99 protein-coding genes, 1 tRNA gene and 1 pseudogene (1 of these 101 running past the window's edge) are annotated in these 115,343 nt (G+C 59.2%); 58 read left to right on the plus strand and 43 right to left on the minus strand.

Annotation, left to right across the window (positions count from 1 at the left end; all coding sequences use genetic code 11):
• Window positions 1-293 precede the first annotated feature (293 nt).
• The 3 genes from DFS28_RS21930 to DFS28_RS21940 all read left to right on the plus strand — a co-directional run bounded on the left by DFS28_RS21930 (window position 294) and on the right by DFS28_RS21940 (window position 12,467).
• Complete coding sequence (locus tag DFS28_RS21930; RefSeq protein WP_111451418.1) at window positions 294-3,992, plus strand: Tc toxin subunit A; 3,699 nt, start codon at window positions 294-296, stop codon at window positions 3,990-3,992.
• A gap of 68 nt (window positions 3,993-4,060) precedes the next feature.
• Window positions 4,061-8,164, plus strand: coding sequence for a neuraminidase-like domain-containing protein (locus tag DFS28_RS21935; RefSeq protein ID WP_111451419.1), 4,104 nt, complete (start codon window positions 4,061-4,063; stop codon window positions 8,162-8,164).
• Window positions 8,154-12,467, plus strand: a complete 4,314-nt coding sequence (locus tag DFS28_RS21940) for an Ig-like domain-containing protein (protein WP_111451420.1) — start codon at window positions 8,154-8,156, stop codon at window positions 12,465-12,467. Before DFS28_RS21935 ends, DFS28_RS21940 begins: the two co-directional genes overlap by 11 nt.
• 13 nt (window positions 12,468-12,480) lie before the next feature.
• Here DFS28_RS21940 and DFS28_RS21945 read toward each other — a convergent pair whose 3' ends face one another.
• The 6 genes from DFS28_RS21945 to DFS28_RS21975 all read right to left on the minus strand — a co-directional run bounded on the left by DFS28_RS21945 (window position 12,481) and on the right by DFS28_RS21975 (window position 19,388).
• On the minus strand, window positions 12,481-13,812 hold the full coding sequence (locus DFS28_RS21945) for a DUF58 domain-containing protein (protein WP_111451545.1): 1,332 nt from the start codon (window positions 13,810-13,812) through the stop codon (window positions 12,481-12,483).
• A gap of 190 nt (window positions 13,813-14,002) precedes the next feature.
• On the minus strand, window positions 14,003-15,001 hold the full coding sequence (locus tag DFS28_RS21955; RefSeq protein WP_111451421.1) for a MoxR family ATPase: 999 nt from the start codon (window positions 14,999-15,001) through the stop codon (window positions 14,003-14,005).
• On the minus strand, window positions 14,998-16,161 hold the full coding sequence (locus tag DFS28_RS21960) for a DUF4350 domain-containing protein (RefSeq protein WP_111451422.1): 1,164 nt from the start codon (window positions 16,159-16,161) through the stop codon (window positions 14,998-15,000). Before DFS28_RS21960 ends, DFS28_RS21955 begins: the two co-directional genes overlap by 4 nt.
• The gene (locus DFS28_RS21965; protein ID WP_111451423.1) at window positions 16,158-17,702 is read right to left on the minus strand and encodes a DUF4129 domain-containing protein; all 1,545 of its coding nucleotides are present in this window, start codon (window positions 17,700-17,702) and stop codon (window positions 16,158-16,160) included. Before DFS28_RS21965 ends, DFS28_RS21960 begins: the two co-directional genes overlap by 4 nt.
• The gene (locus tag DFS28_RS21970; protein WP_111451424.1) at window positions 17,689-18,666 is read right to left on the minus strand and encodes a stage II sporulation protein M; all 978 of its coding nucleotides are present in this window, start codon (window positions 18,664-18,666) and stop codon (window positions 17,689-17,691) included. Before DFS28_RS21970 ends, DFS28_RS21965 begins: the two co-directional genes overlap by 14 nt.
• A complete protein-coding gene (locus DFS28_RS21975; protein ID WP_111451425.1) occupies window positions 18,663-19,388 on the minus strand; it encodes an RDD family protein in 726 nt (241 codons plus the stop codon). Before DFS28_RS21975 ends, DFS28_RS21970 begins: the two co-directional genes overlap by 4 nt.
• Before the next feature lie 183 nt (window positions 19,389-19,571).
• Between DFS28_RS21975 and sbcB the strand changes: the two genes are divergently transcribed.
• Window positions 19,572-21,002 (plus strand): exodeoxyribonuclease I, encoded by a 1,431-nt coding sequence (gene sbcB, locus DFS28_RS21980; RefSeq protein ID WP_111451426.1) that lies wholly within the window; start codon window positions 19,572-19,574, stop codon window positions 21,000-21,002.
• A 97-nt stretch (window positions 21,003-21,099) separates the two neighbouring features.
• On the opposite strand, the gene mvaT is transcribed toward sbcB, so the two are convergent.
• Window positions 21,100-21,477, minus strand: a complete 378-nt coding sequence (mvaT, locus tag DFS28_RS21985) for a histone-like nucleoid-structuring protein MvaT (RefSeq protein WP_007933316.1) — start codon at window positions 21,475-21,477, stop codon at window positions 21,100-21,102.
• A 339-nt stretch (window positions 21,478-21,816) separates the two neighbouring features.
• On the opposite strand from mvaT, the gene purU reads away from it, so the two are divergent.
• Window positions 21,817-22,665, plus strand: coding sequence for a formyltetrahydrofolate deformylase (purU, locus tag DFS28_RS21995; RefSeq protein WP_111451428.1), 849 nt, complete (start codon window positions 21,817-21,819; stop codon window positions 22,663-22,665).
• 134 nt (window positions 22,666-22,799) lie between these two features.
• The gene (locus DFS28_RS30630; protein ID WP_165934048.1) at window positions 22,800-22,976 is read left to right on the plus strand and encodes a hypothetical protein; all 177 of its coding nucleotides are present in this window, start codon (window positions 22,800-22,802) and stop codon (window positions 22,974-22,976) included.
• Here the strand turns inward: DFS28_RS30630 and DFS28_RS22000 are convergent.
• From DFS28_RS22000 to DFS28_RS22015, 4 genes are all read right to left on the minus strand, one after another.
• Window positions 22,963-23,958 carry a lysylphosphatidylglycerol synthase transmembrane domain-containing protein gene (locus tag DFS28_RS22000; RefSeq protein WP_111451429.1) on the minus strand — a complete coding sequence of 332 codons (996 nt, stop codon included), beginning with the start codon at window positions 23,956-23,958 and terminating at the stop codon, window positions 22,963-22,965. The two genes, DFS28_RS30630 and DFS28_RS22000, sit on opposite strands and share 14 nt — an antisense overlap.
• Window positions 23,955-24,731, minus strand: a complete 777-nt coding sequence (locus DFS28_RS22005; protein WP_111451430.1) for a DUF2334 domain-containing protein — start codon at window positions 24,729-24,731, stop codon at window positions 23,955-23,957. The genes DFS28_RS22000 and DFS28_RS22005 overlap by 4 nt, the downstream gene beginning before the upstream one ends.
• A complete protein-coding gene (locus tag DFS28_RS22010; RefSeq protein WP_111451431.1) occupies window positions 24,724-25,845 on the minus strand; it encodes a glycosyltransferase family 1 protein in 1,122 nt (373 codons plus the stop codon). Before DFS28_RS22010 ends, DFS28_RS22005 begins: the two co-directional genes overlap by 8 nt.
• A gap of 206 nt (window positions 25,846-26,051) precedes the next feature.
• Window positions 26,052-27,941: a methyl-accepting chemotaxis protein gene (locus DFS28_RS22015; RefSeq protein ID WP_111451432.1), complete on the minus strand. Its 1,890-nt coding sequence runs from the start codon at window positions 27,939-27,941 to the stop codon at window positions 26,052-26,054.
• A gap of 189 nt (window positions 27,942-28,130) precedes the next feature.
• Here DFS28_RS22015 and DFS28_RS22020 point away from each other — a divergent pair, with 189 nt between their 5' ends.
• Window positions 28,131-29,618: a helicase HerA-like domain-containing protein gene (locus DFS28_RS22020; protein ID WP_111451546.1), complete on the plus strand. Its 1,488-nt coding sequence runs from the start codon at window positions 28,131-28,133 to the stop codon at window positions 29,616-29,618.
• Between the two features lie 139 nt (window positions 29,619-29,757).
• On the opposite strand, the gene DFS28_RS22030 is transcribed toward DFS28_RS22020, so the two are convergent.
• Complete coding sequence (locus DFS28_RS22030; protein WP_111451433.1) at window positions 29,758-30,213, minus strand: DUF721 domain-containing protein; 456 nt, start codon at window positions 30,211-30,213, stop codon at window positions 29,758-29,760.
• Window positions 30,214-30,520: 307 nt separating this feature from the next.
• On the opposite strand from DFS28_RS22030, the gene secA reads away from it, so the two are divergent.
• From secA to DFS28_RS22050, 4 genes are all read left to right on the plus strand, one after another.
• Window positions 30,521-33,256, plus strand: a complete 2,736-nt coding sequence (gene secA / locus DFS28_RS22035; protein ID WP_111451434.1) for a preprotein translocase subunit SecA — start codon at window positions 30,521-30,523, stop codon at window positions 33,254-33,256.
• A gap of 122 nt (window positions 33,257-33,378) precedes the next feature.
• Entirely contained in the window at window positions 33,379-34,596 is a 1,218-nt protein-coding gene (gene argJ, locus DFS28_RS22040; protein WP_008147411.1) for a bifunctional glutamate N-acetyltransferase/amino-acid acetyltransferase ArgJ, read from the plus strand.
• A 146-nt stretch (window positions 34,597-34,742) separates the two neighbouring features.
• Window positions 34,743-35,375, plus strand: coding sequence for a glutathione S-transferase (locus tag DFS28_RS22045; RefSeq protein ID WP_111451435.1), 633 nt, complete (start codon window positions 34,743-34,745; stop codon window positions 35,373-35,375).
• Entirely contained in the window at window positions 35,372-36,316 is a 945-nt protein-coding gene (locus DFS28_RS22050; protein WP_111451436.1) for a Nudix family hydrolase, read from the plus strand. The genes DFS28_RS22045 and DFS28_RS22050 overlap by 4 nt, the downstream gene beginning before the upstream one ends.
• A gap of 118 nt (window positions 36,317-36,434) precedes the next feature.
• Here DFS28_RS22050 and DFS28_RS22055 read toward each other — a convergent pair whose 3' ends face one another.
• From DFS28_RS22055 to DFS28_RS22065, 3 genes are read right to left on the minus strand one after another with little or no spacing between them, the layout of a single operon-like run.
• Complete coding sequence (locus tag DFS28_RS22055; protein ID WP_111451437.1) at window positions 36,435-37,016, minus strand: cob(I)yrinic acid a,c-diamide adenosyltransferase; 582 nt, start codon at window positions 37,014-37,016, stop codon at window positions 36,435-36,437.
• Between the two features lie 2 nt (window positions 37,017-37,018).
• Window positions 37,019-39,055: a HAMP domain-containing sensor histidine kinase gene (locus DFS28_RS22060; RefSeq protein ID WP_111451438.1), complete on the minus strand. Its 2,037-nt coding sequence runs from the start codon at window positions 39,053-39,055 to the stop codon at window positions 37,019-37,021.
• Window positions 39,056-39,100: 45 nt separating this feature from the next.
• Window positions 39,101-40,018 carry a putative 2-dehydropantoate 2-reductase gene (locus tag DFS28_RS22065; protein ID WP_111451439.1) on the minus strand — a complete coding sequence of 306 codons (918 nt, stop codon included), beginning with the start codon at window positions 40,016-40,018 and terminating at the stop codon, window positions 39,101-39,103.
• Between the two features lie 141 nt (window positions 40,019-40,159).
• Between DFS28_RS22065 and DFS28_RS22070 the strand changes: the two genes are divergently transcribed.
• Together DFS28_RS22070 and DFS28_RS22080 are read left to right on the plus strand one after the other, a co-directional pair.
• The gene (locus tag DFS28_RS22070; RefSeq protein WP_007906601.1) at window positions 40,160-40,645 is read left to right on the plus strand and encodes a YajQ family cyclic di-GMP-binding protein; all 486 of its coding nucleotides are present in this window, start codon (window positions 40,160-40,162) and stop codon (window positions 40,643-40,645) included.
• 150 nt (window positions 40,646-40,795) lie between these two features.
• Window positions 40,796-41,638, plus strand: coding sequence for a mechanosensitive ion channel family protein (locus DFS28_RS22080; RefSeq protein WP_111451440.1), 843 nt, complete (start codon window positions 40,796-40,798; stop codon window positions 41,636-41,638).
• A gap of 64 nt (window positions 41,639-41,702) precedes the next feature.
• On the opposite strand, the gene DFS28_RS22085 is transcribed toward DFS28_RS22080, so the two are convergent.
• Window positions 41,703-43,043 (minus strand): OprD family porin, encoded by a 1,341-nt coding sequence (locus DFS28_RS22085; RefSeq protein ID WP_111451441.1) that lies wholly within the window; start codon window positions 43,041-43,043, stop codon window positions 41,703-41,705.
• 94 nt (window positions 43,044-43,137) lie between these two features.
• Entirely contained in the window at window positions 43,138-43,686 is a 549-nt protein-coding gene (locus DFS28_RS30540) for a hypothetical protein (protein ID WP_158539692.1), read from the minus strand.
• 272 nt (window positions 43,687-43,958) lie between these two features.
• Here DFS28_RS30540 and DFS28_RS22090 point away from each other — a divergent pair, with 272 nt between their 5' ends.
• Window positions 43,959-44,384, plus strand: a complete 426-nt coding sequence (locus DFS28_RS22090) for an HIT domain-containing protein (protein ID WP_111451442.1) — start codon at window positions 43,959-43,961, stop codon at window positions 44,382-44,384.
• A 3-nt stretch (window positions 44,385-44,387) separates the two neighbouring features.
• Window positions 44,388-44,594 carry a SlyX family protein gene (locus tag DFS28_RS22095; RefSeq protein ID WP_008147392.1) on the plus strand — a complete coding sequence of 69 codons (207 nt, stop codon included), beginning with the start codon at window positions 44,388-44,390 and terminating at the stop codon, window positions 44,592-44,594.
• Window positions 44,595-44,664: 70 nt separating this feature from the next.
• Here DFS28_RS22095 and DFS28_RS31040 read toward each other — a convergent pair whose 3' ends face one another.
• Window positions 44,665-45,267 (minus strand): cold-shock protein, encoded by a 603-nt coding sequence (locus DFS28_RS31040; RefSeq protein ID WP_111451443.1) that lies wholly within the window; start codon window positions 45,265-45,267, stop codon window positions 44,665-44,667.
• 464 nt (window positions 45,268-45,731) lie between these two features.
• On the opposite strand from DFS28_RS31040, the gene DFS28_RS22105 reads away from it, so the two are divergent.
• The 18 genes from DFS28_RS22105 (at window position 45,732) to nadA (ending at window position 60,263) form a co-directional block, all read left to right on the plus strand.
• The gene (locus DFS28_RS22105) at window positions 45,732-46,070 is read left to right on the plus strand and encodes a ribbon-helix-helix domain-containing protein (protein WP_111451444.1); all 339 of its coding nucleotides are present in this window, start codon (window positions 45,732-45,734) and stop codon (window positions 46,068-46,070) included.
• A gap of 136 nt (window positions 46,071-46,206) precedes the next feature.
• Window positions 46,207-46,428, plus strand: coding sequence for an FmdB family zinc ribbon protein (locus DFS28_RS22110; RefSeq protein ID WP_010457489.1), 222 nt, complete (start codon window positions 46,207-46,209; stop codon window positions 46,426-46,428).
• Between the two features lie 122 nt (window positions 46,429-46,550).
• The gene (gene aspS, locus DFS28_RS22115; protein ID WP_008147383.1) at window positions 46,551-48,326 is read left to right on the plus strand and encodes an aspartate--tRNA ligase; all 1,776 of its coding nucleotides are present in this window, start codon (window positions 46,551-46,553) and stop codon (window positions 48,324-48,326) included.
• A 123-nt stretch (window positions 48,327-48,449) separates the two neighbouring features.
• Window positions 48,450-49,196 (plus strand): YebC/PmpR family DNA-binding transcriptional regulator, encoded by a 747-nt coding sequence (locus DFS28_RS22120; protein ID WP_008072427.1) that lies wholly within the window; start codon window positions 48,450-48,452, stop codon window positions 49,194-49,196.
• Window positions 49,197-49,438: 242 nt separating this feature from the next.
• Complete coding sequence (ruvC, locus tag DFS28_RS22125) at window positions 49,439-49,963, plus strand: crossover junction endodeoxyribonuclease RuvC (protein WP_008147379.1); 525 nt, start codon at window positions 49,439-49,441, stop codon at window positions 49,961-49,963.
• A 115-nt stretch (window positions 49,964-50,078) separates the two neighbouring features.
• Entirely contained in the window at window positions 50,079-50,693 is a 615-nt protein-coding gene (ruvA, locus tag DFS28_RS22130; protein ID WP_046049661.1) for a Holliday junction branch migration protein RuvA, read from the plus strand.
• On the plus strand, window positions 50,694-51,755 hold the full coding sequence (gene ruvB, locus DFS28_RS22135) for a Holliday junction branch migration DNA helicase RuvB (protein WP_008147374.1): 1,062 nt from the start codon (window positions 50,694-50,696) through the stop codon (window positions 51,753-51,755).
• Window positions 51,756-51,882: 127 nt separating this feature from the next.
• Entirely contained in the window at window positions 51,883-52,350 is a 468-nt protein-coding gene (ybgC, locus tag DFS28_RS22140; protein WP_008147372.1) for a tol-pal system-associated acyl-CoA thioesterase, read from the plus strand.
• On the plus strand, window positions 52,340-53,035 hold the full coding sequence (gene tolQ, locus DFS28_RS22145) for a protein TolQ (protein ID WP_046049659.1): 696 nt from the start codon (window positions 52,340-52,342) through the stop codon (window positions 53,033-53,035). Before ybgC ends, tolQ begins: the two co-directional genes overlap by 11 nt.
• Window positions 53,036-53,058: 23 nt before the next feature.
• Window positions 53,059-53,511: a protein TolR gene (gene tolR, locus DFS28_RS22150; protein WP_161807482.1), complete on the plus strand. Its 453-nt coding sequence runs from the start codon at window positions 53,059-53,061 to the stop codon at window positions 53,509-53,511.
• Complete coding sequence (gene tolA, locus DFS28_RS22155) at window positions 53,511-54,590, plus strand: cell envelope integrity protein TolA (RefSeq protein WP_111451445.1); 1,080 nt, start codon at window positions 53,511-53,513, stop codon at window positions 54,588-54,590. The genes tolR and tolA overlap by 1 nt, the downstream gene beginning before the upstream one ends.
• Entirely contained in the window at window positions 54,587-55,888 is a 1,302-nt protein-coding gene (gene tolB, locus DFS28_RS22160; RefSeq protein WP_074879460.1) for a Tol-Pal system beta propeller repeat protein TolB, read from the plus strand. Before tolA ends, tolB begins: the two co-directional genes overlap by 4 nt.
• Before the next feature lie 52 nt (window positions 55,889-55,940).
• A complete protein-coding gene (gene pal, locus DFS28_RS22165) occupies window positions 55,941-56,438 on the plus strand; it encodes a peptidoglycan-associated lipoprotein Pal (protein WP_003178634.1) in 498 nt (165 codons plus the stop codon).
• Between the two features lie 6 nt (window positions 56,439-56,444).
• Window positions 56,445-57,284 carry a tol-pal system protein YbgF gene (gene ybgF, locus DFS28_RS22170; RefSeq protein WP_033057602.1) on the plus strand — a complete coding sequence of 280 codons (840 nt, stop codon included), beginning with the start codon at window positions 56,445-56,447 and terminating at the stop codon, window positions 57,282-57,284.
• Between the two features lie 167 nt (window positions 57,285-57,451).
• Window positions 57,452-58,099 (plus strand): 7-carboxy-7-deazaguanine synthase QueE, encoded by a 648-nt coding sequence (gene queE / locus DFS28_RS22175; RefSeq protein WP_074880837.1) that lies wholly within the window; start codon window positions 57,452-57,454, stop codon window positions 58,097-58,099.
• 1 nt (window position 58,100) lies between these two features.
• Window positions 58,101-58,793: a 7-cyano-7-deazaguanine synthase QueC gene (gene queC, locus DFS28_RS22180; RefSeq protein ID WP_111451446.1), complete on the plus strand. Its 693-nt coding sequence runs from the start codon at window positions 58,101-58,103 to the stop codon at window positions 58,791-58,793.
• Window positions 58,794-58,856: 63 nt separating this feature from the next.
• Window positions 58,857-58,932 (plus strand) — tRNA-Lys (locus DFS28_RS22185).
• 272 nt (window positions 58,933-59,204) lie between these two features.
• Window positions 59,205-60,263 (plus strand): quinolinate synthase NadA, encoded by a 1,059-nt coding sequence (gene nadA / locus DFS28_RS22190; RefSeq protein ID WP_008146918.1) that lies wholly within the window; start codon window positions 59,205-59,207, stop codon window positions 60,261-60,263.
• A 134-nt stretch (window positions 60,264-60,397) separates the two neighbouring features.
• Here nadA and DFS28_RS22195 read toward each other — a convergent pair whose 3' ends face one another.
• The 18 genes and pseudogenes from DFS28_RS22195 to gap all read right to left on the minus strand — a co-directional run bounded on the left by DFS28_RS22195 (window position 60,398) and on the right by gap (window position 81,491).
• Window positions 60,398-60,886, minus strand: coding sequence for an RDD family protein (locus DFS28_RS22195; protein ID WP_111451447.1), 489 nt, complete (start codon window positions 60,884-60,886; stop codon window positions 60,398-60,400).
• A gap of 96 nt (window positions 60,887-60,982) precedes the next feature.
• Complete coding sequence (locus DFS28_RS22200; protein ID WP_003175786.1) at window positions 60,983-61,195, minus strand: cold-shock protein; 213 nt, start codon at window positions 61,193-61,195, stop codon at window positions 60,983-60,985.
• Window positions 61,196-61,585: 390 nt separating this feature from the next.
• Window positions 61,586-62,710 carry a glycine cleavage system aminomethyltransferase GcvT gene (gcvT, locus tag DFS28_RS22205; protein ID WP_111451448.1) on the minus strand — a complete coding sequence of 375 codons (1,125 nt, stop codon included), beginning with the start codon at window positions 62,708-62,710 and terminating at the stop codon, window positions 61,586-61,588.
• A gap of 38 nt (window positions 62,711-62,748) precedes the next feature.
• Window positions 62,749-64,125, minus strand: coding sequence for an L-serine ammonia-lyase (locus DFS28_RS22210; protein ID WP_008146925.1), 1,377 nt, complete (start codon window positions 64,123-64,125; stop codon window positions 62,749-62,751).
• A gap of 210 nt (window positions 64,126-64,335) precedes the next feature.
• The gene (gene gcvP / locus DFS28_RS22215) at window positions 64,336-67,188 is read right to left on the minus strand and encodes an aminomethyl-transferring glycine dehydrogenase (RefSeq protein WP_111451449.1); all 2,853 of its coding nucleotides are present in this window, start codon (window positions 67,186-67,188) and stop codon (window positions 64,336-64,338) included.
• A gap of 11 nt (window positions 67,189-67,199) precedes the next feature.
• Complete coding sequence (gene gcvH / locus DFS28_RS22220) at window positions 67,200-67,583, minus strand: glycine cleavage system protein GcvH (protein WP_007949423.1); 384 nt, start codon at window positions 67,581-67,583, stop codon at window positions 67,200-67,202.
• Between the two features lie 431 nt (window positions 67,584-68,014).
• The gene (locus DFS28_RS22225; protein ID WP_111451450.1) at window positions 68,015-69,523 is read right to left on the minus strand and encodes a sigma-54-dependent transcriptional regulator; all 1,509 of its coding nucleotides are present in this window, start codon (window positions 69,521-69,523) and stop codon (window positions 68,015-68,017) included.
• A gap of 277 nt (window positions 69,524-69,800) precedes the next feature.
• A complete protein-coding gene (locus DFS28_RS22230) occupies window positions 69,801-70,166 on the minus strand; it encodes a DUF5064 family protein (RefSeq protein WP_111451451.1) in 366 nt (121 codons plus the stop codon).
• Between the two features lie 227 nt (window positions 70,167-70,393).
• Window positions 70,394-71,722 (minus strand): CoA transferase, encoded by a 1,329-nt coding sequence (locus DFS28_RS22235; RefSeq protein WP_111451452.1) that lies wholly within the window; start codon window positions 71,720-71,722, stop codon window positions 70,394-70,396.
• Between the two features lie 205 nt (window positions 71,723-71,927).
• Window positions 71,928-72,683, minus strand: a complete 756-nt coding sequence (locus DFS28_RS31245; RefSeq protein WP_371917827.1) for a methyl-accepting chemotaxis protein — start codon at window positions 72,681-72,683, stop codon at window positions 71,928-71,930.
• A 150-nt stretch (window positions 72,684-72,833) separates the two neighbouring features.
• Window positions 72,834-74,066, minus strand: a pseudogene (locus DFS28_RS31250) (chemotaxis protein); the annotation flags it as partial.
• Window positions 74,067-74,244: 178 nt separating this feature from the next.
• Complete coding sequence (locus DFS28_RS22245) at window positions 74,245-74,634, minus strand: YbaN family protein (protein ID WP_111451454.1); 390 nt, start codon at window positions 74,632-74,634, stop codon at window positions 74,245-74,247.
• 155 nt (window positions 74,635-74,789) lie between these two features.
• Entirely contained in the window at window positions 74,790-75,392 is a 603-nt protein-coding gene (locus DFS28_RS22250) for a biliverdin-producing heme oxygenase (RefSeq protein ID WP_111451455.1), read from the minus strand.
• Window positions 75,393-75,507: 115 nt separating this feature from the next.
• Window positions 75,508-78,099 carry a TonB-dependent receptor gene (locus tag DFS28_RS22255; RefSeq protein WP_111451456.1) on the minus strand — a complete coding sequence of 864 codons (2,592 nt, stop codon included), beginning with the start codon at window positions 78,097-78,099 and terminating at the stop codon, window positions 75,508-75,510.
• Window positions 78,100-78,281: 182 nt separating this feature from the next.
• Entirely contained in the window at window positions 78,282-79,190 is a 909-nt protein-coding gene (locus DFS28_RS22260; protein ID WP_111451457.1) for a FecR domain-containing protein, read from the minus strand.
• Window positions 79,191-79,386: 196 nt separating this feature from the next.
• Window positions 79,387-79,905, minus strand: a complete 519-nt coding sequence (locus DFS28_RS22265) for an RNA polymerase sigma factor (RefSeq protein WP_111451458.1) — start codon at window positions 79,903-79,905, stop codon at window positions 79,387-79,389.
• Window positions 79,906-79,995: 90 nt separating this feature from the next.
• Window positions 79,996-80,460, minus strand: coding sequence for a methylglyoxal synthase (locus tag DFS28_RS22270; protein WP_008155845.1), 465 nt, complete (start codon window positions 80,458-80,460; stop codon window positions 79,996-79,998).
• Window positions 80,461-80,489: 29 nt separating this feature from the next.
• Entirely contained in the window at window positions 80,490-81,491 is a 1,002-nt protein-coding gene (gene gap / locus DFS28_RS22275) for a type I glyceraldehyde-3-phosphate dehydrogenase (RefSeq protein ID WP_008155846.1), read from the minus strand.
• A 220-nt stretch (window positions 81,492-81,711) separates the two neighbouring features.
• On the opposite strand from gap, the gene edd reads away from it, so the two are divergent.
• The 11 genes from edd (at window position 81,712) to DFS28_RS22335 (ending at window position 95,507) form a co-directional block, all read left to right on the plus strand.
• Window positions 81,712-83,538: a phosphogluconate dehydratase gene (gene edd / locus DFS28_RS22280; RefSeq protein ID WP_111451459.1), complete on the plus strand. Its 1,827-nt coding sequence runs from the start codon at window positions 81,712-81,714 to the stop codon at window positions 83,536-83,538.
• Window positions 83,535-84,485: a glucokinase gene (locus DFS28_RS22285; protein ID WP_111451460.1), complete on the plus strand. Its 951-nt coding sequence runs from the start codon at window positions 83,535-83,537 to the stop codon at window positions 84,483-84,485. The genes edd and DFS28_RS22285 overlap by 4 nt, the downstream gene beginning before the upstream one ends.
• 177 nt (window positions 84,486-84,662) lie before the next feature.
• Entirely contained in the window at window positions 84,663-85,394 is a 732-nt protein-coding gene (locus tag DFS28_RS22290; protein WP_008155851.1) for a response regulator, read from the plus strand.
• Window positions 85,384-86,853, plus strand: a complete 1,470-nt coding sequence (locus DFS28_RS22295; RefSeq protein WP_111451461.1) for an ATP-binding protein — start codon at window positions 85,384-85,386, stop codon at window positions 86,851-86,853. Before DFS28_RS22290 ends, DFS28_RS22295 begins: the two co-directional genes overlap by 11 nt.
• Before the next feature lie 228 nt (window positions 86,854-87,081).
• Window positions 87,082-88,341, plus strand: a complete 1,260-nt coding sequence (locus tag DFS28_RS22300; protein WP_111451462.1) for an AGE family epimerase/isomerase — start codon at window positions 87,082-87,084, stop codon at window positions 88,339-88,341.
• A gap of 117 nt (window positions 88,342-88,458) precedes the next feature.
• On the plus strand, window positions 88,459-89,766 hold the full coding sequence (locus tag DFS28_RS22305; protein ID WP_111451463.1) for an ABC transporter substrate-binding protein: 1,308 nt from the start codon (window positions 88,459-88,461) through the stop codon (window positions 89,764-89,766).
• A gap of 158 nt (window positions 89,767-89,924) precedes the next feature.
• Window positions 89,925-90,833 (plus strand): carbohydrate ABC transporter permease, encoded by a 909-nt coding sequence (locus tag DFS28_RS22315; protein WP_008155860.1) that lies wholly within the window; start codon window positions 89,925-89,927, stop codon window positions 90,831-90,833.
• Window positions 90,826-91,671, plus strand: coding sequence for a carbohydrate ABC transporter permease (locus DFS28_RS22320; RefSeq protein ID WP_111451464.1), 846 nt, complete (start codon window positions 90,826-90,828; stop codon window positions 91,669-91,671). Before DFS28_RS22315 ends, DFS28_RS22320 begins: the two co-directional genes overlap by 8 nt.
• Before the next feature lie 4 nt (window positions 91,672-91,675).
• Entirely contained in the window at window positions 91,676-92,836 is a 1,161-nt protein-coding gene (locus DFS28_RS22325; RefSeq protein WP_111451465.1) for an ABC transporter ATP-binding protein, read from the plus strand.
• Window positions 92,837-93,029: 193 nt separating this feature from the next.
• Complete coding sequence (locus DFS28_RS22330; RefSeq protein ID WP_111451466.1) at window positions 93,030-94,376, plus strand: carbohydrate porin; 1,347 nt, start codon at window positions 93,030-93,032, stop codon at window positions 94,374-94,376.
• A gap of 276 nt (window positions 94,377-94,652) precedes the next feature.
• Window positions 94,653-95,507, plus strand: coding sequence for a D-hexose-6-phosphate mutarotase (locus DFS28_RS22335; protein ID WP_111451467.1), 855 nt, complete (start codon window positions 94,653-94,655; stop codon window positions 95,505-95,507).
• Between the two features lie 158 nt (window positions 95,508-95,665).
• Here DFS28_RS22335 and DFS28_RS22340 read toward each other — a convergent pair whose 3' ends face one another.
• Window positions 95,666-96,526: a MurR/RpiR family transcriptional regulator gene (locus DFS28_RS22340; RefSeq protein WP_173667542.1), complete on the minus strand. Its 861-nt coding sequence runs from the start codon at window positions 96,524-96,526 to the stop codon at window positions 95,666-95,668.
• Between the two features lie 239 nt (window positions 96,527-96,765).
• On the opposite strand from DFS28_RS22340, the gene zwf reads away from it, so the two are divergent.
• The 4 genes from zwf (at window position 96,766) to DFS28_RS22360 (ending at window position 100,619) form a co-directional block, all read left to right on the plus strand.
• The gene (zwf, locus tag DFS28_RS22345; RefSeq protein WP_008151108.1) at window positions 96,766-98,235 is read left to right on the plus strand and encodes a glucose-6-phosphate dehydrogenase; all 1,470 of its coding nucleotides are present in this window, start codon (window positions 96,766-96,768) and stop codon (window positions 98,233-98,235) included.
• Window positions 98,222-98,935: a 6-phosphogluconolactonase gene (gene pgl / locus DFS28_RS22350; RefSeq protein ID WP_111451468.1), complete on the plus strand. Its 714-nt coding sequence runs from the start codon at window positions 98,222-98,224 to the stop codon at window positions 98,933-98,935. The genes zwf and pgl overlap by 14 nt, the downstream gene beginning before the upstream one ends.
• 17 nt (window positions 98,936-98,952) lie before the next feature.
• Entirely contained in the window at window positions 98,953-99,618 is a 666-nt protein-coding gene (locus DFS28_RS22355; protein WP_008151112.1) for a bifunctional 4-hydroxy-2-oxoglutarate aldolase/2-dehydro-3-deoxy-phosphogluconate aldolase, read from the plus strand.
• 275 nt (window positions 99,619-99,893) lie between these two features.
• The gene (locus tag DFS28_RS22360; protein WP_111451469.1) at window positions 99,894-100,619 is read left to right on the plus strand and encodes an intradiol ring-cleavage dioxygenase; all 726 of its coding nucleotides are present in this window, start codon (window positions 99,894-99,896) and stop codon (window positions 100,617-100,619) included.
• Window positions 100,620-100,621: 2 nt separating this feature from the next.
• On the opposite strand, the gene DFS28_RS22365 is transcribed toward DFS28_RS22360, so the two are convergent.
• Both DFS28_RS22365 and DFS28_RS22370 read right to left on the minus strand, forming a co-directional pair.
• A complete protein-coding gene (locus tag DFS28_RS22365; protein WP_111451470.1) occupies window positions 100,622-101,803 on the minus strand; it encodes an aminotransferase class V-fold PLP-dependent enzyme in 1,182 nt (393 codons plus the stop codon).
• Window positions 101,804-101,840: 37 nt separating this feature from the next.
• Window positions 101,841-102,077, minus strand: a complete 237-nt coding sequence (locus DFS28_RS22370) for a DUF3820 family protein (RefSeq protein ID WP_111451471.1) — start codon at window positions 102,075-102,077, stop codon at window positions 101,841-101,843.
• A gap of 203 nt (window positions 102,078-102,280) precedes the next feature.
• On the opposite strand from DFS28_RS22370, the gene DFS28_RS22375 reads away from it, so the two are divergent.
• From DFS28_RS22375 to DFS28_RS22390, 4 genes are all read left to right on the plus strand, one after another.
• Complete coding sequence (locus DFS28_RS22375) at window positions 102,281-102,748, plus strand: PA2169 family four-helix-bundle protein (protein ID WP_111451472.1); 468 nt, start codon at window positions 102,281-102,283, stop codon at window positions 102,746-102,748.
• A 158-nt stretch (window positions 102,749-102,906) separates the two neighbouring features.
• The gene (locus DFS28_RS22380; protein ID WP_111451473.1) at window positions 102,907-104,895 is read left to right on the plus strand and encodes an FUSC family protein; all 1,989 of its coding nucleotides are present in this window, start codon (window positions 102,907-102,909) and stop codon (window positions 104,893-104,895) included.
• On the plus strand, window positions 104,882-105,088 hold the full coding sequence (locus DFS28_RS22385) for a DUF1656 domain-containing protein (RefSeq protein WP_008151119.1): 207 nt from the start codon (window positions 104,882-104,884) through the stop codon (window positions 105,086-105,088). The genes DFS28_RS22380 and DFS28_RS22385 overlap by 14 nt, the downstream gene beginning before the upstream one ends.
• A gap of 10 nt (window positions 105,089-105,098) precedes the next feature.
• The gene (locus DFS28_RS22390; protein ID WP_111451474.1) at window positions 105,099-105,968 is read left to right on the plus strand and encodes an HlyD family secretion protein; all 870 of its coding nucleotides are present in this window, start codon (window positions 105,099-105,101) and stop codon (window positions 105,966-105,968) included.
• A gap of 219 nt (window positions 105,969-106,187) precedes the next feature.
• Here the strand turns inward: DFS28_RS22390 and DFS28_RS22395 are convergent, their stop codons facing one another.
• Window positions 106,188-106,658, minus strand: coding sequence for a MaoC family dehydratase (locus DFS28_RS22395; protein ID WP_046049496.1), 471 nt, complete (start codon window positions 106,656-106,658; stop codon window positions 106,188-106,190).
• Window positions 106,659-106,698: 40 nt separating this feature from the next.
• A complete protein-coding gene (locus tag DFS28_RS22400; RefSeq protein ID WP_111451475.1) occupies window positions 106,699-107,643 on the minus strand; it encodes an alpha/beta hydrolase in 945 nt (314 codons plus the stop codon).
• A 246-nt stretch (window positions 107,644-107,889) separates the two neighbouring features.
• On the opposite strand from DFS28_RS22400, the gene fadD2 reads away from it, so the two are divergent.
• Window positions 107,890-109,578 carry a long-chain-fatty-acid--CoA ligase FadD2 gene (fadD2, locus tag DFS28_RS22405; RefSeq protein ID WP_111451476.1) on the plus strand — a complete coding sequence of 563 codons (1,689 nt, stop codon included), beginning with the start codon at window positions 107,890-107,892 and terminating at the stop codon, window positions 109,576-109,578.
• A gap of 387 nt (window positions 109,579-109,965) precedes the next feature.
• A complete protein-coding gene (gene fadD1 / locus DFS28_RS22410) occupies window positions 109,966-111,666 on the plus strand; it encodes a long-chain-fatty-acid--CoA ligase FadD1 (RefSeq protein ID WP_111451477.1) in 1,701 nt (566 codons plus the stop codon).
• 236 nt (window positions 111,667-111,902) lie between these two features.
• Here the strand turns inward: fadD1 and DFS28_RS22415 are convergent, their stop codons facing one another.
• On the minus strand, window positions 111,903-112,280 hold the full coding sequence (locus tag DFS28_RS22415) for a hypothetical protein (protein ID WP_111451478.1): 378 nt from the start codon (window positions 112,278-112,280) through the stop codon (window positions 111,903-111,905).
• Window positions 112,281-112,479: 199 nt separating this feature from the next.
• Here DFS28_RS22415 and DFS28_RS22420 point away from each other — a divergent pair, with 199 nt between their 5' ends.
• From DFS28_RS22420 to def, 3 genes are all read left to right on the plus strand, one after another.
• Window positions 112,480-112,671, plus strand: a complete 192-nt coding sequence (locus tag DFS28_RS22420; protein WP_111451479.1) for a CsbD family protein — start codon at window positions 112,480-112,482, stop codon at window positions 112,669-112,671.
• A gap of 171 nt (window positions 112,672-112,842) precedes the next feature.
• The gene (locus DFS28_RS22425; protein ID WP_111451480.1) at window positions 112,843-113,799 is read left to right on the plus strand and encodes a YihY/virulence factor BrkB family protein; all 957 of its coding nucleotides are present in this window, start codon (window positions 112,843-112,845) and stop codon (window positions 113,797-113,799) included.
• The gene (gene def / locus DFS28_RS22430; RefSeq protein ID WP_111451481.1) at window positions 113,796-114,335 is read left to right on the plus strand and encodes a peptide deformylase; all 540 of its coding nucleotides are present in this window, start codon (window positions 113,796-113,798) and stop codon (window positions 114,333-114,335) included. The genes DFS28_RS22425 and def overlap by 4 nt, the downstream gene beginning before the upstream one ends.
• 159 nt (window positions 114,336-114,494) lie before the next feature.
• Here def and DFS28_RS22435 read toward each other — a convergent pair whose 3' ends face one another.
• Window positions 114,495-114,911: a GNAT family N-acetyltransferase gene (locus DFS28_RS22435; RefSeq protein WP_111451482.1), complete on the minus strand. Its 417-nt coding sequence runs from the start codon at window positions 114,909-114,911 to the stop codon at window positions 114,495-114,497.
• A 411-nt stretch (window positions 114,912-115,322) separates the two neighbouring features.
• Here DFS28_RS22435 and DFS28_RS22440 point away from each other — a divergent pair, with 411 nt between their 5' ends.
• Window positions 115,323-115,343, plus strand: partial view of a fatty acid desaturase gene (locus tag DFS28_RS22440; protein WP_111451483.1) — the start only. Its footprint extends 921 nt past the window's final position; only the first 21 of its 942 coding nucleotides appear in the window; it begins with the start codon at window positions 115,323-115,325; its stop codon lies beyond the right edge, outside the window.

Here is a 115,343-nt window from a genome sequence, read left to right on the forward strand (position 1 = left end):
GCGCGTCTGAATTTTTCGCCGGGCGGCCACTGGGTCAGGTTCAAGCAGACCATCCAGCGGGATGTGTCCTGGACCGAATCGGACTGGGCCGAAAGTGCTCGCTTCGAGGTGGTTTCATCGCCGTCCGAGTTGAACTTGTAGGTCGAAAAAAGCCGACGGACGGTAGCGTCTACTGTCATTTATGACAGTAGACGCTAACCCCCGCCATCACGCCCAATCACTCTATCGAATCCACAGAGCAATCCGCCGCCGGCTTGTTCGACACCTCGGTTGCCGATGCAAGGAGCTTGAACATGGCTACTTCCCCTAAACGTCCCGCCCTGCAACTGTTTGAACAGACGTTCAGCCAGCAAGCGCAGCATCAGAGGTATGCCAGTCTGGCGACCTACCTGGAAAACGGTGGCTCGATTTTCCCGTTGGTAGAACAAGGTGTGGGCGGGCTGATGCGTACATACGGGTTGACCGAGCATGACGCCAAAGCCTTCCTCAAACCGGTCAACGCCCTGGCGATCTACCTGCGACGGCAGTTTATCGAACACACCTTGTTTGGCGAACCTGGACAGGCGGTGGGGCCGCAGAGCGGGCTGTTGTCGTTGATGGAAGGGCCGAGTTTCCAGCAATTGTTCAACATGAATTTCGACGCGTTGTGCCCGCCGCAAGCACTGGAGTCTATCCACGCCCAACCGGCTTATTTGATTTGGCTGTTGAATTGGATCGAGAATAAAATCGACGAGTTCGGCTCGGATAACAAACTGCCGCTGCACGATCGGCGCAAAGATCTCAAACAGCTGCTCATCGATTTCAATGCGGTGTATCAACCGGTATCGGCGGTGGACATCATCGTCCCGGTGCTGGAAACCTTTATCAGATTTCACGGAGCGCCTACGCCTACTCTGGAGGATGTGCTGCTCGTTACGCGGTACCCGAACGGCTTGCCGTACTACCAGCATTGGGTGAGCCTGGATTATGTCGCCCGGCACAACGGCATGTCGGTCGGTGACGTGGTGCAGTTGGTGGACCTTGCCTCGCCGTACTTTCTGCAACCCCATACCCCGGCCCCCGATGCGGCGAGGGCACTGGTCCATGCCTCGCGGCTGGGGCCGTATCAGCGGGCGATGTTGACGGAGGCTGCGCATTTCACCGGTGCGGGCAATGACGGGGACGCTCCAGCGTTCTATCTGCGTCACTTCGGTGCGCGGGGGGAGGAATGGCAGAAGTACAGCGAAGTACCGTTCTTCTGCGAGCGAACCAAGCTTGATTCCCTGCAACTGGAAGCGTTGCTGTCGGTGGGCAGCTTTGCCCCCGTGCGCTCGGCCAATGCACCGGAGCAGCCAGAACAACGAACCCCGCCGCCTGTCAGCGGCACCCAGTCGGGTTCGGTCTATATCAACGCCGGTGCGACCACTTCCATAGGCCTTGAGTTCGACACTTCGCAGACTCCGCACCTGCACCGTCTGGACAATGTCAGCCACGCCCAAATCGATCGCATGAACCGCAAGTTGCGCCTTGACCAATGGCTGGGGCTGCCGCCCGAGCAGGTCGATGCGTTGCTCGCGGCAGTGATCAGGGCCGAGACACCCGCCTCAACCACGTACCTGATCACGCAAAACAGCGTGCAGGCCCTCGGTCTGTTTCAAACATTGCGTGAACGCTACGGCTGCAAGGCAGAAGATTTTGCGGCGCTTGTTCATGAGGTGTCGTTTTATGGTCGGGACAAGACACCCTCGCTGTTTGATCGGGTATTCAATCCAAAAGGCAATTATCAGGACGCGTTGATACTGAATTACGAACTGTTTGACTTGCTGCCGACGGTCGACATCGACATCGGCAACGCCGATATGACGATCAACCGACTGCACAAAGGCCTGGGTATTGAGTTGCTGCCGTACATTGTTCTAGCGCAAGCGGTTGCCTTGGGCCACGACAGTACAAACGGTAAGCTGAGCCGATCCCCGGCCGTCGTTTCGAGCTTCTATCGCCTGGTGAAGCTGTCGAGTCTGTTGGGTATCGATCCGAAAGATGTGGTGTCTCTGTTGAAGGTGCTTGGAGGCCAGACCTGGGTAAATGCCATGGCCGGTGTGCCAAGGATCCGAACGCATACCAAAGACACACCCAACGTATTGGTGATCATCCAGGCCCTGCACACCTGCGTCGATTGGTGCCGCGAGCACGAACTTGATGTGCCCTGGATGCTGCAACAGGTGACTGCCCCGGCCACGTCACAGAAAGAAACCGAAGCTGAAGTGAGTCTATTCGGGCAGGTGCGCAACTTGCTCGCCGGCACGCTGTTTACCAACGCCGAGTTACTGATGGCAGGCGTGCCTCCTTTGGGTGGCGGCGCGGATTGGCTGGACTTGCTGAGTAATCTGGCCGACAGCCACGGGTTGGTGAATACCCAGCCGGACTCCGACGACGACGACGACGATTACGCGAGCATCGCTCGCAAAAAACTTCTCATAGCCGTCCATGAGGGCCTGGGTGAAAGCTATCGCCCACTCTACGAGGCCATCGTCGAGAACATGCTTGAGGTATTGCTGCAGGCGAAAGCGGCCCAGTTGTCGGTGGCAAAGCAATGCCTGACGGTTTACACCGGGCTGGCCTCGGAACAGGTGATTCCGGTTCTGACGTGGGCGCAAGGCCGTGTGGATACCTTTCTGCGTGAGGTGCTGACGCGTCCCGTGTCAGATCCCGCGACAGCCACAGAACGGGCTGGGCGCAGCCTGGAGGGCGATCCCTTTTTGCTGCTGTTGGCCGAAATACGTCGGCGCAGTGAGATCGTCCTGAAACTGAAACTGAGTGTCGAGGTGCTGCAGGATTACCTCGACTACGGCAATCGCAAATGGATAACGCAAGCGGACCAACTGGCCGTCTCGCTCAGTACTTTTTACTACCTGTCGGTGCTGGCCCGCGCCTTCAAGATGAGCAAACAGCCGCAGGCCCGACTGCTGGATTATCTGCGCGACGTCGCGGCCCTGCCTGCCGATCTGACAGTACCGTCTGAGAACCTGTCGCTGGATGCCTTGTACCTGATCAAGCAAACAGCGGCGGCCAGGCTGGGGGTGTTTTTTGCCTGGAGCGCCCAGGAGGTGCTGGAATGTGCCCAATCAATCGGCCAGCCTCTGGTGAGAAACCTGCAACAGCTGGATGTGTTGATGCGTGTGCGCACGATGTCGACTCGCAGCGGCATGGACGCGCGGACGGTTTTCCTGATGGGCAAGCTGCCGGGTCAAGTCACTACAACATCCGAAAAAGCAGCCTATCGGAGGGCCGCCGAGCAAGCCTTGTCGAGCCTTGCCGAGACCACCGAACCGCTCCTCGCCATGGCCAGCGACGAGCAGAACCAGACGGCGAAGATCACCTGCGAGTTGGTGGGTAGCAACACGGTGATTGCCGGAAAACCCGAACAAAAAGTCACTTACAAGTTGACCGTCCGCGACATGCAAGACAGGCCGATGCGCGGAGTCTACGTTCACTGGCAAACCAGCCTGGGCACGATTGTCGAAAGGGCGACCACCGAGGTAGGAGAGGTGACGGTGGATTTTATTCCGGGCCGTGTCCTGGGTCTCGATACCCCGCTCTTCTGGCTGGACATGGGCGAAAAACAGCCTGCCCCAGACGTGGAGGTCGTTGCCGAGAGCATCAGATACAGTTTCCCGCCAGAGCTGGCCTCTGGCGTGCCGACCGGTGAGGTTGCGGCTGGTGCTGAAGTCGAACTCTACGCCGTTATGGAAGATGACTACTCCAATCGGGGTATCAACGCCCCTGTGGACTGGAGCTTCAGAGTACTGACGGCGACTGACAGCCCGGCGACTGACTCGGGCAGTGTGGTGATCCGCGCTGGCAGCCTCACCAACAGTGAGGGGCTCACCCGGGCCTTTGTTTCCAGCCCTACGGGCGGGAAATTCATTTTCGCGGTCCGCAGCACCGGCAGCAGCGTTACCAAGGACTTTGGTCCCATCACCTTCTTGCCCACACCCCTGCCTCGTGACTGACACGATTGCTCGTGAAGCAGCCTGCTGCACAGTCGAACACCACCGGGTAACGTCTCAGGAGAGCCACCATGGAGCGCACCAACATCGCCGGACTGCTTGAACAACGTCGTTCAGCCCTGGTCGAGTATTGCATCGGACAAGTCAAGAAATCCGCGGAAGACAACAACTACAATTTCCTGAGAACTCCGGGGGATCTGTTCGAACTCCTGCGTCTCGACCCACTGGACAGTTACGCGGTGGAGAGTTCCTGGGCGGCCGAAGCCATCAGTTGTGCCCAGCAATACATCCATGCGGTGTACCGCAAGCTGGAACCGGGTTTCGAGACCCACGCGTTCGACCCGGATGATCTGGCGCTCTGGCAGCTCTACGGCAATTACCCGGACTGGGCGGCGCTGCAAATGATTGCCTGCTACCCGGAAAACTACATCAACCCCTTCGTGCGGCAGCGCAAGACCGGGCTGTTCAAAGCGCTGGAAACCAACCTGAACCAAACGCGCCTGACCACTGACTCGGTACAAATGGCCTTGCAGGATTACCTGGAAGCGTTCGGGAAGATCTGCAACCTGGACGTGATCAGCGGCTATATCGATGGCGCGTCGGCCACTGATGCGGACTATTACTTTATCGGGCGCCAACGGGAGCAGCCTTACCAGTACTTTTGGCGCAAAGCCGAAATCGTACTCACCCAAAGCTCGACAACCGTCAACCCGGCGGCATGGAGCGAGTGGCAGCCGATCGACATTCCCGCCTTGGAGAACGTGCTGGACATCCGACTCGTGCAGTGGAGTGGCCGTTTATGCGTGGTCTGGGCGCAGTGGCGCGAAAGGCGCGTTACGAAAGAGGCCGGCGGCAATTACGTACCGCACAGGCTGGACATCAACATGGCGTTCATGACCCAGAACGGACAGTGGTCGGGGGCGCAGTCCTTGCACGTTGCCGAGGGCGATGATGCCACGCCCACCGATGCACGGCTGATCGCCACTGTGGTGGTCGATAAGCAGCACCCCAAGGGCAAGTTGTGTGTGATGTTTATCCAGTCCAGTAAAGACGAAGCGCATGTGTACCAGGCCAGGGATGTGCTGTTTCGCACGATCGACAGCGATGAGCCGCTCATGGACCTGTTGGCCGCTCATCGATTCGTCAATCGCGACACAGTGCAGCATTCGATCCTGGCGCTGAACCAGCCGACGATCGTCGAAGCTAATACTCCCGCCGGTACATTGACCCCTTACTACGGGTTGCGAGCCGTGGTGTTCCAGAATCGGAAATCTGACAACACCCCTGAGTATGTGTTGGTGGTGTGTGGGGTGTGTGCGGCCAATACGGACGGCCCGAATGAGAACAAGACGTTCGAGTTGAAAGTTACGAGTGGGCACATAGGTGATCCCGCACGTTACGAAGGGGCATTCTCCGGGAAAGGGGGATGGCACACTCCAGGGACGGCCGTGTCCCGGGCGTCTCAATTCACAACCGCGACCGTTGAATTTGGCGGCTTGACTCCGACCGACTTGCTGGGACGCAAAACGTACACGCTGTCCTTTACTAACACCGCGATGTTTGTCACCCCCACACTGGACAGGAGCCACCCTTCGGGGGCGCAATTTCTGGACTTTCGTCAGCCGGCCGGGTGGCTCAAGTATGTGCGCCTGAATTCATTGCACGGGCCCGAACTGGTGCAGGCCGCGAGTTTTTCGGTTGAAGCGGTACTGAGCTGGGAGATGCAACATCGGGCCGAGCCGGCACCGACCGGCAGTTCGATCAGCGAGCCCAACGGCGCTTTCGACGGGGCCAACGGCTTGTTCTTCTGGGAGCTGCATTGCCATTTACCGTTACTGATAAGCGCGCGCCTGAGGGCCGAAGACCGTTACGCCGAGGCGCAAGACTGGCTGCATTACCTGTTTGATCCACAGGCTCCGGCCGTCACAGCGGTCGTGCCTCCCGATACCGTACCAAAGCCGCGTTACTGGCGCTGCCGGCCGTTGAATCTTTCCACTAATGCCTCGCCCAACCCCGGCTGTGAAGCTGACGACCCGACCGACCCGGATGCCATCGCTTACTCGAACCCCCGGCATTTCCAGATCGTGGCGTTCACCGAGTACGTGAACAACCTGATGGCCTGGGGCGATTGGTATTACCGTCAGCTCTCCCGTGACAGCCTGGTGGCGGCCAAGTTGTGTTACGTGCAAGCCGAATTCCTGATGGGCAAGCCTCCCACCCAGAGAACCGTCAACCGCTGGCAGCCAGCGAAGGTGGAGGACTTGATGGACGATTCCAGGACGCGGCCGGCCCTGGAGGCGTTCGTGCAAACGCTGGCCTTCAATTTGGGTGATGTGGCGCCCAGGGCCAGGACCGCGCCGTTGCTCGGCCAGCTGGGGACCGAAGCGTTCAAACTGCCCATCAATCCGCAGTTGCAGGATTTGTTCGAGCAGCCCGCGCGGCGTCTGCACACCTTGCGTAACAACCTGACCATCGATGGCAAACCGATGCAGGTTCTGCTGTTCAATCCGATGACCGATCCCAATCAGTTGCTGCGCGATCTGGCCGCCGGTGGCGTGGGTGCACCGCGGCCGATGGGTGGGCGCCTGGTGGTCGTGGCGTTTCGTTGGCGGATCATGTTCGAGGCCGCATTGCGAGCGGTGCAAACCCTTCAGGACTATGGCGGCCAGTTGCTGCGCCTGATCGAGCAAAGGGATCGGGCCGAGATGGAGGAGCTGCAACACGGCCAATTGGTGGAGCTGGGTGCCTATGCGCAGAGCGTGCAGGAACAGACCATCGCTCAGTTGGAGGCGAGTGTGACCGGGTTGGGGCAGAGCCTGACGATGGCTGAAGAACGCGCCAATCACTACAGCGCCCTCTTTGAAGAAAACATCACGGAAGTGGAATACAGCGTGATGAACAACCTGCACCTGGCCAAACAAATGGACCTGAGTACAACGGCCATCAAGGGATTTGGTGCGGGGACTGCCGTGATACCGAACATTTTCGGTGTGGCCAGCGGTGGGGCTCGGCTCGAAAAACTGGCGGATGCCGTGGTCTATGGCCTGGGAATCGCGTCCGGAGTGATGCATATGGATGCGGAAAAAAGCGCGACCACCGAAGCCTACCGCCGCCGCCGTGCTGACTGGGAACTGCAACGCGATCAGGCGCGGGGAGAAATGCGAGCCCTGAGTGAGCAAATTACCGCGCAAACCCATGCCGTGGAAGCGGCCAAGGCCAGCCTGGCGCAAACCTTGAGGTCCAACAGCCACGCGCAGGCGCTGTACACCTTCATCAAGAAGCGGGCCACCAACGCCGAGTTGTTCGGCTGGCTGGTGGGGCAATTCAAGGCATTGCACTATCAGGCATACGATGCGGTGGTCAGCTTGTGCCTCAATGCCCAGGCCTCGCTAAGTGCTGAAACCGGCAACTATGACTCGCTGATTCCATTGCCGCAGGTCTGGCTGGATAACCGCCATGGCCTGACCGCTGGCGAGCACCTGCGCGGCTATTTACTGCGCATGGAGCGTGAATACCTGCAACGTCATGAGCGGCGCCTGGAGATGATCAAGACGGTTTCGCTGCGGCAATTGTTCGACGATTCCCTGGACCCGCAGCCCGTTTACGCGAATTGGAGCGCTGCACTCGATCAACTTCAGCGATTCGGCACGTTGGAATTCAAGCTGACACAGTTGCTGTTCGATCGTGATCATCCGGGTCATTACTGCCGCCAGATCAGCTCGCTCGAAGTCGACATGCCGGTGCTGACCGGGCCCTACGAAAATGTCCGGGCCACCTTGGTGCAGATCAGCAGCAAGACGGCGACCAAAGCGTCGGGGCGTTCGGTGGAGTATCTGTATGGGCCGACAGCGGGAGGAGCGCCAGAGGACATTCAGATCGACCTGCGCAGCGGTCAGCAAATCGCCTTGTCGGTGGGTATCGCCGATTCCGGCATGAACGCCATGAAGCCCGACGAAGGCTTGCTCAATCCTTTCGAATGCACGGGGGCGGTCTCGAACTGGGTATTGAGATTTCCTTGGCACGAAAAGGAACCCCAACGGGCGATGCTGAAGTCGTTGACCGACATCATTGTGCGTGTGCGTTACACGGCGCTGCCGGGTGATCCGGCTTTCACCCTTAAAGTCCAGAACCTGGTCGATCAGCGGATCGCAAAAGGAGCAGGCAATGATGAATGAACCGGTCATTCAGGCTGACCAGAATCTGATAATAAATGGTGAATTCAGCCAGGCGCTTGATCACTGGACTAGAGGATCGACCAATCCAACGAACGTCGATACCGGCAGTTCCGAGTATTTTGAGGACGGTTTGGTCGAAATCCGCTATCTGATTGCCAGTGATGAAGCCTCGGTTTATCAGGAGTTCAGGGTGCCTAAGACACTGGGCCCTAATGTGCGCTATGTCCTTAGTTTTCTTCACGAGACCTATAACACCGTACCGGGCAGGTTGGTGATCGAAGTGGAACGTCAGGTAGTTGAAACCCTCGAACTGCCGCTGAATCCTACCCACCCACAAGTGGCCGATGAGGATCAGGCCGGGCAAGGTGGCGGGTTGCTAGAGTTCCAGCCGATCCAGACCAATGTTGAACTGGCATTGACGATGGAAGAAAACGACCTCGTTCGTGTCAGCATATTCAGCCCCAAGAAACCGGTTGGCGACATCCCAAGATCGAGAATACACGTCGCTCGACTCCGACTGCGGGTGCATCTGCCGCCATTGCAGTTGCAGGAGATCAAGCTCGACAACAAATCGCTTCCAGCGGATCGTCCGTTGTATCTGTGTTATGGCGCGCTGCACACTCTGGGATTCCCACCTGTGCCGGGTAACCATTGGGCGGGTACTGACGTTTCCTGGACCCTCGAAAACAACCCACAAGGGGCGATTGTTCCCACACCTGAATGGGGCACGAATCAGCCGCTGGACGCGAGCTGGTGGCTGAACTGTCCATTGATCGAGGAGCAGGAATCGCCGCCTTTGGCGTTGAAGCTGCGTAACCAATACACCGCCGAGGCCTATTCGATTGCAGCAGTGCTGGGGCATCACCGGCTGGATGTTCGTGAGTTTCTGGAGCCTGCCCATTACCCGGTCCTGGAGTATCAGGAAAGCGTTTGCCTGGGCGTCCAGATCATTTCGTATTACACCAGTTTGCCGATGCGCGGTCAGGAGGTCACCTGGACCCGCGACGGAATACCAGTGGATGATCCAGTGCTCACCGATGAAGACGGCTGGGCATACCTGACCTATCAGCCGAGGGATGAAGAAGGGCCGCATGTTCTTAAGGCATCGGTGGCCAGTCTGTATTTTCTCGAGGGCGTATTTACAAAAGAATTTGTCGTACACGTGCTGAAGACGGACCCTTGGCGAGACCTGCAGGAGCTGATCGAAGGGAGTGAAGAGCCTTGGGCAGAAAAGGTCGGTTATCCCAACCGCGGGTCAACCTACAGTCTCAAGTTGAAGTTGCCCGAGAGCAGCCCATTGTTGGGCAGTGACTTCTCGCTACGATGGGACGGTGTGGCGTCTGCGGAGGAATTGCATGTGGCGGTGACGCCAGCACTTGGAGAATCGGTGAAGGTGACTGATCCGCAATTCGAGTGGAGCCTGGCCTGCGAAGATGTCGTCGACGGGCGGTTCGATCTGTCTTTGGTCTGTTCGAAGTTGTCGAAGCGCTCGCCCAAAAAAAGCATGTCCCTGGCGCGCAACCTGGTCAAAATCGGTGAGGTGTACGAAGTCAACACATCGCCGGTGGTCGATGAGCAAGAGTCGGTGTTGTTGCGGATACAGGTGCTGCATCAAGACGCCAGTGCGGATAATCCGGTGATCAACGCACGGGTGGACTGGGAGGGGGGGGCCAACGGGCCGGTCCACACCGTCACGGGCGCAGGAGGTTGGGCCAGTTTTCTGGACACTCCGACCAGCCCCGAGCATTACACCATCACCGCCAAGGTCAGGGCTCACGAGCAGATGACGCCGATTACTCGGGAGTTCAGCGTAACGCCGCAGGCCACCAGCGCCTGGAAGGAGGCAGCCACCTTTCATCTGGATGATGTCCCGATCGATCTGGCCGTGCTGGGGGTGATTTGCCAACGTGGCGGGACGCATCAGTTCAAAGTGACGCCGAAGGCCGGTAGCCCAGTGACGGGTAAATCCATGACCTTGGCTTTCAATGGCCTTGGCGCTGATTTGGGGCTGCAGATTGGCACGCCTGAGGTCACGCCGGAGGATGGCTGGAAGTGGTCGATCAGTTCCAGTGCAGGCGGTAGTCGCAGTGGCTTGTTCGAGTGGCGCCTCACCAGTGAAGCCTTGGGGCAACCCCGTGCACTGTTCGGTCGCTTGCTTTCAGCCGACCTCGCCGATGAAGTGAGTATTGCACTGGATCAACAGCAGGCCCCCATTGGCAAGGACTCACTGTATCCCTGCCTGGGTGGGCTCCATCGCTTCAGCTTCTTGCCCCATGAGCTGAGCCCGTTGGTGGGGCTGCAAGCACGGCTTGAATGGTCCGGAGCCTCGGCGGAAGATCTGGGTGCAACGGTCTATCCGGCGTTGGACGAGACACAGAGGCTCAGTGATGGTGGGGCCATTTGGTGTCTGGATTTCACCGGAAGTAATCAAGACGGCGAGTTCGCGTTGGGGCTGCAATTGCCGCAACTCGCTCAGCAGACCCCGGTCAATGACTTGGTGCTGGGCCATAACAAGCTGCGGATCGAGACCTTGAATGCGCCACTCGTCGACCCGGTTGTTGGCGAGGACGGCGCCTGGATGTGGGTGCGGGTGTTTTCTGCCTTCACGTCTGGGCCTGTGGCCCAGGTGCCCGTGACCTGGACCGCGCAGGAGCAGCAGCATACGGTGCTGACCGATACTGACGGCTGGTCCGGTTTTGAGTTTGTCCCTGAAAAAGATCAAAAGTATGAGATCAAGGCTCAGGTACTCAGTCGTTACGACGCAAAAGAGAGTTGGCAGACCATGGAGGTGACAGCACTGGCCAGCAACCCCTGGGAGGGACTGGAGGTTGCGTTCGATGGCCAGGACTACCAGGCCTGGGGGGAGAGAACCTACTTCCCGCGTCGCAACGGCAAACATACGTTCAATTTGCGGGCGCCGGAGGGGAGCCTGCTTTTCGAAAGGCAGTTGACGCTGGGCATGACGGGCGCCGGGCCTGATGAGCTGGGTATGAAGTTTTCCATGGGGTATCCCGGAGATTCACGGTATTTTTCCGATGAGGGACTTGAGTACCGCTTTGAGGTTGGCGACCTGAGCGATGGCAGTTTTTCGTTTCGCTTGGCCGCGCAGAAGTTGGCCAGGCTTTCACCGGCCAATGCCATGTCCCAGGGACCCGGCTCACAGGTGGTGAGCTTCCTCGTCAACAACCGTACTGATAAATGGCTGGACTGGGGGCAGACGCTGGAGGAACAGGTCACGGTGGTCTCGTCTATCAGCGGCAGGCCAATGGCTGGCATTCAGGTGATCTGGCGTAGCCCGGAACTCGGCGAGAGGGTTACGCAGACGGACTTCTATGGTGTCGCAAGGGTGCGTTTCAAACCGAGGATCCCGGGGGACGTACAACTGACAGCGACGGCGGGGGATGCGCTGTTCTCGGAGTCGGTCAAGTTGCCAGTCACCTTGAATGAGCCGCGCGAAATCGCTGAATTGCTTGAAGTGGCCGGCACGGAGCAGGAGCCGGTGCGCGTACGGGTCAAGGTGGTTTCCAGCCGCACCGGCGAACCGCTGCCAGGCGTGAGTGTCATGTGGGAGTTGAACGATTCACGCTTGCCCTCCGGTGTGACCGATGGCGACGGGTTTGCCTGGCTGGGCTTTACCCTGGCCGTCGAGCAGGAGAACACGGTGGTGGCGATGGTGGAGGGAGGCGAGGGCGGGTGGGACATGGCGGTGCTGGGGTTGAAACAGGTGGTGGTGCCTGTAATCGAATCCCTTACTTGCGACAAAATCCATAGTTTCATCGGTGATAACGTGACCGCCGAGGCACTGGTGCTTGATTCGGTCAATGGCAATCCATTACAAGGCATCAGGATCAATTGGAGTTTTGCGGGGCAGGCACTGCCTGATTCCACTTCCGATGCCAGCGGTATCGCCAGGATAACCTTTGAGACGCGCAATGTCGGGGAGTTTGATTTGGTGGCATCGCTGGCGCTCGGCTTGCCAGGCGCCAAGACGCAGCGCATCAAAGTGGAGTTACCAACCGTGTTGTTGCGCGACATCTACGCGTTGCCCTCAAGTATCAGGATAGGCTGGATATCGAGTATCAACGTCCAGGTGGTCAAGGAGCTGACGACACCGGTAGCGGGCATTTTGGTGAGATGGAAGGTCAATGGCAACGAGAGTGACCGGAGCTACAGTAACGAGCAAGGCTGGGCTCAATTCAGGTATAGGGGGGTGGTGGCTGGCGAATTTGCCATTGCGGCGACAGTGGAAAACCCCGTGGGTACGGTAACGGTGTCGACGACGGTCAGGGTGACCAACATCTAGCCTTCTTTGCGAGCTAGAGCGCCCCCGCCTTTTTCCAACTGAGATAACGCGTAACCAGCGCAGCACCGAGTTCGCCGGGCGGAACATCCAGCACCGTAACGCCATGAGCACTCAATCGCTCATGGCGTTCGGCTCTGGCGTTCATGTAATCCACTGTCCCGCAATAAACCAGCGCTTCGTCCAGGGTTTGCACTGACGTTTGTCGCACTGTGTCGAGGATGCCTTCGCGCAAATTGGCGACCAGCACCCGATGCTGCTTGCCCAGGCGTTTGACCGCGTTGAGCAGGTCATCGTCGTCTTCATCCCGCAAGTTAGTCGCCAGCACCACCAGCGCCCGACGTTTTTGTCGGGCCAGCAGTTGGTTGGCGGCGGCCTGATAATCGGCCGGACGCTGGGTGCTGTTGAGGTCATAGACAGCGTTGAGCAAGACCTTGAGTTGCTCGGTGCCTTTGACCGGCGCAAGGTAATGCGGTCGGTCTCCGGCGAAGGTACTCAGGCCTACCGCATCGCCTTGGCGCAGGGCGACGTAGCTGAGCAGCAGGCAGGCATTGAGGGCATGGTCGAAGTGCGACAGTTCATCATCCTGGCTGCGCATGCGTCGGCCGCAGTCGAGCATGAAGATGATCTGCTGGTCGCGCTCGTCCTGATATTCGCGGGCAATTGGAGTGCGCTGGCGGGCGGTGGCTTTCCAGTCGATCTGGCGCAGGCTGTCGCCCTCGCGAAATTCACGCAGTTGATGAAATTCCAGACCCAGACCGCGACGCTGGCGTTGGCGTACGCCGAGTTGGCTGAGCCAGTTGTCCACCGCCAATAATTGGCCGCCGTAGAGGCGGGCGAAGTCGGGGTAGACGCGGGCGTTATCGGTCACGTTGAGCTGGCGTTTGTCAGACCACAGGCCCAATGGGCTCGGCAGGTTGATTTCGCAGTGTTCGAAGGTGAAATGACCGCGTTTTAGCGGGCGCAGCCGATAGCCGATCTGGCTGTGCTGGCCGGGTTGCAGTTCGACCGACAGGGGCAGGTTTTCGAAGCTCAGGCCGTGCGGCACATGGTCGAAAATCTGTATGTTCAGTGGTTGGGCAAAATCATGCTCGACCTCCAGTCGCACTTCACCCCATCGGCCGAGTGCAAGGCTGCCGGGCATTTGTCGGTGGAGTCGGGGCGAGGGCAGTCGTTTGAGACGGACGGCGTCGAGTATCGCCAGGGCCAGCAGTGCCAGCAGCAAACCCCAGTTGATCGCATGTAGGCTTGATGGAACCTCGATGTCCAATGCCCGCAACGCGCCCAGCACGATGCCGATGGCTAGCAGGATCGCGAGCCAGATCAGTAGCAGACGTGAGGGTTTCATTGACGCACACACTTTGTGGCAAGAGAGTTTTTTGTGGCGAGGGAGCTTGCTCCCGCTCGGCTGCGAAGCAGTCGTAAACCCAGCGTGCGTGTTGTGCCTGACAAAACGTGTCGGACGATTTTGGGGCTGCTGCGCAACCCAGCGGGAGCAAGCTCCCTCGCCACAGGGTTTGTGTTCGACAAGGATATGGTCACAGGCGTGGCGCCGGCACTTGATCGAGCAGTTGCTTGAGCACTTGATCGACCTCCAGCCCTTCGATGTCCAGCTCCGGGGCAATGCGCACCCGGTGGCGCAGTACCGACAGCGCGCAGCCCTTGATGTCATCGGGAATCACAAATTCGCCGCCACGCAACAAGGCGCGGGCGCGGGCGCAACGTACCAGCGCGATGGACGCCCGAGGCCCGGCGCCGAGGGTCAAGCCCGGCCATGTGCGAGTGGTGCGGGCCAGGCGCACGGCGTAATCGAGCACCTGATCGTCCAGCGGCAAGTCGCTGGCGATTCGCTGCAATGCCAGCACATCCTTGGCTTGCAGGACGGTGCGCAACGGCTGCACATCGAGCATGTCGGCACGGGTCGAGCGGCTGACCTGGCGCACCATGTTCAGCTCCTGATCGGCGTCGGGGTAGTCCATGCGTACCTTGAGCATGAAGCGATCGAGCTCGGCTTCCGGCAATGGGTAAGTGCCTTCCTGTTCGATGGGGTTTTGCGTGGCGAGCACCATGAACGGTTGCGCAATCGGCAGGGCGCGGCCTTCGAGGGTGACCTGGCGTTCCTGCATGGCTTCGAGCAGTGCGGCCTGGGTTTTCGCCGGGGCGCGATTGATCTCGTCGGCGAGCAAAAGGTTGGTGAACAACGGCCCTTTGCGCAGTTTGAATTGCTCGGTTTGCAAGTCGTACACCGCATGACCAGTGACATCGCTGGGCATCAGGTCCGGGGTGAACTGGATGCGCGCGAATTCACCGCCGAAGCAGCGGGCGAGGGCGCGTACCAACAACGTCTTGCCCAACCCCGGCACGCCCTCGAGCAGCACATGGCCGCCAGCGATCAGGGCGGTGAGCACATCGTCGATCACGCTGTTCTGGCCGATCACGGCTTTTTGCAGTTCAGTTCTTACCGCCTGGGCCAACTGGCTGGCGCGCTGGCGTTGCTGCGCAGCGTGGTTCAGTGTGCCGGGCTCGATCTCACTCATAAGGCATTCCTCAAGGTTTGCAGGTGGGCGACCTGACGGCTGAATTCAGCGCTGGACAGCCGCTGTTTCGGTCGCGGGCTCATGGCCTGGCTGATAGCGCGTGTGGGTTGGCCGGTCAGGCGTGCGAGCACCAGCCATTGTTCGGCAACGCCGAGTTGTTCGAAACCGGGATGACGGCGCCGCACACGACGCAAGATGTCGTGCTGCAAGGCGTGCAACAGGTGCTGCTGACCGTTGCGGCGCAACATGAAATCGGCGCTGGCGCGCAGGTGTTCCTGAAGTTGACGGCGGGCTCTCGGGACTGGTTCCAGCAGCGGACCCTGGCGCACGCCGACGTGCCAGAAGCCAAGGCCGATCAGGGCAAAAAGGGCGACCAGTGCTTGAGGGAAATAGCGCAGGAGCAAGGTCAGCAGACTGTCGTGATCGGTGTTGAACAGCAGGGTCACGTTCGTGTCCGCGGTCAGGTACCAGAGCAGCCAGGCGTTGTCGTACTGGTCTATGGCCGGGGTTTTCCACAGGTCGGCGTCGGTGACCACGATGATCGAACCGAGCCCGTGATTGAGCTGCATCATGTGCGTGGCCTTGCCGCTGTTGGCCCAGGCTTGCGCGAGGTTTTTCGGGTCTTCGAGATGGAATGCGGTATCGAAACCAGCGTAGGCCGGCGCGTTTTCGTCTTCCAGATACAACTTGGTCAGCTTGGGGTAAGGATCGTCGTCGATAGCGGGCGACGGGTCCTTGAGGTCTTTGCTCAGCGACTGGTGCAGTTGCACCCGGTCGAGCAACAGGTCGTTGCTTTGGCCGGTCTGTTCATCCCACAGCGACTGGGCAACAAACAAAAGTCGCCCGCCGGCCCGGGTCCAGTTCAACAGCTGATCGACCTGGCGCGGAGTCATGTTGTCGCGGTCTCCGAGCAATAACAGGCTGTGCTGATGCGGCTCCAGGGTGGGCAGAATGTCGAGGCTGTTGGCGTGGTTCACCGACAAGCCCTGTTTGCGCAGGAAATGCTCGGCGGCGAGATAGGGGTTGGCTTGGGCTTCAGGCGAGGGGCCGTGATCGATGTCTGCCTGATAGGGCGTCGCCTTGACGTACAGATAAACACTCAGCGCGATCAATAGCACGGCGATGAACACGCCGATCGCCAGCCCGCGTTGCCGGTTCAACGCGACGCTCCCGGGCCGAACAGGGCTCGCCAGCCGTCACAGAGTTCCTGTTGCAAATGCGCGGGAGGCAGGCGATGCCCGTAGGCCATGTTCTGCCAGTGCCCGGTCAGGCTTTTACTGAAGGCCAGCAAGGCAGGTTGTTGCAATTGTTCAATGCGCTCCAAGACCTGGCCTTCGGTGTCGGCGGGCTTGAGCAACAGGTTGAAGTCGTGCAGCAAATGGCTGAGCAGACCGCGATAGAGCAATCCGAGGGCCTCGCGGGGTTGGGTTTGCCAGAGACGTTCGGCGCTGGCGGCGATGTCGGCGGGCAGGGTTTCGCGGTTGAGGTCCAGGCCGAAAGCCTGTTGCGGTAACGGCCGCGTGACCTTGCTGTTCAAGGCCGGTCGACGCCTGACGAAGGCTTGCATCCAGTCACGGTAATGCCAGATCAATAAACCGATGGCACCGATCACGACACCCCACAACACCACTTCAATCAGGGTGGCCGCTGCGCCGAAGCGTTGGTTGTCCAGAAGCTTGAGCAGCGCCTCCAGCCATTCGGTTGTTGGTTCATCGTCCGCCTTGTCGGTGGCGGGTTGGTCCTCGCCAAAACGATAGCGCGTGACCGATTCCTTATTCTTGAACGGAGGCTGATCAAGGATCGCCTTGATGCTGTCCCGGGATGCCTGACTGGTCAGTGGCTGGTCCAGCAGACGCGGGGTGTCGGGTGAAATGACTGGCTCGGCGGCCCACACGGTTTGTGCTGTCGGCAGCAACAGGAATGCTGCCAGCAGCAAGGGGACGGCGGCGCTGCTCAAGCGTTGGCGCATACGGCGGAACACCAACTCGATATCCCAGGCCTCCAGCACCGTGCGCCGGTTCAGATAAAGACTGAAGCCGCAGGCGACATACACCGGTTCCCAGACAATCAGCACCAGCGCGTAAAAGGCGTTGGTCAGGTGTTCCAGCCATCGCCAGTCCTGTGTGGCGGCGGTGATCAAGGTCTGCCAGCTCCAGTCGAGTTCGACCTGTTGCGGCAAGAACATGTAGAACAGCACCATCAGGCCGATCCACAGCGCGGTTTCCAGATGTACGCCGATGATCGTCAGCCAACGCGCGGCACCGGCGTTGCGCTGCAACAGCACCTGCAAGCGCTGTTGTCGTGGCTCACCACTGAGCCCTTCGAGTTGCACCACCGGCATCAGGAAACTGCGACTCAGGCTCAGGCGTCGCCAGGTCAGGCTCACCAGCAGTTGCGGTTGCAGCAGCCGCGGAAATTGGCGCAACGCCTGTTTCAGGGTAGGTGTTTCACCGAACATGGCTTTGGACAGGATGTACAGCGGCAGGCGGTCGAACGCCGGTTTCAGCCACCAGAAAATGAACACGGCGAGGGAGGGCGAATCCCACAGCGCCCAGCTGAGCAGGGCGAACACCGGCAAGGTCACTATGGCCCAACTGGTCATCAGCAGATGCCGGTGTCGCTGGCTCAGCAGGACGCCCAGGTCCATGGCTTCCCAGGTGGTGCGCGGGCGGATGACCGCCGTGGCGTCACTCAGGCGCATGGCGGGTCCGTCCGGCAAACAGCAGATAAATCGCCACCAACAACCAGAGCGCTGCGCCGACCAGGTATTTGGTCATGGGCGCGACCCCGATCGTGGACGACCAGTAAGCTTCGATAAACGCCGCAACCAGCAGAAACAGCATGACCCCGCAAATCAGCAGCACGCTCTTGCGTGCCGCCAATCGCAGGGCTTCGGAGCGGGGCAGGCGTCCCGGCGCGATCAAGGCCCAACCCAGTTGCAGGCCAGCGGCACCGGCCAGGGCGATGGCACTCAGTTCAAAGGCGCCGTGGCCAACCACGAATGACCAGAAAGTTTGCCCGTAGCCGATGTGCGTCAGGTGCCCGGCCACCGCACCAATCATCAAACCGTTGAAGAACAGGAAAAACGCGCTGCCCAGGCCAAACAGCAAACCGCTGGCGAAGGTCTGAAAGGCGATGCCGATGTTGTGCATGATGTAGTAACCGAACATCACCCAGTCTTCGCTGGCCGCCCGTTCTGCCGAACGCCCCAGGTGGCCGGCCTCGGGGTCGTACATGCCTTGCATCTCGCTGACCTGCTCGGCCGGGATCAGGTTGTAGACCAGGTCGGGGAACAGATACACCAGCAACGCGAAGCCAATCAGGCTGCCAAAAAACATCAGGCTGGCGGCGAGCACGAAACGCCACTGTTCGCGCACCAGTCGCGGGAAGTCAGCCAGGATGAAGCCCAGCACGTTGGCACCCAGTCGACTGCGGTGGCGATAAAGCTGTTGATGCCCGCGCAGTACTTGTTGCTGTAATGAATCGATCAGAAAGCTGCTGTAACCCCGTTCCTGGGCCAGCGCCAGATGCTGGCAGAGACGACGATAATCGCTGGGGAAACCGGCGACTCGCTGTGCTTGCTTGCCTTGCTCCAGCTGTTCAAGCACGAGGGCAAATTGCTCCCATTCGGCCTTGTGGCGAGTTTCGAAAAGGCTTTGCTTCATGTGGGGCCCAACAAGCCGCGGGCGATGCCATTGAGTTCGTCCACGGCCCCTGGTGCCGACACCCGCAACGGTTGCGCGAGTATCGCCGCCAGCTCTTTGACCCGTGCTTCAGAGAGTTCACCCTGACGCTCGGCAAACCCGAGGATGGCGCGTTGTTCGGTCAGCGTCAGCGCAAAGGCCGGGCGCCGGGGCTGGACGGCGGGCAGTTGTGGTCGGGCGAGCGGCTGTTCGCGGTAGATCACCAGCGTGCCGGCGGCCAGATCGCCGAGGCGCTTGAAGGTGGGATGTTGCAGGCAACTGATGGCGCCGAGGAAATAGCCGAACGGCAGCATGTCGACAAATCGCAGCAGGTTGCGCAGCAGCGAAGCAGACCAGCCGATCGGTGTGCCATCGTCCTGCACCACCCGCAGGCCCATCCATTGCTTGCCTGGCGAACGACCCTGGTTGAGCACTTCGAACAGCACCATGTACCACCAGCTCACCACGAACAACAGAATCGAGCCGAGCCCGGCACCGAGTTTTCCGAGGAACGCCAGGACAATGAACAGCAGGCCGACGATCAACCCGCGCAGCCCGAGATCGATGGCGAACGCCAACGCACGAACCATCAACCCGGCCGGGCGCAGTGGCAGGTCGATGCCTTCCGGCGTTTCGACTTGATACCGCGTATCCAGTGGCGGGGCCAGCGTCGCTTTCCTTGGCAGTGCTGTGGTCTCGAGCATGGGCAACCTTGATGTGGCCTGTTCGGGATTCGGTGTCCGTCCGATGCTAGCAGCCTCTCGGGGGGAAACGACATAACTATGTATTGCACGGTACGTAGCCAGAGGTGATTGAATGACAAGATTACTGGCCGGGGCGGGATGTGAACGCCTAGACTTCGCCGATCTTCAGTTCAGGAATAGCCCGTGACCTCTATCTTCTGGTACGACTATGAAACCACTGGCATCAACCCCCGTTGCGACCGCCCGCTGCAGATGGCGGGGATTCGCACTGACTTCGATCTCAATGAAATAGACGAGCCAGTCAACCTTTACTGCCAGCCCAGTGAAGACATCCTGCCCCATCCGGCGGCCTGTGCGATCACCGGTATCACGCCCGGCCGATTGGCCGAGCAAGGCTTGAGCGAAGCCGATTTCATGACCCGGGTGCATGCCCAACTCGCGGCGCCCGGCACGTGTGGGGCGGGGTACAACACGTTACGTTTCGATGACGAGATGACCCGTTACAGTCTTTACCGAAACTTTTTTGACCCTTATGCACGCGAGTGGCAGGGCGGTAATAGCCGCTGGGACCTGATCGATGTGGTGCGTGCAGCCTATGCCTTGCGCCCTGACGGCCTCGTTTGGCCGACGGACGACGAGGGGCGGGTAACGCTCAAGCTCGAACGCCTGACCGCCGCCAATGGCATTGATCACGGAAATGCTCACGAAGCGCTGTCGGACGTTCGCGCCACCATCGCCCTGGCGCGTCTGATCCGGGAAAAGCAGCCGAAGTTGTATGACTGGTTGTTTCAGTTGCGCGGTAAACAAAAGGTGATGGATCAGATTCGTCTGTTGCAGCCGATGGTGCACATCTCCGGGCGCTTTTCAGCGGCGCGCAATTATATCGGTGTGGTGCTGCCCTTGGCCTGGCACCCGCGCAACAAGAACGCCTTGATTGTCTGTGATTTGCACCTGGACCCTCAGGGCTTGCTCGATCTTGATGCCGACACCTTGCGTCAACGGCTGTATACCCGCCGCGATGACTTGGCCGAGGGCGAGTTGCCGGTGCCGCTCAAACTTATCCACATCAATAAATGCCCAGTGGTGGCGCCGTTGTCGGTACTTCGCTCTGAAGATCAGCAACGTTTGGGGCTGGATATGTCGCTCTACCAAGAGCGCGCGCTGCGGCTAAGTGACGCACAAACAGTTTGGCTAGATAAAGTTCAGGCGATGTATGCCAGCGAAGCTTTCACCTCGAGCCAAGACCCTGAGCAACAGTTATACGATGGTTTTATCGGTGATCGGGATCGGCGTCTTTGTGAGCAAGTCAGGTCTGCCGACCCTGCTCAATTAGCGCAACAACAATGGCCCTTCGATGATGAGCGATTGCCCGAATTATTGTTTCGATATCGCGCACGCAACTTCCCCGATACGTTGAATTTCGAAGAGCAAGAACGCTGGAGACTATTCTGTCAGCAACGTTTGTCAGCACCCGAGTGGGGGGCGCCAAATACGCTGGAAACTTTTGTAGAAGCCGCCGCCCAATGGAGTATTACGGCTACATCGTTTCAGCGAGAGGTGCTGAACGAATGGCAGAATTATGTCGAAGGATTACGCAAACGTTTGAATCTTTGAAATCGAAAATGTTCGGGGCTGAATACCGGGCATAAAAAAACGCCAGCATGCTGGCGTTCTTTTTTGTCGCGGATAAACCTGCGACAAGCGCTACGGCTTAGCCCAGCAGGGTAGCCCAGCCTTCAACCACGTCACCGCCCCACTTGGCTTTCCACTCTTTCAGCGTCTTGTGGTTGCCACCTTTGGTTTCGATGACTTCGCCGTTGTGCGGGTTTTTGTATTGTTTAACTTTGCGAGCACGCTTGGTGCCAGTAGTTTTTACTGCGCCGCCGCGTGGTGCTTTGGTTTTGGACTCTGGATCCAATAGCGCAATGATGTCACGCAGCGACTTGGAGTATTCGCCCATCAGGGTGCGCAGTTTGCCTTCGAATTCCAGCTCGGTTTGCAGTTTGTCGTCTTGGGACAGGTTCTTCAAACGGGCTTGCAGCTCTTTGATAGCTTCTTCGGTGGCGCGATATTCGTTGATCAAGGACATGAGGACTACCTTATGTTGGGACGCTGGATGGCAGGTGACAGTGCGGCAATAATAGTCAGGGTGTTTCATCAAGTAAACATATAACCGGAGTTTTATTTAAATTAGTTACGGTGAGTAGGCATAAATTACCGGTGTAGTTAAATAGTGTGATGCAGTCATCACGAATATTCACAATTGGGCACTTGAAGATGGGCAACAGGAACACCATCGCGCGGGTTGCAGGTGCTGCCAGAACCTGTGCCGCTTACCTTTGTGTCGGACCAACCGTCATCAATACTGCAGTTTTGCTGCGCAATCGCTAGAATGGCCGCCTTTGCGAAGTTCTGGAGTTTGACCCTCATGCGCACTTTTCGGCTGGTGATTGCTTGCCCGGACCGCGTCGGTATCGTTGCTAAAGTCAGTAACTTTCTGGCGTCACATAACGGCTGGATCACTGAAGCGAGCCATCACTCGGACAACCTCAGTGGCTGGTTCTTCATGCGTCACGAAATTCGTGCCGATTCGCTGCCCTTCGGTATCGATGCCTTTCGCGAAGCGTTTGCACCGATTGCCGAAGAGTTCTCGATGGACTGGCGCATCACCGATACCGAGCAGAAAAAGCGCGTGGTACTGATGGCCAGTCGCGAGTCTCACTGCCTCGCCGACTTGTTGCACCGCTGGCACAGTGATGAGCTGGATTGCGAAATTTCCTGCGTGATATCCAACCACGACGACTTGCGCAGCATGGTCGAGTGGCACGGGATTCCGTATTACCACGTACCGGTCAATCCGCAGGATAAAGAGCCGGCCTTCGCCGAAGTCTCGCGACTGGTCAAACAGCACGATGCCGAAGTGGTCGTACTGGCCCGCTACATGCAAATCCTGCCGCCTGAGTTGTGCCGCGAATACGCTCACAAGGTGATCAACATTCACCACAGCTTCCTGCCGTCGTTTGTCGGTGCCAAGCCGTATCACCAGGCATCGATGCGTGGCGTGAAGTTGATTGGCGCTACTTGCCACTACGTGACCGAAGAGCTGGATGCCGGTCCGATCATCGAACAGGACGTCGTTCGCGTCAGCCACAGTGACAGCATCGACGACATGGTGCGTTTCGGTCGGGACGTCGAGAAGATGGTGCTGGCCCGTGGTCTGCGTTATCACCTGGAAGACCGGGTGTTGGTACACGGCAACAAAACCGTAGTGTTCTGACAGCTTGCTGCTGATCGTTCCCACGCTCCGCGTGGGAATGCAGCCCGTGACGCTCCGCGTCACTGGACGCGGGGCGTCCCTAGAGGCATTCCCACGCAGAGCGTGGGAGCGATCTACAGAACGAGGACATGACTATGGCCGATCCACTGGACAAAGCCACATCCAAGGCTCCCGCCACGTTGGGCGAGGGGTGTTTGAGCCGTTACGATCCGGATGACATGAACCCCGAAGACGGCACGGAGTTTCCCGGTGCCGCCGAGTTGTGGGAACAGTTGCAGAACGACCCCGACGACAACACTAAGCCTGTTTGAACTTCATCAACTTTTTTAGCAACGGCCGCCCAAGCATCAGTAAAAACACCGGCCCGCCCACCAGCAAATAGAAGTAATAAGTCACCGCCCGCCAGATCAGAATCGCCGCCGCTGCGGTGGATTTTCCCACCATCGGCGCCAGCAGCGCCGCCGACGTCAACTCCGCCGCCCCGGCACCGCCCGGCAACAGGCTGAACTGCCCCGCGCTCAGCGAAAGCATCTGGATCAGAAAGCTCCAGGCCCACTGCAAATCCGCCCCAAGCCCACGCAACGCCAGATACAGCACGCTATAACGCAAGATCCAATGCAGGCACGTCAGGGCAAACACCGTAATGAGCGTCTGAAAGGGCAGCTTCAGTGTGTCCGTGAACGCCGCCAGAAAGTGCAGGAGTTTTCGTGCCCAGCGCAGGCGTGTGGTGGTTTTGACATTCAGGCGAGCGAGCACCCGACCGCTCAAACGAATCAGCACGCGATGGTAGCGGGCGACCGCCACGCAACTGAACAACCCGCCGAACATCGAAATGGCGCTGACGGTCAGCAGCCATTCCATGCGTTGGCTGAGGTGCTGGAACAACGCATAAATCAGGATTGCGCTCAGCGCGCAGAGAAAGAACAGCAAATCGCTCAACTGATCCATGGCAAACACGGCGCTGCCCCTGGCCGGACGCACGTCATGGCGCGCCAACAACGCCATGATCGTCAACGGCCCGCCGCTGCCACCCGGTGTGGCGCAATAAGCGAACTCGGCGGCCATCACCACCCCAAGACTTCTGAACGGGCTCACCTTGTCGCGCTGATCCCCGAGCAACAGGCGCAAGCGCATCGTGTTCAGCACCCAGCACAGCAGGATCATGCCGAACATGATCAGTAACCATGTCAGCGGAAAGCTTTGCAGTCGAGACCAGGTTTCGGTACCGCCCAGCAGCGACGGAATCAGCACCGCAGCGAGCAGCGCGACGAGCAGCAGAATTCCGCGACTCATGCGGCGCGACCCATACGGTCGCTTTGCAGCGCCATCCAGCGTGCCTTGGTCATCGGCACACGTCCCTCGTCGAGCAAGCGCTTGAGGGTTTGCAGCCAGTAAGTGCGCGAGAACTCGTGGCGCATATCCACCGGGTGCAGGCCAAGACGAATCACCGGTGCTTGCTGCCAGCGTTGTTCGCGTTGATCGCTGACGAGCTTCGACAGCCCTCGGCGCCAGGCACTGCGCGCACTCCAGACCAGTCCCGGCGCGTCGACCGCGGTGAAGTCCGGCAGGCGATACAGATGCTGCGAGTCGCTGGTGTAACTCAGGGGTAACTGGCGCAAGGCCTGGCGCGTCCCTTCGCTCATCAACCAGGCCGGGGCGACGAAGCCCTCCAGCGGCCAGTGATAACGGCGGAACATTTCGATGCCGGCGCGCAGGCGGGCGAGGGCGACTTCTTGAGACAGGCTATAAAACTCGCCTTCGTGGGTGTAGATCCGGCGCATGAACCAGTCTCGTGGCGTAGTGGGAGTGGGCGCTTCATCGCAATGAAAGTAACCGTGCAATACCAGTTCGTCACCTCGGGCGATACGACGGGTGAGCAAACGTCGAAATCCCGGATGCTCCTCCAGATCGTTGTGTTTGTGGAAATTGGGCACCACCAACCAGGTCATCGGCACCTCGCCCAGGGCGTCGACGGCTTCGACAAAGGGTTGATAATCGGCCCAGGTTTGCGGTGCGACGTCGTGCAGCACGAGTAACAGGCTGGGCGGTTTCATGGGCTCAACCATTGGCCGTCAGCGGCCAGTGGCTGTCGAGCACGGCGTGATAATGCCCCAGCAGGCTGTCGACCACCGTGTCCCAAGAGTAATGCCGCTCGACATGGCAACGGGCCTGTTTGCCCAAAACCACGCTGCCCGAACTGAACAGCTCGCGGACCGCGTTGGCCATCGCCAATGGATTATTCGGCGGGCAGAGCAGGCCGCATTGATCGGTGATGATTTCCTGAAAGGCCCCGGCCGCCACGGCCACCACCGGAATGCCACTGGCCATGGCTTCAAGAACCACCAGGCCAAAGGTTTCTTGGTCACCGGCGTGCAGCAGCGCATCGGCGCTGGCCATCAACCGCGCCACCTGTGCCGCCGGACAGAACTCATCGATCACGGTGACGTTGTCCGGTACCACGGCCGGCATCGACGAACCTACCAACAGCAGGTGATAGCGTCGACCCAGGCGTTTCATGCAGTCGAGCAGCACTGGCAGGTTTTTTTCCTTGGAACCGCGCCCGGCGAAGATCAGCAAATGCGTGTTTTCATCAATGCCCAATTCGGCCCGCAGGCCCGAGTCTCGTGCCGTGGGATTGAAGGTTTGCAAGTCGACGCCCAACGGTTGCACGAAAACGTTCTTGACCCCCAGCCCGATCAATTTGTCGGCCATGACCTGGCTGGGTGCCAGAACCCGATCGAAGTTGCCATAGAGCTTGCTGACATAAGCTTCGACGTTGGTGGTGACCCAGTTGCCCATGCGATTGCTGACCAGCAGCGGCAAGTCCGAATGATAAAAGCCGATCACCGGGACATCGAGTTGCCGCCGGGCATCGAGGGCCGCCCATGCGGTGAGGTAGGGGTCGCCGACCTCGATCAGGTCGGGCTGCAAATCCTGCAGAACATTGCGCCATGGCGCTAGACGGAGAGGGAAGCGATAGCCTTTGCCAAAGGGCAGGGCGGGGGCCGGAACCGTGTAGATGCCATCCTGTTCACTGAAGTAAGCCCCAGGAATCAACAGACTGTGGCGAATGCCCGGCTTGATGCTCAGGCGACGGTGTTTTGCATCCAGATAAGTGCGCACGCCACCGCTGGCAGGGGCGTAGAACATGGTTATGTCAGCGATATGCACGATGAACATCCCTCCGGTCCGTTGTTCTCCCTTGGTTGACCTTTATGAAGGATAGATGTTCGGTTGGGGTTTTGTGGCGGGGCGTCAGTGGGATTTTGAGTGTTTGGAAGACTGCCTTCGCGAGCAAGCCCGCTCCCACATTCGATCGCATTCTTTCTGAAAGAACTCGGTTAAATGTGGGAGCGGGCTTGCTCGCGAAGAGGCCTTATCAGGCGCTAAATACGGAAACTGCCTACCAATTGCTTCAATCGCGCCGCCTGCTGCTCAAGATCCGCACACGCCCGCAACGTCGACTGCAGGTTTTCCACCCCTTCCTGATTCAGTGTGTTGATCTCGGTAATGTCCACATTGATCGATTCAACCACCGCCGTCTGTTCCTCGGTCGCCGTGGCCACCGACTGGTTCATCCCGTCAATCTCGCCGATACGCAACGTCACGCTGTTCAAGCGCTCGCCGGCCAGGTTGGCGATTTCGACGCTGTCCTGGCTGTGGCGCTGGCTGTCGCTCATGGTGCTGACGGATTCGCGGGCGCCGATTTGCAGCTCCTCGATCATGGTCTGCACCTGTTGCGCCGATTCCTGAGTGCGGTGCGCCAGGTTGCGTACCTCATCGGCCACCACGGCAAAACCCCGTCCGGCTTCCCCGGCGCGCGCCGCTTCGATGGCCGCGTTCAGCGCCAGCAGGTTGGTTTGCTGGGAGATGCTGGTGATCACTTCGAGAATCTGCCCGATGTTCACGGTTTTGCTGTTCAGCGATTCGATGTTGGTGCTTGAGGCGCTGAGCATGCTCGACAGCTGATTCATCGCGACAATGCTGCGATCCACCACTTGCTGGCCATCTTCGGCCAGGCTGCGGGCATCGCTGGCCTGACTCGATGCTTGTGCGGCGTTACGGGCGATTTCCTGAGCAGCGGCGCCGAGCTGGTTGATTGCCGCGGCCACGCTGCTGGTGCGCGAAGCCTGTTGGTCGGAGTTGAACATCGACGAGTTCGAGGCGGCCACTACCCGCAGCGCCACTTCGTTGACTTGCCCTGTGGCCGACGACACTTCACGAATCGAACCGTGAATGCGTTCCACGAAGCGGTTGAACGCGGTACCGAGGACACCGAATTCGTCGTTGTTCACGATGGTCAGGCGTTTGGTCAGGTCGCCTTCGCCGTCGGCGATGTCTGCCATGGCGCGGGTCATCACGTGCAGCGGCTGGATCAGGATGCGGATCAGCATGCCCAGCAGCGCGATGATGATGGCCACGGCAATCACCGTCGCAACGAGCGCCGAGGCGCGGAATTCGCTGAGCTTGGAGAAGGCTTTGTCCTTGTCCACCGACAGACCGATGTACCAGTTGACTGAGGACAGCCCTTTGATCGGGGTAAAGGTCACGATGCGAGTCTTGCCGTCGACGTCGACTTCACTGAAGTCGCTGCTGATACGCGGGGTGTTTTTCGGGTACGCCTCGCTCAGGGACTTCATCACCAGCGCTTTGTCCGGGTGGACCAGGATTTTTCCGTCGGCGCCGACCAGAAAGGCATAACCCATGCCGTCGAAGTCCAGAGCGTTGAGGCTGTCGGTGATCACCTGCAAGCTCAAGTCACCGCCCACCACGCCGATGTTTTGACCGTCCTTGAGTACGCTGTTAACGATGGAAATCACCAACTGGCCAGAAGCCAGGTCGATGTAGGGCTCGGTCAGGGCAGAACCGCTGGTGCTTTGCGCGCTCTTGTACCAAGGGCGGGCACGAGGGTCATAACCGTCGGGCATCTTGCTGTCCGGGCGAATGATGAAGGTGCCATCTTTGTTGCCCAGGTAGGCGCCCATAAAGGTCGACGACACCGCCTTCTGTTCCAGCAGGTTGGAAACATTGGCTGTATCTGCGTTCAAGGCAACGGTTTGCGACAGGTTTTCGATCAGCAGGCTGCGACCGGCCAGCCAGGTTTGAATGTTTTTTGCAGTGACGCTGCCCATTTCCTGCAAGTAGTTGTCCAGATCGCGGCGTATCGCATTGCGCTGCAAATAATCGTTGTACAGCGTAAACGAGGCGAAGGCGGCAATGACGATGAGGGCGGCGGCCAGCAGGATTTTATGGCTGAAGCGCAGATTTTTGTTCATGGCTCGGGGTGTCCGCTAAGGTCTTATTGTTCGGGGCGCGTTGCTGCTGATGCGCGCAAAATGAGTGCGCAATGGAGCGAGTCGGTAATTCCTGCTCTCCATAGGGGAATGTCGGACCTTGCTTTCAATTGGGTCTCTCGCTTATTTCTATCGGCCGTGAAGGATCAAAGATTAACCATGGGTGACAAAATGCCTGACTCATTACAACTCGTTATCGGTGCTGACCTCGCCGGGCAGCCGATAGCCCAGGCCATGCGTCTGGCGAACCGTCATGGTTTGATCGCGGGCGCTACCGGGACGGGCAAAACGGTCACCTTGCAACGGATGGCCGAAGCCTTCAGCGATGCCGGCGTGGCGGTGTTCGCCGCCGATATCAAGGGTGACCTGTGCGGTCTGGGCGCCGCCGGCAACCCTCAAGGCAAAATCGCCGAGCGGATCGCCGGGATGCCCTGGCTGAACCACACGCCTCAAGCGTATCCGGTGACCCTGTGGGACATTCACGGTCAGTCCGGTCATCCGTTGCGCACAACCTTGAGCGAAATGGGGCCGTTATTGATTGGCAGCCTGCTGGAGCTGACTGATAGTCAACAGTCGGCGCTGTACGCCGCGTTCAAGGTGGCGGACCGTGAAGGGCTGTTGTTGCTGGACCTCAAGGACCTGAAGGCACTGCTCAATCACCTGCGTGACAACCCCGAATTGCTGGGTGACGACGCTGCGCTGATGACCACCGGTTCCAGTCAGGCACTGTTGCGGCGTCTGGCGACCCTTGAACAGCAGGGCGCCGAAGCGCTGTTCGGTGAGCCGGCGCTGCAACTCGAAGACATTCTGCAGCCGACCGCCGAGGGTCGTGGGCGCATACACCTGCTCGATGCCAGCCGTCTGGTGCATGAAGCGCCGAAGGTCTACGCGACGTTCCTGTTGTGGCTGCTGGCCGAATTGTTCGAGCAATTGCCAGAACGCGGCGATTCGGACAAACCGCTGCTGGCGTTGTTTTTCGACGAAGCGCATTTATTGTTCGCCGGTACGCCAAAGGCTTTGCAGGATCGTCTTGAACAGGTGGTGCGGCTGATCCGCTCGAAAGGCGTTGGCGTGTATTTCGTCACGCAATCGCCGGGCGACTTGCCGGATGACGTGCTGGCCCAGCTCGGTCTGCGCGTTCAACATGGCCTGCGCGCGTTCACCGCCAAGGAACAGAAATCCTTGCGAGCGGTGGCCGAAGGCTTCCGGCCGAACCCGGCGTTCGATGCCTTGGCGGTACTGACCGAGCTTGGGATCGGCGAGGCGTTGGTCGGTACGTTGCAGGAAAAGGGCACGCCGGAGATGGTCCAGCGGGTGTTGGTGGCACCGCCGCAATCGCGGATCGGGCCGCTGAGCGAGACTGAACGCACGGTGCTGATCGCCGGTTCGCCGTTTAAGGGGCGGTATGACAAACCCATCGATCGTGAATCGGCTTATGAAGTGTTGATGGGGCGCAAAGGGTTGGCGCCAGAACCTGACGCTGTTCCGGGAAAACCGGCAGCCGAAGAGCCAAGCTTCACCGACAAGGCCGGGGAATTCCTCGGCACCGCGGCGGGGCAGGCACTGAAATCAGCGATGCGCCAGGCGGCCAATCAATTGGGCCGACAGTTGGTACGCGGTCTGATGGGCTCGTTGCTCGGCAGCAGCAAACGCCGCTGAACATCTGGCTGGGTGCAATCAATGTGGGAGCGGGCTTGCTCGCGAATGCGGTCTGTCAGGCAACATACATGTCGACTGACACTCCCTCTTCGCGAGCAAGTCAAATCGTCGCACCGCCGCTCCCACATTGGGTTCTATGTCATGCCTTGGGTTTAGCGTGCGCCGCCAGCCGTTCCAGCGCCGCCCGAAGATTCGGATCGCTGATCCCGTCGGCCGTGGCCTGAATGGTCGCGCCTGCATCAGTCGACAAGCTGATGGTATGGCCAGCCGCCCCTTGCTGAACCGTAGGAGGCTGAACCTTGAACAGAATCCGCGTCAAACTGGCGAATTCGTCGAACATCTGTAATTGCCGTTGCAGACGCTTTTGCTGATAACGCAGGCGGGTCGCCCAATGACCGTCGGTCACTATCAGCAACAAACTGCCTTCGCGCCACGACGCCACATGGCAATGCTCGCGGGCGGCGGGTTGCAATTGGCTTTCCAGCAGACGTTGTAAATGACCCAGGCGTTGAGCGTGGCCGAAGATGGCTTTCAGCGGTTTGGCTTCGCGAAGCAGGACGGCGGGTGCTCTGGCCGTAAGAGGGCGAAATGCCATGATCAGACACCTGAAGTAACAGAGCGGCCATGGTAGCAGAAAGCACCGGATGCACCCGAGCCATTGCTTTGCGAGCGCTTTACCCATTAAATCAACAAGTAACTTCTGCCGTGAATGGCTTGAAGTTCAGCAAAAAGCCCTTATTTTAAGTGAGCCCCGTCACAGCGCTGAGCCAGCATCGTGGAATAACGCCACTTTCCTCACCACCGTTTCCGGGTAGAATGCTCGTTCGCATGCGGCCATGAGGGCTGCTCGGGCGACTCACGGGGCCGCCCTCCATCCCTTTAGTGTGGAAGATCCTGCCGATATGTTTGCGCCTTTGTTAAAGAAACTTTTTGGAAGCAAGAACGAGCGTGAAGTCAAACGCATGCTCAAGACGGTGCAACTCGTCAATGCCTTCGAAGAGCAAATGGTGGCCCTTTCGGACGATCAATTGCGTGCCAAGACAGACGAGTTCAAGGCCCGCATCGCCAAAGGGGAAACCCTCGACAAGCTGCTGCCAGAAGCCTTTGCGGTCGCCCGCGAAGCCGGTAAGCGCGTCATGGGTATGCGCCACTTCGACGTCCAGTTGATCGGCGGCATGACCTTGCATGAAGGCCAGATCGCAGAAATGCGTACCGGTGAAGGCAAGACCCTGGTGGCAACACTGGGCGTTTACCTCAACGCACTGTCCGGCAAGGGCGTGCACGTTGTGACGGTGAACGACTACCTGGCCCGTCGTGACGCCAACTGGATGCGTCCGCTCTACGAATTCCTCGGGATGACGGTCGGTGTTGTCACGCCGTTCCAGCCGCCGGAAGAGAAACGTCTGGCTTACGCTGCCGACATTACCTACGGCACCAACAACGAATTCGGTTTCGACTACCTGCGCGACAACATGGCGTTCAGCATGGAAGAAAAATTCCAGCGCGAACTCAATTTTGCCGTGATCGACGAAGTCGACTCCATCCTCATCGACGAAGCCCGTACCCCGCTGATCATTTCCGGTCAGGCCGAGGACAGCTCCAAGCTGTACATCGAGATCAACAAACTGATCCCGCAGCTTGAGTTGCACATCGAAGAAGTTGAAGGCGAAGTCACCAAGGCCGGCCACTACACCGTCGACGAGAAGACCCGTCAGGTCGAGCTCAACGAAGCCGGTCATCAGTTCATCGAAGACATGCTGACCCGCGTTGGCCTGCTGGCTGAAGGCGAGAGCCTGTACTCGGCGCACAACCTCGGTCTGCTGACTCACGTTTATGCCGGTCTGCGCGCTCATAAACTGTTCAATCGCAACATCGAATACATCGTGCAGGACGGTCAGGTTGTCCTGGTCGACGAACACACCGGTCGTACCATGCCGGGTCGCCGTCTGTCCGAAGGCCTGCACCAGGCCATCGAAGCCAAGGAAGGGCTGAACATTCAGGCCGAAAGCCAGACCCTGGCCTCGACCACGTTCCAGAACTACTTCCGTCTGTACAACAAGCTGTCCGGGATGACCGGTACCGCTGACACCGAAGCGTTCGAATTCCACCAGATCTACGGTCTGTCGGTGATGGTTATCCCACCGAACAAACCGCTGGCGCGTAAAGACTACAACGACCTGGTGTTCCTGACCGCCGAAGAGAAATACGCGGCGATCATCAACGACATCAAGGAATGCATGACCCAGGGCCGTCCGGTGCTGGTGGGTACTGCAACCATTGAAACGTCGGAACACATGTCCAGTCTGCTCGTGAAAGAAGGCATCGAACACAAGGTTCTGAACGCCAAGTTCCACGAAAAAGAAGCCGAGATCATTGCCCAGGCCGGTCGCCCAGGCGCACTGACCATCGCCACCAACATGGCCGGTCGTGGTACCGACATTCTGTTGGGCGGCAACTGGGAAGTGGAAGTGGCCTCGCTGGAAGAGCCAACCCCTGAGCAAATTGCTCAGATCAAGGCCGACTGGCAGAAACGCCACCAGCAAGTGCTCGAGTCGGGCGGTTTGCAGGTGATTGCTTCCGAGCGTCACGAATCGCGCCGTATCGACAACCAGCTGCGTGGTCGTGCCGGTCGTCAGGGTGACGCCGGTTCCAGCCGTTTCTACCTGTCGCTGGAAGACAGTCTGATGCGCATCTTCGCCTCTGATCGGGTGAAGAACTTCATGAAGGCCCTGGGCATGCAGCCTGGCGAGGCGATCGAGCACCGCATGGTGACCAACGCCATCGAGAAGGCTCAGCGCAAGGTTGAAGGCCGCAACTTCGACATTCGCAAGCAACTGCTCGAGTTCGACGACGTCAACAACGAACAACGTAAAGTGATCTATCACATGCGTAACAGTTTGTTGGCCGCCGACAACATCGGTGAAACCATCGCCGACTTCCGTCAGGACGTGCTCAACGCCACCGTCAGCGCACACATTCCACCGCAATCGCTGCCTGAGCAGTGGGACGTGGCCGGTCTGGAAGCGGCGTTGCAGAGCGACTTCGGTGTGGCGCTGCCGATCCAGAAATGGCTCGACGAAGACGATCACCTGTACGAAGAAACCCTGCGCGAGAAGCTCATGACCGAGCTGCTGGCCGCGTACAACGAGAAAGAAGAGCAGGCGAGCGCCGAAGCGCTGCGCAGCTTCGAGAAGCAAATCGTTCTGCGTGTGCTCGACGACCTGTGGAAAGACCACCTGTCGACCATGGATCACCTGCGTCACGGCATCCACTTGCGTGGTTATGCACAGAAGAACCCTAAGCAAGAGTACAAGCGCGAGTCCTTCACGCTGTTCTCCGAGCTGCTGGATTCGATCAAGCGCGACTCGATCCGTGTGCTGTCCCACGTTCAGGTTCGCCGCGAAGATCCGATCGAAGAAGAGCAACGCCTGCGTCAGGAAGCCGAAGCGCTGGCTGCGCGCATGCAGTTCCAGCACGACGAAGCACCGGGGCTTGAGCAACCGGAACTGCTTGGTGAAGAGGTCGATGTCGCCCTTGCCGCCGCGCCGGTACGCAATGAACAGAAGCTGGGCCGCAACGAACTTTGCTACTGCGGTTCGGGCAAGAAGTTCAAGCATTGCCACGGGCAGATCCAGTAAAACCCGTTTCATACGCTGAAATACCCGCGCCGCGACCGGCTTATGCCGTCGCGGCGTTTTGCCATTCAAACCACCGTTCTTCCTGAAAGCGGTGCTGACATCATTTATTAAGGAGCGCATTCATGGCTGTTGGTCTTGGTCCGTTGCCAACGTTGCACCCGGTTGCCGGTTTTGAACTCGGTATCGCCTCGGCTGGCATCAAGCGCCCGGGGCGCAAGGATGTTGTGGTCATGCGCTGTGCCGAAGGCTCCACGGTCGCTGGCGTGTTCACCCTGAACGCCTTTTGCGCGGCTCCCGTGATCCTGGCCAAGCAGCGTGTGCAAGGTCCGGTGCGTTACCTGTTGACCAATACGGGCAATGCCAACGCCGGCACTGGCGAACCCGGCCTTGCCGCCGCCGAGCGCACGTGCGCCAAACTGGCTGAGCTGACCGGCGTCGACGCCAGCCTGGTGCTGCCGTACTCCACTGGTGTGATCGGCGAGCCGCTGCCGGTCGAGAAAATCGAAGGGGCCCTGCAAGCCGCCCTCGACGACCTGTCGGTCAACAACTGGGAAGCTGCCGCCACCGGCATCATGACCACCGACACCCTGCCCAAAGGTGCCAGCCGCCAGTTCCAGCATGACGGCGTGACTATCACCGTCACCGGTATCAGCAAAGGTGCGGGCATGATTCGCCCGAACATGGCGACCATGCTCGGCTACATTGCCACCGACGCCAAAGTCTCCCGCGACGTGCTGCAAAACCTGCTGCTGGACGGTGCCAACAAGTCGTTCAACCGCATCACCATCGACGGCGACACGTCGACCAACGACTGCTGCATGCTGATCGCCACTGGTCAGGCAGCACTGCCGGAAATCACTGAAGCCAGCGGTGATTTGTTCGCCAAGCTGAAACAGGCGGTGTTCGAAGTGTGCATGGACGTGGCCCAGGCCATCGTTCGTGACGGCGAAGGCGCGACCAAGTTTGTGACCGTTGAAGTCAACGGTGGCGGCAATCACCAGGAATGCCTGGACGTCGGTTACACCGTGGCTCACTCGCCGCTGATCAAGACCGCACTATTCGCTTCCGACCCGAACTGGGGCCGCATTCTGGCGGCTGTGGGCCGTGCCGGTGTACCGAACCTGGACGTGAGCAAGATCGACGTGTTCCTCGGTGAAGTGTGTATCGCCAGCCGTGGCGCTCGTGCATCGACATACACCGAAGCCCAGGGCGCGGCCGTGATGCAGCAGGAAGAAATCACCATCCGTATCGAGCTGGGTCGCGGTGATTGCAGCGAAACCATCTGGACCACCGACCTGTCCCACGAATACGTGAAAATCAACGCCGAGTACCGCACGTAACCAAAGTCAGGACCGAGTTGCTCCCTTCGCGAGCAAGCCCGCTCCCACAGGATTTACGCTGACCCTGTGGGAGCGGGCTTGCTCGCGAAGGCGGTCGACCAGACACTAAAGATTCTGGCCCATACCCCTATCAAAAGGTCCCGAACATGAGCCTTCACCTGATCATCGGCGACAAACTGCATTCCTCCTGGTCCCTGCGTGCCGCTTTGGCCCTCGATCTGGCCGGCGCCCCCTACACCGAAGAACTGATCAAGCTGAACCAGCCGGATACGCGTGAGCGCCTGCTCAAGCACTCGCCGACCGGCAAAGTCCCGTTGCTGAAAACCGAACACGGCACCATCGCCGACTCCCTGGCGATTGCCGAGTATCTGGCAGAGCAGTTCCCCGGCGCCGGCCTCTGGCCCGAAGACACCGCTGCCCGCGCGCAGGCGCGTTCGGCGTGCGCGCAGATGCACAGCGGTTTCTTCGCCATGCGCGGCAACATGCCATTCGACTTGAGTCACGACGCTGCGCTGTCGCCGACACCGGCTGACGTCCAGGCCGACATCGAGCGTATGTTGGCGTTGTGGGCCGAGTGCCGCGCCGTCGCCACCGAAACCGGTCCGTACCTGTTTGGCGGCGCGACCCTGGCGGATGCCTTCTTCGCACCGATCGCCGTGCGCCTGCGCACCTATCAGGTGAGGCTGCCCGCAGCGGACGGGGCCTACGTCGACACCCTCTATCAATGGCCGGCCTTCAAGGCTTGGCAGAAGGCGGGACTGGAGGAAGTAGAACGGTGAAACGAGTCCACGTAGCTGCCGCTGTTATCCGTGATGGCAGTGGCAAGATCCTCATTGCCCGCCGTGCCGACACCCAGCACCAGGGTGGCCTGTGGGAGTTCCCCGGTGGCAAGGTCGAGGCCGACGAATCCGTCGAAACCGCCCTGGCTCGCGAGCTCCTTGAAGAGCTGGGCATCGTGGTCAACGCGGCTCGCCCGTTGATCAAGGTCCGACACGATTACCCGGACAAGCAAGTGTTGCTGGACGTTTGGGAAGTGTCGGCCTTTACCGGCGAACCGCACGGCGCCGAAGGCCAGCCGTTGGAATGGGTCGCGCCCCGGGATCTGCTGAACTACGAATTCCCGGCGGCCAATCAGCCGATTGTCGCGGCTGCACGGTTACCCGCGCAGTATTTGATTACCCCGGAAGACCTGGAAACCCCGGCCTTGCTGCGCGGTATTCAAAAAGCCATTGCCGGCGGCATCAAGCTGATCCAGTTGCGGGCACCCAACGGCTACGATCCGAAGTACCGTGACCTGGCGGTGGACGCGGCGGGGCTGTGTGCGGGCAAGGCGCAGTTGATGATCAAAGGACCGTTCGAGTGGTTGGGAGATTTCCCGTCTGCCGGTTGGCACATCACCTCCGCGCAGTTGCGCAAATACGCGGCGGCTGGCCGCCCGTTACCGGCGTCGCGCTGGCTGGCGGCGTCCTGCCATAACGCTGAAGAGCTGGCATTGGCCGAGCAGATGGGGGTGGATTTTGTGACCCTGTCACCGGTGCAACCGACCCTGACTCATCCGGGGGCTCAGCCGCTGGGTTGGGAGCACGCTTGCGCGTTGATCGAAGGTTTCAGCAAGCCGGTGTTCTTGCTCGGCGGTGTTGGCCCGGCAGATCTTCAGAAAGCCTGGGATGCGGGCGCACAGGGAGCGGCGGGGATCCGGGCGTTTTGGCCTCAGGCTTGATTCTGCGGTGAGTTGACTGGCCCCTTCGCGAGCAAGCCCGCTCCCACAGGGGATTGTGGCGCACACAGATCCAATGTGGGAGCGGGCTTGCTCGCGAAGGCGGCCTGACAGGCGCCGATTAAACCTCAGGCTTCGGCGCCGGTTGCCACAAAATCTCGGCAATCCCTTGCCGCTTGGCAATCAACCGCGCCACCACAAACAACAAGTCCGACAACCGATTGATATACGCCAACCCAACCCCGGCCAACGGTTCGACTGCATTCAAATGCTGACACCGCCGCTCGGCACTGCGCGCCAGGCATCTGCACGCATGCGCCTGGGCAATCAACGCCGAGCCACCTGGCAGAATGAAATTCTCCAGCGGCCCCAGCTCTTCATTCCACACATCGATCGCGGCTTCCAGCCGTTCGACTTCTGCCGTATTCAGTGCCTGATACACCGGCATCGCCAGTTCACCACCCAGGTCGAACAACCGATGTTGGCAAGGCGCTAAAACCTCTATCACTTCGTTCAAGCCTGGATACTCACCAGTTTCCGCCGCCAACCCGGCCAATAGCACACCCACCTGACTGTTCAGCGTATCGACCTCGCCAATGGCTTCGATCCGCGGATGGTCCTTAGGCACGCGGCGGCCGTCACCCAGCCCGGTTTCGCCTTTGTCGCCGGTGCGGGTGTAAATCTTCGACAAGCGAAAGCCCATGGTTACCTCGATAGCTGATTGAGTTCTTGAGAGGCGAGCGGGGTGCCCGCCAAGGGCAGGCGCAAGGTGAAACACGTGCCTTGGCCCAGGGTCGATTGCACTTCCATCTGACCCTTGTGGTTGTTGGTAATGATGAAATACGAGACCGACAGGCCAAGGCCGGTGCCCTGACCGATTTCCTTGGTGGTGAAGAACGGTTCGAAGGTGCGTTTGCGCACGTTCTCGCTCATGCCGATGCCGTTGTCCTCTACCTGGATTTCCGCCCACGGCGGGTTCAGCTTGGTGCGCAGAATGATCCGTCCCGGCTCGCGGTCGTCTTCACGTTGGTGAATTGCCTGTGCGGCGTTTTTCAACAGATTGAGCAGCACTTGCTCCAGTTCGTTCGCGGTCCCGGGCACCGGGCCCAACGCTGGATCGAACTGGCGAATGATCGCCTGGCCCTTGAAGTCGAAACCGATCGCCAGGTCGAAGTCGTTGCCGGCGATTTCCACTGCCTGATCGATCAGCGCCGGCAGGTCGCACGGGGCCATTTGCCGGTTACTGCGGCGGCTGAAGCTGAGCATGTGGGTGACGATTTTCGCTGCCCGGGCACCCGCCTGTTGAATGCCGTCGAGCAACTGCGGCACTTCGCGCGCTTGCAGGTATTTGTTGACCGTTTCCAGCGCGATCCCGATTTGCTCGGCTTGTTCGAGGTTCTTCGGCAGATCAGGCGAAAGGCGTCGGCGAATGTTTTGCACGTTGTGCAGGATCGCGCCTAACGGGTTGTTGATCTCGTGAGCCATGCCCGCGGCAAGGCCCCCGACCGAGAGCATTTTTTCCGACTGCACCATCATCTCTTCCAGCGACAGGCGCTGAGTGATGTCGTCGATCCGGATCACCACGCCGCGCCCGGCACCGCCCATCAGCGGGTAGAACGTCAGGGCGTAGTGCTTGGGTTCGTCGTCCTTGAGCCACGTCACCCGTTCAATCTTGGCCACTGTGTGCTGCTCGACGGTTTGCTTGAGTTGCGGCAGAAACGGCTTGAGCGGTTCGAAGGCCAGGAAGATCGGCTGGTTCAAGGCTTCGTCGAGGCGCGTGCCGGAGAGGGCGCTGGCCTCCTGATTCCACTGCGTCACGTAGAGCTGTTCATCAAGGGCGATCAGCGCCGAGGGCATGGAATCGATGATGCTGTTGAGGTAGTTCTGGAAACCGGTGAGCTTCTTCTCGATCTTGCTGCGCACCTGAACTTCGAGTTCCAGTTTGCGATTGGTATGGCGGGTTTCTTCGGCCAGGCCCTGAGCCTGGTCATACGCCGCCTGGGAATCGTCCCGGGCCCGCTTGAGTTGCTGCTCCCGGGCTTCGATCCGCGAGAGCATGGTGTTGAACGCCTCGGCGAGGCTGCCGATTTCGTCATGGTTACCGCGGGAGGCGCGCAGGGCGTAGTTCTCTTCCCGGGTCACTTGCCGGGACAGCTCTTCGAGCTGATGAATTGGCCGGGTGATCAGGCGTTTGATCTGTCGGGCAATCACCAGCCACAACAGCACACTGAAGATCAGAATCCCGAGACTGGCGGTCAAGGTCCCGGTGTAGAACGCCATTGGCAGTTCGCTGCTGGCGACCAGTAACAGGTGGCCAGGTGCGGTGCCGGGGCGGGGCAGGGTGATGATTTGATTGCTGCGAAACTCGGTAACTTGCCAGGATTCAATGTGCCGGTAATGCGTTGGCAGGCTCAGATGCTCTCCATGCTGCAACTGTGCCAGACGCTCGCCCTTGCCGTCATAAAGGGCCGCCGCGCGAAGTGGTGAATAGCTGTTGAGTTCATTGAGCAGGCGTTCGGCGCTTTGCGGTGACTGCAAGGCTTCGGACACCAGGCTGGGGTTGGACACCAGGCGGCCGATGGTCTGCAAGGCCTGAGGTGCCATGCTTTCCTGGGAGATGTAGTACGCGGCGCTGATAAAGGTCAGGTTGGCGACCAGCAGGACGGTGGTCAACAGCACCAGCAGGGCGGCCAGCAGTTTCTGGCCGACCGGAAGGTTTTCAAGGCGCTGGCGCAATGGCATCAGGTTTATCGCTGAAAAGGAACAAGTGGCCAGCGTAGCCGCTGCTCAGTCGCTGGGCAATCCAAGGCTGTGCAGATGGGTGATCAACCTTTGTTCAAGTTGATTGAGGTGCGGCAGGTTCAACTGATGCCTCGCGGCGACTTTGCAGGCATGACCCAATAGATAGCTGATTTCGGTGCGGCGCTGGTTCGCGACGTCCTGGTACATCGAAGAGTAGTTGGCGGCGGTTGCGTGAATCACCCGTTCGACTTCCTGTTGAAGGTCCTCGGCCGCTGCTGGCTGACCGCACCGCTCAAGCAACTCGGTCAATTCGCCGCAAAGGGTGGCGACTTCGCAGCGGTGCTCCTGTAAACCGCCATTGCGGCAATTGTGCAGGACGGTCAGCGGATTGATCGCACAGTTGAGTGCCAGTTTTCGCCATAGCCGGGTCAGAATATCGGTGCTCCACTCGTGGGGAATACCGGCGGCGCTCACGTCATCCAGCCAGATCGGCGCCACGGGATGCCCGGCATCCCCCAGCCAGGTGTAACCGTGGCCGGCGAATACCACGCGCCAGTCGCCATCGCGAAAGGCACCTTCGGTGCTCGACGCATAGATGCAGCGCGCCTGCGGCACCTGTGTGGCGACAGCGTCCTGGCTGCCAAGGCCGTTCTGCAACAGGATCAGCTCGGCGTCGGGGGCCAGGCGCGGTGCCAGTTGGGCCACGGCTTTCTCGGCATCGTAGGCTTTACAGGCCACCAGCAGGCGGTTGATCGGTTCCTTGTTGTCGGGTGTCTCGGCGGGCACCGGATAGCACTTCGCTTCACCGTGTTCAACCAGCGTCAGCCCACCCGCCACCTCATACGCCGCTAAGCGTGCAGCGTCCCGCACGATCAGCTTGACCGGCACGCCGGCCCGCGCCAGCCGAGTGGCCCATAAGGTGCCAAGGCTACCGGCGCCCAGAACATGCCAGGTGGTGGACATCAGCTTTTTGCTCTGTTTATCGCGCGCATGGGAGGCTCGCAGTGAATGATGGGAAAGACCCGTTATAATCAGCGCGGATTTTAACCGCAAGCCAGGCGTGCTCCATCGTGATCGAGCATGCCCTTTTATTGGAGAGATTACATGCCGTCGTTCGACGTGGTATCCGAACTGGACAAACACGAAGTCACCAACGCGGTCGAGAACGCCGTCAAGGAACTCGATCGTCGTTATGACCTGAAAGGCAAAGGCACCTTCGAGTTCAAGGAAAAGGACCTGACCGTCAACCTGACCGCTGAAGCCGATTTCCAGCTCGAAGCGATGATTGAGATCCTCAAGCTGGCCCTGGTCAAGCGCAAAATCGACGTGCAGTGCCTTGAAGTCAAGGATGCGTATGCGTCGGGCAAGCTGATGAAGCAGGAAGCGGTCCTCAAGGAAGGCATCGACAAAGAGCTGGCGAAGAAAATCGTCGCTCATGTCAAAGACGCCAAGCTCAAGGTTCAGGCTGCCATTCAGGGTGAGCAAGTGCGCATTACCGGCAAGAAACGTGATGACTTGCAGGAAGCCATCGCGGCCCTGCGCGCCAAGACGTTCGATATGCCGCTGCAGTTCAACAACTTCCGCGACTGACTTTCAAGCGGGAACCTGTGGGAGCGGGCTTGCTCGCGAAAGCGGTGTGTCATTCAACAGTAATGTCGACTGATACGCCCTCTTCGCGAGCAAGTCGAATCGTCGCACCGCCGCTCCCACCCCGATTGTGCTTAACCCAGGAGAATGTAGATGGATTTGAATGCTGAAGTGGACAACCTGGTCAAGGCGTCTCAAGCCTGGATTCCGATGATCATGGAATACGGCAGCCGCGTGCTGCTAGCGGTGATCACCCTGGCCATCGGCTGGTGGCTGATCAACAAAGTGGCGCAAAAGCTTGGCGGCCTGCTGGCGTTGCGTAACGCCGACCTGGCGCTGCAGGGTTTCATCAGCAGCCTGGCGAACATTATTCTCAAGGTTCTGCTGATCGTCAGCGTCGCCTCGATGATCGGCGTGGAAACCACATCCTTCGTCGCAGCCATCGGTGCCGCCGGCCTGGCCATCGGTCTGGCCTTGCAGGGCAGCCTGGCGAACTTCGCCGGTGGTGTGCTGATTCTGTTGTTCCGCCCGTTCCGCATTGGTGACTGGATCGAAGCCCAAGGTGTTGCCGGCACTGTCGACAGCATTCAGATCTTCCACACCGTGCTGCGTACCGGCGATAACAAAACCATCATCGTGCCTAACGGTAATCTGTCGAATGGCATCATCACCAACACCAACCGTCAACCGACGCGCAAAGTTGTGTTTGATGTGGGCGTTGATTACGAAGCGGATCTGCAGAAAGCTCGTCAAGTCTTGCTGGACCTGGCCAAAGATGAGCGTGTTTTGGTTGACCCGGCACCTCAGGCAGTGATTTCTACCTTGGGCGACAGTTCGATTACTGTTTCCCTGCGAGTGTGGGTGAAGACTGCGGATTATTGGGATGTGATGTTCATGTTTAACGAACAGTCCCGTGATCGTTTGAAAACGGCTGGTATCGATATCCCGTTTCCACAGCGGGTGATTCGAGTGGTTCAGGAATCTGCGGTGCAGTAAGCAACAAAAAAGGCCCATCCGAAGATGGGCCTTTTTTTTATTACCGCGAACTAGCTTTCGGCAATTACAGAACCGAAATCGGGTAGTCGACGATCAGGCGGAACTCTTTGATATCGCCTTCACCTTCGTCGGCGTTGGCAGTGTGCCAAGCCTGGCGGATACGGAAAGACAGATCTTTAGCCGGGCCAGTCTGAACAACGTACTTGGCTTCAAGGTTGGTTTCGTGGTGTTTGCCATCTTCGCCGTAGAGGCCGCCGTAAAGGCTGCCTGCTGGAGTTTTGGTACCGTCGATGTTCCAGCCATTCACGTAACGGGTCATGAAGCTCAGACCTGGAACGCCATACTCAGCCATTTTCAGGTCGTAACGGATCTGGGCAGACTTCTCGCCTGGGGCGTTGAAGTCAGAGTACTGGATGGAGTTGGCGAGGAAGATCGAGTCGCCCCCACGGTTAGTGGCACCACTATGACCACCTACACCGATGTAGTCGAACGGCGTGTCGCCGTTAACTTTCTGGAACGCCAATGTAATGGTGTGTGCTTTCAGGAACGAGAAAGCGGCTGCCAGGGAGTAGGCGGTGTTGCTGATGTCGCCGGCTTTAGCGTCACCGGTATCGGTGGTGCGGTAGATGTTACCGTCCAGGTTAACCGACTGATCGCCACCCATTGGGATGGTGTAGTTCAGGTTGGCGTAGTACTGGTTCCAGATGTCTTCCAGCTTGGCGCCATACAGCGATGCGCTCAGGTTGTCGGTGATGCCGTACTTGCCACCGAAATAGTCGATGGAGTTGGCTTCCACGCCAGCGTAGGTTGCCCACAGGCCGCCGTCACGAGCGTTTTTGTCCTGGCTGGTCGACGAGTAGAAATGACCGGCTTCGAGGTCAAGGTCTTTGACTTCGCTGCTCTGCAGTTGGAAACCGCTGGCAGTTTGCGGAAGGACGCGGGAACCGCCAACAGCGAACACTGGAGCAGTGCTTGGCTGCATGTCGCCGACTTTCAACTCGGTTTTGGAGATGCGGAATTTAGCGGCCGCACCGGCTTTGCCTTGGCTGTCGTTGACATGGCCATCGGAGTCGCGGCTCATGTTGCCCGTGCCGCCAGTACCGTCGCCACCGTCCAGTTTGATCGCCAGGTAACCGAACGCATCAACGCCAACGCCTACGAGACCTTGGGTGTAACCGGAGCTGTAGTTGCCCCAGAAACCCTGGGTCCAGTCTTTCTGATCGTTTGAGCCATTTTTGCGGTCACGGTTGAAGTAGTAGTTGCGAAGATTCAAGTTCAACTTGGAGTCTTCAACAAAACCCTTGGCTTCAGCCTGGTCACTTACAAAAGGTGCGGCCGTAGCCAATTGAGTACTGGCTGCTGCTGCAACTGCCAGTGCGATCATGCTCCACTTCATCACGCGCATCGTGATTTGCTCCTTTGGTTTTAGAAGAGTACTGCCGTCCCACCTGATTTATTATCTGGGCGGCTCTTTCTTTTTGTGTCGGCGCAAACTTATATCACGCCGACCATGTTGGCGATACTTGCGCATCTAACCTTTCAGCTTCTTTACGACCCTGTCGCAAACGGCTTGGTAGATGTCGCAAATTTACAGCCCCGACGCAAGCGGACTGACAACTTTTAGCGTTGTTTTCCAGGGCCTGAGCATCGGTAAAAAGAGTCCCTGGTGAAACGCTTGAATCTCCATCGGGCAACCCTGCCACTGTTTTTATTTGCCTTAAGGCTTCCACTTCCAGCGGACGCTTTAGAGGCGATGTGGGTGTGAATGCAACAAGCGTGCACAAATCAGAATCCTGCTGGTTTTTTTTCTGAAAGCCTGCCTGTCGCTGTAAAAACCTCATAAAACCGGGGTGTTCAAGCACGTTTTGTTCGGGCTTGACGCCATGGTTTGCATCGTGTTGTACCCTTGTGGCCGACTCCGTGACAACCCAAAACGTTACCGGTTCACCCCACCAGTGAGTAAATGGCGGATGCCTGACCGACTCAGCGTAGACGCACTGTGCGGTTTTGGTGCAAAAAATTTTAATCGCTGTACTGAATTCATACAATGCGGCCGTCTGCCAAATTCGAACGCGTCGTTGTTTATCAGTCAGTTCGGCGTTTTTTGTGTGGCTGCCGGTTCTGTAATGGTGCGGCCTGAGCGAAAATGACTCATGTCGGGGCGCGTGACCGGCCGTTTGTAATTTCTCGGGTTGGCTTCGACCATGGTTGATCGTGAAGCCAGCGGCGTTCGCAGGTATGCTGCCGTCCTGTCGCTTGGTGCGCCGTCTCTCGAGATGGACGCTAAGCTGAAATTGATGACCAGGCGGGAGTGCGCGCAGTGTTCGCTTTAGATCCACGACTTCAACAAGACACGTTACCGATTGGGGATTTCCCACTGTGCCGGTTGCTGCTGTCCAATGATTCGAACTACCCCTGGTTCATTCTGGTGCCACGTCGCGACGATATCAGTGAGATATTTCAGTTGGATGTCGCAGATCAACAGCAGCTGTGGCGGGAAACAACCGCACTGGCGGAAATGCTCAAGGACTCGTTCGACGCGGACAAATTGAATGTCGCGGCCCTGGGTAACGTCGTCAGTCAGTTGCACATGCATGTGATTGTGCGCAAGCGTGAGGACGCCGCCTGGCCAGCTCCGGTCTGGGGTAAACACCCAGCCAAGCCTTATGGTCCAGAGCAGATTGCGTTGATTCGCGAGCGGTTGCGCCTGGTATTGACCGATGATTTTACGTTTCTGGAGGGTTGAATCATGAGCCTGGAAGCACGCGTTACCGATCTGGAGAGCCAGCTGGCGTTTCAGGATGACACCATCCAGGCATTGAGTGATGTGCTGGCGACGCAGCAGCGTGCGGTTGAACGTCTGCAACTGCAAATGGCCGCCTTGCTCAAGCGACAAGAGGAAATGGCCGGTCAGTTCGAGACGTTTGAAGAAGAAGCACCACCGCCGCATTATTGAGTGCGACCAACTGACGGGCAATAAAAAACCGCGAACAGCCAGGCTGTTCGCGGTTTTTTTTAGCCTTGAATCAGCGACGCGGCAGTGCGGCGATCACATCTTCGGCTTGCAGACCCTTGTCACGGTTCATGACAGAGAACTCCACACGCTGGCCTTCGACCAGGACACGGTGACCCTCGCCACGAATGGCCCGGAAATGCACGAAAATATCATCGCCGGAATCACGGGAAATAAAGCCGAAGCCTTTGGATGTGTTGAACCACTTTACGGTACCGGTATCGCGGTTGCTCATGTCATAGCTTGGCGAGGCGGCGGCAGGTGAAGATTTGTAGAAGCTGATGGCCAGGTGCAGAAGAACGGCAATCAGGGCAGCGACCAGGCTGAACAGAACAGCAGGTTGACCGGCAATGACAGGCATCGGCGCGATCAGCGTCAGGGTTTGCAGGACGACGGCCAGAACCAGCAGGGCGCTGACCAGGTTTTGCAGTTGATGACGCGGGCCTTTGTTCCAGTAAGGGATAACAGGAGCGAGGGTGAGGTTGAGCAGGCCGAAAAAGGCCAGGTACAACGCATCAGGTTGTTGCAGGTAAGGTACGGCTTCGGATCGCAGGCTAGGGATGAAGGACAGCAGCAAGGCTGCTGCGCCCATTAGCAGGTGGACAATTTTCAACATTTTGAGTAACTCACGTTAAGACGGATCACAAGGAAGAGCTGAGTGAGCACGGTTCGCTTCAGAACAATAGGAGGCGTTGGACACGTACCCGGCATCAGCCTATGCGCAGCCCCCGGAAAATAGGCGGTAGCGACACACTGCCTATTTAACAGCAAAGCCTGCAGCTACTCAAATCAGGCAGTTCAGCGGTGCTCTGAGGGTCGATTAGTCGCAGATAACCTTCGTTGGCGTTATTCGCGTTCGACCTCTTGTCTCTTTAAACCCATTTCGCGCTAGTCAAATGGCGTCTGACTATGTAGGAAAACGTCCGGCCTAGGACGGTCTCCATGATCGCTCTTCAATTGTTGGCTTCTCCTACGTTGATGGTCATAAAGTCATCTGGATATACCTTTGCGCCTGCGCTTCTATAGGGCAACAGATATTGCTCTTAAAGAAGGCAAGGACGGCTAAGGAGTGTCAACGAAATGGATGACGAAGACAGGAGAAACGAGGGGAGGGTCGGTCTGGTCAAGGAGATAAGGATCGATCCATTCGTCAGCGAATTTGATATGGGCCTGGCCCAGCCTTTATCCCGATCAGTGCGCTTGAATGGTTTCGCCACCTGCTTGCGACTTGAGCAGGTGTACTGGGATATTTTGAATGATATGGCCAGGATCAACTGCTGTACCGTCAGTGCGCTGTTGTCCCATGTGGACCGCGAGGTGCATTTGCGTCACGGCGGGGTCAAGAACTTCACCGGGTTGGTGCGGGTTGTGTGCGTCGTGCACAGCCTGAAGGAAGGCGGCTGCGTCGCCATGCCTTAACCACAGGGGTGGAACGGGTAGAGTGTCGGTCTGTGCAGTCTTACGGCTGCACAGGCTGCATTTAATGGATATAATCCCGCTCTTTGCCGCAAAACCCAGCGTGTGCGGTAGCAATCTGATCGCCGAGACAACCCCCATGCCGATGTACGACTATCAATGTGCTTCCTGTGGTCATCAGTTGGAAGCCATTCAAAAGATCAGCGCAGCACCGCTGGTCGACTGCCCTGCCTGCCAGGCGCCAGAGCTTAAGAAGATGCTGTCCATGCCGGGCTTCCGCCTTAGCGGCACCGGCTGGTACGAAACCGATTTCAAGACCGGTTCCAAGAAGAATCTGGCCGGCGGCGACAAAGCTGACTAGGGTCTTGAACCTGAGTTGAACGACACGTGCGAGCTCTTGCATCATCTGGCGCCTTTCTTAAGGGCGGGGCTGTTGCAGGATCTCCAACCGAATTTCGAATTACGAGAAGCGAAACCACGACCATGATGCGCAGCCATTATTGCGGCCAACTGAACGAAAGCCTGGAAGGCCAGGAAATTACCCTTTGCGGATGGGTTCACCGTCGCCGTGACCACGGTGGGGTGATTTTCCTCGATATCCGTGATCGTGACGGTCTGGCCCAGGTGGTGTTCGACCCGGATCGCGCTGAAACTTTCGCCGCCGCCGATCGCGTGCGCAGCGAGTACGTGGTCAAGGTCACGGGCAAGGTACGCCTGCGTCCGGCCGGTGCCGGCAACGCCAACATGGCGTCGGGCATGATCGAAGTGCTGGGCTACGAGCTGGAAGTATTGAACGAAGCGGAAACCCCGCCGTTCCCGCTCAACGAGTTCTCCGACGTCGGCGAAGAAACCCGCTTGCGTTATCGCTTCATCGACCTGCGTCGTCCGGAAATGCTCGAGAAGCTGCGTCTGCGTTCGCGCATGACTACCAGCATCCGTCGTTACCTGGACGAGAACGGCTTCCTCGACGTCGAGACGCCGATCCTGACCCGCGCTACTCCGGAAGGTGCTCGCGATTACCTGGTGCCGAGCCGTACTCACGCCGGTTCCTTCTTCGCCTTGCCGCAATCGCCGCAGCTGTTCAAGCAGCTGCTGATGGTGGCCGGCTTCGATCGCTACTACCAGATCGCCAAATGCTTCCGCGACGAAGACCTGCGTGCCGACCGTCAGCCTGAATTCACTCAGATCGACATCGAGACCAGCTTCCTCGATGAAAAAGACATCATTGGCATCACCGAAGGCATGATCCGCAACCTGTTCAAGGAAGTGCTGGATGTGGAATTCGGCGAATTCCCGCACATGACCTGGGAAGAGGCCATGCGTCGTTACGGTTCCGACAAGCCGGACCTGCGTAACCCGCTGGAACTGGTTGACGTTGCCGATCAGCTGAAAGAAGTCGACTTCAAAGTCTTCAGCGGCCCGGCCAACGACCCGAAATGCCGCGTCGCCGCCTTGCGCGTTCCTGGCGCGGCGAGCATGCCGCGTAAGCAGATCGACGACTACACCAAGTTCGTCGGCATCTACGGTGCCAAGGGCCTGGCGTACATCAAGGTCAACGAGCGCGCCAAGGGCGTTGAAGGCCTGCAATCGCCGATCGTCAAGAACATCCCTGAAGCCAACCTCAATGTGATCCTTGATCGCGTGGGTGCGGTCGATGGCGACATCGTGTTCTTCGGTGCCGACAAAGCCAAGATCGTCAGCGAAGCCCTGGGCGCGCTGCGGATCAAGGTCGGTAACGACCTGAACCTGCTGACTTGTCAGTGGGCGCCAATGTGGGTAGTCGACTTCCCGATGTTCGAAGAGAACGACGACGGCAGCTTCGCGGCCTTGCATCACCCGTTCACCGCGCCGAAGTGCACCCCGGAAGAATTGGAAGCCAACCCGGCGACCGCTCTGTCCCGAGCCTACGATATGGTCCTGAACGGCACCGAGCTGGGTGGTGGTTCGATCCGTATCCACCGCAAGGAAATGCAACAGTCGGTGTTCCGTCTGCTGGGTATCAGTGAAGCGGAACAGGAAGAGAAATTCGGCTTCCTGCTCGACGCCCTGAAATACGGTGCGCCGCCGCACGGTGGCCTGGCCTTCGGTCTGGACCGTCTGGTGATGCTGATGACCGGCGCCCAGTCGATCCGTGAAGTGATCGCCTTCCCGAAAACCCAGAGCGCCGCTTGCGTCATGACTCAGGCCCCGGGTGTGGTAGATGCCAAGGCACTGCGCGAACTGCACATTCGTCTGCGCGAAACGCCTAAGGCTGAGTAAGGCTGACCAGAAGGGCGCATCTTCGGATGCGCCCTTTCTTTATAGAATGGTCGAGATTTTTATTTGCTGGCTGGCGCATCATGGCGCGGCGGGCAATGTTTCAAAGAGAATTCGGAGCGAGATATGGCGGGTCATTCCAAGTGGGCGAACATCAAGCACCGCAAAGAACGTCAGGATGCCAAGAAGGGCAAGATTTTCACCAAGTGGATTCGTGAGCTGACCGTTGCGGCCCGTCAGGGCGGTGGCGATCCGGGTTCCAACCCACGTTTGCGTCTGGCGCTGGACAAGGCTCTCGGCGCGAACATGAGTCGGGACATTATCGACCGTGCGGTCGCCCGCGGCGCCGGTGCTGCCGACACCGACGACATGGTCGAGCTGACCTACGAAGGCTACGGCCCGGGCGGCGTGGCGGTGATGGTCGAGTGCATGACCGACAACCGCAACCGCACCGCCGCCGCTGTTCGCCATGCGTTCAGCAAATGCGGCGGCAACCTCGGTACGGACGGTTCGGTGGCCTATCTGTTCGAGCGCAAGGGGCAGATTTCCTTCGCTCCGGGCGTCGATGAAGATGCACTGATGGAAGCGGCGATGGAGGCCGATGCCGATGACGTGGTGACCCACGAAGACGGCTCCATCGACGTGTTCACCTCGTTCGCCGGTTTCTACTCCGTGCGTAACGCGCTGGAAGCGGCCGGTTTCAAAGGTGATGACGCGGAAATCGTGATGTTGCCGACCACCAGTGCCGAACTCGACCTGGAAGGCGCCGAGAAGGTGCTCAAGCTGATCGACATGCTTGAAGACCTGGATGACGTGCAGAACGTCTACTCCAATGCGGACATCCCTGAATCGGTAGCCGCGCAGCTGGGTTAAGGGCGACTAAGATCCAATGTGGGAGCGAACCGTGGCGAGGGGATTTATCCCCGTTCGGCTGCGAAGCAGTCGCAGACCCAGTGATTACGGTTTTTCTGAAATCTTCGTATTCACAGGTTCAGGGCCGCTTCGCGACCCAACGGGGCGGTGCGACGTTTCGCTAAATCCCCTCGCCACGGTTCGCTCCCACAATTGTTATTCGCTGTATTGAATATCGTGCTCTTACCTAACCCGCAGGCGTTATGACTTTAATTCTTGGTATCGACCCCGGTTCGCGCATCACCGGTTATGGCGTAGTGCGTGATACCGGGCGGGGATGCGTTTACGTGGCGTCGGGCTGCATTCGCACAGGTTCCGGCGAGCTGCATGAACGCCTGCAAATCGTCTATCGCGGCGTGCGCGAAGTCATCCAGACCTACGGCCCGGTGACCATGGGCATCGAAAAGGTCTTCATGGCACGCAACGCCGACTCTGCGCTGAAACTTGGCCAGGCCCGCGGCGCAGCCATCGTTGCCGGCGCGGAAGAAAGCCTGGAAATCGCTGAGTACACGGCGACCCAGGTCAAGCAAGCAGTCACTGGTACCGGCGCGGCGAATAAAGAGCAGGTGCAAATGATGGTCATGCACATGCTGAAACTGACCAGCAAACCGCAAATCGATGCCTCGGACGCCCTGGCCATTGCCATTTGCCATGCTCACACCCGCTCCAGCCTGTTGCCCCATGGTCTGGGCACGGCACGCAGTCGTGGCGGGCGCCTGCGTCTCTGATAGCATCAGCAATCATTTTTTACGGAATGAGGGTTTTGCGCCTGTGTCGTCGGCGCAAAACCCTTGTTCTGTCAGTCGCCAGCACTGATCTGGCCAACGCTCAAGGATCTGAAACGTGATTGGACGCTTGCGCGGCACACTGGCTGAGAAACAGCCGCCGCACCTGATTCTGGATGTAAACGGTCTGGGGTATGAGCTGGAAGTGCCCATGACCACGCTTTATCGCTTGCCGTCGGTCGGTGAACCGCTGACCTTGCACACCCATTTGGTCGTACGCGAAGACGCGCAGTTACTCTATGGCTTCTTCGGCAAGCGTGAGCGAGACTTTTTTCGCGAGTTGATCCGTCTCAATGGTGTGGGGCCGAAATTGGCCCTGGCCCTGATGTCGAGTCTGGAAGTCGATGAGCTGGTCCGCTGCGTACAATCCCAGGACACCTCGGCGTTGACCAAGGTGCCGGGCGTGGGCAAGAAGACTGCCGAGCGTTTGCTGGTGGAACTCAAGGATCGCTTCAAGGCCTGGGAAACCGTGCCGGCGATGTTCGCTTTGGTACCAAACCAGCCGGGTGGGCCAGATACAACGCCGGTTGCCACCGCCGAAAATGACGCGGTCAGCGCGCTGATCTCCCTGGGCTACAAGCCGCAGGAAGCCAGCAAGGCAATTTCTGCGATCAAGGAGAAAGGCTTGAGCAGTGAAGACATGATTCGTCGTGCCCTGAAGGGAATGATCTAAGTGATTGAAGCTGATCGTCTGATTGCCGCCACGCCCGGCCCTCGTGATCGCGAGGAAGTTCAGGACCGGGCGATTCGCCCTGTCAGCCTGGCCGAGTACATTGGCCAGCCGACCGTTCGCGAGCAAATGGAGTTGTTCATCCAGGCGGCTCGTGGGCGCAATGAATCCCTGGACCACACGCTGATTTTCGGCCCGCCGGGTCTGGGTAAAACCACCTTGGCCAACATCATCGCCCAGGAAATGGGCGTGTCGATCAAGAGCACCTCGGGCCCCGTGCTTGAACGCCCGGGTGATCTGGCGGCGCTGCTGACCAATCTTGAGCCACACGACGTGCTGTTCATCGACGAAATCCATCGGCTCTCACCGATTGTCGAAGAAGTGCTGTACCCGGCCATGGAAGATTTCCAGCTCGACATCATGATCGGCGAAGGGCCGGCCGCGCGCTCGATCAAGCTTGATCTGCCGCCGTTCACCCTGGTCGGTGCGACGACGCGGGCGGGGATGCTGACCAATCCGCTGCGCGACCGTTTCGGCATCGTCCAGCGCCTGGAGTTCTACAACACCGCTGACCTGGCAACGATTGTCAGTCGTTCGGCGAATATCCTCGGTTTGCCGCTGGACCCGGAAGGCGCCTTCGAAATCGCCCGCCGTGCCCGTGGTACGCCGCGGATCGCCAACCGCTTGCTGCGCCGGGTTCGGGATTTCGCCGAAGTTCGCGCCAAGGGTCACATCACCAAACCGATCGCCGACCTGGCCTTGAACCTGCTGGATGTCGACGAGCGTGGCTTCGATCACCAGGATCGACGGCTGCTGCTAACGATGATCGAGAAGTTCGACGGTGGGCCGGTCGGGGTCGATAGCCTCGCCGCCGCCATCAGTGAGGAGCGCCACACCATTGAAGACGTGCTGGAGCCGTATCTGATCCAGCAGGGCTACATCATGCGTACGCCGCGGGGGCGGGTGGTGACCCGGCATGCGTACCTGCACTTCGGTTTAAACATCCCGTCACGATTGGGCGAGATGCCCGTGGTAGACGAGTTCCTCGATGCCGTGGACGATTAATAACCTTTGCGCGCTGATATATTCGGGGTTTGTGTGGTCCCAGGACCGTACTTTCGCCAGAAAGCCGTGAATCAATGAAAAACAGTTGCCTGGCCGGATTGGCAACCTGAGGAGTAAGCACTAGAGTATGCGCGCGCAAAACGGGCTTGAGCCTTTCGCACTTCGTTGTCGCGTTTATTACGAGGACACCGATGCGGGCGGCATCGTGTATTACGTTAATTACCTCAAGTTTATGGAACGGGCTCGAACCGAGCGGCTCCGGGAGCTGGGCTTTGCCCAATCCCAGCTTGCAGGTGAGGACCTGTTGTTCGTCGTGCATTCCAGCGAAGCGCGTTACCACGCGCCGGCGCGACTGGACGACGAGCTGCTGGTAAGCGCTGAAGTAATCGAATTGAACCGTGTCAGCCTGCGCTTCAAACAGCAGGTCAGGCGGGCTACGGATAATGCGCTGCTCTGCGAAGGGCAGTTTTTGGTGGCCTGTGTGCGCACTAACAGTTTGAAACCCCGGGCCATTCCCGAAGCTCTACGTGCGGCCTTTGCCGACGTGAGCGGCGCGGGTACACACTCAAAGCAGGAGATAAAGCGTGGAAGCTAACGTCGTCGACCATTCCTCCATGTGGAGCCTGGTCAGCAATGCCAGTATCGTGGTGCAACTGGTAATGCTGATCCTGGTAGCCGCATCGGTGACCTCATGGATCATGATCTTTCAGCGCAGCAATCTGCTGCGCGCCGGTCGACGTGCCCTGGAGAGCTTTGAAGAGCGCTTCTGGTCGGGTATCGACCTGTCCAAACTCTACCGTCAGGCCGGCAGCAATCCTGATCCGGATTCGGGCGTAGAGCAGATCTTCCGTGCCGGTTTCAAGGAATTCTCCCGTCTGCGCCAGCAGCCAGGCGTTGACCCGGAAGCGGTCATGGAAGGCGTGGCTCGTGCCATGCGCGTCGCCATTTCCCGCGAAGAAGAAAAGCTCGAGCAGAGCCTGCCGTTCCTCGCGACCGTAGGTTCCGTCAGCCCGTACATCGGTCTGTTCGGTACCGTCTGGGGGATCATGAACTCCTTCCGTGGCCTGGCCACTGCCCAGCAAGCGACCCTGGCCACCGTGGCCCCGGGTATCGCCGAAGCACTGATTGCTACCGCGATCGGCTTGTTCGCCGCCATCCCGGCCGTTATCGCTTACAACCGTTTTGCTGCGCGCAGCGAAACCCTGCTGAGCCGTTACTACACCTTCGCCGATGAATTCCAGGCGATCCTGCACCGCAAAGTGCACACCAGCGAAGAATAAGCAGGTAATTTCCAATGGCTTTAATCGCTCGAGCTCGCAAAAAGCGCAAGCCGGTTGCCGAGATGAACGTGGTGCCCTACATCGACGTGATGTTGGTGCTGCTGGTCATCTTCATGGTGACCGCTCCGATGCTCAATCAGGGCGTGAAAGTTGATCTGCCCAAGGTTTCCAGCGAAGCCTTGCCGCAGGACAACAACACCCAGGTCCTGACCATTTCGATCAAGGCTGACAAGACCTACTACTGGAACCTTGGCAGCGAAGTCGACACTGAAAAGCAACAGGACAAGGCCATGACCTTGCCGCAGATGACTGACGCCGTGACCAAAATCATTCGCGCCGGCACTGAAGGTGGCAAGCGTACCCAGGTGTTCATCCGCGGCGACAAGACCGTCGACTACGGTTCCGTCATGGGCGCCATGGGCGGGTTGCAGAAAGCCGGGGTCGGTAATGTTGGCTTGATCACCGAGGCACCCTGATGCAGCAAATGCGAGAGCCGTCCGCCTCGGAAAGCTATTTCTGGCCTAGTGTCTGGGCGCTTGTCTTGCACGTGCTGGTTTTCGGCATGCTGTTCGTCAGTTTCGCCTTCACGCCCGAACTGCCGCCGGCCAAGCCGATTGTCCAGGCGACCCTGTACCAACTGAAATCGAAAAGTCAGGCGACCACCCAGACCAATCAAAAGATTGCGGGTGAGGCGAAGAAATCCGCCGCGCGCCAGACCGAAGTCGAACAAATGGAACAGAAAAAGATCGAGCAGGAAGCGATCAAGGCCGCGGAACAAAAGAAGGAAGACGCGGCTCAAAAAGCCGAAGAATCCAAAAAGGCCGACGAGACAAAGAAAGCGGAAGAGGCCAAAAAGGCTGATGAAGCCAAGAAAGCCGATGAAGCGAAGAAGACCGCCGAAGCTAAAAAGGCCGAAGAGAAACAATTGGCTGATATAGCCAAGAAGAAGTCTGAAGAAGAAGCCAAGAAAGCAGCTGAAGAAGAGGCCAAGAAAGCGGCCGCTGAAGAAGCGAAGAAAAAGATCGTCGAAGACGCGAAGAAGAAAGCCGCCGAAGACGCCAAGAAGAAATCTGAAGCTGAAGAGGCGAAGAAGAAAGTCGCCGAAGACGCGAAGAAGAAAGCTGCTGCCGATGCTGCGAAGAAAAAATCGCAGGAAGCGGCACGTAAATCCGCCGAAGACAAAAAGGCTCAGGCCCTGGCAGATTTGCTTTCCGATACGCCGCAGCGTCAGCAGGCCTTGGCGGATGAGCAGGGTGACGAAGTCGCCGGTAGTTTCGATGATCTGATTCGTGCTCGTGCAGCGGAAGGCTGGGCTCGTCCACCTTCGGCCCGCAAAGGCATGACGGTCGTGTTGCAAATCGGCATGTTGCCCGATGGTACGGTGACTTCGGTTGGCGTGGCCAAGTCCAGCGGCGATGGTCCGTTTGACGCTTCCGCTGTTGCGGCGGTCAAGAACATTGGACGTTTGACAGAAATGCAGGGAATGAAGCCGAGCGATTTCGCTCCGTATCGTTCATTCAAGATGACATTCACACCTGAGGATCTAGCCTTGTGAGAAACCTTCTTCGAGGAATGCTCGTCGTTATCTGCTGCCTGGCAGGGATAGCGGCAGCTGATGAAAAAAACATTCTGGTCACCAGCGGCAGTGATCGGGCCACCCCGATCGCAGTCGTTCCGTTTGGCAACCAGGGCGGCAGCGTTCTGCCGGACGACATGGCCGAAATCATCGGTAACGACCTGCGCAACTCGGGTTACTACTCGCCGATTCCAAAACAGAACATGATCAGCCAGCCAAGCCAGGCCAGCGAAATCATCTTCCGTGACTTCAAGGCGCTGGGCGCCCAGTACGTCATGGTCGGCAGCATTGCTCCTGCGGGCGGTCGCCTGCAGGTCCAATACGCACTGTTCAACGTCGCCACCGAGCAGCAAGTGCTGACCGGCAGCGTGTCGGGCAGCGTCGATCAACTGCGCGACATGTCGCACTACATCGCGGACCAGTCGTTCGAAAAACTCACCGGTATCAAAGGTGCGTTCTCGACTCGTCTGTTGTACGTGACAGCCGAGCGTTTCTCCGAGAAGAACACTCGCTACACGCTGCAACGTTCAGACTATGACGGTGCCCGTGCCGTGACCCTGCTGCAATCGCGCGAGCCGATCCTGTCGCCACGTTTCGCACCGGACGGCAAGCGCATCGCTTATGTGTCGTTCGAGCAAAAGCGTCCGCGTATTTTCATGCAGAACATCGACACCGGTCGCCGTGAGCAGATCACCAACTTCGAAGGCCTGAATGGCGCGCCAGCATGGTCGCCTGATGGCAATCGCCTGGCATTCGTACTGTCGAAAGATGGCAACCCGGACATCTACGTGATGAACCTGGGTTCGCGTCAGATCACGCGTGTCACTAACGGTCCTGGCATCAACACCGAACCGTTCTGGGGTAAAGATGGTTCGACCATCTACTTCACCTCGGACCGTGGCGGCAAGCCGCAAATCTACAAAACCAGCGCAGGCGGTGGTGGTGCGGAACGTGTGACCTTTATCGGTAACTACAACGCCAACCCTAAGCTTTCGGCTGATGAAAAGACCCTGGTGATGATCCATCGTCAGGAAGGTTTCACTAATTTCAAGGTGGCAGCCCAGGATTTGCAGCGCGGAAGCGTAAAAATCCTCACTGATAGCACTCTGGACGAGTCGCCTACTGTTGCGCCCAACGGCACCATGGTAATCTACGCCACCCGCCAGCAGGGCCGGGGAGTCTTGATGCTCGTGTCCATTAATGGACGCGTAAGGCTCCCGCTTCCTACCGCACAAGGCGAAGTCAGAGAACCTTCCTGGTCCCCTTACCTGAACTGACGCGGCGCTATACGTTGTACTTAACACATTGGGGTTCATTAGGAGTTTCACGATGGAAATGCTGAAGTTTGGTAAATTTGCTGCGCTGGCTCTGGCCATGGCTGTAGCTGTAGGTTGCTCGTCCAAAGGCGGCGACAATGCCGGTGAAGGCGCTGTAGATCCAAACGCTGGTTACGGCGCAAACACTGGTGCAGTTGACGGCTCCCTGAGCGAAGAAGCTGCTCTGCGCGCAATCACCACTTTCTACTTCGAATACGACAGTTCGGACCTGAAGCCAGAAGCCATGCGCGCTCTGGACGTTCACGCCAAGGACCTGAAAGCAAACGGCGCTCGCGTTGTTCTGGAAGGCAACACCGACGAACGTGGTACTCGTGAGTACAACATGGCACTGGGCGAGCGTCGTGCGAAAGCCGTTCAGCGTTACCTGGTACTGCAAGGTGTTTCCCCAGCTCAGCTGGAACTGGTTTCCTACGGCGAAGAGCGTCCAGTTGCTACCGGCAACGACGAGCAGTCCTGGGCTCAAAACCGTCGCGTCGAACTGCGTAAGTAATTCGTCATGCGAACGTGCCGTCGTGCTGTAACTGTTTTGGCTCTCAGTCTCGCACCGCTTGCGGTGTGGGCTGCGGTTCCTGTGGTCGATAATGACTCCGGCTATACCAATAGCGGGACTAATAATCCGCCTGCAGGTTACGGTACGAACGGCGCCTATGCCGGGGGAGGGGTTTCGGCCCCTGTCTCGGCACAGGGCGAGCTGTTCAACCAACTGCAATCGATGCAGGAGCAGATCTCGCGCCAACAAGGCATCATCGAAGTTCTGCAAAATGATGTAGCGCGCATGAAGCAAGAGAACCTGGAGCGATATCAGGATCTTGATCGGCGTATAGGAACCGGCGTTGCACCAGCCGCGACTCCTGATAATTCTTCCGCCGGTGGCAGTTTGAATGCCCCCGGTGCAGCAGCGGGCGCAGCCGCAGGAGCGGCAGCCGCTCAGGCACCTGCCGCGGGTAGCGAGCCGGCTGATCCGGCGAAGGAAAAACTGTATTACGATGCAGCCTTCGACCTGATCAAAGCCAAGGATTTCGACAAGGCCAGCCAGGCTTTTGCCGCATTCCTGCGCAAGTACCCGAACAGTCAGTACGCGGGCAATGCTCAGTACTGGTTGGGGGAAGTGAACCTGGCCAAAGGCGATCTGCAAGGTGCAGGTCAGGCTTTTGCCAAGGTTTCGCAGCTGTACCCCAAGCATCCAAAAGTGCCTGATTCGCTGTACAAGCTGGCTGATGTAGAGCGCCGCCTCGGTCATCCCGACAAGGTCAAAGGCATTCTGCAGCAGGTTGTGTCCCAATATCCGGGCACTTCCGCCGCTCAGCTGGCCCAGCGTGATCTGCAAAAAATGTAAGGGCGGCTTGACCCGTTTTGAAGAAACCCGCGCTTGTCGCGGGTTTTTTCGTTAGAATTCACGCCCTTTTTATGAAACACGCTTTTTGGGATCTGCGCGGTGGCGGGGTTCCTTGAAGTGCCTGACGGAGGCGGACAGCCTGTTTAGCTGTTATGCCCGTGGCGACTATGCAAGACACATTGAGAATCACCGAAGTTTTCTACTCGTTGCAGGGTGAAACGCGGACTGCCGGGCTGCCCACTGTTTTTGTGCGCCTGACCGGTTGCCCATTGCGTTGCCAGTACTGCGACAGCGCTTATGCATTCACTGGCGGCACCCTTCGCACGCTCGACGACATCCTCGAGCAAGTGGCCGGTTTTCGTCCGCGTTACGTCTGTGTCACCGGCGGCGAGCCGCTGGCACAACCCAATGCCATCCCATTGCTCAAGCAGTTGTGTGACGCCGGTTACGAGGTCTCGCTGGAAACCAGCGGTGCCCTGGATATCTCGGCGGTCGATCCACGGGTCAGTCGCGTCGTCGACCTGAAAACCCCGGGTTCGAAAGAAGCCCACCGCAACCGCTACGAGAACATCGAACTGCTCACGCGCAACGATCAGGTGAAGTTTGTCATCTGCTCGCGGGAAGACTATGACTGGGCCGTGTCCAAGCTGATCCAGTACGGTCTGGATCAGCGTGCCGGCGAAGTCCTGTTCTCGCCAAGTCACCATGACCTTAATGCTCGGGACCTGGCTGACTGGGTGGTGGCGGACAACCTGCCAGTGCGTCTGCAATTGCAGTTGCATAAATATCTTTGGAATGACGAGCCGGGGCGCTGAAATGACTGAACAATTGAACACCACTGAAAAACGCGCGGTCATCTTGTTGTCCGGCGGCCTCGACTCCGCGACCGTTGTGGCCATGGCTCGCGCTGAAGGCTATAGCTGCTACACCATGAGCTTCGACTACGGTCAGCGGTCCCATGCCGAACTGCACGCCGCCGAACGTGTCGCTCGCGACCTGGGTGTGATTGAACACAAGGTGATCGGCCTGAACCTGAACGGTATCGGCGGTTCAGCATTGACCGACACCAGCATCGATGTGCCGGAAGAAGCGGGCGAAGGTATTCCGGTGACTTACGTACCAGCACGCAACACCGTTTTCTTGTCTCTGGCGTTGGGCTGGGCTGAAGTGCTCGGCGCTCGCGACATCTTTATCGGCGTGAACGCAGTGGATTACTCCGGTTACCCGGACTGCCGTCCCGAGTTCATCGAGTCTTTCGAACGCATGGCCAATCTGGCGACCAAGGCCGGTGTAGAGGGGAATGGTTTCCGTATCCAGGCACCGCTGCAGAACCTGAGCAAGGCGCAGATCGTCCAGGCGGGCGTGAAGCTCGGCGTTGATTACGGCCTGACTGTTTCCTGCTATCAGGCGGACGATAACGGCCGTGCATGCGGCAAGTGCGACAGCTGCCGCCTGCGTGCAGAAGGCTTCGCGGCAGCCGGAATCAGTGACCCAACACCTTATTTTTGATTTATTTCAAATTAGGTGTTGAATAGTCCTTAAAAATCAGTATTATACGCGCCACCACACAGCGGGTCGTTAGCTCAGTTGGTAGAGCAGTTGGCTTTTAACCAATTGGTCGTAGGTTCGAATCCCACACGACCCACCATTTTTGTAGCAGTTTTAAAAGTCTGGAAGGCCCACGCAAGTGAGGATTTCCGGATTTTTTTTTGCCCGCGATTTAAGGTCGCCCAGGTTCTGGGCTGCACCGCGTGACGCAGGTCAGAATCATCTTTTGCATCCACGGGATATTCTGTAGCCTTGCGCAGCTTCAACGTTGTCCGTGCCTGATGATACTCACTCTCCCGGCGGTACCCTGAAGGGTCCGGAGCCGGGTGTATACTCGACTTTCGCGCGAAAGCGCCTGCAGGTCTTGCGAACATGACGCAGATTTCCGAACGCCTTCTGGTTCAAGCCCACCTCGACGCCAAGCAGCCCAAGCCGCTGACTGCCGAGGAGGAGGCCTATTACCGTGCCGCCATCGCTGCCGAGCTCAAGGCTCAGGATGCGGTGCTGGTTGCTCACTTCTATTGCGATCCGGTCATTCAGGCCCTGGCCGAAGAAACCGGAGGCTGTGTCTCCGACTCGCTGGAGATGGCCCGCTTTGGCAATGCTCACCCGGCCAAGACCGTGGTGGTCGCCGGTGTGAAGTTCATGGGCGAGACCGCCAAAATCCTCAACCCTGAAAAACGCATCCTCATGCCCACCCTGGAGGCGACCTGCTCGCTGGACCTGGGTTGCCCGGTGGACGAGTTCTCGGCGTTCTGCGATCAGCACCCGGAGCGTACCGTGGTGGTGTATGCCAATACGTCGGCGGCGGTCAAAGCCCGGGCGGATTGGGTGGTGACTTCAAGCTGCGCGCTGGAGATCGTCGAAAGCCTGATGGATAACGGCGAAACCATCATCTGGGGCCCGGATAAGCATTTGGGCACCTACATCCAGCGTCAGACCGGCGCGGACATGCTGCTGTGGGACGGTGCCTGCATCGTTCACGAAGAATTCAAGTCCAAACAGCTCGAAGACATGAAGGCGCTGTACCCGGACGCAGCAATTCTGGTGCACCCGGAGTCGCCGACGTCGGTGATCGAGCTGGCAGATGCCGTCGGCTCCACCAGTCAATTGATTGCGGCAGCGCAGAGCCTGCCAAACAAGACTTTTATCGTCGCCACTGATCGCGGCATCTTCTACAAGATGCAGCAGCTGTGCCCCGACAAGGTCTTCATCGAAGCGCCAACGGCTGGTAACGGCGCAGCATGCCGTAGTTGCGCACATTGCCCGTGGATGGCGATGAATACCCTTGAGCGCACGCTCAAGAGCTTGAAGGAAGGGACTAACGAGATCTTTGTCGATCCTGCGTTGATTCCACAAGCGATTCGGCCGCTCAAGCGCATGCTCGACTTTACCCAGGCTGCACGGATGAAGTTGGCTGGCAACGCCTGAGGTCTTTCAGTTAAGTCACAAAACCTGTGGGAGCGAGCCTGCTCGCGATAGCGATCTGTCAGCCATATCAATATTGACTGATACATCGCCATCGCGAGCAGGCTCGCTCCCACAGTGGTTTGTGTATGGCTGGATTACTTGGTTTTCTTTGGAATCCGCACGAGCTGGGTGTTGGAGTAGATGTCATGCCAGCTGCGTTTCTGTTTGTCGAACAGCGACCAGAAGAAACCCAGCCCGACGCACAGCAAGGACGCGATCGACACCACAAAGCGCAGCAACGCCTGCCACAGGCTGATGGATGAGCCGTCGGCGTTTTGTACGCGGATGCACCAGACCTGCATGCCCAGGGTCTGACCGGACCAGGTCCAGAACTTGGCGAAGAAGCCGAACAGCACAAACAGCAGCACCGTTGACAGCAATGGATCGCCGTCCAGCGCGCCGGCTTCGGTCAGGGTGCGCATTTTGTCTTCGCCGATGATCGCCATCTGGATCATCTTGTAAATGCCGCTGGTGACGATCAGCAGGGCGGTACACAACAGGAAGTCGTAGAACATCGCTGCCAGGCGACGACCCAGGGTAACGGCAGGAAAGTCGCCCTGGGGTTTGAGAAGATGTTTCGACATGGCAGCCTCTGGACGGAAAAAAGAAGCCATTTTACGGATTTACGCGCACAAAAAAGCCCCTGATGTCAGCATCAGGGGCTTTTTCGTTACAGAAGATCAGGCTTCTGCTTGTACTTCGTCAGCCTGCATGCCTTTCTGGCCTTGCACAGCAACGAAAGTCACTTTCTGGCCTTCTTTCAGGCTCTTGAAGCCGTTGCCCTGAATAGCGCGGAAATGCACGAACAGATCCGGACCGCTTTCTGGAGTGATAAAACCAAAACCTTTCTCGTCGTTAAACCACTTGACGGTACCGCTCTGACGTTGGGACATTTCTTATTTCCTTTGACGCAAAAATTAATGACAGCCTCCTTCTTGTGAAAGAGTACTGGGGCTGGTTGCAGGAGAGTAAGAAGACGTCGAACGGGATGTAGCTAACTTGTAGGCTACTGCCCAGGTCACGATTCCAAGCGACCCATGCAAACACAGTGAACAAACTCTACGCCAACTACGGGAGAAAAAACAAGCCCTGTGGAGGGCCCGGATTTGCTCGCGTTGATGCCGTTCGGCGGCAACTAGCGCTGGCTTATGCGATAGAGGTGTTCAATTGTTTTCGATCGTTATAAGCCAAGTTCGTAATCGAAGGTGTGCACTGTTTTATGGCGGTTGCGTTACACATTAGTGCGCTGTTAACGCAACCGCGTTACTTATAGAAACAGTCAATCAGCCACGGTAGTAGCGTTGTGGAACAAATGGCATTTTGCTTACAAGCAAAGGTACCTTTTTCCCACGAACAATCGCCCATACCGGCGTATCGAGAGCGATATAGGCACTGTCGACGTAACCCATTGCCAAAGGGCCGCCCAGGGTCGGACCGAAGCCGCCGCTGCAAACCGCGCCAATGATGTCGCCTGCTTCATTGACGATCTCTGCGCCTTCGCGCACCGGCGTGCGTTCCTGAGGCAGCAGGCCAACGCGCTTGCGGCTGACACCGGTTTGTTGCTGTCCGAACACGGTTTCAGCGCCAGGGAAGCCGCCGGCACGTGCGCCATCAGCGCGACGAGGCTTGGAGATCGCCCACAGCAGGCTCGCTTCGATCGGGGTGGTCTCGGTGTTCATGTCGTGGCCATAGAGGCACAGGCCAGCTTCCAGGCGCAGGGAATCGCGAGCGCCGAGGCCGATGGCCGCCACTTCAGGTTCGGCCAACAGGGCACGAGCCAGGGCTTCGGCGTTGGCGGCCGGCACGGAGATTTCGTAACCGTCTTCACCGGTGTAGCCCGAACGGCTGACAAAACAGTCCACACCCAGCAGTTTCACGCGGGCGAACTGCATGAAGGTCATTTTCGCGACTTCAGGCGCCAGACGCGCGAGCACGGTAACGGCGGCCGGACCTTGCAGCGCCAGCAGGGCGCGTTCCTCAAACAGCGGCTCGATGGTGCACTGGTCGCCGATGTGCTTGCGCAGGTGCGCCAGGTCCTGGTCCTTGCAGGCGGCGTTGACCACCAGGAACAGTTCGTCGTTACCCAGGTTGGCGACCATCAGGTCGTCGAGGATGCCGCCGGTCTCGTTGGTGAACATCGCGTAACGCTGCATGCCCACCGGCAGGTCGATGATGTCGACCGGCACCAGGCTTTCCAGCGCCTTGGCGGCATTGGCGCCGGTCAGGCGGATCTGGCCCATGTGCGAGACATCGAACAGCCCGGCCTGATCACGGGTGTGTTGGTGTTCTTTCATTACGCCGAGCGGGTATTGCACCGGCATGTCGTAACCGGCAAACGGCACCATGCGGGCGCCGAGTTCGATGTGCAGTGCGTGCAGCGGGGTTTTCGACAGTTGTTCGGTGGACATATTCAGCTCCTGAAAAAGTGTGCAAATGCGCGTGAGCATCAGCACTCGATAATGTTGACCGCCAAACCGCCACGGGCGGTTTCCTTGTATTTGCTTTTCATGTCGGCGCCGGTCTGGCGCATGGTGCGGATGACCTTGTCGAGGGAGACGAAGTGCTGACCGTCGCCGCGCAGGGCCATGCGCACCGCATTGATGGCCTTGACCGAGCCCATGGCGTTGCGCTCGATGCAAGGCACTTGCACCAGCCCGCCAATCGGGTCGCAGGTCAGGCCGAGGTTGTGTTCCATGCCGATTTCGGCGGCGTTTTCCACTTGCTGCACGGTGCCGCCGAGGACTTCGCACAGGGCGCCGGCGGCCATGGAACAAGCGACGCCAACTTCACCCTGACAGCCGACTTCGGCGCCGGAGATCGAGGCGTTTTCTTTATAGAGGATGCCGATCGCGGCCGCGGTCAGCAGAAAACGCACGACGCCGTCTTCGTTGGCGCCGGGGATGAAGCGCATGTAGTAATGCAAAACAGCCGGGACGATCCCGGCCGCACCGTTGGTAGGCGCCGTCACCACGCGCCCGCCGTTGGCGTTTTCTTCGTTGACTGCCAGTGCATAGAGGTTGACCCAGTCCAGCACCGACAGCGGATCGCGCAGGGACGATTCGGGGTTCTTGCACAGTTGCCGATGCAGCGCGGCCGCCCGACGTTTGACCTTCAAGCCACCGGGCAGGATGCCTTCGTTACGACAACCGGCGTCGACGCAATCCTGCATCACTTGCCAGATTTTCAGCAGGCCGGCTCGGGTTTCCGCTTCCGGGCGCCAGGCACTTTCGTTGGTTAGCATCACCTGGCTGATCGATAGACCATAGGTGGTGCAGTGACCGAGCAGGTCCTTGGCGCTTTTGAACGGGAAGGTCAGTGGCGTGGCGTCTTCGACGATACGGTCGGCGCCGGCGGCGTCTTCATCGACCACAAAACCGCCGCCGACCGAGTAGTACTCGCGGCTGCGGATTTGTATGCCCGCCGCATCGAAGGCGCGAAAGATCATGCCGTTGGGGTGATAGGCCAACGGTTTGCGGATCATCGCCAAGTGTTCTTTCTCATTGAACGCAATGCTGTGTTCGCCGAGCAGGTTCAAGCGACCATTGCCGCGAATCTCTTGCAGACGGGCGGCGACGGTTTCAGTGTTCACAGTGTCCGGGTGTTCGCCTTCCAGGCCCAGCAACACAGCCTTGTCGCTGCCGTGGCCTTTACCGGTGGCGCCGAGTGATCCGTAGAGCTCGACTTTGACGCAAGTGGTCGCGGCCAGTAGCCCTTCACGGCGCAAACCTTCGGCGAAACGCGCAGCAGCACGCATCGGGCCGACGGTGTGAGAGCTGGAGGGGCCGATGCCAATCTTGAACAGGTCGAACACGCTTAAAGACATGGTTGTTCTCCGGTTTCTTGTTATGGGAATAGCGGCTTGGCACAAATCCCCTGTGGGAGCGGGCTTGCTCCGGGCGGCGTTCCGACGAAAGCGGTGGGTCAGGCAATGTTGATGGTGACTGATCCACCGCTTTCGCGAGCAAGCCCGCTCCCACAAGGGTGTATGCGGTGTACTTGAAAATGGGGGCAGGCGAACCCGCCCCCATCAGTTTTAAGCGTAGCTTTCGATCGACGGGCAAGCGCAAACCAGGTTGCGATCACCAAACACGTTGTCGACCCGACCGACCGGTGGCCAGTACTTGCCTTCGATCAGCGACGCAACCGGGTAAACCGCCTGCTCACGGCTGTAAGGATGCGTCCACTCGCCGACGATTTCCGCCGCGGTGTGGGGGGCGTTTTTCAGCGGGTTGTCGTCCTTGTCCAGGGTGCCGTTTTCCACTGCGCGGATTTCTTCGCGGATGCGGATCATGGCGTCGCAGAAGCGGTCCAGTTCTTCTTTGGATTCGCTTTCGGTCGGCTCGATCATCAGCGTGCCGGCGACCGGGAACGACATGGTCGGGGCGTGGAAGCCGAAGTCGATCAGGCGCTTGGCGACGTCATCGACGCTGATGCCGCTGCTGTCTTTCAGCGGACGCAAATCGAGGATGCATTCATGCGCCACCAGGCCGTTGCTGCCGGTGTACAGCACCGGGTAATGCTCTTCGAGGCGACGGGAAATGTAGTTGGCATTGAGGATCGCCAGTTGCGATGCACGCTTGAGCCCGGCACCGCCCATCATCCGAATGTACATCCAGGTGATCGGCAAAATGCTCGCGCTGCCGAACGGTGCGGCGCAGACCGCGCCTTCCTTGCGCTCCATCTGCGCGTGGCCCGGCAGGAACGGCGTCAGGTGCGACTTGACACCAATCGGACCGACGCCCGGGCCGCCACCGCCGTGGGGGATGCAGAAGGTTTTGTGCAGGTTCAGGTGCGATACGTCGCCGCCGAACTTGCCCGGCGCGCAGAGGCCGACCATTGCATTCATGTTGGCGCCGTCGATGTACACCTGGCCGCCGTGGTCGTGAATGATGCCGCAGATTTCGCGGATGCCTTCTTCGAACACGCCGTGGGTCGACGGGTAGGTGATCATCAGCGCGGCGAGGTGTTCGCGGTGCTCGATGGCCTTGGCCCGCAGGTCTTCGATGTCGACGTTGCCGCGGGCATCGCAGGCGGTGACCACCACGCGCATGCCGGCCATGTTGGCGGTGGCCGGGTTGGTGCCGTGGGCGGACGAGGGGATCAGGCAGATGTCGCGACGGTCTTCGCCACGGCTCTGGTGATAGGCGCGAATCGCCAGCAGGCCGGCGTATTCACCCTGGGAACCGGCGTTCGGTTGCAGCGAGATCGCGTCGTACCCGGTGGCGGCGCAGAGCATCGCTTCCAGCTCGTCGGTCAGCTGCTGATAGCCGGCGCTTTGTTCGGCCGGAGCGAACGGGTGCAGGGCGCCGAATTCGGCCCAGGTCACCGGGATCATTTCGCTGGCGGCGTTGAGTTTCATGGTGCACGAGCCCAGCGGGATCATGGTGCGGTCCAGCGCCAGGTCCTTGTCGGCGAGCTTGCGCAGGTAGCGCATCAGCTCGGTTTCCGAGTGGTAGCGGTTGAACACCGGGTGGCTGAGGATTGGCGACTGGCGCAGCAGCGGGGCCGGGATTGCGCTAACCACCGAGGCGGCGAGGGCGGCGAAGTCCGGCAGGGTTTGGCCGTCGGCCAGCAAGGCCCACAGGGTTTCCACGTCAGCTGGCGACGTGGTTTCGTCGAGGGACAGGCCCAGACGCTCGCCATCGACCACGCGCAGGTTGATCTGCTGGGCACGCGCCTTCTCGTGCAGCGCGGTAGTGTGCGCGCCGGTCTTGATCGTCAGGGTGTCGAAGAAGTTTTCTTGCTCAACCTTCAGGCCCAGGGTGCTCAAGCCTTTGGCCAGAATCGCGGTCAGGTGATGCACGCGGTTGGCGATCTGGGTCAGGCCTTTCGGGCCGTGGTACACGGCGTACATGCTGGCGATGTTGGCCAACAGCACCTGGGCGGTGCAGATGTTCGACGTGGCCTTCTCGCGACGGATGTGTTGCTCGCGGGTCTGCATCGCCAGGCGCAGGGCCGGCTTGCCGAAACGGTCGACGGAAACACCGACCAGACGGCCCGGCATGTCGCGCTTGAACGCATCCTTGGTGGAGAAGTACGCCGCGTGCGGGCCACCGAAGCCCAGCGGCACGCCGAAGCGTTGCGCACTGCCGATGGCCACGTCGGCGCCGAACTCGCCCGGCGGAGTCAGCACGGTCAGGGCCAGCAGGTCGGCGGCGACCGCGACCAAGGCGTTGGCGGCGTGGAAGCGTTCGGTCAGTTCGCGGTAATCGAATACATCACCGTTGCTTGCCGGGTATTGCAGCAGGGCGCCGAAGAACGGCGTCACGTCGCTCAGTTCGCGCTCGTCGCCAACGACCACGTCGATGCCCAATGGCTCGGCGCGGGTGCGCAGCACGTCGAGGGTTTGCGGGTGGCAATGCACGGAGGCGAAGAAGGCGTGGCTGCCCTTGTTCTTGCTCAGGCGTTTGCAGAAGGTCATCGCTTCGGCGGCGGCGGTGGCTTCGTCGAGCAAGGAAGCGTTGGCGATCGGCAGGCCGGTGAGGTCGCTGATCAGGGTCTGGAAGTTCAGCAGCGCTTCGAGGCGGCCCTGGGAAATTTCCGGCTGGTACGGCGTGTACGCGGTGTACCAGGCCGGGTTTTCCAGCAGGTTGCGCAGGATCGGCGACGGCGTGTGCGTGCCGTAGTAGCCCTGGCCGATGAAGGTCTTGAACAGCTGGTTTTTGCTGGCGATGGACTTGATCAAGGCCAGGGCGTCGGCTTCGCTGAGGCCGTCTTCGAGGCCGAGGACGCTGGTGCCCTTGATGCTGTCGGGGATGACGCTGGCGCTCAGGGCTTGCAGCGAGTCGAAACCGAGGCTGTTGAGCATGGCTTGCTCGTCGCCGGTACGCGGGCCGATGTGGCGGGCGATGAATTCGTTGGCAGTGGTCAGGCTTACTTGAGTCATGTCAGCGCTCCTCAGGCTTCGGCGTTGGCTTTGATCAGACGGTCGTAAGCGTCTTGATCCAGCAGTTTGGCGACAGCCGATGCATCGGTAGGCTGGAAGCGGAAGAACCAGCCTTCGCCCAGCGGATCTTCGTTGACCAGTTCAGGGCTGCTGTCCAGCGCCGGATTCACTTCCAGCACTTCACCGTCCAGTGGCATGTACACGCCGCTGGCAGCTTTTACCGATTCCACGGTGGCGGCTTCAGCGCCTTTGTCGTAGGACTGCAGCTCAGGCAGTTGTACGAAAACCACGTCGCCCAAGGCGTTCTGTGCGAAAGCGGTAATGCCGACTGTGACGGTGCCGTCAGCTTCGGTACGCAGCCATTCGTGATCTTCAGTAAAACGCAACTCGCTCATGGAAACTCCTAAGGGGGCCAGACTCGTCTGGTGGACGCGATTGAAATACTCGGCAATGCCGTACTTTATGGATGGTTACTAAGCAAAAACGCGGCCAATGTTTTTTAGTCGTTAAAAATCAATAGGTTATGTGTTTAGTTGAGGTGCGGCGATTTGCTGGCTGTAGCGAAATCGCTACAGCCCAGGGCGAAGAAAAAAGCCTAAGTGGATCAAAGCCTTGCACAGCGGTGATCAGGAGAGGGTGTAGCGATATCGTTCCACTGTAGCGCTTTCAGTACAGATGGAGGTCGCTTTTAAACACGATTCTGAAGCCAACACAAAACCTGTGGGAGCGGGCTTGCTCGCGAAGGCGTCGGGTCAGCAACATTGCTGGCGCCTGACACACCGCTTTCGCGAGCAAGCCCGCTCCCACAGTTTTGAACGAGTAGGGCTTACGGCTTGTTGGGAATGCCGTATTTGCGCAACCGATGGGCAATCGCGGTGTGGGAGGTTTGCAGGCGGCTGGCCAGTTGGCGGGTCGAGGGGTAGCTGACGTAGAGTTTTTCCAGCAGGGTTTTTTCGAACTCTTCCATCGCCTGTTCGAGGCTGTCAACGTCGCTGTCGCTCTGACGCGCCACGGAGGTGCCGGCGATATCGAGGTCGCCAATGTCGACCAGGCTGCTCTCGCAAATCGCAGCGGCGCGGAAGATCACGTTCTGCAATTGCCGCACGTTGCCCGGCCAGCGATTGCCCAGCAGTGCCGGATAGGTGCCGGGCGCCAGGCGACAGACCGGGCGCTGGATCTGCGCGCAGGCCTGCTGCATGAAGTAGCGGGCCAGCAGCAGGATGTCCTGGCCGCGTTCGCGCAGGGGCGGGACTTCGACGTTCAGGACGTTGAGGCGATAGAACAGGTCTTCGCGGAACGAACCTTCGCTGACCATTTTTTCCAGATCGCGGTGCGTGGCGCTGAGGATCCGCACATTGACCTTCACCTCACGATCCCCGCCCACCCTGCGGAAACTGCCGTCGTTCAAGAAGCGCAGCAGTTTGGCCTGCAAGTACGGCGACATCTCGCCGATCTCATCGAGAAACACCGTGCCCTGGTTGGCCAGTTCCATCAGCCCCGGTTTGCCACCCCGTTGTGCGCCGGTGAAGGCGCCGGGGGCGTAGCCGAACAGTTCGCTTTCGGCGAGGTTCTCCGGCAATGCCGCGCAGTTCAGCGCCAAAAATGGCGAACTGTACCGGGCGCTGATGGCGTGGCAGGCACGCGCTACCAGTTCTTTGCCGGTGCCGGTTTCGCCCTGGATCAGCAACGGCGCATCAAGGGCCGCCACGCGCTGGGCGCGAGCCTTGAGGGTGCGAATCGCCGGGGATTCACCGAGCAGCGCATCGAAACCTTCGGCATGGTCGTGGTGCAGCGCCGAGAGGCGTTCGCCGATACGGTTGGGTTGATACAGGGTCAGCAGGGCGCCGGCGTCGGTAATCGGTGTGGCGTCCAGCAGCAACGTCTGGCCGTTGACGGTGACTTCCCGCAGCGGCAGGCGGAAGCCGTTTTCCAGAAGGGCTTCGAGCAGTGCCGGGTCGGCGAACAGGTCGGCGATGCTTTCGCCGTCAGGCTCGCGACCGTACAACGCAATCAATGCCGGGTTGGCCAGCAGTACCTTGCCGGCACTGTCCAGCGCCAGGACCGGGTCGGTCATGGCCGCGAGCAACGCATCAAGCTGCAGGTGCCGGCGCTGACCGGGAAGAATGTCGACCACCGTCACCGCTTGCACGCCGCGCACACTGAACAGCGCATCGCGCAGTTCTTCGAGGACTTCCGGGCTCAGGGTCGGGGCGTCGATGTAGACGTTGGGCGGAATCATTTCCACCGCATCCAGGTTGAGATTGCGCCCACCGAGCAGGGCCAGGACTTCCTGGGTAATGCCGACGCGGTCGATGAAACTGACGTGGATACGCATGGGGCGTTTTTGGGTTCTGGAGTGCGGAGGGTGGCAAGTATGCCTTGGAGGAGGGCTGGGGTGAAATCTTGAGATTGGAGTTGGCAGGAAGATCGACCCCTCACCCCAGCCCTCTCCCCAGTGGGGAGAGGGGGAAAGGGTGCAGATTGGGGGCTTTTCGAAACCTGAGTCCGACTCGATATCTCAGGTCGATGTCACTCGAAAGAGCAACTCGGTCAGTCCCCTCGCCCCTCGGGGCGGTCCGACGTTTCGGGAGGGTTAGGGTGAGGGGGGACCTTCAGATTCGATCCAGATGCTCGGGTTTTATCGGGTCGCCGGATTTGACATGGAGCTGCGCCCGCACATCTTCAAACATGGCGTCGTACTCCTTGTGTATCGAGCCGATACTGGCCTCTTTGGGCATCCCGTACTTCTGCGCGATGCGTGTGACATGTCGGGCGAAGTCGAAGGCCTGGTCCTTGGGCAGGAAGAATTCTTCCTGCAATGCCTTGTCCCCAACCGAACCATGCATCTTGAAGAGCATGCCTTCGCCCTCCTTGGGATCCTGGCTGACGGCATATTCGATGTGCAGGTTGTAACTGTAATCATCCTTGTTCAGCGCGTAGCGCTCGATGTGCAGGTGACCGGGCTCGAACGTTGCCATTGATTTCTCTCCTTCAAACAGCCATTGAATCAGGGCAGACCTCAAGCCTGCCCTCGGAGTTTCTTTTATTGATAGCTCATCCGGGTGTCGCCGTGTCCGAGAGTGGACCGATGATAGCTTCGCTTTAACCGTGTACTTTCCCATGAAACACCCCATCGGTCGTGTCCAACTTTTGGGGTGCACACCAGAGCGTGGGAACAATCATCCGCAAGGGAACGATCGGTCGGCTACCACTGCGCGCGATGGGAGCCCAATTCTGAAGCCGCAAGTGTCCACTGCAACGGCGTCCCCGTAATCTTCAGCGGCACATGAAGTCGATGCGCCGGTCCCCAAGGCGTCTGCTCCACCAACAGCCCTTGATCGCTGTCATCCTCCGCCCGCAACGGCTCATCGGTTCCCGGGCCGTTTTCAATCAGCAACTTCGCCGTACGCGCCAACGACAACCGTGCCGAGCCACCGCGCCCCAATAATCGAATCGCACTGGCCGCCATCAAATACCCGGTGGCGTGATCGAGCGCTTGCAAGGGCAATGGCGTTGGCTTGTCTGCGCGCTTCCAGTGCATGCCGGCGTCGGCGATTCCGCTGCTCATTTGTACCAGGCTGTCGAAGCCGCGGCGGTTCTGCCACGGGCCGCTCCAACCGTAGGCATTGAGGCTGACGTCGATCAGGCCGGGCGCCAGTTTCTGGCGTTCTGCGGTGCCGTAACCGAGATGTTCCAGTGCATCGGCGCGGTAGCCGTGGAGCAGAATGTCAGCGTCCTTGAGCAGGCTTTCGAACACCGCGCGATCAGTCTTGTCGTGCAGGTCCAGACGCGCGCAGCGTTTGCCCAGGGTGACTTCCGGCACCACGCCCGGTTCGTTCCAGGTCGGTGGGTCGATGCGCAAAACGTCGGCGCCGAGGCCTGCCAGGAAACGGCTGGCGATGGGGCCGGCGAGCACTCGAGTCAAATCCAGCACCTTGACGCCGGCCAGCGGTTGCGCCACCGAGCCTTGCCACGGTTTCGCGTTCTGGCGGCTGTTGTCCGCCAACTGAATCAGTGGCTCGGCGTTCACGGCCTGACCTTGGGGATGCGTCTGCCATTGCGCCCAGCTACGCATCTCGGCAGCGCAGCCACCGGCATCGACCACGGCTTGCTCCAGATCGCCTTTGGCCCATTGAGCAACCTTGCTCGCCATCGCTGCACGGTCGGCACAGGCGCCGAGCACTTTTTCGGCAGCGGCGCGGTGATGGGGGGCGTTGGTGTGCAGGCGGATCCATCCGTCTTTGGCCGCGTAGTCACCGGCGACGGGGTCCCAGAGTGGCGGAACGCTCCAGCCTATCGGGCGGATCGACGTGGCGAACCAGAAAGAAGCGAGGCGGCGGTCGACCTCAAGGGTGGGTAAACGACCGGTCTGTTGCTGCAGCCATTCGCTGACAGCCTGACCGGCAGCGGCAATGCTGGCGCATGCCAGGTCGGTGACGGCAAACGCCGAGGGCAAGGCGCCGCTCGAGGTGAACTTGACCTGGGTGCGAGGCAAGCCGAGTGCGGCTTGAATGGACGTGAGTAAATCAGTCATCGAAGGCCCTCCGGAACGAGAGCCCGAGCATAGATCAAAAAACGGCGCTGTCAGATGAAAACGATGAGGCCAGCTGAACACAATCCCTGTGGGAGCGGGCTTGCTCGCGAAGGCGTCGGGTCAGCAACATTGCTGGCGCCTGACACACCGCTTTCGCGAGCAAGCCCGCTCCCACAGGGGATTTTCTGCGGTCATGGAAGTTGTATTACACCCGAAACTGATCCATCAATTTCATCTGGTGCGAGGTCAGCGAGTTGAGGTGGCTGCTGATCTGCGCCGATTCGGTGGCCTGGCCGGTCAGGGTTTCGGTGACGGTACGGATCGCCGAGACGTTGCGGTTGACCTCTTCGGCCACGGCGCTTTGCTGTTCGGCGGCGCTGGCGATTTGCAGGTTCATGTCGCTGATGACCGTCACCGCGTCGCTGATTTTGCTCAAGGCCTGGACAGCTTGCTGGATCTGCCCGGCGTTGCTGTGAGCCTGGGTCTGGCTCGAATGCATCGTGGCCACCACGCCGCGAGTGCCGGTCTGGATGCGTTCAATCACGATGCGGATTTCTTCCACCGAATCCTGGGTGCGTTTGGCCAGGTTGCGCACTTCATCGGCGACCACCGCAAACCCGCGACCGCTCTCGCCGGCACGCGCCGCTTCAATCGCCGCGTTGAGCGCCAGCAGGTTGGTTTGTTCGGCGATGCTGCGGATCACCTCCAGCACCGAACCGATCTGCTCGCTGTTGACCGCCAACGCTTCGACTTCGGTCACGGCCTTGCTGACTTCGTCGGCCAGTTGATTGATGTCGCGGGTGCTGCGTTCGATGATCTGCATGCCGTCGCGGGCCGACTGATCGGCACCCTTGGCCGCGTTAGCCGCGTTCGAGGCACTGTTGGCGACGTCGTGGGCGGTGGCGCTCATTTCGTTGGACGCGGTGGCGACCTGGTCGATTTCGCGGAACTGCACTTGCATGCCTTCGCTGGTCTGGCGGGCGATTTCCGAAGACTGGTCGGCGGTGCCGCGCGCATCGGTGATGCTTTGTTTGATCTGCGCGATGGTCGGTTGCAGCTTGTCGAGGAAGCGGTTGAACCAGCTCACCAGTTCGCCCAGTTCGTCTGTCTTGCTGTAGTGCAGACGCTGGGTCAGATCGCCGTCGCCGCTGGCAATCGCCTTGAGCATCTCGGCCACGCTGTTGATCGGCCGGGTCACGCCGGACGCCGTGAGCCAGATCAGCAACAGTCCGACCAGGCCGGCAATCACCGCCACCAAAACGGCTTTGATCGTGCCGCTTTGCTGGGCGTCATCGAGTACGGCTTGCAACTTGACCGAGTCGGCCAGCAACACGTGTTTCGGCAGGTCGATCACCACGCCCCAGGCTTTGGACTCGGCAATCGGACTGACCGGGTATACCGCTCGAATCAGGTCGCCCTGTTCGAGAATCTTCGGCGTGCCAGCGCTGAGCAATTGCAGAACGTCCTTGCCGTCTGCGCCCAGGGTGTCGCCGATGCTTTTACCGACCTTGCTCGCGTCGACGCTGTAACCGGCGAGTACGCCGCTGCCGGAGACAATCAGCATGTGCCCGGCGCTGTTGAACAGATCGCGTTGGGAGTCGACAGCCGCCGCTTGCAGCGCGTCGAGGGCGATGTCCACACCGACCACGCCGATGGATTTGCCATCCACCAGCAGCGGTACGGAAATGGTGGTCATCAGCATTTCCTTGCCGGCGACAGTGTCGGCATATGGGTCGAGCAGGCAGGTGCGCTTGCTGTCGCGAGGGCAGGTGTACCAACTGTTATAGGGCGTGCCGCTGAGGCTCAAGGTGGTTTTGGTCATGTCGTCTTCGACCATGATCGTGTTGATCCCGACACCGCCGGCACGGCTCCAGTAGCTGGCGAAACGACCGACTTCGTTGGATTGGCGAGCGGCATCGTTGGCGAACTCGCTGTCCTTGCCGTCGAGGCCATTGGGTTCGAATGCCAGCCAGATACCGAGCACTTTACTGTTGCGCTCGAAGGCGGTTTTCAGGCTCTGGTTCAACTCCTCACGCAGGGCGCCGGCCTCAAGGGAGCGCGTGCTCGCCATGGTGCGCATGTCCTTGATCTGATCGGCCAGGGCGGTCACCACCAGCAGGCTTTCACCGAAGGTCTTCTGCACCCGCACTGCTTGCTCGGCGGCCTTGGCCTGGAGCAGGTTCTGCACGCTGGCGGTGAGCATGTTGCTGCTGGAGGCGCTGACCAGTTCATCGTTCTGATCGGTCTGGTAGATGTTCATGCCGACGATCAGGACGACCACGCCCAGCAGGCACAGACCGGACAGCAGGACGATTTTCAGGCGGATGGAGAGAGAGTCGAACATAGGACGAGCTCGCGAATGAATGAGGTGTTGGCTGTGAGTCGGGATCGACCCAATTCGCCAAGTCCATTCAGCGCCATTTAATGCTCATCGGCGTGGGCAGGGGTTGCATGAACGCGAAGCCGACGAACGGTAGCAGGTGAACGTTTGCGCAGGAAAATGCCCTGAAAAGGACAGAAATTCAGGAAATTGTCGGCAATGATTCCGGTCGCGACCAGATCCACAGATTGCCCAGGCTCATGCCGGCAATCGCCAGAAAAATCGGCCAGCCAGGATCGAGCATCACCAGCATCAACCCGGCGCACAGCAGCATGCTCACGGTGGCGCTGACCTTGGCTCGGCGGGCGATGATTTTGCCGTTGCGCCAGTTGCGCAGGATGGAACCGAACAGCCGATGGTTTTCCAGCCAGGCACTCAGGCGCGGCGAACTTTTGGTCGCGGCCCAGGCGGCCAGCAGGATGAACTCGGTGGTCGGCAGGCCGGGTACGATGATGGCGATCAGGCCGATGGCCAGGCTGATGTAGGCCAGGAGACCGAAGAGCAAACGGGCGAGTTTTGAGGAGGCAGGCATGGGAGGTCGTAAGAGGCAAGATCGGAATTTGGAAGACCTGCTCAAACCCTGTGGGAGTGAGCCTGCTCGCGATAGCGATTTACCATTCAACATCTCTGTTGAATATTAAGCCGCTATCGCGAGCAGGCTCGCTCCCACAGGGGGGATGTATTTCTTCAGGCGAGTTCTGGGGTGTAAGCCTGTTCCAGCAATACGGTAAAGCGGTTGAACGCGTCGATTGCGCCTTTATCCAACTCGGCTTCTTCTTGTGCGCTGAGTTCCAGCCCATCGAGGGTTTTGACGAAGCGCTTCCAGCCTTCAGCGCGACCACCGGCCGGTTCACCGAGATGACGAGCTCCGAAGGTTTCGCTTAACCCAAGCGCTACAGCACGCTTAATCAAAAACGCCGCGCCAAGTTTCGAGCCTTCCGACACGAACAGCCAACCCAGCGCCTCGGCTTTGGCTGGACTCTTCACCGCCCCGGCGACGGGGGCTGGCGCTTCGGTTTCCAGATCTGCCAGGTCAGCCTTGGCCGCTTCAGCACGGCAGCGGGCAGGCAGGTCCGGGACGATGGCGGTCAATTCGGCATCGTTGTACAGCGACACCAGTTCCGACTGAAACAAATACTGCGCCACCACGAACCGCGCGAAGTTGGCTTGGGTTTCAAACGGTGCGTGGGCTTTGACCAAGGCATCAAGCCTGGTATGAGGCTCGTGGGTGATCTGGTTCAAACGTTGCGAACGCAGAGCAGGGCGTTGAGCAGTGTCCTGATTGGTCATGAGAAGTCCTTGAGAAAAAGAGGCGCTTGGTAACGAGACGAACAAGAACGCACCAGACAGTAAAAAAGACCTCACTGCGCCACTTCTCTAAAAGCAGCGCAACGAGGTGGCAGGGTCAGATATCCCAGACCAGATTGACCGCGAAGTTGCGACCCGGTTGGGTCAGGCGATCGAGGTTGGCCGGGCTCAGCACTGCCGCTTCGCCGACGCTGTCGTAACCGCGCACGTCATCCCACAGCCAGTACTTTTTGTCGGTCAGGTTGTAGACGCCAGCGCTGACGGTGACGTCGTCGGTGACTTTGTAGAAGCCGGTCAGATCGAGCACGCCGAAGCCCGGCGATTTGAACTGGCTGCTCACACCGTCCGGCGACTTGAAGTTGCTGTCGTCGACGCGATCCTTCTTCTTCACCAGCGTCCAGCTGAGCAAGCCGCCATAGTTGTCCTGGTCATAACCGAGACCGAATACACCGGTCAGCGGGTTGACGCTGTTGATCGGCTCGCCGGTGTCGTTGTTGCGGCCGTAGGCGTAGGCCATCGAGCCCTGGGTGTAGAGACCTTGTGGTGCGCCGAACGCGTCGAGGTTCAGGCGGCCCTTGATCTCTGCGCCCTTGATGGTCGCGTGTTTGATGTTGTTGCTCTGGAAGGTCAGCTCGCTGTAACCAGGAGTGACCGCGTCTTCGTTAATGAAGTCGCGGTACTTGTTATAGAACACCGCCACATCGAACGAGCCGGACTCGAAGTTGCCGCGCAGACCGGTCTCGTAGCTTTTGCTTTTTTCCGGTTCCAGGTCCGGGTTCGGCGCCACGCTGTAGCCGGTGGTGGTGTTCTCGAAGCGTCCGTACAACGCCTTGGCGGTTGGCGTGCGGAAACCTTCAGCGTACTGGCCATACCAGGTGTACTGATCGGTCAGGGCATAGGTCAGGCCAAACTTGGGTGAAACTTTGTGCCAGGTTTTGTTCTTATCGCTGACGGTTCCGCGACCGTCGGCGGCCACGGTATTGAGGAATTCCTGGGTGATGTGCGGCTTGAGCTGGGTGTAGTCGTAGCGCAGGCCCGGCAGGAAGGTCCACTTGTTCCAGCTGATCTGATCCTGGGCGAACAGGCTGTAGGTATTGATGGTCGGGTCCGGGAAGTCGCTGGATTTTTTCAGCACATCGGCCGCGCTGGTTGCGCCGATGGCCGTACAGCCGCGACCGACCGCCAGGCACTTGCCGTCGCCGCTGCGCGAGCCGGTGACTTTCTGTTGCTTGAGGGTGGTGCCGTAAGTCAGCAAGTGCCCGGTGTCAGCGATGTTGAAGGCTTTATCCAGTTGGGCATCGAAGACCCACTGTTTCTCTTCGTAAAGCGTGTCGCGGGTGCGCAGCACTCTACGGGTCATCGGGAAATAGAATTCTTCGGTGCTCTGATCGGTTTTGGCGATCTGATGGTTCAGGCTCCACTTGACGTTGTCTGCCAGCAGGCTGTCGAGTGCGAAGCTGTGTTCCAGGCCGAAACGCTCACGGGTAATGGTGTCGTTGCCGGTGCGCCACTGGTACATGCCGCCGGGCAGCATGCTGTTCGGGATCGTCGGCTGGCCATTGAAGTACGGGCCGCCGTAAGCGCTTTTCTGATCGGTGTCGCGATCGTCCTTGTACTTCTCGTAGGTCAGGCCAAGGCGTGAACTTTCATTGTAGTTCCAGCCAATCTTGGCCAATACGTTGGTGGCTCGCACGTCTTCCGGGTTGGCCGCGGTACGGTCCAGGCCGGTGCCGTTGTTGCTGCCAAAGGAATCGGTTTCGTGACCATCGCGTTGGCTGTAATGCAGCAAGCCATCGAACTGATCGGTACGGCCGGCGACGGTGGCGGACTTCAGCCAGCTTTCGTCAGCGGAGCTGTACCCGGTCTTCAGGCGAGCACCGACGTCCTGGCCGGGCTTAATGATGTCGTCCGCGTCGAGGGTGAAATAGCTGACCGCGCCGCCGATGGCGTTGCTGCCATAGAGCACCGAGGCCGGGCCGCGCAGAATCTCGACGCGCTTGATAATTTCCGGGTCGACGTAGTTACGCTGGGTTTTGGCATACGGGCCGTTGAAGAAACCGTTCGGAATCTCGACGCCGTCGATTTGGGTCAGGATCCGGTCGCCGTCGATGCCGCGAATGTTGTAGCCGCTGATTCCGCCTCGGGTCCCGGCACCACCCACCGAGACGCCCGGTTCGTAGCGCACCAGATCCTTGATGGTATTGACGTTGTTGCGGTCCAGCTCTTCGCGAGTGTGAACGGTGACGGTGCTCGGCACGCTGGCGATGCTTTGTTCCTGGCGAGTGGCGCTGATGGTCACCTGGTCCAGGTTGAGCGCGCTGCCGTTGCTGCGTTTCTCCAGCACTATGTTATTGGTGCCCAGTTTGCGATAGCTCAGGTTGGTCCCCACCAACAGGCGATCAAGGGCTTTCTCTGGCGGCAGCGAACCCCGCACACCCGGCGAGGCCACGCCTTCAGCCAGTTCTGCCGGCAAGCCGACCTGCCAGCCGGTCACGGCGGTAAAGGCATTGAGTGCCGAAACCAGCGACTGCTGAGGGATGGCGAACGCGTAATCGCCCATGTTGCGGGTCGGTTGCTCGGCCGAGGTGGCGGCGTAGAGCTGCGTGCTGCCGGCCATCAGGATGGCGGCGGTCAGCAGCGACAGCACGCGAGAAGGTGAAGAAGGTTGGCAGGTAAGGCGAGAGGACATCAATAGCGCTCCGTGTCGCACGAATCTTTATAGGTGCTGATCGGCATCTGAAGATGCGAATCAATTGCATTGGCTATAACGAGACGTACGGGGTTTGGCTATCGAGTAAAAATAATTCTCATCTAGGGGGCGTTCTCAATTAGTTTCCCCACCGCGCCGGGGAAAGTAATTGAGAACGCCCCCTAGTTCAAAATCACCAGCGCCGGGAATTCCTGGAGCCGTGCCGAGGTGATCTGGGCCAGCGAGCGGACCACGTCCAGCGGCTGGTCGAGGCGGTAGTTGCCGGTGACGGCGATGTCGGCCAACTGCTCGTTGTTGTTGATGATCCAGCCGGGGTAGTAACGACGCAGCTCCGCCAGCACCTGGCTCAGCGGGCAGTTTTCGAACACCAGTCGACCCTGGACCCACGCCAGGTCGGTCGCGGCATCAAGTTTGGCGGGACGATCGAAACCGTTGGGGCCGATGCGGATGCTTTGTCCGGCGGACAATCGAATTCGCGCGTCGTCGCGGGTCGCTCGCAAGTCGACATCCCCACGCTGCACCCGAACCTGTGCCACGCCGTCCAGATAGCGCACCGCAAACGCGGTGTCCCGCACGCTGGCCTTGACTGGCCCGGCGTCGATTTCCAGCGGCTGGCCGCGATCGGCCGCGACCTCGAAAAATGCCTCGCCCTGATACAAACGGGCCACGCGCTGTTGATCGTTGATGGTGCTGGAGAAGGCCGAATTGGTATTGAGCAGGACCTTCGAGCCATCCTCCAATCGCAGTCGTTGGCGTTCACCGACCACGGTCAGGTGATCGGCCTGCAGGCGAATCGGCAGATTGCTGAAGCTGAACAAACCGAGGATCAGCACGGCGGCGGTGGCCAAGGGTTTCCAGTGCGGTCGCAGGCGCGACAGGACGGTCACTTTCGGCGGCCGGGCGGCCAGGCTTTGCGCGCATAGTACGACCTGTGGCCCTTCCCAGATCACCTGAGCCTTGGCGAACGCCTCGGCATGCAACGGATGGGCGGCCAGCCAGTCGTGAAACTGTCGGGTCTGTTCTTCGCTCGGATTGTCCAGCACGATCAGCCAGTCCAGGGCCTGGTCCATCGCACTTGCGGGGTCCTGCGCCGGGGAAGGCGGAGAGGGGGCGGGGGGAGGCACTGGAAGCGTGTCCGTCACGGTGTTTCCTCGGCAGTGTCTTGGCACCGCTGTTTTTTTAATGAAGCTTGAAAGTGGGGCAAGGGTAGCAAAGCCCGATAGTCAGTGCAGGTCATCCTCACACATAGAGAATTAACCTACAGACTCAGTCGCCGTTTAACCGTTCGGCCACGCCGATGCAGATCGCCATGATCAATTTCAGCTCCTTTTGCACCGTGCTCAATGACACGCCAAGCTTCTCGGCGATCTCCAGATAGCTGTGCCCGTGCAGACGGCTGAGGATGAAAATCTGCTGCTGACGGGCGCTGAGTTCATTGAGGCTCACGTTCAAACGCTCAAGCAATTGTTCGGCATGGGCGGCGTCTTCCGCACTGCTGGCGGGGGCGGCGACGCTTTCCACCACGTCCAGCGGCACGTCGTCGAGCATCGTGCGGGACTGGATGCGCCGCGCGCGCAAATGGTCCAGCGCCAGGTTGCGAGCGGTCTGGAAAACGAAGGGTTCAAGGTGATCAATGGCCCGCTCACTAAGCGCCCGGGTCACTCGCAGGTAGGTCTCCTGCAGGAGGTCTTCGGCGGTGCTGTGATTGTTGACTATCCGCTCCAATGTGCGCAGCAGAGAGACTCGCTGGGCGATGAAGACGTGATTGAAGCGAGATTGACTCACGGGAGGACCTGATCCATTTCGAGCGAATGATAATGCTTATCATCCGCTCGAGTGGTCAAGTATTGATTTGTGAAGCTGATTTTTGAAGGGCTAGGCGCGGCCCAGCAGATAGGTCGCGTAATCGGGGATCCGATGTTCGTGCGCCTGCTCCATCATCGGGCTGCTGAGCAGGTAGTCGGCGCTGCATTCGTTGCAGGCGACGGGAATGTTCCAGACCGCCGCGACGCGCAATAACGCCTTGATGTCCGGGTCGTGCGGCTGTGGTTCGAACGGGTCCCAGAAGAACACCAGCATGTCGACCCGCTGCTCGGCGATTCGCGCACCGAGTTGCTGGTCGCCGCCCAATGGGCCGCTGATCATGCTCTCCACAGGCAAATCCAGGCGTTGTTGCAACAACAACCCGGTGGTGCCGGTGGCGACCAGTTCATGCTGTGCGAGCCTGTCTTTCTGCCGCTCGGCCCAGTCCAGCAAAAACACTTTGCAGTGGTCGTGGGCGACCAAGGCAATACGCTTGCGCGCTGCCATGGTCTTTTGCGTAAAGCTGATACCGATCATCGGTGCTGCTCCTGCTTTTTCACGGCGGGTTATTCAGCGTTGCACAGCGCCAGGCAGTTATCGAGCATGCGGTTGGAGAAGCCCCATTCGTTGTCGTACCAGGCCAGCACCTTGAGCAGCTTGCCGCTGGACTTGGTGTGGTTGGCGTCAAAGATCGATGACAGCGGGTTGTGATTGAAGTCGCTGGAGACCAGCGGCAGGGTGTTGTAACCGAGAATTTTCGAATGCTGGCTGGCTTCTTTCAGCAGCGCGTTCACTTCATCGGCCGACGCTTCGCGCTTGAGTTGCACGGTCAGGTCCACCAGCGACACGTTGATGACCGGCACGCGTACCGACATGCCGGTCAGTTTGCCCGCCAGTTCCGGCAGCACGAGACCGACCGCTTCAGCCGCGCCGGTTTTGCTCGGAATCATGTTCTGGGTGGCCGAGCGCGCACGATACGGATCGACATGATAGACGTCGGTCAGGTGCTGATCGTTGGTGTAGGCGTGAATTGTGGTCATCAGGCCGCTTTCGATTCCCAGCTCGCGGTGCAACACCTGGGCCACCGGGGCCAGGCAGTTGGTGGTGCACGACGCATTGGAAATGATCTGGTGCGATTGGCGCAGAATGTCGTGGTTAACGCCATACACCACCGTGGCGTCGGCACCTTTGGCCGGGGCGGAGATGATCACTTTGCGTGCGCCGGCCGTAATATGCGCGGCGGCTTTGGCACGGTCAGTGAACAAACCGGTGCATTCGAATACGACGTCGATCTGCTCGGCAGCCCACGGCAGCTCGGCCGGGTTGCGAATGGCGCTGACAGAAATACGGTCACCGTTGACGGTCAGGCTTTCCATATCATGCTGGACATCGGCATCGAACGTGCCGTGAACAGTGTCGTACTTGAGCAGATGAGCGTTCATCGCGCTGTCGCCCAGGTCATTGATGGCAACGATCTGCAGATCCTGGCGATAACCTTGGGTATACAGTGCGCGCAGGACGTTACGGCCAATTCGGCCAAAACCATTGATTGCGATTCGAAGAGTCATTTAACAGGGCCGCCGTCGTTTTGTTGTTGGAATTACAAGATTATTCGCATAAAAATAGAAAACAAGCCTTTTTAATGGCAATATTTTGTTCAATCTACAACGAGTGACCTGAATCAACTGGTCCGACCGATCAAGAAAACCGTCTGTCATCCCATCGACAACGGCTCTTGATCAGCATAGACAATCAGGTCGCCACATCCGTTAGCCTGGAGTTCTAAACATGCATCCCCGCGTCCTTGAGGTCACCGAACGGCTTATCGCCCGCAGCCGCGCCACGCGTGAGGCTTACCTTGCACTGATTCGTGGTGCTGCCAGCGACGGTCCCATGCGCGGCAAGCTGCAATGCGCCAACTTCGCCCACGGCGTGGCCGGTTGCGGCACTGACGACAAGAACAGTCTGCGGATGATGAACTCCGCCAACATTGCGATTGTTTCGTCCTACAACGACATGCTCTCGGCGCACCAGCCGTACGAAGTCTTTCCTGAACAGATCAAAAAGGCCCTGCGCGAAATCGGCTCCGTCGGCCAGTTCGCCGGCGGCACCCCCGCTATGTGCGATGGCGTGACCCAGGGCGAGCCAGGCATGGAACTGAGCCTGCCGAGCCGCGAAGTGATTGCCCTGTCCACTGCCGTGGCGCTGTCTCACAACATGTTCGACGGCGCGCTGATGCTCGGCATCTGCGACAAGATCGTCCCGGGCCTGATGATGGGCGCGTTGCGTTTCGGTCATCTGCCGACGATCTTCGTGCCGGGCGGGCCGATGGTCTCGGGCATTTCCAACAAGCAGAAGGCCGATGTGCGCCAGCGTTATGCCGAAGGCAAGGCCAGCCGCGAAGAGCTGCTGGAATCGGAGATGAAGTCCTACCATAGCCCGGGTACCTGCACCTTTTACGGCACCGCCAACACCAACCAGTTGCTGATGGAAGTCATGGGCCTGCACTTGCCGGGCGCCTCTTTCGTCAACCCGAACACTCCGTTGCGTGATGCCCTGACCCGCGAAGCCGCGCATCAAGTCACGCGTCTGACCAAGCAGAGCGGCGACTTCATGCCGATTGGCGAAATCGTCGACGAACGTTCGCTGGTTAACTCCATTGTGGCCCTGCACGCCACCGGCGGTTCGACCAACCACACGCTGCACATGCCAGCGATCGCCATGGCGGCGGGCATTCAACTGACCTGGCAGGACATGGCCGACCTCTCCGAGGTGGTGCCGACCCTGAGCCACGTCTACCCGAACGGCAAAGCCGACATCAACCACTTCCAGGCGGCGGGCGGCATGTCGTTTCTGATCCGCGAACTGCTGGAAGCCGGGCTGCTGCACGAAAACGTCAACACTGTTCTCGGTCATGGCCTGAGCCGCTACACCGTGGAACCATTCCTTGATAACGGTGAGCTGGTCTGGCGCGAAGGCCCGATCGAAAGCCTCGACGAAACCATCCTGCGTCCGGTGGCGCGTGCGTTCTCGCCAGAGGGCGGCTTGCGGGTGATGGAAGGCAACCTCGGCCGCGGCGTGATGAAAGTGTCCGCTGTCGCGTTGGAAAACCAGGTCGTCGAAGCACCGGCCATGGTATTCCAGGATCAGCAGGATCTGGCCGATGCGTTCAAGGCCGGTTTGCTGGAGAAGGATTTCGTCGCGGTGATGCGCTTCCAGGGCCCGCGTTCCAACGGCATGCCGGAGCTGCACAAGATGACGCCGTTCCTTGGCGTTCTGCAGGATCGCGGCTTCAAAGTGGCGCTGGTGACTGACGGGCGCATGTCCGGTGCGTCGGGGAAAATCCCAGCGGCGATTCACGTCAGCCCCGAAGCGTATGTGGGCGGCGCTTTGGCGCGGGTCCAAGAGGGCGATATCATCCGCGTCGATGGCGTCAAAGGCACCCTGGAGCTTAAGGTGGACGCCGAAGAATTCGCAGCGCGCGAACCTGCCAAGGGCCTGTTGGGCAATAACATCGGCAGCGGTCGCGAACTGTTTGGTTTCATGCGCATGGCCTTCAGCTCCGCAGAGCAGGGCGCCAGCGCCTTTACTTCTGCCCTGGAGACGCTTAATTGAAACTGGCTTTGGTCGGTGACATCGGTGGGACCAACGCACGTTTCGCGTTGTGGAAAAACCAGCAGCTGGAATCGATCCAGGTGCTGGCAACGGCCGACCATGCCAGCCCGGAAGAGGCGATTGCCCTCTACCTGAGCGGGCTTGGCCTGGCGCCGGGTTCGATCGGTTCGGTGTGCCTGTCGGTCGCCGGTCCCGTCAGCGGCGATGAATTCAAGTTCACCAACAATCACTGGCGACTCAGCCGCAAGGGGTTTTGCAAGACCTTGCAGGTGGATCAACTGTTGCTGGTCAACGACTTCTCGGCCATGGCGCTGGGCATGACCCGTTTGCAGCCGGACGAGTTTCGGGTGGTCTGCGAAGGCACGCCGGAACCGTTGCGGCCGGCGGTGGTGATCGGTCCGGGGACTGGCCTCGGTGTTGGCACGTTGCTGGATCTGGGCGAAGGTCGTTTCGCCGCGTTGCCAGGGGAGGGCGGTCACGTCGATTTGCCACTGAGCAGCCCACGGGAAACTCAACTATGGCAGCACATCTTCAATGAGATCGGTCATGTCAGCGCCGAAACGGCGTTGAGCGGCAGTGGCTTGCCGCGGGTCTATCGGGCGATTTGTGCGGTGGACGGTCATGAACCTGTGCTCGAAACACCGGAAGCGATCACAGCTGCCGGCCTGGCCGGCGATCCAATTGCCCTGGAAGTGCTTGAGCAGTTCTGCTGCTGGCTGGGTCGTGTGGCCGGCAACAACGTGCTGACCACAGGCGCGCGTGGCGGTGTGTACATCGTCGGCGGGGTGATTCCGCGGTTCGCCGATTTCTTCATCGAAAGCGGTTTTGCCCGGTGCTTTGCCGACAAGGGCTGCATGAGCGATTATTTCAAAGGCATCCCGGTGTGGCTGGTGACGGCGCCGTATTCCGGCCTTGTTGGCGCGGGTGTGGCGCTCGACCAGGCTTGAAATGCGATCAAATGTGGGAGCGGGCTTGCTCGCGAAAGCGGTGTGTCAGTCAACGATGATGTTGGATTTGATGGCCCCTTCGCGAGCAAGCCCGCTCCCACATGGGTTTTGTGGTGTTTGTAGAATCAGCGCTTAAGGCATAATCCGCCCAATTCAAACAACAAGGATGCCGCCCCTGTGAGCTCAGTCAACAAGTCGATTTTGTTGGTCGATGACGATCAAGAGATACGCGAGTTGCTGGACACCTACCTGACCCGCGCGGGTTTTCAGGTGCGAACCACGCCGGACGGCGCAGGCTTTCGTCAGGCGATGAACGAGGCGCCGAGCGATCTGGTGATCCTCGATGTGATGCTCCCGGACGAAGACGGCTTCAGCCTCTGCCGCTGGATCCGCCAGCACCCGCGTCAGGCGCAGGTGCCAATCATCATGCTCACCGCCAGCTCCGACGAGGCCGACCGCGTCATCGGTCTGGAATTGGGCGCCGACGATTACCTCGGCAAACCCTTCAGCCCGCGTGAATTGCAAGCGCGCATCAAAGCCTTGTTGCGCCGGGCGCAGTTCGGGCAGGAACGTTCCGGCAGTGAAGTGCTGGCCTTCGATGACTGGCGGCTGGACATGGTCAGCCATCGTCTGTTCCACATCGACGGCGAAGAAGTGATTCTCTCCGGCGCCGATTTCGCGCTGCTGAAACTGTTCCTCGATCACCCCCAGGAAATCCTCGATCGCGACACTATCGGCAACGCCACCCGTGGCCGTGATTTGATGCCGCTGGATCGCATCGTCGACATGGCCGTCAGCCGGTTGCGCCAGCGCCTGCGCGACACCGAAAAACCACCACGACTTATCCGTACCGTGCGCGGCAGCGGCTACCAACTGGCCGCCAATGTGGTTGCCAGCAATGGCCACTGAATTTTTCCGCAAACTCGCCGCGCGGATTCCCGTGCCACGTTCGCTGCTCGGGCGGATGCTGCTGCTGACGCTGTTGGCAGTGTTGTTCGCCCAGACGTTGTCGAGCGTGATTTGGGTCTCGCAACTGCGCGCCACCCAGCTTGAAGGCCTGGTGACCAGCGCCCGTAGCCTCGCTCATTCGATGACCGCCAGCGTTAGTTACTTCCGCTCTCTGCCAGTAGCGTTTCGGCCATTGGTACTCGACCAGTTGCGCAGCATGGGCGGCACCCGTTTTGTGGTGACGCTCAACGACAAACCCTTGGGCATGGAAGTGCTGCCGATCACCCCGCGCAAGGAAGCCGTACTCAAAGCGGTGGACGAAGTGTTGCGCCAGTCCCTGGGCCAGGACATTGATATCTCGGTGACCTTCGTCAGCCCCGAAGACCTGCGGATCTTCAACGGCGGTCTGAAACTCGATGAATTGCCGCGCTCCTGGGCGCACTACGCGCTGACCCTGGAGCCGGTGAACCCGCCGGTATTGGTCACGCAAATCCAGATGGCGCCGGGCGAGTGGCTGTACATCGCCTCACTGTTGCCCGAGCCCTACACCAGTCTTGAAGAGCAAGGCCTGCCGGCGCAGCAAGTCTGGTTCATTGTGCTCACCAGCGGCTTCTTGCTGTTGTTCATCGGCTTGCTGGTGCACTGGCAGAGCCGGCCGCTCAAGCGTTTGGCGCGGGCAGCACGGGACATGTCACTCGGCGCGGAAGTCGAGCCAGTGGCCGAGGGTGGCGGCAGTGAAGTGATCGAGGTCGGCCGCGCCTTCAATGCGATGCGCGAACGCATCAGCCGTTACCTGACCGAGCGCAGCCAGTTGTTCAGCGCGATTTCCCATGACTTGCGCACGCCGATTACCCGCTTGCGGTTACGCGTTGAATTGCTCGAAGACGAAACGCTGCAAGCCAAGTTCGGCCGTGATCTGGATGAGCTGGAGCTGCTGGTCAAAGGCGCGCTGCAATGCGTGAAAGACACCGACATCCACGAAAACATCGAACCGGTGGACCTCAACCATGTACTTGATTGTCTGGTGGAACCGTATCTGGCGCCCAACGGCAATGGTCGCGTTACTCAACAAGGGCGTGCGCTGGCGGCGTATCCGGGGAAGCCGCTGGCGCTCAAGCGTTGCATCGGCAACCTGATCGACAATGCCTTGAAGTATGGGCAGAAAGCGCATTTGCACATTGATGACGACCCGAGTGCGTTCATCCTGCATGTGGACGATGAAGGGCCCGGCGTGCCGGAACAGCGGATGGAGCAAGTGTTCGAGCCGCACTTCCGCCTGGCCGGGCAGCAGCAGGGGTATGGGTTGGGGTTGGGGATTGCGCGAAATATTGCGCATAGCCATGGGGGGGAGGTCAGCCTGCAGAATTTGCGTGAGGGTGGGTTGAGGGTGACGTTGCATTTGCCTCGTAGTGTTGATTAGTTAGACCGCGTTATCGTTCTTCGCGAGCAAGCCCGCTCCCACAGTGGATTTGCGTCGTACACAAATCCACTGTGGGAGCGGGCTTGCTCGCGAAGGCGTCAGACCTCTCAACACATTCCTCAGGCTGAATGTCACAACTCGGTGACATCACTCGCCCCCTTCGTTACAAGCCCACCACCGCCCGTTGTTTAGACTGCCCCCAGTCATAACAACAAAAAAAGGCATCCCATGGACACCTTCCAACCCGCTTTCAGCAGTTGGCTGAACGCACCCGCCCATCAACAATGGCTCGCCGCTGAAGGCCTGCGCCTGCTGGCGTTCGCCAAGGCTTCAAAGCTTCCTGAAGGTTTCGGCAATCTTGATGAAAAGGGCCGCCTTGCGGCCAACGCCCACGCTGAAACCATGAACACCGCGCGCATGACCCACAGCTTCGCCATGGCCCACATTCAGGGCTTGCCGGGTTTCGCCGAGCTGGTGGATCACGGCGTCAAAGCCCTCAGCGGCCCATTGCGTGACGCCGAACACGGCGGCTGGTTCGCTGCCCCCGAGCATCGTGACGGCAACACCGATAAAGCCGCTTACCTGCACGCCTTTGTCGCGCTGGCCGCCAGTTCTGCGGTTGTCGCTCAGCGTCCCGGTGCGCAGGCCTTGCTCGACGATGCCATCCGCATCATCGATGCGCATTTCTGGAGCGAGGAGGAGGGTGCGATGCGCGAATCCTTCAACCGCGACTGGAGTGAAGAGGAAAGCTATCGCGGCGCCAACAGCAACATGCACGCCACCGAAGCCTTTCTCGCGTTGGCGGATGTCACTGATGACAACCGCTGGCTGATCCGCGCCCAGCGCATCGTCGAGCGCGTCATCCACGGTCACGCCGCTGCCAACGATTACCTGGTGGTCGAGCATTTCGACCGCGACTGGCAACCCTTGCGCGAATACAACCACGACAACCCGGCCGATGGTTTTCGCCCCTACGGCACCACGCCGGGTCACGGTTTCGAATGGGCCCGGCTGATACTGCATCTCGAAGCGGCGCGGGTTAAGGCCGGGATGCTGACGCCGGGCTGGCTCGCCAGCGACGCGCAAAAACTCTTCGACCACAACTGCCGTCACGGCTGGGATGTCGACGGGGCGCCGGGGATTGTCTACACCCTCGACTGGGACAATCGCGCCGTGGTTCGCCATCGCCTGCACTGGACCCATTGCGAAGCCAGCGCCGCCGCCAGCGCGCTGCTTAAACGCACCGGCGATGCGCAATACGAACGCTGGTATCGACTGTTTTGGGAATTCTGCGACAGCCATTTCATCGATCGTGAAAGCGGTAGCTGGCGCCACGAGCTCGATCCGCAGAACCGCCCGAGCGCCGATATCTGGGCGGGCAAACCCGACCTTTATCACGCCTGGCAAGCCGTACTGATCCCGCGGTTGCCTCTGGCGCCAAGCATGGCGACTGCCCTGGCACAGTTATCCCAGAGCGCTCCTGTGTAACCATGTGGTGACATTCGAACGTCCCTTCGTTACCTGCGAAGGGATCACTCCTGTTTAGAATCCTATGCAGCGCAAGCACCAGACTTGCATGCATAACAACAAGAAAGGTACTACTAGATGAATGCGATTTCTCGCCTCGCTACTGTCATTTCTCTCGCTTCACTGCTTCCCCTGTCTGCATTCCCGCTGAGTACGCTTGCTGCCGATTCCAAAGGTTCGGTGGAAGTCGTTCACTGGTGGACCTCTGGTGGTGAAAAGGCTGCGGTCGATGTCCTGAAGGCCCAAGTCGAAAAAGACGGCTTTACCTGGAAGGACGGCGCAGTCGCCGGTGGCGGCGGTTCCACTGCCATGACCGTACTCAAAAGCCGCGCCGTCGCCGGTAACCCGCCGGGCGTTGCACAGATCAAAGGTCCGGACATCCAGGAGTGGGGCAGCACTGGCCTGCTCAGCACCGATACCCTCAAAGATGTTTCCAAGTCCGAAGGCTGGGATGGCCTGCTGTCGAAGAAAGTCTCCGACACCGTCAAGTACGAAGGTGACTACGTCGCCGTGCCGGTGAACATTCACCGCGTCAACTGGCTGTGGATCAACCCGGAAGTCTTCAAGAAAGCCGGGATCGAAAAAGCCCCGACTACCCTCGAAGAATTCTATGCCGCTGGCGACAAGCTCAAAGCCGCAGGCTTCATCGCACTTGCCCACGGTGGCCAGCCTTGGCAGGACAGCACCGTGTTTGAAGACGTGGTGCTCTCGGTCATGGGCGCTGACGGTTACAAGAAAGCCCTGGTAGACCTGGATCAGAAAACCCTCTCGGGCGCCGAGATGACCAAGTCGTTCGCCGAGCTTAAAAAACTCACTGGCTACATGGACCCGAACCGGGCCGGTCGTGACTGGAACATCGCTGCCGCCGACGTCATCAACGGCAAGGCCGGTATGCAGATGATGGGCGACTGGGCCAAGAGCGAATGGACCGCTGCCAAGAAGGTAGCGGGCAAGGACTACCAGTGCGTGCCATTCCCGGGCACCGAAAAAGCCTTCACCTACAACATCGATTCCCTGGCGGTGTTCAAGCTCAAGGCCGATCGCAAAGGTGACATCGCCGCTCAACAAGACCTGGCCAAGGTCGCGCTGGGCAAAGACTTCCAGAAAGTCTTCAGCATCAACAAAGGCTCGATCCCGGTGCGTACCGACATGCTTAACGACATGAGCGGCCTGGGCTTCGACTCCTGCGCTCAAGCGGCGGCCAAGGATTTCCTTGCAGACGAGAAGACTGGCGGCCTGCAACCGAGCATGGCGCACAACATGGCCACTTCCCTGGCCGTGCAGGGCGCGATTTTCGATGTGGTGACCAACTTCATGAATGACAAGAATGCTGATCCGGCGACGGCCAGCAAGCAACTGGCATCGGCCGTCAAAGCCGCCCAGTAATCCCTGACACCGCGTGTCCCCATGTGGGAGCGGGCTCGCTCGCGAAGACGGACTGACATTCAACATGGATGTCGACTGACACACCGCTTTCGCGAGCAAGCCCGCTCCCACAAGGGATCGCCGTGCGGATTTCATTTCTCTTCACCTGGATAATCCCGATGAGCTCTGTGGCGGTTTTCAGCAAAGCCTCACCGTTCGACGCACTGCAGCGCTGGCTCCCCAAACTGGTTTTGGCGCCAAGCATGCTGATCGTCCTGGTTGGTTTTTACGGTTACATCATCTGGACATTCGTTCTGTCCTTCACCAATTCGAGCTTCATGCCGAGCTACAAATGGGTCGGCCTGCAGCAATACATCCGCCTGATGGACAACGATCGCTGGTGGGTCGCGAGCAAAAACCTCGCGGTCTTCGGTGGCATGTTCATCGGCATCAGCCTGGTGCTCGGCGTCTTCCTTGCAGTGCTGCTGGATCAGCGCATTCGCAAGGAAGGTTTCATCCGCACCGTTTACCTGTACCCGATGGCGCTCTCGATGATCGTTACCGGTACCGCGTGGAAATGGCTGCTCAACCCAGGGCTGGGCCTGGACAAGATGCTGCGTGACTGGGGCTGGGAAGGCTTCCGTCTCGACTGGCTGGTGGATCAGGATCGCGTGGTGTATTGCCTGGTGATCGCTGCCGTATGGCAAGCCTCCGGGTTTGTGATGGCGATGTTCCTGGCCGGCCTGCGGGGTGTCGATCAATCGATCATCCGTGCCGCGCAAGTCGACGGTGCGAGCCTGCCGACCATCTATTTGAGAATCGTGTTACCGAGCCTGCGCCCGGTGTTCTTCAGCGCCTTCATGATCCTTGCGCACATCGCGATCAAGAGCTTCGACCTGGTGGCGGCCATGACCGCTGGCGGCCCGGGCTACTCGTCCGACCTACCCGCGATGTTCATGTATTCCTTCACCTTCAGCCGTGGCCAGATGGGCATTGGTTCGGCCAGCGCCATGATGATGCTGGGCGCGATCCTGGCGATTCTGGTGCCGTACCTGTACTCCGAATTGCGAGGCAAACGCCATGAGTAATCAACTCGGCAAACCAGCCTTGAGCTTCAGCCGAATCGCCATCTACGCCACGCTGTTGCTGGCCGCCGCGATCTACCTGATCCCGCTGGTGGTGATGCTGCTGACCAGTTTCAAATCCCCGGAAGACATCCGCACCGGCAACCTGCTGAGCTGGCCGCAAGTGATTGACGGCATCGGCTGGATCAAGGCCTGGGACGTGGTCGGCGGCTACTTCTGGAACTCGGTGAAAATCACCGTGCCGGCGGTTCTGATCTCCACCTTCATCGGCGCCATGAACGGTTACGTGCTGTCGATGTGGCGCTTCCGGGGTTCGCAACTGTTCTTCGGTCTGCTGCTGTTCGGCTGTTTCCTGCCGTTCCAGACCGTGCTGTTGCCAGCCTCGTTCACCCTCGGCAAGTTCGGCCTGGCCAATACCACCACCGGCCTGGTGCTGGTGCACGTGGTCTACGGCCTGGCGTTCACCACGCTGTTCTTCCGCAACTACTACGTGAGCATTCCGGATGCGCTGGTCAAGGCTGCACGCCTTGATGGCGCGGGCTTCTTCACGATTTTCTGGAAGATCCTGCTGCCGATGTCGATCCCGATCGTGATGGTCTGCCTGATCTGGCAGTTCACCCAGATCTGGAATGACTTCCTGTTCGGCGTGGTCTTCGCCAGTGGCGATGCCCAGCCGATTACCGTGGCCCTGAACAACCTGGTCAACACCAGCACCGGGGCCAAGGAATACAACGTTGATATGGCCGCCGCGATGATCGCCGGGCTGCCGACACTGCTGGTCTACATTTTCGCTGGCAAGTATTTCCTGCGTGGGCTGACGTCCGGCGCGGTCAAGGGGTAGAACAATGGCAACTCTCGAATTACGCAACGTCAACAAGACCTACGGCGCCGGTTTGCCGGACACCCTGAAAAACATCGAACTGAAGATCGATGACGGTGAGTTCCTGATCCTGGTTGGCCCGTCGGGCTGCGGTAAATCCACGCTGATGAACTGCATCGCCGGTCTGGAAAACATCAGCGGCGGCGCGATCCTGGTGGATGACGCCGACATCAGCGGCATGAGCCCGAAAGATCGTGACATCGCCATGGTGTTCCAGTCCTACGCGCTGTACCCGACGATGAGCGTGCGCGACAACATCGCGTTCGGCCTGAAGATTCGCAAAATGCCGGCCGCCGAAATCGACGAAGAAGTCGCTCGCGTGGCCAAGCTGTTGCAGATCGAACATTTGCTCGCCCGCAAACCCGGTCAGCTCTCCGGTGGCCAGCAACAGCGCGTGGCGATGGGCCGTGCCCTGGCGCGGCGGCCGAAGATTTACCTGTTCGACGAACCGCTGTCCAACCTCGACGCCAAGCTGCGCGTCGAGATGCGCACCGAAATGAAACTGATGCACCAGCGCCTGAAAACCACCACGGTCTACGTGACCCACGACCAGATCGAAGCCATGACCCTGGGCGACAAAGTGGCGGTGATGAAGGACGGGATCATCCAGCAATTCGGCACGCCGAAAGACATCTACAACAACCCGGCCAACCTGTTCGTGGCGAGCTTCATCGGTTCGCCGCCGATGAACTTCATCCCCCTGCGTTTGCAGCGCAAGGACGGTCGTCTGCTGGCGCTGCTCGACAGCGGTCAGGCGCGTTGCGAATTGCCATTGGGCATGCAGGACGCCGGTCTTGAAGACCGCGAAGTGATCCTCGGCATGCGCCCGGAGCAGATCGTCTTGGCGGGTAGCGAGCCGAATGGTTTGCCGATCATTCGCGCCGAAGTCCAGGTCACCGAGCCAACCGGTCCCGACACCCTGGTGTTCGTCAATCTCAACGAAACCAAAGTCTGCTGCCGTTTGGCGCCGGACGTTGCACCGGCCGTGGGCGAGACCCTGACCCTGCAATTCGATCCATCGAAAGTGCTGTTGTTCGATGCCAAGACCGGGGAGCGCCTGGGGGTGGCCGGTCAGCCGCAAGCCGAAACCCGGTCTGCGAACGTCGCCCAGTTCAAAGGTCGCTGAAGATCAAAAATGTGGGAGCGGGCTTGCTCGCGAAGGCGGTGTATCAATCGACATCCCTGTTGAATGTCAGACCGCATTCGCGAGCAAGCCCGCTCCCACAGGGGGATATGCGGTGGGCGGCCTGTCGCTCTTCGCACCAGATGTCACCGCGTTAGATAAAAACAGTTAATAACAATAAAACGAGGATGTAGGGATGAAGAAGAACAACAACGCTCAGCTTATCTGCCAGTTGTCAGCCGTTGCGGCAATGATGTTGGCCGGTAGCGTACACGCGGCTGACGCGTTCAGCGCCGATTCCGAATGGATGACCGGTGATTGGGGGGGCGAGCGGACCAGGCTGATCGAGCAGGGTATCGACATCAAGATGGACTACGTCGGTGAAGTGGGCGCCAACCTCCACGGCGGCTACAACGACGACAAGACTGCGCGTTACGCCGACCAGTTTGGCCTCGGCGTGGCACTGGACCTGCAAAAACTGTGGGGCTGGGATAACACTCAGGCCAAGATCCAGCTCACCAACCGTAATGGTCAGAACATCTCCAATGACCGTGTCGGCGATCCGCGTGCCGGCACCTTGAGTTCGTCTCAGGAAGTCTACGGCCGTGGCCACATGGTCCGTCTGACCCAATTGTGGATCAAGCACCAGTTCCTCGACGGTAAACTGGACGTCAAGGCCGGTTACTTCGGCGAAGGCGAAGACTTCAACACCTTCCCGTGCGAGTTCCAGAACCTGGCGTTCTGCGGTTCCCAAGCGGGTAACTGGGCGACCAACATCTGGTACAACTGGCCGGTCATGCAGGCTGCGGTTCGCGTGAAGTACAACATCTCGCCTGAGTTCTATGCGCAGATCGGCGCGTACAACCAGAACCCGTCGCAACTGGAGCACGGTAACGGCTTCAAGCTCAGCGGCAGTGGGACTGCTGGCACCGTCTTGCCGGTCGAACTGGTCTGGTCGCCGAACCCTAACAACCTGCCCGGCGAATACCGTGTCGGTTACTACAAAAGCACGGCCAATGCCGATGACGTCCGTAAGGATGCCGATGGCAATGATGCAGCCACCAGCGGTAACGCCTATCGCAGCCACGATAGCAAGCACGGTTACTGGTTCGTGGCGCAGCAACAGCTGACCGACCACAACGGTGACAAGAGCCGTGGTCTGAACATCGCAGCCAACGCCACGTTCCACGACAAGGACACCAACTTCGTCGACAACTACCAGTCGCTGATGTTTGTGTACAAGGGCCCGTTCGATGCACGTCCAAAAGATGACGTCGGTATCGGTTTCGCCCGCATCCATGTCAACGATGACGTGAAGAAAAATGCTGAACTGGTCAATGCCTCCAATGGTGTTACCGAGTACGAGGATCCACTGTTCTCGCCACTGCGTACTACCGAGTACAACTACGAGATCAACTACGGCTTCCACGTTACCAACTGGCTGACCGTGCGTCCTAACCTGCAATACATCACTCACCCGGGTGGTGTTGATGAAGTCGACAACGCGCTGGTCGCCGGCCTGAAAATTCAGTCGGTGTTCTAACGCTGTTGCGATAAGCTCCTCTCTATGTGCGCATTTTTGCGGACAGCCAAGGCTGTCCGCTTTTTTTTGTGTGGTATGCCAAAGCAACCTGTGGCGAGGGGATTTATCCCCGTTGGGTTGCGAAGCAGCCCCCAAATCTGGCACTGCGGTGTGCCAGGAACACCGTATGCAATGGTTTACGACTGCTTCGCAGCCGAACGGGGATAAATCCCCTCGCCACAGTGGTTCACTGGGCACACGTATTGAGTACACCCATGATTTTCAGGACCGTGGCACATGCATGAGCATCCGCTACAACGCTTCTTCAAATCCTTGCGCGAACGTCCGGTGTTTGCGTGGGAGCGCTATCAGAAGCGCGACGTGCTGGTGATCGACCATCCGCTGTGTCAGGCGGTGTTCAGTCGGCAGGGGGCGCAGTTGCTGCACTTCCAGCCAAAGGGCCAGAAACCCTGGCTCTGGTGCGCGGCGAAGTGGCCGCAGGTCGGTGCGATTCGTGGTGGCGTTCCGGTGTGCTGGCCGTGGTATGGCCGTCATCCGAGCGAAAACGCCTGGCCGTCCCATGGCTGGGCACGGCTGATCGACTGGAAGCTGCTGGACAGCAGCACTGATGACGATGGCGTGCGCTTGCACTGGCAACTTCAGTTGTGCGACTGGCAAGTGGACCTGCACGCGCACTTGGGCGAACGCATGGATTTACGCCTGAGTACCGAGCATCAGGACAGCCTGCCGTGCCAATTGAGTCAGGCGTTGCATGCGTATTGGCGTATTGGCGACGTCGGTGAGGTAGCGCTGTCTGGCCTCGACGGCGCGCAGGGTTACGACCAGTTGAACCGGCAGATTTGTCATCAGGAAGGCGAATTGCGGGTAGAGGGCGGCTGTCAGCGGGTGTTCCAGCATGACGGCGAATTACAGCTCAAGGACCACGCCTGGCAGCGGGAGTTGTGCATCGATACGGGAGACAGTGCGGACACGGTGGTCTGGCATCCGGGCTCGCGGCCGTTGCTGGGGGTGAGCTGGAATGAGATTTCGGAGTTTGTGTGCGTTGAAGCGGCGAGTGGCGGGACCGATAGCCTGAGCCTGGCGCCGGGGGAGAGGGCGCATTTGAGTTTGCAGGCGCGGGTTGGGGTTTAGCTCAAGATCCATGGTGTTGCGGGTATCGCCTTCGCGAGCAAGCCCGCTCCCACAGTAGATTTTCAGTGGACACAGCATTTGTGTTCAAAGCAGATCCACTGTGGGAGCGGGCTTGCTCGCGAAGGCGGCTTATCAGGCGACAAAGAACTCAGATCGGACTAATTAAACTCATCTCCAATCGGATACCGACTGGCATTCAGGCTTTCCTTGATCTTGCGCAAATGCGGCTGGAAGTCCACGCCTCGGCGCAAGGTCATGCCGGTGGCGAGCACATCCAGCACGGTCAGCTGAATGATCCGCGACGTCATCGGCATATAGATGTCGGTGTCTTCCGGCAGCGGAATGTTCAGGCTCAAGGTGCTGGCCTTGGCCAGTGGCGAACCCTCAGCCGTCAGGCCCAATACCGATGCACCGTTTTCCCGGGCAATACGCGCCACTTCCACCAGTTCGCGGGTACGGCCGGTGTAGGAAATGATCACGAACAACTCGCCGGTGTGTGCCACCGACGCAATCATGCGCTGCATCAGCACGTCCGCGTGGGCGGTGACTGCCAGGTTGAAGCGGAAGAACTTGTGCTGCGCATCCAGCGCCACCGGGGCCGAGGCACCGAGGCCGAAGAAGTGGATCTGCCGGGCCTGGATCAACAGGTCGACGGCGCGGCTGATCAGGTTCGGGTCAAGCGCCTGCAACGCACTGTCCAGCGAGGCGATGGCGCTGCCGAAAATCTTTTTGGTATAGGCCTCGGGATTGTCGTCGGCCTCCACCGCACGGCTGACATACGCGGCGCCACTGGCCAGGCTCTGGGCCAATTGAAGCTTGAGTTCCGGGTAGCCGCTGACGCCAAACGAACGGCAGAAACGGTTGACCGTCGGCTCGCTGACCTTTGAGGCCTGGGCGAGGGCGGCGATGCTGAACCGGGTGGCCTGCTCTGGGTTGAGCAGGATGACTTCGGCGACTTTGCGTTCTGCCTTGTTCAGGTCTTCAAGGCGATTCTGGATCTGTTCCAGTAAATTTCGCACGCGGTCCATATATGTTCCTTAGCTCCGCAAACATGAGAGCAATGCAAATAAGGGCCCCGGCTATGCAAATTGGGACTTTGATCGGGCCCGTAACGGTGGCCTATCCTACTGATGGCTCCGACCGTCCACCACTCGGAATCTGTATTTTGCGAAAATGTTGTGGTTATTACTACATTTTCCCTTGAGTGATGCCTTGAAAAAAGGTATTTGTAGCTTAACTTGATAAAAGAACAAACATCATGCCTTCGATTACGGTTGAACCGTGCACCTTTGCCTTGTTCGGCGCCCTCGGCGATCTGGCCCTGCGCAAGCTGTTTCCTGCCCTTTATCAGCTCGATGGCGCAGGCCTCTTGCACGAGGACACGCGAATTATCGCGCTGGCCCGTGAGCCTGGCAGCGAGCAGCAGCATTTGGCGTTCATCGCCTCCGAGCTGCGCCGCTACGTCGTCGCCAAAGAGCTGGACGAGGCCGTGGTCGAACGCTTCCTGGCCCGCCTGAGTTACCTGCACGTCGACTTCCTCAAGGCTGACGATTACGTCGCCCTGGCCGAAATGGCTGGCAGCGCGCAGCGGGTGATTGCCTACTTCGCGACACCGGCCGCCGTTTACGGCGCGATCTGCGAGAACCTGTCGAAGGTCGGCCTGACCGAAAACACCCGCGTGGTGCTGGAAAAACCCATCGGTTCGGACCTGGAATCCTCGCGCAAGGTCAACGACGCCGTGGCGCAGTTCTTCCCGGAGAACCGCACCTACCGTATCGACCACTACCTGGGCAAAGAAACCGTCCAGAACCTGATCGCCCTGCGTTTCGCCAACAGCCTGTTCGAAACCCAGTGGAACCAGAATTACATCTCCCACGTGGAAATCACCGTGGCCGAGAAGGTCGGGATCGAAGGTCGCTGGGGTTACTTCGACAAGGCCGGTCAGCTGCGGGACATGATCCAGAATCACCTGCTGCAACTGCTCTGCCTGATCGCCATGGACCCGCCGGCCGACCTGTCCGCTGACAGCATCCGCGACGAGAAAGTCAAAGTGCTCAAGGCGCTGGCGCCGATCAGTCCGGAAGGCCTGACCACTCAGGTCGTGCGCGGTCAGTACATCGCGGGTTACAGCGAAGGCAAATCGGTTCCCGGTTACCTGGAAGAGCCGAATTCCAACACCCAGAGCGACACCGAAACCTTCGTTGCGCTGCGTGCCGATATCCGCAACTGGCGTTGGGCCGGTGTGCCGTTTTACCTGCGTACCGGCAAGCGCATGCCGCAGAAGCTGTCGCAGATCGTCATCCACTTCAAGGAACCGTCCCACTACATCTTCGCTCCCGAGCAGCGTCTGCAAATCAGCAACAAGCTGATTATCCGCCTGCAACCGGACGAAGGCATTTCCTTGCGCGTGATGACCAAAGAACAAGGCCTGGACAAGGGTATGCAGCTGCGCAGCGGTCCGTTGCAGCTGAATTTTTCCGACACTTATCGCAGCGCACGGATTCCCGATGCCTACGAGCGGTTGTTGCTGGAAGTGATGCGCGGCAATCAGAACCTGTTTGTCCGTAAAGATGAAATCGAAGCCGCGTGGAAGTGGTGTGACCAGTTGATCGCCGGGTGGAAAAAATCCGGTGATGCGCCCAAGCCGTACGCGGCCGGGTCCTGGGGACCGATGAGCTCCATTGCTCTGATCACGCGGGACGGGAGGTCGTGGTATGGCGATATCTGAATTGAAACTGCCTCAGGGTGTCAGCGCCCATGAGTTCAAAAGCCCGGTGTTGCTGGCCGAAGGCCTGGCGCTGAATGTGGCCAAGCGACTGAGTGACGCGATCGATGCGCGCGGCACCGCGACCTTGGTGGTTTCCGGTGGACGCAGTCCGGTGGCGTTTTTTCAGCACCTGGCCAAGCAGACGCTGGACTGGTCCAAGGTTGTCGTCACCCTGGCCGACGAGCGCTGGGTACCGGTTGAACACGCCGACAGCAATGCCGGTCTGCTCAAGCGTTACCTGTTGCAAGGCCCGGCGGCCAAGGCTCAGTTCCTGAGTCTGTACAGCGCCACCGCCAACCTTGAACTGGCCGCCGAGCAGGCGGATCGCTTGCTCGCCGAGTTGCCGCCAATCGACGTGCTGATACTTGGCATGGGCGACGACGGTCACACCGCCTCGCTGTTCCCGAATAGCCCGAACCTGGCCGACGCCTTGAAAGCCGACGGCACACGTCGTTGCTACCCGATGCTGGCGCCAACCGTGCCGCATCAGCGCCTGACCATGAGTCGCGCGCTGCTGGCGTCGGCCAAGACCAGCGTTCTATCGATTTCCGGTCAGTCCAAGCTGACCACCTTGAGTGCCGCATTGGCCGGTGACGATGTCGCCGCCATGCCGATTCGCGCGTTTCTGCAACCTACGTTAGAGATTTACTGGTGCCCATGAGCCAAGGAACAGCCGCTATGACAACCCCATCCCCGACCGTTTCCATGGCGGACAAAGTTGCCCTGATCGACAGCCTCTGCGCCAAGGCGCGGATCTTGCCGGTGATTACCATCGCTCGCGAACAGGACATCCTGCCGCTGGCCGACGCCCTCGCGGCCGGTGGCCTGACAGCCCTGGAAGTGACCTTGCGTTCACAGTTCGGCCTCAAGGCTATCCAGATTTTGCGCGAGCAGCGTCCAGAGCTGGTGACCGGTGCCGGCACTGTGCTCGATCGCAACATGCTGGCGGCTGCCGAAGCGGCCGGTTCGCAGTTCATCGTCACGCCGGGCATCACCCGTGACCTGCTGGAAGCCAGCGTCAACAGCCCGATTCCGCTGTTGCCGGGCATCAGCAACGCTTCCGGCATCATGGAAGGCTACGGCCTGGGTTATCGTCGATTCAAGCTGTTCCCGGCGGAAGTCAGCGGCGGTGTCGCGGCTATCAAAGCCCTTGGCGGCCCGTTTGGCGAAGTGAAATTCTGCCCGACTGGCGGCGTCAGCCCGGCCAACATCAAGAGCTACATGGCGTTGAAAAACGTGATGTGCGTGGGCGGTAGCTGGATGCTTGATCCCGAGTGGATCAAGAACGGCGACTGGGCCCGCATTCAGGAATGCACCGCCGAGGCATTGGCGCTGCTGGACTGATCGGCTTTTACCAAACACTTCGTTGTGTGTTCTACGGCTTTACGGTGCGCTTGGTCGGTGCACCGTTTTTTTTGCCTGCCAAAAACCTGTAGGAGCGGGCTTGCTCGCGAAGGCGGCCTGACATTCGACATCTGCATTGAATGTAGCGGCCTCTTCGCGAGCAAGTCGGATCGCCGCACCGCCGCTCCCACATGGACATCATGCGATACATAGTTACCGCATCTCGCTGCTCGGCCAGCGTTAACCTGCGTTCATCTTATGGAAGAGAGAACGTTATGGACGACAACACTCCGGTTTCACCCGAACCAGCGGTTTACCTGCTTTCACCCGAACAGATCGCCGGTCCATATTTCCGAAATCCGAAATTGATCAGACGAAACATCAGCGAAGGGATGGATGGCATTCCCTTGGTGCTGAGGCTGACGATCGTCGATGCCATGACCGGTCAACCAGTGGCTGACGCGCTGGTGGATATCTGGCACTGCAACGCACGCGGGGCGTATTCGGGCTGGAGCAAGGTCAATCCAGACACGGAAATCGACGTCGACGACATAGGTTCTATCCCGCGAACCGACGACGACACTTACCTGCGAGGCGGGCAATTCACCGACAAGAACGGCATCGTGCGGTTTACCACGATCTATCCGGGGTTCTACGCCGGCCGTGCCCTGCACATTCACGTCGTGGTACGCATTATGGAAGGCAACAACTACCTGGAAGAGCGGCATGTTGCCTGGGTCGGTCAGCTCTACTTTCCCGAGGCGGCCTCGCGCTCGGTACTCAACGCCAGGGAATACCGCGGTCGAGCCGTTTCGCCGCTGACCAACGATCAAGATTTTTTCTATGAAAACATGGGCGGCGAAGCATCGACCTTGAACGTTCACACCCTGAGTCGAGACTCGAATAAAGATGGCTACTTCGGGCACACGACCATCGGCATCGACACCTTTGCGGTATCGACGCAGATCAAGCCCGAGGACTTCGACAAACACACCGTGTGACGTCAACGCAGTTCGGTGAGCGCCCGGGTCAGCAAATCCATGTCTGCAGCGGTGTTAGTGAGCCCCGGGGTTATGCGAATGCACGGACCACTCGCGGCACCACTGCGGGCCACGGTAAACAGGTTGTAGTCCTTGAGCAGCCGCTCGACCATCGCCTGTTGATCGGCATGCCGGGTAAAGCGCATCGACGTGATGCCGCAATACAGTCGCGGGTCGTCCGGGGTCATGACTTCGATCCCCGGCAACTCGCGTACCGCGCTCACCCAGCGGTTGCGCAGGTAATTGAGCCGAGCGCCCTTGGCGGCGGAACCGCCCATGGCCCGATGTTCCTCGAACACCAGCGGCAGGGTCAGCAGCGCCGGAATGTTGGGCGTGCTGTACGGCGTGCGGGCGCGAATGTCGGTGACCGGAAAATGCATCTCGCCCATGTCCGGGTCGATGTCGGCGAGGCGCTCGGGGGCGATGTAAATGAAGCCCAGGGTCAGTGGCGCACCGATCCATTTGTGCAGGGTGTAGCCAGCAAAGGCGATGCCCAGTTCATCGAGATTGAACTCGAACTGGCCGAGCGCATGCGCGCCGTCGAGGATCACGTCGATGCCATGTTCCCTGGCCGCTGCAGCAATGGCCTGCACCGGCATCACCAACCCGGAGCGATGGGTGACGTGGGTCAGGGCCATCAGTTTGAGTCGCGGATAACGCACGAAGGCCTCGCGGTAAGTGGCCAGTAAACTGTCGAAACTGGCGGGGTGCGAGTGTTCGATCTCGATCACCTCGACGCCGCGATGACGTGCCAGCCAGCGCATGGCCCCTTTGACCGTGTCGTATTCCAGATCACTTATCAGCACCTGATCGCCCGGCGTCAGACGGTTGTAGTTGCGGATCAGCGATTGCAGGCCGTCCGAAGCATTGCGGGTGAGGGCGACAGTGTCGGCAGGTACGCCCACCAGATCGGCGAGCTGTGCGCGGATTTCAAGGCTTTCGCCCTGTTCGAAGCGTTGGCGCACATGCACCGAGTTGCTGCGATTGATCAGTTCGATGTTGCGCTGATACTCCTCGACCACTGTGCGCGACATGCGCCCGAAGTACCCGTTTTCGAGGTTGACCGGGCCGGGTTCAACCGCGTATCGGTCGGCAAAGGTTCGCCAGAAGGCTTCATCACGGGCACGGCGAGTGTTATCGGGCATGGGCTACTCAATCAGGGGCCAGGAATGGGGGGGCGGGTCAATGGCGAGGGGCGGGTTTGCCATGTTTGGCGCGTAGCGGTTCGAGCAACTCCGACAGGCCGTTGTGATCGATTTCCTGCATCAAGGCCAGCAAGCCGCCGAGTTCTCCATGGGGGAAACCTTCGCGAGCGAACCAGTTCAGGTATTGGCCGGGGAGGTCGGCAATGATTCGGCCCTTGTTTTTGCCAAAGGGCATTTCACGGGTAATCAACAGTTCGAGCTTTTCAGGGTTCATCAATCAGTCGTCTTGATTCAAACAGTCTGGAAAATACAGGCATTCTGCATGCAGGCCAAATGACAGATCATGCAAAAAAAACGGATACAGATTTCGCGTTAAACGGTAAGTGATTGAAATATAAGTAGTAAGTAGTCGATTCATTGCTGGCATGCAGGATGCAACACCTATTGCATCTTTCATCAACCCGCGAGGAATTGAAAATGACCGACATGAATAAAGAAGCCATCTCTGTACTCAACGACCTGATTGAAACCAGCAAAGACGGTCAGGAAGGGTTCAAGACTTGCGCTGAAGACATCAAACACCCAGAACTGAAATCCCTGTTCATGCAGCGTTCCGCCGACTGCGCCACTGCGGCTTCCGAACTGCAAGCGCAGGTGCGCTCGCTAGGCGGCGATCCGGAAACGTCCACCAGCGTCAGCGGTGATATGCACCGTCGCTGGGTCGACGTGAAAGCGATGTTCACCGGCAAGGATGAAGAGGCCGTGCTGAACGAAGCCGAGCGGGGTGAAGACCACGCACTGAAGGCTTACAAAGAAGCCATCGAAAAAATCAACAAATACAACCTGGTGGGCATTCGTGACCTGGTTGAACGTCAGTACCACGGCGTGCAACGCAATCACGATCAGGTAAAAGCCCTGCGTAACCAGGCGCGCGCACGCTCGTAAGCGTTCGTTGCCTGTCAAAAACGCCAGCCAGTCTGGCGTTTTTTTTGTGTCTGGGAATTAGCACTGGACGGATGTTAGTTAGCTAGCTAATAATTTGTTTATCAAGTGACTGAACCGATCCCGACTATCGTTAAATCGCCTTTCCAAGAGTCCTTTACGTGCCTATCACCTTGCAGGCTTTGTTTGCGCCTGACCGCCGCGCCTTACAGTTCGCGATCAAAACCTTGATCGGCGGCGGCCTGGCGCTGTGGCTGGCATTACGCTGGGGTCTGGAGCAACCGGCCTGGGCGTTGATGACGGCGTTCATCGTCGCTCAGCCCTTGTCCGGGATGGTGGTGCAGAAGGGCCTGGCGAGGTTGCTGGGCACCCTGGTCGGGACGATGATGTCAGTGGTGTTCATGGGGGTGTTTGCCCAGACGCCTTGGCTGTTTTTGTTGGCCTTGGCGTTATGGCTAGGGCTGTGTACGGCAAGTTCGACCTTGCTGCGCAGCGCCTGGTCCTATTCGTTCGTGCTGGCCGGTTACACGGTGGCGATCATCGCGCTGCCGGCCATTACTCATCCGCTGACGGTGTTCGATCAAGCCGTGGCTCGCTGCACGGAAATCTGCCTGGGCATTCTTTGCGCCACCGCCGCCAGTGCGCTGCTCTGGCCGATGCGGGTCGAACGGCAACTGGCGGATCAGGCGCGGGCAGCGTGGCAAAGCGGTATGAACGCCGCGCGTGCAACCCTGGCCGGTGATGGTCAGGCGCGTAAAGGCTTACTGGAAATCCTCGGCAAAATCGTCGCCGTCGATGCCCAGCGCGAGCATGCCTGGTTTGAAGGAAGCCTGGGGCGGCAACGAGCGCGGGGGATCAGCGGCTTGAGCCAGAAGCTGTTGATGCTACTGCGCATCGCCCGTTCGGTGCGCCGTCAGTGGAAGCAATTGGAACCCCAGGAAGCCGAGCAACTGTTGCCCTGGATGACCGAGGTTCAAGAGGCGCTCGACAGCCCGGATTCCGTGACCCTGCAAGCGCTGCGTCCGAGGTTGCTCGACGCTTCCCACGATCCGCACATCAGCTCCGCGCAGAGTTACTGCCTGGCCCGTTTCACCTTGTTGCTCGATACCGCCATGGCGGCCAGCGCCGCGTTGAACGCCGTTGAGGAGGGCAAGGAGACGGTCGACCCACCGAGAACCCTGACACCGCACCGCGACCTGTCATTGGCGCTGATGTTCGGTGCCCGCAGTGCGTTGGCGTTTCTGGTGGTCTCGTGCTTCTGGTTGGCGACCGCCTGGCCAGCTGCCTCCGGCGCGCTGCTGTTGACGTGCGTGGTGTGTAGCCTGTTTGCCAGCCGCGAGAATGGCGCTCAAATCGGCATGAGTTTTATGCGCGGGATCTTCCTGGCGATTCCGGCCGCGTTTATCGTCGGGCAGATTCTGCTGCCGCAATGGAGTGGTTTTGCCTTGCTGTGCATGGGCATGGGCGTGCCGTTGTTCCTCGGCGCGCTGGGCATGGCCAAACCGCAGATCGGTGCGACGGCGACCTCATTTTGTCTGCACTTCATCGTGCTGGTCTCGCCACTCAATGCGATGAAATTCGATGTCGCGACGTTCTTCAACAGCGCTCAATCCATCGTGGTCGGTGTCGGCGCCGCCGTGCTGGCGTTCCATTTGTTGATCCTGCGCAACCCGACGTGGCATGGCCGACGTTTGCTGGCGGCGACCCTCGACGATCTGGTGCGCCTGACCCGGCGCAATCTGCGCGGTGCCGAAAGCTGGTTTGGCGGGCGCATGGCCGACCGCTTGCTGCAATTGGCGCGGCACTATCCCGAGTTGCCGGAGCCGGCGCGCAGTCGCTGGGACGACGGCTTGCTCGGCCTGGACATCGGCGACGAACTGCTGCATTTGCGTTTGAGTCTGGCGGTGGCGCAGGTACCGGTCAGTGCGCCTCAGCGGCGTTATCTCGAACAGCTGGAAAAAATCCTCGAGCAAGGCCCGGCCGGCAGTCGTGCCGAGGCGTTGGCGCAGCCGAGCGAAGAATTCTTGAAGACTTTGTACGCGTTGCCCCCCAGCGATGCGGTGAAACTGGCCCAAGGCGCGGTGCTGCAATTGCAAAGCAGCTGGCGCGCCTGGTGCCGTCAACAGGAGCAAAGCCATGGGCTTGCGTGAGTGGTCGGTGGGTGGCGTGCTGCTCAGTCCGTTTCTGATTTATGTGCTGCTGGCGCTGCTCGTCACTGGCGCCTTGCGCATGCTCTTGCGCCTGACGCCGGTGGGCCGCTGGATCTGGCACGAAGCATTGTTTGATTGCGCCTTGTACGTCTGTGTATTGACCTTGATCACCGTCGTCCTCGGACCTTTATAAGGAGTTGAAAATGCGAACACCGATACGTGTCGCGGTGACCTTGTGCCTGGTAGCGGCGGCGATATTTGCCGGCTTCCATTTGTGGCAGTACTACATGCTCACGCCCTGGACTCGGGATGCGCGGATCCGCGCCGACGTGGTGGTGATCGCCCCGGACGTCTCGGGTTGGGTGCGTGAGCTCAAGGCTTTTGATAACCAGCAGGTCAAGGCCGGCGATTTATTGCTGAGCATTGATCGTGAACGTTTCGAAGCGGCGCTGGAGAAAGCCCAGGCGGTGGTGCAGACCCGTCAGCAGCAACTCAATCTGCGCGAGAAAGAAGCCAGTCGCCGCGCGGCCCTCGGTCCGCAGGCCATCAGTGCCGAGCTGCGCGAGAACGCGCAAATCAACGCCGGCATCGCCCGTGGCGAACTGCGTGAAGCCCAGGCCGAAGCCAAGGTTGCGGAACTCAACCTCGCCCGTAGTCAGGTCCATGCGCCGCGCAATGGTCACATCACCAATCTGCGTTTGGCCGAAGGCAACTACGTGAATGCCGGGCAATCGGTGATGGCATTGATCGACGATTCGACTTTCTATGTGCAGGCGTATTTCGAGGAAACCAAACTGCCACGGATTCGTGTTGGCGATCCGGTGAAGGTCTGGTTGATGAGTGCGGGGGAGGGGTTGCAGGGGCATGTGGAAAGCATCAGTCGCGGGATTACCGATCGCAATACCACGCCGGACGGGCAGTTGCTGGCAGAGGTCGAGCCGACGTTTAACTGGGTGAGGCTGGCGCAGCGGATTCCGGTACGGATCAAGATTGATAAGTTGCCGGAAGGGATGAGTTTGAGTTCGGGGATGACGGCGAGTGTGCAGGTTGGGGAGGGAGAGCGGTCGCGGTGAATTTTAGATCTTTATCTGGCTTTAGAACCACCCCTCACCCCAGCCCTCTCCCCACGGGGGAGAGGGGGAAAGGGAGCTGATCTCGGTTGTTTTCAGAGCCTGAGTTCGACTTGGAATTGCAGGTCGCAGTAGCTCGTCCAAACACCTCGGTCAGTCCCCTCTACCCCTTGGGGAGAGGGTTAGGGTGAGGGGTGGATTCAACTGACACCCCTCCCCGAATCAGCCGATGCTGATCGCCGGCAGCTTAGGCAACGTCACCGTCTGTTGCTTACGCGGCGCCAGAATCTCCGCCTCGCCGTCCACTACCAATTCATCGCGCTGGTTAAACACGCGAGTGGCAATCCGCACACGAAACTTCGGCAGCTTCTCGAGGATCTCCAGACGCACGGTCAGTGTGTCGCCAATTTTCACCGGCTTCTGAAAGCTCATTTGCTGACCGATATAAATAGTCCCCGGCCCAGGCAACTCGCAGGCAACGGCAGCGCTGATCAGCGCGCCGCTGAACATGCCGTGAGCAATGCGCTCCTTGAACATGGTGCCGGCGGCGAATTCAGCGTCCAGGTGCACCGGGTTGTGATCGCCGGACATCGCGGCGAACAACTGAATGTCGCGCTCTTCGACCGTCTTGCTGTAGCTGGCGGTCTGGCCGACTTCAAGGGCCTCGTAAGGGGTGTTGGTAACCTGGGTCATCTGTTTCAATTCCTGTCACGAATAAATAAATTCAAAAAAACTATTCCGATCTGGGTGGCCGACGGTGGCTCAGCGCCTGAGCGATCCAGTTCAACACGTCATTGATCACTTCATCGCGATTGCTCTCGTTGAACAGTTCATGCCGTGCCTGCGGGTAAATAGTCAGTTGCAGGCTCTGGCTGCCGGCAGCGCGCAGCGCATGGGCCAGATCTTTCAGACGCTTGCCATCGCTCACCGGATCACATTCACCACCGATGACCAGCAACGGCAGGCCCGGATCAATCTGAGCGAGATTGGACGCTTTGCTGATTTGCTGCAACCCACCGAGCAAATCGATCCACAGCTGATTGGTGCAGCGAAAGCCGCAGAGCGGGTCGTTGGCGTACAGATCGACCTCTGCCGGGTCGCGGCTGAGCCAGTCGAACCGCGTGCGCACCGGTTTGAATTTCTTGTTGAACGAACCGAACGACAGCCATTCGATCAGCGCGCTGCGACCCTTCGGGCCTTGGCGCAAACGTTCCAGCCGTGCAATCTGCCGCGCCGCGCGATAGAGCGCCACCGGTTGGAAGTTCGACCCGCTGAGAACGGCCCCGTGCAGGCTGGCGCTATGGTGCAGCAGATAGGCCTGGGCGATGTAGCTGCCCATGCTGTGACCGAGCAGCACAATCGGCACGCCCGGATGTTGTTGGCCGATGTGCTGGTTGAGGCTCGCCAGGTCGCCGACTACCTTGCACCAACCGTCATTGTCGGCGAAATGGCCGAGCGTCCCGTTTTCGGCAGTTTTGCCATGTCCACGCAGGTCCGGCGCATACACACCGTAGCCTTGAGCACAGAATTTTTCCGCCAGACGGGCGTAGCGGCCACTGTGTTCCGCCATGCCGTGGGCCAGCAGGATCACTGCTTTTAAAGGCGCGGCGGGCAGCCACTGGTTGACGAAGAGGCGGCTGCGGTCGCTCGCGGTCAACCAGAAAGTGTCGTGGATCATGGCGGTTCCTTTGCATTGGGCTGCATGTGGCATGGGCGTCGTTGCATTGTATAGCGCATCCAAAGCGTGCCGTCTGATCAGGCCACGCCACGGCAGCAAGATTCACACGATCAATGTCGACCGTGCGCATATTTGCCTGATTCGCCATAGCTGCTAGTGTCCGTGGAGCCCCGCTTTTTCGCCCTTTGTTTTGAAGAAGGACAGAAAAGCGGCCCCGGATAGGTTCAGGTAAAGAGGACAAGAACAATGCAACCTGATTTCTGGAATGACAAACGCCCGGCCGGCGTGCCCCTGGACATCGATCAAGGGGCCTACAAGTCGGTGATCGAGGTGTTCGAGCGTTCCTGCAAGAAATTTGCTGACCGCCCGGCATTCAGCAACATGGGTGTAACCCTGACCTACGCCGAACTGGAACGCTACAGCGCTGCGTTCGCCGGTTACCTGCAAGCCCACACCGACCTGGTGCCGGGGGATCGCATTGCGGTGCAGATGCCCAACGTCCTGCATTACCCGATTGCCGTGTTCGGTGCCTTGCGCGCCGGGCTCATCGTGGTCAACACCAACCCGCTGTACACCGCGCGTGAGATGCGTCATCAGTTCAAGGACTCCGGTGCCCGGGCGCTGGTGTACCTGAACATGTTCGGGCAGAAAGTCCAGGAAGTGCTGCCCGACACCGATATCCAGTACCTGATCGAAGCGAAGATGGGCGACCTGATGCCCACCGCCAAGGGCTGGCTGGTCAATACGATGGTGAGCAAGGTCAAGAAGATGGTCCCGGCGTACTCCTTGCCGCAGGCCATTTCCTTCAAGAGCGCGCTGCACCTGGGCCGGGGCCTGGGCATCAAGCCGCTGAAGATCGCGCTGGACGACATCGCCGTGCTGCAATACACCGGCGGCACTACTGGCCTGGCCAAGGGCGCGATGCTGACCCACGGCAACCTGGTGGCCAACATGCAGCAAGTGCGGGCGTGCCTGGAGCAGTTCGGCAACGACGGCCAGCCGCTGTTGCGCGAAGGGCAAGAGGTGATGGTCGCGCCGCTGCCGCTGTACCACATCTATGCCTTCACCGCGAATTGCATGTGCATGATGGTTTCGGGCAACCACAACGTGCTGATCACCAATCCGCGAGACATCAAGGGCTTCATCAAGGAGCTGAAGAACTGGCGATTCTCGGCGTTGCTGGGGCTCAACACCCTGTTCGTCGCGCTGATGGACCACCCGGATTTCAAGACCCTGGATTTCTCCAGCCTCAAACTCACCAACTCCGGCGGCACCGCGCTGGTCAAGGCCACGGCCGAGCGCTGGGAAGAACTCACCGGTTGCCGCATCACCGAAGGTTACGGCCTGACCGAAACTTCGCCGGTGGCCTGCACCAACCCGTACGGCGACAAGTCGCGCCTCGGCACGGTCGGCCTGCCTGTGCCGGGCACCACGCTGAAAGTCATCAACGATGAAGGTGTCGAGCAGGCGCTGGGTGAGCGCGGCGAACTGTGCATCAAGGGCCCGCAGATCATGAAGGGCTACTGGCAGAAACCCGAAGCCACCGCCGAAGTGCTGGATGCCGAAGGCTGGTTCAAGTCGGGCGACATCGCGGTGATCGACCCGGACGGTTTTGTGCGCATCGTCGATCGCAAGAAAGACATGATCATCGTCTCGGGTTTCAACGTGTACCCGAACGAAATCGAAGACGTGGTGATGGCTCACCCGAAAGTCGCCAACTGTGCGGTGATCGGGGTGCCGGACGAGCGTTCGGGGGAGGCAGTGAAGCTGTTTGTGGTGGCCCGTGAAACGGGTGTCAGCCTTGAAGAACTGAAGGCCTACTGCAAGGAAAACTTCACGGCGTACAAAGTGCCCAAGCACATTGTCTTGCGTGAGTCGTTGCCGATGACGCCGGTGGGCAAGATCTTGCGGCGGGAGCTGCGTGATATCGCCTGAGTGGTGAATAGCCGCGCTTCGCGCGGCTCGCGGGCAAGCCATGCTCCTACGGGTTCAGTGTTGTTCACAAGCAGGGTGAGCGACGCAAACCTGTAGGAGCATGGCTTGCCCGTGATGCTTTTAAAGGGGCGAAAGCCCCGGATTCACGGCCTTTCAAGACTGTATAGGGTTTTTGCTCTAAAATGACCGCCTTCTATTCTTGAGTCATTAAAGTGACTGTAGAGGCGACTTTTGGCTCTAGTCGGCCCTTGGCAAAGCTGCTACTCTCGGCGCGCTTTTGTGACTTCTCGGCCTATATAAAAGCCAGATTCACCAATAAAAAACATACACCAATAATAATCGCATCAAATGCGGTGATGAATTCGCGTTGCTGAGGAGTGGGCTTCCATGATCGAAGACTTTTGGAAGGATAAGTACCCTGCCGGGATTGCTGCCGACATCAATCCAGACGAGTATCCGAATATTCAGGCAGTGTTGAAGCAGTCCTGCCAACGCTTCGCCAACAAACCGGCATTCAGCAACCTGGGCAAGACAATCACCTACGGTGAACTGTACGAATTGTCCGGTGCCTTTGCCGCTTACCTGCAACAGCATACCGACTTGCAGCCGGGCGATCGAATCGCCGTGCAGCTGCCTAACGTGTTGCAGTACCCGGTCGCCGTCTTCGGTGCCATCCGCGCCGGGCTGATCGTGGTCAACACCAACCCGCTGTACACCGCGCGGGAAATGGAACACCAATTCAACGACTCCGGTGCCAAAGCCCTGGTCTGCCTGGCCAACATGGCGCACCTGGCCCAGCTCGTCGTGCCGAAAACCGGCGTCAAGCACGTGATCGTCACCGAAGTGGCCGACCTGCTGCCGCCGCTCAAGCGCCTGCTGGTCAACAGTGTCATCAAGTACGTGAAGAAGATGGTCCCGGCGTATCACTTGCCCAAGGCCATCAAGTTCAACGACGTATTGAGCAAGGGCCACGGCCAGCCAGTCGCCGAAGCCAACCCGGCCAGCAGCGACGTTGCCGTGCTGCAATACACCGGCGGCACCACCGGCGTGGCCAAGGGCGCAATGCTGACCCATCGCAACCTGGTGGCGAACATGCTGCAGTGCAAGGCGCTGATGGGGTCCAACCTCAATGAAGGTTGCGAGGTCCTGATCACCCCGCTGCCGCTGTACCACATCTATGCCTTCACCTTTCATTGCATGGCAATGATGCTGATCGGCAACCACAACATCCTGATCAGCAACCCGCGCGATTTGACGGCGATGGTCAAGGAACTGTCGAAGTGGAAGTTCAGCGGTTTCGTCGGGCTCAATACGCTGTTTGTCGCCCTGTGCAACAACGAAGCCTTCCGCAAGCTGGATTTCTCTGCACTGAAAGTCACCCTGTCCGGTGGCATGGCCCTGCAACTGGCCGCCGCCGAGCGCTGGAAAGCGGTCACCGGTTGCGCCATCTGCGAAGGTTACGGCATGACCGAAACCAGCCCGGTGGCCACTGTCAATCCAATCCAGAACATCCAGATCGGCACCATTGGTATTCCGGTGCCGTCGACCCTGTGCAAAGTCATCGACGATGCCGGCGTTGAACAGCCGTTAGGCGACATCGGCGAGCTGTGTGTGAAAGGTCCGCAAGTGATGAAGGGCTACTGGCAACGTCAGGACGCCACCGATGAAATCCTCGACAGCGAAGGCTGGTTGAAGACCGGTGACATCGCGCTGATCCAGCCTGACGGTTACATGCGCATCGTCGATCGCAAGAAAGACATGATCCTGGTCTCCGGTTTCAACGTGTACCCGAACGAACTGGAAGACGTACTGGCGACCCTGCCGGGCGTTCTGCAATGCGCAGCCATCGGCGTGCCGGACGAGAAGTCGGGCGAGGCGATCAAGATCTTCATCGTCGCCAAACCGGGCGTGACGCTGACCAAGGAACAGGTGATGGAGCACATGCGCGCCAACGTCACCGGATACAAAGTGCCGAAAGCCGTGGAATTCCGCGATGCGCTGCCGACCACCAATGTCGGCAAGATCCTGCGCCGCGAGTTGCGCGACGAAGAGCTGAAGAAGCTCGGCGTCAAGAAGGTAAGCGCGTAACCAACAAAAAGCCCTGCAGATGCGGGGCTTTTTGTTTAATGCGATATCAGAAGTGCCCTTGTGGCGAGGGGATTCATCCCCGTTGGGCTGCGAAGCGGCCCTAGCGTCTTTTCAGCCAGACTAAGTTGTATGGATTTACGACTGCTTCGCAGCCGAACGGGGATGAATCCCCTCGCCACAAATGTGGACGCCGCGCTTAAGTGAACAGCATTGCCGCAGATGCGAAGCTTTTGATTTTAGAGGCGGAACTGCGCGAAATTGACGTTGGTACCCGCCGGGCGCATGTCCTGGAGGTACGAGTCCTTGTCGGCGCTCAGTTCCAGGCTCAGGGCCGCTTTGCGTTTGCCTTCGTTGCGCACCACCAGGCCTTCGAGCTTCTCGCGCAGGAACACCGTCGGCACTTTCAGGTGCAGCAGTTCGTCGGTTTCCGGGGTGTGCATCAGCAGGTGAACCCACTCGTACTGACCAATGGCCAGGCGCGCGACCGGAATATCGAACCACCAGATGTTGCGATTGCGGTTCAATTCGGTGAAATGGCAGTTGTTGACGCCAAGCACAGCACCGCCAAGTTCCTGGTTTCTGCGGGCAATGGCCTGCTTTTTATCGAGTTTCATAACATTCCTACGGGATTGGATCTTCAGCGCCATGGCCTGAATACGTTGCGCATTCTCGGGGGTTGGTCGGCAAACATAAAGCCCAACCTGCACTGAACGATGAAATGTCGCCGTGAAAATAAATGAAACTCCGCGCAAACGCCTCCGGTCAATCCTTATGTAAAGACTTTTCCGTTGAATTGTTCACAGGAGAAACACCATGAGCAGCACTGGCGATAAAGTAAAAGGCATGGCCAACGAAGCCGCCGGCAACGTCAAGCAAGGCGTCGGCAAGGCCACTGGTAACGAAAAAATGCGCTCTGAAGGCGTCGCTCAGGAAAGGAAAGGCGAAGCCCAGCAGGCGGTCGGCAAAGTCAAGGATGCTCTTAAAAAAGGCATCGACAAGGCCTGATCAGGCCTTTGATGAGCAACAGAAACGGCCATCCGCGGATGGCCGTTTTTGTGTCGGCCTGAACTTGCACAAGGAAATTGTTTCAAACTCGCCAAGTACGCTACTTTGATGTAGAAAACGGCCCCTGAGTCGCCACGACTTCAACCAAATTTGCGGCGAAAGGAGACGCTAATGTTTTTCCCACACATGAAAGGCCAGCGCCTGCACCGTGTCATGGTGCGCACGATCACCGAGTTCGTCGACGACGAGATGTCGACCTATGCCTCGGCGTTGGCCTATCAAATGCTGTTCTCACTGTTTCCCTTCATTCTGTTCCTGATCGCCCTGATCGGTTTCCTGCACCTGCCGGACTTCTTCTCCTGGCTGCGCCTGCAATCGGAACTGGTCCTGCCGCCCCAGGCGCTGGAGCAGGTGAACCCGGTCATCGACCAGCTCCAGCAATCCAAGGGTGGCTTGCTGTCGGTCGGTATCGTGATTGCCCTGTGGACCGCGTCCGCCGGTGTTCGGCTGATGATGAGCGCGATGAACGCCGCCTACGACGTGGTCGAAGGCCGGCCGGCGTGGAAGCGTTTCCCGCTGTCGATTTTCTACACCATCGGCATCGCCGGTATGCTACTGATCGCCGCGGCGCTGATGGTGCTCGGGCCGCAGGTAATGGGCTGGATCGCCGCGCAAGTCGGCCTCGAAGACTTCATCGTGACCCTTTGGACTATTGTGCGCTGGCCGGTGGTGGTGATTCTGTTGATGATGGCGGTGGCGCTGATTTACTACGTCATGCCCGACGTCAAACAGGAGTTTCGCTTTATCACCCCCGGTTCGGTGCTGGCCGTGGTGGTGTGGATCCTTGCATCGGTGGGCTTCGGTCTGTACGTCAAAACTTTCGCCGACTACAACGCCATGTATGGCAGTATCGGCGCGATCATCGTGCTGTTGCTGTACTTCTACATTTCTGCCGCGGTGCTGTTGCTCGGCGCCGAGATGAATGCAGTGATCGAACACATGTCGACCGAGGGCAAGGATGATGGCGAAAAATTCCCCGGCGAGCACGATCACGAACACAAACAACATGTGTCGGGATTGGGTCGGGACCACTCGATCAAGCCGACCACTGACGAAGTCATCAAATGATCCGTGAAATCCTGAAAATGGGCGACGAACGCCTGCTGCGCATTGCCCCGCCAGTGCCTGCCGAAATGTTCGACAGCCCGGAGCTGTGGCAACTGATTGACGACATGTTCCAGACCATGGAGAGCGTCGGTGGCGTTGGCCTGGCTGCGCCGCAGATAGGCGTCGACCTGCAACTGGTGATCTTCGGTTTCGAGCACAGCGAACGCTATCCGGACGCCGAAGCGGTGCCGCAGACGATTCTGATCAACCCGTTGATCACGCCGTTGAGCCCGACGCTGGAAGAGGGTTTCGAAGGCTGTCTGTCGGTGCCCGGCCTGCGCGGCGCGGTGGATCGCTATCAGCACATTCGGTACGAAGGTTTCGACCCCAAAGGGCAGCCGATTGTGCGCATTGCGTCAGGCTTCCACGCGCGGGTAGTGCAGCATGAATGCGATCACCTGATCGGCCGGTTGTACCCCTCGCGTATCAGTGATTTCAGAAAGTTCGGGTATACCGAAGTGATGTTTCCGGATCTCGATCCGAACGCAGACGATTGAAACCACCACAAACCAAATGTGGGAGCGGCGGTGCGACGATTCGACTTGCTCGCGAATGCAGAGTGTCAGTCGACATCAATATTGACTGACATGGCCCTTTCGCGAGCAAGTCGAATCGTCGCACCGCCGCTCCCACATTTAATCTTCATAAGGCTTTCGTTATCTGATCGGTTCCAACCCCATGGCGATCATCGGTTTGCTCCGTGCATAACGGCTCAAGCGTTCGGCCATGGAGTAGGGCAGTGGCGGGTCGAAGGTAAAACCGCGACGTTCATAAAACCCGCGCAAGTCCGGATGACAAAACAGCCACACCGGGCCTTCAAGCTCCTTGAGCGCCTCGGCGATCAACGCAGCAGCGATGCCCTGTTCACGGCAGGCCGGATCGATAAACAAACCCGTCAGCCAATGCCCGTCCGCCACCGGTCGCAAACACAGTGCGCCAATGATCTCCTCGCGCCTGGCCACCCAGAGTTGAGCGTCGCGGACGGCTTTCATCGACGATTGATGAGTGCGATAAAACTTGTTCATCAAGGGCCACAAAGGCTCGGCGAGCAAGGTGTACTGGGTGTTGGGCATGGTCTTCGACTGTCGGTGCGCAAAGCGGGCGATTATAAAAGAACGCGCGCGCAGCGATAGGTGTATACCTGATCTCACATCCCGTATGAGTGGAGTAAGTATCATGGCCAAAGGCATGGATTCAAAAAAAGCGGCAAAGAAAAAACCGGCAAAAACCGCCGATGAAAAGCGCGCGGACAAGAAGGCCAAGAAGGTGGATGTGTTCGGTCATTGATCCCGCATTGATTGATCGTTCCCACGCTCTGCGTGGGAATGCGGCCCGTGACGCTCCGCGTCACTGGACGCAGAGCGTCCCTAGAGGCATTCCCACGCAGAGCGTGGGAACGATCGTCATACGATCCTTGAAATAATCTGCAAGATTTTCCTGCGTCATTGCACAGAAGGGGACTGGTCCCCGATCTGAGCAACGCCATGCCCCATTATTTCGATACC

It is taken from the genome of Pseudomonas sp. 478 (assembly GCF_003254125.1).
Lineage (GTDB): Bacteria > Pseudomonadota > Gammaproteobacteria > Pseudomonadales > Pseudomonadaceae > Aquipseudomonas.

Coding starts and splice junctions, on each gene's coding strand:
- gap (WP_008155846.1), bottom strand. CDS start 81,491: ATGACTCTTCGAATCGCAATCAATGGTTTTGGCCGAATTGGCCGTAAC.
- DFS28_RS22245 (WP_111451454.1), bottom strand. CDS start 74,634: ATGCCTGCCTCCTCAAAACTCGCCCGTTTGCTCTTCGGTCTCCTGGCC.
- DFS28_RS22320 (WP_111451464.1), top strand. CDS start 90,826: ATGAGTAATCAACTCGGCAAACCAGCCTTGAGCTTCAGCCGAATCGCC.
- DFS28_RS22250 (WP_111451455.1), bottom strand. CDS start 75,392: ATGACCAATCAGGACACTGCTCAACGCCCTGCTCTGCGTTCGCAACGT.
- DFS28_RS21955 (WP_111451421.1), bottom strand. CDS start 15,001: ATGAGTGAGATCGAGCCCGGCACACTGAACCACGCTGCGCAGCAACGC.
- DFS28_RS22010 (WP_111451431.1), bottom strand. CDS start 25,845: ATGTTCATCGTGCATATCGCTGACATAACCATGTTCTACGCCCCTGCC.
- DFS28_RS22330 (WP_111451466.1), top strand. CDS start 93,030: ATGAAGAAGAACAACAACGCTCAGCTTATCTGCCAGTTGTCAGCCGTT.
- queC (WP_111451446.1), top strand. CDS start 58,101: ATGACTGAACAATTGAACACCACTGAAAAACGCGCGGTCATCTTGTTG.
- ybgC (WP_008147372.1), top strand. CDS start 51,883: ATGCGCGCGCAAAACGGGCTTGAGCCTTTCGCACTTCGTTGTCGCGTT.
- pal (WP_003178634.1), top strand. CDS start 55,941: ATGGAAATGCTGAAGTTTGGTAAATTTGCTGCGCTGGCTCTGGCCATG.
- DFS28_RS22315 (WP_008155860.1), top strand. CDS start 89,925: ATGAGCTCTGTGGCGGTTTTCAGCAAAGCCTCACCGTTCGACGCACTG.
- DFS28_RS22230 (WP_111451451.1), bottom strand. CDS start 70,166: ATGGCAACGTTCGAGCCCGGTCACCTGCACATCGAGCGCTACGCGCTG.
- DFS28_RS22045 (WP_111451435.1), top strand. CDS start 34,743: ATGAGCCTTCACCTGATCATCGGCGACAAACTGCATTCCTCCTGGTCC.
- secA (WP_111451434.1), top strand. CDS start 30,521: ATGTTTGCGCCTTTGTTAAAGAAACTTTTTGGAAGCAAGAACGAGCGT.
- fadD1 (WP_111451477.1), top strand. CDS start 109,966: ATGATCGAAGACTTTTGGAAGGATAAGTACCCTGCCGGGATTGCTGCC.
- DFS28_RS22370 (WP_111451471.1), bottom strand. CDS start 102,077: ATGAACCCTGAAAAGCTCGAACTGTTGATTACCCGTGAAATGCCCTTT.
- DFS28_RS22105 (WP_111451444.1), top strand. CDS start 45,732: ATGGATGACGAAGACAGGAGAAACGAGGGGAGGGTCGGTCTGGTCAAG.
- DFS28_RS22110 (WP_010457489.1), top strand. CDS start 46,207: ATGCCGATGTACGACTATCAATGTGCTTCCTGTGGTCATCAGTTGGAA.
- queE (WP_074880837.1), top strand. CDS start 57,452: ATGCAAGACACATTGAGAATCACCGAAGTTTTCTACTCGTTGCAGGGT.
- edd (WP_111451459.1), top strand. CDS start 81,712: ATGCATCCCCGCGTCCTTGAGGTCACCGAACGGCTTATCGCCCGCAGC.
- DFS28_RS22085 (WP_111451441.1), bottom strand. CDS start 43,043: ATGCGCGTGATGAAGTGGAGCATGATCGCACTGGCAGTTGCAGCAGCA.
- DFS28_RS22325 (WP_111451465.1), top strand. CDS start 91,676: ATGGCAACTCTCGAATTACGCAACGTCAACAAGACCTACGGCGCCGGT.
- DFS28_RS22030 (WP_111451433.1), bottom strand. CDS start 30,213: ATGGCATTTCGCCCTCTTACGGCCAGAGCACCCGCCGTCCTGCTTCGC.
- fadD2 (WP_111451476.1), top strand. CDS start 107,890: ATGCAACCTGATTTCTGGAATGACAAACGCCCGGCCGGCGTGCCCCTG.
- DFS28_RS22225 (WP_111451450.1), bottom strand. CDS start 69,523: ATGCGTATCCACGTCAGTTTCATCGACCGCGTCGGCATTACCCAGGAA.
- DFS28_RS21975 (WP_111451425.1), bottom strand. CDS start 19,388: ATGCTCGAGACCACAGCACTGCCAAGGAAAGCGACGCTGGCCCCGCCA.
- DFS28_RS22425 (WP_111451480.1), top strand. CDS start 112,843: ATGTTTTTCCCACACATGAAAGGCCAGCGCCTGCACCGTGTCATGGTG.
- DFS28_RS22385 (WP_008151119.1), top strand. CDS start 104,882: ATGGGCTTGCGTGAGTGGTCGGTGGGTGGCGTGCTGCTCAGTCCGTTT.
- DFS28_RS22355 (WP_008151112.1), top strand. CDS start 98,953: ATGACAACCCCATCCCCGACCGTTTCCATGGCGGACAAAGTTGCCCTG.
- nadA (WP_008146918.1), top strand. CDS start 59,205: ATGACGCAGATTTCCGAACGCCTTCTGGTTCAAGCCCACCTCGACGCC.
- DFS28_RS22435 (WP_111451482.1), bottom strand. CDS start 114,911: ATGCCCAACACCCAGTACACCTTGCTCGCCGAGCCTTTGTGGCCCTTG.
- DFS28_RS21930 (WP_111451418.1), top strand. CDS start 294: ATGGCTACTTCCCCTAAACGTCCCGCCCTGCAACTGTTTGAACAGACG.
- DFS28_RS22015 (WP_111451432.1), bottom strand. CDS start 27,941: ATGAACAAAAATCTGCGCTTCAGCCATAAAATCCTGCTGGCCGCCGCC.
- DFS28_RS22260 (WP_111451457.1), bottom strand. CDS start 79,190: ATGGACCAGGCCCTGGACTGGCTGATCGTGCTGGACAATCCGAGCGAA.
- DFS28_RS31040 (WP_111451443.1), bottom strand. CDS start 45,267: ATGTTGAAAATTGTCCACCTGCTAATGGGCGCAGCAGCCTTGCTGCTG.
- DFS28_RS22300 (WP_111451462.1), top strand. CDS start 87,082: ATGGACACCTTCCAACCCGCTTTCAGCAGTTGGCTGAACGCACCCGCC.
- ruvC (WP_008147379.1), top strand. CDS start 49,439: ATGACTTTAATTCTTGGTATCGACCCCGGTTCGCGCATCACCGGTTAT.
- DFS28_RS22120 (WP_008072427.1), top strand. CDS start 48,450: ATGGCGGGTCATTCCAAGTGGGCGAACATCAAGCACCGCAAAGAACGT.
- DFS28_RS21940 (WP_111451420.1), top strand. CDS start 8,154: ATGATGAATGAACCGGTCATTCAGGCTGACCAGAATCTGATAATAAAT.
- pgl (WP_111451468.1), top strand. CDS start 98,222: ATGGCGATATCTGAATTGAAACTGCCTCAGGGTGTCAGCGCCCATGAG.
- DFS28_RS22390 (WP_111451474.1), top strand. CDS start 105,099: ATGCGAACACCGATACGTGTCGCGGTGACCTTGTGCCTGGTAGCGGCG.
- DFS28_RS22080 (WP_111451440.1), top strand. CDS start 40,796: ATGGATTTGAATGCTGAAGTGGACAACCTGGTCAAGGCGTCTCAAGCC.
- zwf (WP_008151108.1), top strand. CDS start 96,766: ATGCCTTCGATTACGGTTGAACCGTGCACCTTTGCCTTGTTCGGCGCC.
- tolA (WP_111451445.1), top strand. CDS start 53,511: ATGCAGCAAATGCGAGAGCCGTCCGCCTCGGAAAGCTATTTCTGGCCT.
- mvaT (WP_007933316.1), bottom strand. CDS start 21,477: ATGTCCTTGATCAACGAATATCGCGCCACCGAAGAAGCTATCAAAGAG.
- DFS28_RS22395 (WP_046049496.1), bottom strand. CDS start 106,658: ATGACCCAGGTTACCAACACCCCTTACGAGGCCCTTGAAGTCGGCCAG.
- DFS28_RS21965 (WP_111451423.1), bottom strand. CDS start 17,702: ATGCGCCTGAGTGACGCCACGGCGGTCATCCGCCCGCGCACCACCTGG.
- DFS28_RS22270 (WP_008155845.1), bottom strand. CDS start 80,460: ATGATCGGTATCAGCTTTACGCAAAAGACCATGGCAGCGCGCAAGCGT.
- purU (WP_111451428.1), top strand. CDS start 21,817: ATGCGCACTTTTCGGCTGGTGATTGCTTGCCCGGACCGCGTCGGTATC.
- DFS28_RS22020 (WP_111451546.1), top strand. CDS start 28,131: ATGCCTGACTCATTACAACTCGTTATCGGTGCTGACCTCGCCGGGCAG.
- DFS28_RS22305 (WP_111451463.1), top strand. CDS start 88,459: ATGAATGCGATTTCTCGCCTCGCTACTGTCATTTCTCTCGCTTCACTG.
- DFS28_RS22195 (WP_111451447.1), bottom strand. CDS start 60,886: ATGTCGAAACATCTTCTCAAACCCCAGGGCGACTTTCCTGCCGTTACC.
- DFS28_RS22070 (WP_007906601.1), top strand. CDS start 40,160: ATGCCGTCGTTCGACGTGGTATCCGAACTGGACAAACACGAAGTCACC.
- DFS28_RS22415 (WP_111451478.1), bottom strand. CDS start 112,280: ATGAAACTCGATAAAAAGCAGGCCATTGCCCGCAGAAACCAGGAACTT.
- DFS28_RS22235 (WP_111451452.1), bottom strand. CDS start 71,722: ATGACTGATTTACTCACGTCCATTCAAGCCGCACTCGGCTTGCCTCGC.
- gcvH (WP_007949423.1), bottom strand. CDS start 67,583: ATGAGCGAGTTGCGTTTTACTGAAGATCACGAATGGCTGCGTACCGAA.
- DFS28_RS22060 (WP_111451438.1), bottom strand. CDS start 39,055: ATGCCATTGCGCCAGCGCCTTGAAAACCTTCCGGTCGGCCAGAAACTG.
- DFS28_RS22000 (WP_111451429.1), bottom strand. CDS start 23,958: ATGAGTCGCGGAATTCTGCTGCTCGTCGCGCTGCTCGCTGCGGTGCTG.
- DFS28_RS22255 (WP_111451456.1), bottom strand. CDS start 78,099: ATGTCCTCTCGCCTTACCTGCCAACCTTCTTCACCTTCTCGCGTGCTG.
- gcvT (WP_111451448.1), bottom strand. CDS start 62,710: ATGTCCACCGAACAACTGTCGAAAACCCCGCTGCACGCACTGCACATC.
- DFS28_RS21945 (WP_111451545.1), bottom strand. CDS start 13,812: ATGAAACCCTCACGTCTGCTACTGATCTGGCTCGCGATCCTGCTAGCC.
- DFS28_RS22295 (WP_111451461.1), top strand. CDS start 85,384: ATGGCCACTGAATTTTTCCGCAAACTCGCCGCGCGGATTCCCGTGCCA.
- DFS28_RS22335 (WP_111451467.1), top strand. CDS start 94,653: ATGCATGAGCATCCGCTACAACGCTTCTTCAAATCCTTGCGCGAACGT.
- DFS28_RS22400 (WP_111451475.1), bottom strand. CDS start 107,643: ATGATCCACGACACTTTCTGGTTGACCGCGAGCGACCGCAGCCGCCTC.
- DFS28_RS21935 (WP_111451419.1), top strand. CDS start 4,061: ATGGAGCGCACCAACATCGCCGGACTGCTTGAACAACGTCGTTCAGCC.
- DFS28_RS22365 (WP_111451470.1), bottom strand. CDS start 101,803: ATGCCCGATAACACTCGCCGTGCCCGTGATGAAGCCTTCTGGCGAACC.
- DFS28_RS31245 (WP_371917827.1), bottom strand. CDS start 72,683: ATGCAAGTGCAGTTCCGCGAAATCGACCAGGTCGCCACCGCGTCCAAC.
- DFS28_RS22055 (WP_111451437.1), bottom strand. CDS start 37,016: ATGGGCTTTCGCTTGTCGAAGATTTACACCCGCACCGGCGACAAAGGC.
- aspS (WP_008147383.1), top strand. CDS start 46,551: ATGATGCGCAGCCATTATTGCGGCCAACTGAACGAAAGCCTGGAAGGC.
- DFS28_RS22005 (WP_111451430.1), bottom strand. CDS start 24,731: ATGGTTGAGCCCATGAAACCGCCCAGCCTGTTACTCGTGCTGCACGAC.
- DFS28_RS30630 (WP_165934048.1), top strand. CDS start 22,800: ATGGCCGATCCACTGGACAAAGCCACATCCAAGGCTCCCGCCACGTTG.
- DFS28_RS22210 (WP_008146925.1), bottom strand. CDS start 64,125: ATGTCTTTAAGCGTGTTCGACCTGTTCAAGATTGGCATCGGCCCCTCC.
- gcvP (WP_111451449.1), bottom strand. CDS start 67,188: ATGACTCAAGTAAGCCTGACCACTGCCAACGAATTCATCGCCCGCCAC.
- DFS28_RS22065 (WP_111451439.1), bottom strand. CDS start 40,018: ATGTCCACCACCTGGCATGTTCTGGGCGCCGGTAGCCTTGGCACCTTA.
- DFS28_RS22360 (WP_111451469.1), top strand. CDS start 99,894: ATGGACGACAACACTCCGGTTTCACCCGAACCAGCGGTTTACCTGCTT.
- DFS28_RS22375 (WP_111451472.1), top strand. CDS start 102,281: ATGACCGACATGAATAAAGAAGCCATCTCTGTACTCAACGACCTGATT.
- DFS28_RS22420 (WP_111451479.1), top strand. CDS start 112,480: ATGAGCAGCACTGGCGATAAAGTAAAAGGCATGGCCAACGAAGCCGCC.
- DFS28_RS22095 (WP_008147392.1), top strand. CDS start 44,388: ATGAGCCTGGAAGCACGCGTTACCGATCTGGAGAGCCAGCTGGCGTTT.
- ybgF (WP_033057602.1), top strand. CDS start 56,445: ATGCGAACGTGCCGTCGTGCTGTAACTGTTTTGGCTCTCAGTCTCGCA.
- DFS28_RS22200 (WP_003175786.1), bottom strand. CDS start 61,195: ATGTCCCAACGTCAGAGCGGTACCGTCAAGTGGTTTAACGACGAGAAA.
- argJ (WP_008147411.1), top strand. CDS start 33,379: ATGGCTGTTGGTCTTGGTCCGTTGCCAACGTTGCACCCGGTTGCCGGT.
- DFS28_RS21970 (WP_111451424.1), bottom strand. CDS start 18,666: ATGAAGCAAAGCCTTTTCGAAACTCGCCACAAGGCCGAATGGGAGCAA.
- def (WP_111451481.1), top strand. CDS start 113,796: ATGATCCGTGAAATCCTGAAAATGGGCGACGAACGCCTGCTGCGCATT.